At 68.7% G+C, this 115,343-nt stretch carries 92 protein-coding genes and 5 pseudogenes (2 of these 97 only partly in view); 58 read left to right on the top strand and 39 right to left on the bottom strand.

Annotated features, from left to right (window positions below; genetic code table 11):
* From ASE10_RS13520 to cmk, 3 genes are all read right to left on the bottom strand, one after another.
* Positions 1-254 carry the 5' portion of an integration host factor subunit beta gene (locus ASE10_RS13520; RefSeq protein ID WP_055906732.1) on the bottom strand. 49 nt of this gene lie to the left of the window's left edge, so the window shows 254 of its 303 coding nt (coding positions 1-254); its start codon is at positions 252-254; its stop codon lies off the left edge, out of view.
* Positions 255-418: 164 nt separating this feature from the next.
* Positions 419-2,110 carry a 30S ribosomal protein S1 gene (rpsA, locus tag ASE10_RS13515; protein ID WP_055906729.1) on the bottom strand — a complete coding sequence of 564 codons (1,692 nt, stop codon included), beginning with the start codon at positions 2,108-2,110 and terminating at the stop codon, positions 419-421.
* A 202-nt stretch (positions 2,111-2,312) separates the two neighbouring features.
* Positions 2,313-2,999, bottom strand: coding sequence for a (d)CMP kinase (cmk, locus tag ASE10_RS13510; protein WP_055906726.1), 687 nt, complete (start codon positions 2,997-2,999; stop codon positions 2,313-2,315).
* Between the two features lie 189 nt (positions 3,000-3,188).
* Between cmk and ykgO the strand changes: the two genes are divergently transcribed.
* The 10 genes from ykgO to ASE10_RS13460 all read left to right on the top strand — a co-directional run bounded on the left by ykgO (position 3,189) and on the right by ASE10_RS13460 (position 10,847).
* Positions 3,189-3,314 (top strand): type B 50S ribosomal protein L36, encoded by a 126-nt coding sequence (gene ykgO, locus ASE10_RS13505; RefSeq protein ID WP_036206164.1) that lies wholly within the window; start codon positions 3,189-3,191, stop codon positions 3,312-3,314.
* Between the two features lie 215 nt (positions 3,315-3,529).
* A complete protein-coding gene (locus tag ASE10_RS13500; RefSeq protein WP_055906723.1) occupies positions 3,530-3,865 on the top strand; it encodes a hypothetical protein in 336 nt (111 codons plus the stop codon).
* 39 nt (positions 3,866-3,904) lie between these two features.
* Positions 3,905-4,939, top strand: a complete 1,035-nt coding sequence (locus ASE10_RS13495) for an agmatine deiminase family protein (RefSeq protein ID WP_055906720.1) — start codon at positions 3,905-3,907, stop codon at positions 4,937-4,939.
* Positions 4,940-4,961: 22 nt separating this feature from the next.
* Entirely contained in the window at positions 4,962-5,294 is a 333-nt protein-coding gene (locus ASE10_RS13490; RefSeq protein WP_055906717.1) for a hypothetical protein, read from the top strand.
* Positions 5,295-5,375: 81 nt separating this feature from the next.
* Positions 5,376-6,263: a carbon-nitrogen hydrolase gene (locus ASE10_RS13485; protein WP_055906714.1), complete on the top strand. Its 888-nt coding sequence runs from the start codon at positions 5,376-5,378 to the stop codon at positions 6,261-6,263.
* 5 nt (positions 6,264-6,268) lie between these two features.
* Positions 6,269-6,841, top strand: coding sequence for a GNAT family N-acetyltransferase (locus tag ASE10_RS13480; protein WP_055906711.1), 573 nt, complete (start codon positions 6,269-6,271; stop codon positions 6,839-6,841).
* Between the two features lie 71 nt (positions 6,842-6,912).
* Positions 6,913-7,524 (top strand): TetR/AcrR family transcriptional regulator, encoded by a 612-nt coding sequence (locus ASE10_RS13475; protein WP_055906708.1) that lies wholly within the window; start codon positions 6,913-6,915, stop codon positions 7,522-7,524.
* A gap of 22 nt (positions 7,525-7,546) precedes the next feature.
* Positions 7,547-8,473, top strand: a complete 927-nt coding sequence (locus ASE10_RS13470) for an alpha/beta fold hydrolase (protein WP_055906705.1) — start codon at positions 7,547-7,549, stop codon at positions 8,471-8,473.
* 279 nt (positions 8,474-8,752) lie between these two features.
* A complete protein-coding gene (locus ASE10_RS13465) occupies positions 8,753-9,493 on the top strand; it encodes a hypothetical protein (protein ID WP_055906702.1) in 741 nt (246 codons plus the stop codon).
* A gap of 148 nt (positions 9,494-9,641) precedes the next feature.
* Positions 9,642-10,847, top strand: coding sequence for a TraB/GumN family protein (locus ASE10_RS13460; RefSeq protein ID WP_056305397.1), 1,206 nt, complete (start codon positions 9,642-9,644; stop codon positions 10,845-10,847).
* An 80-nt stretch (positions 10,848-10,927) separates the two neighbouring features.
* Here ASE10_RS13460 and ASE10_RS13455 read toward each other — a convergent pair whose 3' ends face one another.
* The 3 genes from ASE10_RS13455 to ASE10_RS13445 all read right to left on the bottom strand — a co-directional run bounded on the left by ASE10_RS13455 (position 10,928) and on the right by ASE10_RS13445 (position 14,473).
* Positions 10,928-12,688 carry a DUF885 domain-containing protein gene (locus ASE10_RS13455; RefSeq protein ID WP_082559820.1) on the bottom strand — a complete coding sequence of 587 codons (1,761 nt, stop codon included), beginning with the start codon at positions 12,686-12,688 and terminating at the stop codon, positions 10,928-10,930.
* A 261-nt stretch (positions 12,689-12,949) separates the two neighbouring features.
* Positions 12,950-13,288 carry an iron-sulfur cluster assembly accessory protein gene (locus ASE10_RS13450; RefSeq protein ID WP_055906693.1) on the bottom strand — a complete coding sequence of 113 codons (339 nt, stop codon included), beginning with the start codon at positions 13,286-13,288 and terminating at the stop codon, positions 12,950-12,952.
* Positions 13,289-13,387: 99 nt separating this feature from the next.
* Entirely contained in the window at positions 13,388-14,473 is a 1,086-nt protein-coding gene (locus ASE10_RS13445; RefSeq protein ID WP_055906690.1) for a DUF2891 domain-containing protein, read from the bottom strand.
* 117 nt (positions 14,474-14,590) lie between these two features.
* Between ASE10_RS13445 and asnS the strand changes: the two genes are divergently transcribed.
* The 6 genes and pseudogenes from asnS (at position 14,591) to ASE10_RS13415 (ending at position 18,436) form a co-directional block, all read left to right on the top strand.
* Positions 14,591-15,991, top strand: a complete 1,401-nt coding sequence (gene asnS, locus ASE10_RS13440; protein ID WP_056305395.1) for an asparagine--tRNA ligase — start codon at positions 14,591-14,593, stop codon at positions 15,989-15,991.
* Positions 15,969-16,354 (top strand): annotated as a pseudogene (locus tag ASE10_RS13435) (ADP-ribosylation/crystallin J1); the annotation flags it as partial. The gene asnS and the pseudogene ASE10_RS13435, both read left to right, overlap by 23 nt.
* A gap of 7 nt (positions 16,355-16,361) precedes the next feature.
* A complete protein-coding gene (locus tag ASE10_RS13430; protein ID WP_055906679.1) occupies positions 16,362-16,667 on the top strand; it encodes a hypothetical protein in 306 nt (101 codons plus the stop codon).
* A gap of 26 nt (positions 16,668-16,693) precedes the next feature.
* A complete protein-coding gene (locus ASE10_RS13425; RefSeq protein ID WP_055907149.1) occupies positions 16,694-17,002 on the top strand; it encodes a hypothetical protein in 309 nt (102 codons plus the stop codon).
* A 7-nt stretch (positions 17,003-17,009) separates the two neighbouring features.
* Positions 17,010-17,633 (top strand): FMN-binding negative transcriptional regulator, encoded by a 624-nt coding sequence (locus ASE10_RS13420; RefSeq protein WP_055906676.1) that lies wholly within the window; start codon positions 17,010-17,012, stop codon positions 17,631-17,633.
* Positions 17,634-17,650: 17 nt separating this feature from the next.
* Positions 17,651-18,436 (top strand): SDR family NAD(P)-dependent oxidoreductase, encoded by a 786-nt coding sequence (locus tag ASE10_RS13415; protein WP_056305392.1) that lies wholly within the window; start codon positions 17,651-17,653, stop codon positions 18,434-18,436.
* 2 nt (positions 18,437-18,438) lie between these two features.
* On the opposite strand, the gene ASE10_RS13410 is transcribed toward ASE10_RS13415, so the two are convergent.
* From ASE10_RS13410 to ASE10_RS13370, 9 genes are all read right to left on the bottom strand, one after another.
* Positions 18,439-20,295, bottom strand: coding sequence for a carboxypeptidase regulatory-like domain-containing protein (locus tag ASE10_RS13410; RefSeq protein WP_157480925.1), 1,857 nt, complete (start codon positions 20,293-20,295; stop codon positions 18,439-18,441).
* The gene (locus ASE10_RS13405) at positions 20,292-22,466 is read right to left on the bottom strand and encodes a hypothetical protein (RefSeq protein ID WP_055906666.1); all 2,175 of its coding nucleotides are present in this window, start codon (positions 22,464-22,466) and stop codon (positions 20,292-20,294) included. Before ASE10_RS13405 ends, ASE10_RS13410 begins: the two co-directional genes overlap by 4 nt.
* On the bottom strand, positions 22,463-23,614 hold the full coding sequence (locus ASE10_RS13400; protein WP_055906663.1) for a BatA domain-containing protein: 1,152 nt from the start codon (positions 23,612-23,614) through the stop codon (positions 22,463-22,465). Before ASE10_RS13400 ends, ASE10_RS13405 begins: the two co-directional genes overlap by 4 nt.
* Positions 23,611-24,507 (bottom strand): DUF58 domain-containing protein, encoded by an 897-nt coding sequence (locus ASE10_RS13395; protein ID WP_055906660.1) that lies wholly within the window; start codon positions 24,505-24,507, stop codon positions 23,611-23,613. The genes ASE10_RS13400 and ASE10_RS13395 overlap by 4 nt, the downstream gene beginning before the upstream one ends.
* Before the next feature lie 25 nt (positions 24,508-24,532).
* The gene (locus ASE10_RS13390) at positions 24,533-25,531 is read right to left on the bottom strand and encodes a MoxR family ATPase (protein ID WP_055906657.1); all 999 of its coding nucleotides are present in this window, start codon (positions 25,529-25,531) and stop codon (positions 24,533-24,535) included.
* A gap of 22 nt (positions 25,532-25,553) precedes the next feature.
* A complete protein-coding gene (locus ASE10_RS13385; protein WP_157480969.1) occupies positions 25,554-26,231 on the bottom strand; it encodes a DUF4159 domain-containing protein in 678 nt (225 codons plus the stop codon).
* An 89-nt stretch (positions 26,232-26,320) separates the two neighbouring features.
* Positions 26,321-27,946, bottom strand: a complete 1,626-nt coding sequence (locus ASE10_RS13380) for a TldD/PmbA family protein (protein WP_055906651.1) — start codon at positions 27,944-27,946, stop codon at positions 26,321-26,323.
* A 99-nt stretch (positions 27,947-28,045) separates the two neighbouring features.
* Positions 28,046-29,380, bottom strand: a complete 1,335-nt coding sequence (locus ASE10_RS13375; protein WP_055906648.1) for a TldD/PmbA family protein — start codon at positions 29,378-29,380, stop codon at positions 28,046-28,048.
* A 21-nt stretch (positions 29,381-29,401) separates the two neighbouring features.
* Positions 29,402-31,030 carry a TldD/PmbA family protein gene (locus ASE10_RS13370; protein ID WP_055906644.1) on the bottom strand — a complete coding sequence of 543 codons (1,629 nt, stop codon included), beginning with the start codon at positions 31,028-31,030 and terminating at the stop codon, positions 29,402-29,404.
* A 378-nt stretch (positions 31,031-31,408) separates the two neighbouring features.
* Between ASE10_RS13370 and ASE10_RS13365 the strand changes: the two genes are divergently transcribed.
* From ASE10_RS13365 to ASE10_RS13310, 12 genes are all read left to right on the top strand, one after another.
* Positions 31,409-32,836, top strand: coding sequence for an aldehyde dehydrogenase (locus ASE10_RS13365; RefSeq protein WP_055906642.1), 1,428 nt, complete (start codon positions 31,409-31,411; stop codon positions 32,834-32,836).
* A 3-nt stretch (positions 32,837-32,839) separates the two neighbouring features.
* Complete coding sequence (gene can / locus ASE10_RS13360) at positions 32,840-33,505, top strand: carbonate dehydratase (RefSeq protein WP_055906639.1); 666 nt, start codon at positions 32,840-32,842, stop codon at positions 33,503-33,505.
* Positions 33,502-33,945: a RidA family protein gene (locus tag ASE10_RS13355; RefSeq protein WP_055906636.1), complete on the top strand. Its 444-nt coding sequence runs from the start codon at positions 33,502-33,504 to the stop codon at positions 33,943-33,945. The genes can and ASE10_RS13355 overlap by 4 nt, the downstream gene beginning before the upstream one ends.
* A gap of 4 nt (positions 33,946-33,949) precedes the next feature.
* Positions 33,950-34,480 (top strand): 3-hydroxyanthranilate 3,4-dioxygenase, encoded by a 531-nt coding sequence (locus tag ASE10_RS13350; RefSeq protein ID WP_055906633.1) that lies wholly within the window; start codon positions 33,950-33,952, stop codon positions 34,478-34,480.
* A 23-nt stretch (positions 34,481-34,503) separates the two neighbouring features.
* Positions 34,504-35,841 (top strand): amidohydrolase family protein, encoded by a 1,338-nt coding sequence (locus ASE10_RS13345; protein WP_055906630.1) that lies wholly within the window; start codon positions 34,504-34,506, stop codon positions 35,839-35,841.
* Positions 35,842-35,861: 20 nt separating this feature from the next.
* Entirely contained in the window at positions 35,862-36,872 is a 1,011-nt protein-coding gene (locus ASE10_RS13340) for an amidohydrolase family protein (RefSeq protein WP_055906627.1), read from the top strand.
* Positions 36,873-36,889: 17 nt separating this feature from the next.
* On the top strand, positions 36,890-37,258 hold the full coding sequence (locus ASE10_RS13335; RefSeq protein WP_055906625.1) for a 5-carboxymethyl-2-hydroxymuconate Delta-isomerase: 369 nt from the start codon (positions 36,890-36,892) through the stop codon (positions 37,256-37,258).
* Positions 37,259-37,262: 4 nt separating this feature from the next.
* On the top strand, positions 37,263-38,534 hold the full coding sequence (gene kynU, locus ASE10_RS13330; RefSeq protein ID WP_056305390.1) for a kynureninase: 1,272 nt from the start codon (positions 37,263-37,265) through the stop codon (positions 38,532-38,534).
* A gap of 50 nt (positions 38,535-38,584) precedes the next feature.
* Positions 38,585-39,952 carry an NAD(P)/FAD-dependent oxidoreductase gene (locus tag ASE10_RS13325; protein ID WP_056305388.1) on the top strand — a complete coding sequence of 456 codons (1,368 nt, stop codon included), beginning with the start codon at positions 38,585-38,587 and terminating at the stop codon, positions 39,950-39,952.
* A gap of 5 nt (positions 39,953-39,957) precedes the next feature.
* Positions 39,958-41,400, top strand: a complete 1,443-nt coding sequence (gene sbcB, locus ASE10_RS13320) for an exodeoxyribonuclease I (protein ID WP_055906615.1) — start codon at positions 39,958-39,960, stop codon at positions 41,398-41,400.
* A gap of 40 nt (positions 41,401-41,440) precedes the next feature.
* Positions 41,441-42,127 (top strand): DUF2461 domain-containing protein, encoded by a 687-nt coding sequence (locus ASE10_RS13315; RefSeq protein WP_055906613.1) that lies wholly within the window; start codon positions 41,441-41,443, stop codon positions 42,125-42,127.
* Positions 42,128-42,250: 123 nt separating this feature from the next.
* On the top strand, positions 42,251-42,808 hold the full coding sequence (locus ASE10_RS13310; RefSeq protein ID WP_055906609.1) for a DUF2939 domain-containing protein: 558 nt from the start codon (positions 42,251-42,253) through the stop codon (positions 42,806-42,808).
* A gap of 8 nt (positions 42,809-42,816) precedes the next feature.
* Here the strand turns inward: ASE10_RS13310 and ASE10_RS13305 are convergent, their stop codons facing one another.
* The 4 genes from ASE10_RS13305 to ASE10_RS13290 all read right to left on the bottom strand — a co-directional run bounded on the left by ASE10_RS13305 (position 42,817) and on the right by ASE10_RS13290 (position 51,377).
* Positions 42,817-43,722: a 5'-nucleotidase gene (locus tag ASE10_RS13305; protein ID WP_055906606.1), complete on the bottom strand. Its 906-nt coding sequence runs from the start codon at positions 43,720-43,722 to the stop codon at positions 42,817-42,819.
* Between the two features lie 232 nt (positions 43,723-43,954).
* Complete coding sequence (locus ASE10_RS13300) at positions 43,955-44,725, bottom strand: NAD kinase (protein ID WP_055906603.1); 771 nt, start codon at positions 44,723-44,725, stop codon at positions 43,955-43,957.
* Positions 44,726-44,949: 224 nt separating this feature from the next.
* The gene (locus ASE10_RS13295; RefSeq protein ID WP_055906600.1) at positions 44,950-49,941 is read right to left on the bottom strand and encodes an NAD-glutamate dehydrogenase domain-containing protein; all 4,992 of its coding nucleotides are present in this window, start codon (positions 49,939-49,941) and stop codon (positions 44,950-44,952) included.
* Positions 49,942-50,183: 242 nt separating this feature from the next.
* Positions 50,184-51,377: an acyl-CoA dehydrogenase family protein gene (locus ASE10_RS13290; RefSeq protein WP_327037120.1), complete on the bottom strand. Its 1,194-nt coding sequence runs from the start codon at positions 51,375-51,377 to the stop codon at positions 50,184-50,186.
* Between the two features lie 349 nt (positions 51,378-51,726).
* Here ASE10_RS13290 and ASE10_RS13285 point away from each other — a divergent pair.
* From ASE10_RS13285 to ASE10_RS13265, 5 genes and pseudogenes are all read left to right on the top strand, one after another.
* Positions 51,727-52,653, top strand: a pseudogene (locus tag ASE10_RS13285) (metalloregulator ArsR/SmtB family transcription factor); the annotation flags it as partial.
* A 48-nt stretch (positions 52,654-52,701) separates the two neighbouring features.
* Positions 52,702-53,808 (top strand): homocysteine S-methyltransferase family protein, encoded by a 1,107-nt coding sequence (locus tag ASE10_RS13280; protein ID WP_055906586.1) that lies wholly within the window; start codon positions 52,702-52,704, stop codon positions 53,806-53,808.
* Positions 53,809-53,875: 67 nt separating this feature from the next.
* Positions 53,876-56,605, top strand: a complete 2,730-nt coding sequence (metH, locus tag ASE10_RS13275) for a methionine synthase (RefSeq protein ID WP_255355491.1) — start codon at positions 53,876-53,878, stop codon at positions 56,603-56,605.
* A 59-nt stretch (positions 56,606-56,664) separates the two neighbouring features.
* Positions 56,665-57,366 carry a hypothetical protein gene (locus tag ASE10_RS13270; protein ID WP_055906580.1) on the top strand — a complete coding sequence of 234 codons (702 nt, stop codon included), beginning with the start codon at positions 56,665-56,667 and terminating at the stop codon, positions 57,364-57,366.
* Positions 57,367-57,778: 412 nt separating this feature from the next.
* Positions 57,779-58,636 carry an alpha/beta hydrolase gene (locus tag ASE10_RS13265; RefSeq protein WP_055906577.1) on the top strand — a complete coding sequence of 286 codons (858 nt, stop codon included), beginning with the start codon at positions 57,779-57,781 and terminating at the stop codon, positions 58,634-58,636.
* 70 nt (positions 58,637-58,706) lie between these two features.
* On the opposite strand, the gene ASE10_RS13260 is transcribed toward ASE10_RS13265, so the two are convergent.
* From ASE10_RS13260 to ASE10_RS13230, 7 genes are all read right to left on the bottom strand, one after another.
* Positions 58,707-60,821: an acyltransferase family protein gene (locus tag ASE10_RS13260; RefSeq protein ID WP_055906574.1), complete on the bottom strand. Its 2,115-nt coding sequence runs from the start codon at positions 60,819-60,821 to the stop codon at positions 58,707-58,709.
* Positions 60,822-60,889: 68 nt separating this feature from the next.
* A complete protein-coding gene (locus ASE10_RS13255) occupies positions 60,890-61,594 on the bottom strand; it encodes a DUF2058 family protein (RefSeq protein ID WP_055906571.1) in 705 nt (234 codons plus the stop codon).
* An 87-nt stretch (positions 61,595-61,681) separates the two neighbouring features.
* The gene (locus ASE10_RS13250; protein ID WP_055906568.1) at positions 61,682-61,915 is read right to left on the bottom strand and encodes a SlyX family protein; all 234 of its coding nucleotides are present in this window, start codon (positions 61,913-61,915) and stop codon (positions 61,682-61,684) included.
* Between the two features lie 11 nt (positions 61,916-61,926).
* Positions 61,927-63,273, bottom strand: a complete 1,347-nt coding sequence (locus tag ASE10_RS13245) for a UDP-glucose/GDP-mannose dehydrogenase family protein (protein ID WP_055906565.1) — start codon at positions 63,271-63,273, stop codon at positions 61,927-61,929.
* Between the two features lie 99 nt (positions 63,274-63,372).
* Positions 63,373-64,173 (bottom strand): FKBP-type peptidyl-prolyl cis-trans isomerase, encoded by an 801-nt coding sequence (locus ASE10_RS13240; protein ID WP_055906561.1) that lies wholly within the window; start codon positions 64,171-64,173, stop codon positions 63,373-63,375.
* A gap of 147 nt (positions 64,174-64,320) precedes the next feature.
* Complete coding sequence (locus ASE10_RS13235) at positions 64,321-65,277, bottom strand: FKBP-type peptidyl-prolyl cis-trans isomerase (protein WP_055906558.1); 957 nt, start codon at positions 65,275-65,277, stop codon at positions 64,321-64,323.
* 242 nt (positions 65,278-65,519) lie between these two features.
* A complete protein-coding gene (locus tag ASE10_RS13230) occupies positions 65,520-66,104 on the bottom strand; it encodes a glutathione peroxidase (RefSeq protein WP_082559819.1) in 585 nt (194 codons plus the stop codon).
* A gap of 153 nt (positions 66,105-66,257) precedes the next feature.
* On the opposite strand from ASE10_RS13230, the gene ASE10_RS13225 reads away from it, so the two are divergent.
* The 6 genes from ASE10_RS13225 (at position 66,258) to ASE10_RS13200 (ending at position 70,457) form a co-directional block, all read left to right on the top strand.
* On the top strand, positions 66,258-66,671 hold the full coding sequence (locus tag ASE10_RS13225) for a hypothetical protein (RefSeq protein ID WP_055906556.1): 414 nt from the start codon (positions 66,258-66,260) through the stop codon (positions 66,669-66,671).
* 3 nt (positions 66,672-66,674) lie between these two features.
* Positions 66,675-67,049: a GntR family transcriptional regulator gene (locus ASE10_RS13220; protein WP_055906553.1), complete on the top strand. Its 375-nt coding sequence runs from the start codon at positions 66,675-66,677 to the stop codon at positions 67,047-67,049.
* Complete coding sequence (locus ASE10_RS13215; RefSeq protein WP_055906550.1) at positions 67,046-67,930, top strand: ABC transporter ATP-binding protein; 885 nt, start codon at positions 67,046-67,048, stop codon at positions 67,928-67,930. Before ASE10_RS13220 ends, ASE10_RS13215 begins: the two co-directional genes overlap by 4 nt.
* Positions 67,927-68,994, top strand: coding sequence for a hypothetical protein (locus ASE10_RS13210; protein WP_055906547.1), 1,068 nt, complete (start codon positions 67,927-67,929; stop codon positions 68,992-68,994). Before ASE10_RS13215 ends, ASE10_RS13210 begins: the two co-directional genes overlap by 4 nt.
* 129 nt (positions 68,995-69,123) lie before the next feature.
* Positions 69,124-69,891 (top strand): DUF4097 family beta strand repeat-containing protein, encoded by a 768-nt coding sequence (locus ASE10_RS13205; RefSeq protein WP_200945864.1) that lies wholly within the window; start codon positions 69,124-69,126, stop codon positions 69,889-69,891.
* Positions 69,892-69,929: 38 nt separating this feature from the next.
* The gene (locus ASE10_RS13200) at positions 69,930-70,457 is read left to right on the top strand and encodes a hypothetical protein (RefSeq protein ID WP_156087765.1); all 528 of its coding nucleotides are present in this window, start codon (positions 69,930-69,932) and stop codon (positions 70,455-70,457) included.
* A 153-nt stretch (positions 70,458-70,610) separates the two neighbouring features.
* Here the strand turns inward: ASE10_RS13200 and ASE10_RS13195 are convergent, their stop codons facing one another.
* Positions 70,611-72,071 (bottom strand): class II fumarate hydratase, encoded by a 1,461-nt coding sequence (locus tag ASE10_RS13195; protein WP_082586110.1) that lies wholly within the window; start codon positions 72,069-72,071, stop codon positions 70,611-70,613.
* A gap of 301 nt (positions 72,072-72,372) precedes the next feature.
* Here ASE10_RS13195 and purB point away from each other — a divergent pair, with 301 nt between their 5' ends.
* The 12 genes from purB to pilH all read left to right on the top strand — a co-directional run bounded on the left by purB (position 72,373) and on the right by pilH (position 85,892).
* Positions 72,373-73,749 carry an adenylosuccinate lyase gene (gene purB, locus ASE10_RS13190; protein ID WP_055907140.1) on the top strand — a complete coding sequence of 459 codons (1,377 nt, stop codon included), beginning with the start codon at positions 72,373-72,375 and terminating at the stop codon, positions 73,747-73,749.
* A 19-nt stretch (positions 73,750-73,768) separates the two neighbouring features.
* Positions 73,769-74,197, top strand: a complete 429-nt coding sequence (locus ASE10_RS13185; RefSeq protein ID WP_055906538.1) for a DUF695 domain-containing protein — start codon at positions 73,769-73,771, stop codon at positions 74,195-74,197.
* 25 nt (positions 74,198-74,222) lie between these two features.
* The gene (locus ASE10_RS13180; RefSeq protein ID WP_235565865.1) at positions 74,223-74,633 is read left to right on the top strand and encodes a VOC family protein; all 411 of its coding nucleotides are present in this window, start codon (positions 74,223-74,225) and stop codon (positions 74,631-74,633) included.
* A 183-nt stretch (positions 74,634-74,816) separates the two neighbouring features.
* Complete coding sequence (locus ASE10_RS13175) at positions 74,817-75,959, top strand: cupin domain-containing protein (protein ID WP_235565874.1); 1,143 nt, start codon at positions 74,817-74,819, stop codon at positions 75,957-75,959.
* A gap of 2 nt (positions 75,960-75,961) precedes the next feature.
* Positions 75,962-76,873: a GNAT family N-acetyltransferase gene (locus ASE10_RS13170; RefSeq protein ID WP_055906530.1), complete on the top strand. Its 912-nt coding sequence runs from the start codon at positions 75,962-75,964 to the stop codon at positions 76,871-76,873.
* A 390-nt stretch (positions 76,874-77,263) separates the two neighbouring features.
* Entirely contained in the window at positions 77,264-80,110 is a 2,847-nt protein-coding gene (locus tag ASE10_RS13165) for a 2-oxoglutarate dehydrogenase E1 component (RefSeq protein ID WP_056306788.1), read from the top strand.
* Positions 80,111-80,178: 68 nt separating this feature from the next.
* The gene (gene sucB, locus ASE10_RS13160) at positions 80,179-81,387 is read left to right on the top strand and encodes a dihydrolipoyllysine-residue succinyltransferase (protein ID WP_055906524.1); all 1,209 of its coding nucleotides are present in this window, start codon (positions 80,179-80,181) and stop codon (positions 81,385-81,387) included.
* 182 nt (positions 81,388-81,569) lie between these two features.
* The gene (gene lpdA / locus ASE10_RS13155) at positions 81,570-82,994 is read left to right on the top strand and encodes a dihydrolipoyl dehydrogenase (protein WP_055906522.1); all 1,425 of its coding nucleotides are present in this window, start codon (positions 81,570-81,572) and stop codon (positions 82,992-82,994) included.
* A 103-nt stretch (positions 82,995-83,097) separates the two neighbouring features.
* On the top strand, positions 83,098-83,691 hold the full coding sequence (locus tag ASE10_RS13150) for a TIGR00730 family Rossman fold protein (RefSeq protein WP_055906520.1): 594 nt from the start codon (positions 83,098-83,100) through the stop codon (positions 83,689-83,691).
* 29 nt (positions 83,692-83,720) lie between these two features.
* The gene (locus ASE10_RS13145) at positions 83,721-84,329 is read left to right on the top strand and encodes a hypothetical protein (protein WP_055906517.1); all 609 of its coding nucleotides are present in this window, start codon (positions 83,721-83,723) and stop codon (positions 84,327-84,329) included.
* A gap of 144 nt (positions 84,330-84,473) precedes the next feature.
* On the top strand, positions 84,474-85,469 hold the full coding sequence (locus ASE10_RS13140; protein WP_056305384.1) for a YhdH/YhfP family quinone oxidoreductase: 996 nt from the start codon (positions 84,474-84,476) through the stop codon (positions 85,467-85,469).
* 57 nt (positions 85,470-85,526) lie between these two features.
* A complete protein-coding gene (pilH, locus tag ASE10_RS13135; RefSeq protein ID WP_055906512.1) occupies positions 85,527-85,892 on the top strand; it encodes a twitching motility response regulator PilH in 366 nt (121 codons plus the stop codon).
* Between the two features lie 266 nt (positions 85,893-86,158).
* Here the strand turns inward: pilH and ASE10_RS13130 are convergent, their stop codons facing one another.
* The gene (locus ASE10_RS13130; protein WP_056102434.1) at positions 86,159-87,079 is read right to left on the bottom strand and encodes a DnaJ C-terminal domain-containing protein; all 921 of its coding nucleotides are present in this window, start codon (positions 87,077-87,079) and stop codon (positions 86,159-86,161) included.
* A gap of 199 nt (positions 87,080-87,278) precedes the next feature.
* Here ASE10_RS13130 and ASE10_RS13125 point away from each other — a divergent pair, with 199 nt between their 5' ends.
* The 3 genes from ASE10_RS13125 to ASE10_RS13115 all read left to right on the top strand — a co-directional run bounded on the left by ASE10_RS13125 (position 87,279) and on the right by ASE10_RS13115 (position 89,239).
* Positions 87,279-87,755 carry a peroxiredoxin gene (locus ASE10_RS13125; protein WP_055906506.1) on the top strand — a complete coding sequence of 159 codons (477 nt, stop codon included), beginning with the start codon at positions 87,279-87,281 and terminating at the stop codon, positions 87,753-87,755.
* 185 nt (positions 87,756-87,940) lie between these two features.
* A complete protein-coding gene (locus tag ASE10_RS13120) occupies positions 87,941-88,468 on the top strand; it encodes a ferritin-like domain-containing protein (RefSeq protein WP_056305632.1) in 528 nt (175 codons plus the stop codon).
* A 147-nt stretch (positions 88,469-88,615) separates the two neighbouring features.
* The gene (locus ASE10_RS13115) at positions 88,616-89,239 is read left to right on the top strand and encodes a hypothetical protein (protein ID WP_055906504.1); all 624 of its coding nucleotides are present in this window, start codon (positions 88,616-88,618) and stop codon (positions 89,237-89,239) included.
* Between the two features lie 8 nt (positions 89,240-89,247).
* Here the strand turns inward: ASE10_RS13115 and pbpC are convergent, their stop codons facing one another.
* Both pbpC and ASE10_RS13105 read right to left on the bottom strand, forming a co-directional pair.
* A complete protein-coding gene (gene pbpC / locus ASE10_RS13110) occupies positions 89,248-91,569 on the bottom strand; it encodes a penicillin-binding protein 1C (protein ID WP_235565873.1) in 2,322 nt (773 codons plus the stop codon).
* Between the two features lie 403 nt (positions 91,570-91,972).
* Complete coding sequence (locus ASE10_RS13105; protein WP_055906498.1) at positions 91,973-96,928, bottom strand: alpha-2-macroglobulin; 4,956 nt, start codon at positions 96,926-96,928, stop codon at positions 91,973-91,975.
* 483 nt (positions 96,929-97,411) lie between these two features.
* Here ASE10_RS13105 and ASE10_RS13100 point away from each other — a divergent pair.
* The 4 genes and pseudogenes from ASE10_RS13100 to ASE10_RS13085 form a co-directional block, all read left to right on the top strand.
* A pseudogene (locus ASE10_RS13100) lies at positions 97,412-98,716 on the top strand (M12 family metallo-peptidase); the annotation flags it as partial.
* Positions 98,702-98,857: pseudogene (locus tag ASE10_RS21110) on the top strand (PKD domain-containing protein); the annotation flags it as partial. The pseudogenes ASE10_RS13100 and ASE10_RS21110, both read left to right, overlap by 15 nt.
* Before the next feature lie 23 nt (positions 98,858-98,880).
* Positions 98,881-99,099: pseudogene (locus ASE10_RS20255) on the top strand (PKD domain-containing protein); the annotation flags it as partial.
* A gap of 1,140 nt (positions 99,100-100,239) precedes the next feature.
* Entirely contained in the window at positions 100,240-102,393 is a 2,154-nt protein-coding gene (locus ASE10_RS13085; RefSeq protein WP_082559816.1) for a M4 family metallopeptidase, read from the top strand.
* A 155-nt stretch (positions 102,394-102,548) separates the two neighbouring features.
* Here the strand turns inward: ASE10_RS13085 and ASE10_RS13080 are convergent, their stop codons facing one another.
* From ASE10_RS13080 to smc, 9 genes are all read right to left on the bottom strand, one after another.
* A complete protein-coding gene (locus tag ASE10_RS13080; protein ID WP_056305382.1) occupies positions 102,549-103,463 on the bottom strand; it encodes a hypothetical protein in 915 nt (304 codons plus the stop codon).
* A gap of 436 nt (positions 103,464-103,899) precedes the next feature.
* A complete protein-coding gene (gene gyrA, locus ASE10_RS13075; protein ID WP_056305380.1) occupies positions 103,900-106,644 on the bottom strand; it encodes a DNA gyrase subunit A in 2,745 nt (914 codons plus the stop codon).
* Positions 106,645-106,859: 215 nt separating this feature from the next.
* The gene (gene mtnA / locus ASE10_RS13070; RefSeq protein ID WP_056102422.1) at positions 106,860-107,915 is read right to left on the bottom strand and encodes an S-methyl-5-thioribose-1-phosphate isomerase; all 1,056 of its coding nucleotides are present in this window, start codon (positions 107,913-107,915) and stop codon (positions 106,860-106,862) included.
* A gap of 134 nt (positions 107,916-108,049) precedes the next feature.
* Positions 108,050-108,817, bottom strand: coding sequence for a DUF3011 domain-containing protein (locus tag ASE10_RS13065; RefSeq protein ID WP_056305379.1), 768 nt, complete (start codon positions 108,815-108,817; stop codon positions 108,050-108,052).
* A 215-nt stretch (positions 108,818-109,032) separates the two neighbouring features.
* Positions 109,033-109,770 carry a DUF3011 domain-containing protein gene (locus ASE10_RS13060; RefSeq protein WP_162255279.1) on the bottom strand — a complete coding sequence of 246 codons (738 nt, stop codon included), beginning with the start codon at positions 109,768-109,770 and terminating at the stop codon, positions 109,033-109,035.
* 104 nt (positions 109,771-109,874) lie between these two features.
* Complete coding sequence (epmA, locus tag ASE10_RS13055; protein ID WP_056305375.1) at positions 109,875-110,861, bottom strand: EF-P lysine aminoacylase EpmA; 987 nt, start codon at positions 110,859-110,861, stop codon at positions 109,875-109,877.
* On the bottom strand, positions 110,858-113,218 hold the full coding sequence (gene ligA, locus ASE10_RS13050; RefSeq protein ID WP_056305373.1) for an NAD-dependent DNA ligase LigA: 2,361 nt from the start codon (positions 113,216-113,218) through the stop codon (positions 110,858-110,860). Before ligA ends, epmA begins: the two co-directional genes overlap by 4 nt.
* A gap of 922 nt (positions 113,219-114,140) precedes the next feature.
* The gene (zipA, locus tag ASE10_RS13045) at positions 114,141-114,893 is read right to left on the bottom strand and encodes a cell division protein ZipA (protein WP_056305372.1); all 753 of its coding nucleotides are present in this window, start codon (positions 114,891-114,893) and stop codon (positions 114,141-114,143) included.
* A 191-nt stretch (positions 114,894-115,084) separates the two neighbouring features.
* Positions 115,085-115,343 carry the 3' end of a chromosome segregation protein SMC gene (gene smc, locus ASE10_RS13040; protein WP_056305370.1) on the bottom strand. It continues 3,245 nt past the right edge of the window, so the window shows 259 of its 3,504 coding nt (coding positions 3,246-3,504); its start codon lies beyond the right edge, outside the window; it ends in the stop codon at positions 115,085-115,087.

The following is a 115,343-nucleotide window of genomic DNA, read 5'->3' as shown; positions in this document are numbered from 1 at the left end:
TCCTTGCCGGGCTTGAAGTGCGGGACGTGCTTGCCGGGCAACGCGACCGATTCGCCGGTCTTGGGGTTGCGGCCCAGGCGCGGCGGACGGAAATGCAGCGAGAAGCTGCCGAAGCCGCGGATCTCGATGCGTTCGCCCACCGACAGCGCGCCGCCCATCATTTCGAGCAAGGCCTTCACCGCCAGATCCACGTCGTCGCCCTTCAGGTGGGCCTGACGCTGCGAAAGGATCTCGATGAGTTCGGACTTGGTCATGGGCGCAGCGCAATCTCTGGTACGGGGATGTCGGGACGGTGCCGGTACAACGGCGCCGCGACGGTGCCACAAATCGAAGGCGACCCGGCTCGGCCGGGCCGCCTCCGCGGTACTGCAGCGACGCCGCTCCGGTTGCCCGGAACGGCGCGCCTCGACTCATTGCATTACTCGGACTTGTTGCCGCTCAGCTGCTCGCGCAGCAGCGCGCCCAGCTTGGTGGTGCCGCTGGAAGCATCCGAGGCCGAACGGTTGTAGTCGGCCAGGGCCTCCTGCTGCTCGGCTTCGTCCTTGGCCTTGATCGACAGCTGCATGGAACGGCCCTTGCGGTCCGTGCCGATGATCTTGGCTTCGACTTCCTGACCCAGCTTGAGGTACTGGGTGGCGTCCTCGACGCGCTCCTTGGCGATGTCGCGGGCGGCGACGTAGCCTTCGATGCCGTCGGCGAGTTCGATCGTGGCGCCCTTGGCGTCGACTTCCTTCACCACGCCCTTGACGATCGAGCCCTTGGCGTTGGAAGCGACGTACTGACCCATCGGGTCCTGCTCCAGCTGCTTGACGCCCAGGCTGATGCGCTCGCGCTCCGGATCCACGGCCAGGACGACGGCTTCCAGGGTGTCGCCCTTCTTGTAGTTGCGGACCACGTCTTCGCCGGTGGTGTTCCAGCTGATGTCGGACAGGTGCACCAGACCGTCGATGCCGCCGTCCAGGCCGATGAAGATGCCGAAGTCGGTGATCGACTTGATCTGGCCTTCGACCTTGTCGCCCTTCTTGTGGATGGCCGCGAAGGTCTCCCACGGGTTCGAGGTGACCTGCTTCATGCCCAGCGAGATACGGCGACGCTCTTCATCGACGTCCAGCACCATGACCTGAACTTCGTCGCCGACCTGCACGATCTTGGACGGGTTGACGTTCTTGTTGGTCCAATCCATCTCGGAGACGTGCACCAGGCCTTCGACGCCCGGCTCGATCTCGACGAACGCGCCGTAATCGGTGACGTTGCTGACCTTGCCGAACACGCGGGTGTCGGCCGGGTAGCGGCGCGCGATGTTGTCCCACGGATCCTCGCCCAGCTGCTTGAGGCCGAGGCTGACGCGGTTGCGCTCGCGGTCGTACTTGAGCACGCGGACGTCGAGCTCCTGGCCGACTTCCACGACTTCGGACGGATGGCGCACGCGCTTCCAGGCCATGTCGGTGATGTGCAGCAGGCCGTCGATGCCGCCGAGGTCGACGAACGCACCGTAGTCGGTGAGGTTCTTGACGACGCCCTTGAGGATCGCGCCTTCCTGCAGCTTCTCCATCAGCTGCTCGCGCTCGACGCTGTACTCGCTCTCGACCACCGCGCGGCGGGAGACGACGATGTTGTTGCGCTTGCGGTCCAGCTTGATCAGCTTGAACTCGAGTTCCTTGCCTTCCAGGTAAGCGGAGTCGCGCACGGGGCGCACGTCCACCAGCGAACCCGGCAGGAAGCCGCGGACATCCTTGATGTCGACGGTGAAACCACCCTTGACCTTGCCGCTGATGCGGCCGGTGATGGTCTCGTTCTTTTCGAGCGCCTCTTCGAGCTCGTCCCACACCATCGCGCGCTTGGCTTTCTCGCGGGACAGCACGGTTTCGCCGAAGCCGTTCTCGATCGAGTCGAGGGCGACCTTGACTTCGTCGCCGACGGCAACGTCGATCTCGCCGGCGTCGTTACGGAACTGTTCGATCGGCACGATGCCTTCGGACTTCAGGCCGGCGTTGATGACGACCACGTCGCCGCGGACCTCGACGACGGTACCCAGAACGATGGCGCCCGGCTTCAGCTTGGCCAGGTACTGCTGGCTTTGTTCGAACAGCTCGGCAAATGATTCGGTCATTAGTTGATTACTCGGTTGAACACACGGGCCGCACCGGCTGGCATCGTCGCTGTCGTAGCGACGCAAGCAGCACGTGGTCGACCCACCCGTTATGTGGCGCGATGCAGCTGCGCCATGTGTCGTTGTGGATCCCGCCGCGGATGCGACGGGGCTGGTGGTTTACAGCGTGTTCTGCGGCGTTCGGTCCGCGTTTGCGGAAACGTCAGCGCGCCGGCAACAAGGCCAGCACGCGTTCGACCACCTCGGCGATGCCCAGGCCGGTGGTGTCGATGCGCACGGCGTCGTCGGCCGGTCGCAGCGGAGCCACCGCGCGCTGTGCGTCGCGGGCGTCACGGGCGAGAATCTCCCGCAGCAGACCATCTAAAGTAACGGAAACCCCTTTGTCTTTCAACTGCTTATAGCGCCTTTCGGCTCTTTCGTCGGCGCTGGCGGTAAGGAAGACCTTGTAGGGGGCGTCCGGGAAGATCACCGTACCCATGTCGCGGCCGTCGGCGACCAGGCCCGGCGGCTGGCGGAAGGCGCGCTGGCGATCCTTGAGCGCGGCCCGGACTTCGGGGATGGCGGCGATGGCCGAGGCGGCGGCCCCGGCGGTCTCGGTGCGCAGCTCGTCGGTGGCGTCCTGGTCGTTGACCAGCACCCGCAGCTCGCCGCGCTCGTCGTCGCGGAAGCCGATCTGGGTGTCGAAGGCGCAGCGGACCAGGGCGGCCGGGTCGGCCAAGTCGATGTCGGCCCAGCCGGCGGCGACGCCGACCGCCCGGTACAGGGCGCCGGAATCCAGGTAGTGCCAGCCCAGGGATTGGGCGACCAGGCGGCTGATGGTGCCCTTGCCGGAGCCGGAGGGGCCGTCGATGGTGAGGACGGGGGTGCTGCTGTCGTAGGGAGTCGTCATGCCGGCTATTATGCAAGGACGGCACGCCTTTCCCGCCCGTTTGCGGGCCGGTAAGGCCCCGCAACGAGGCCCCCGCGAACCGCCGGCCCGGCCGAGAGCCAAATAATTTGCTGCAAACACTTGATCGTAGTGGGAAATACCCGCTATGATCGCGGGCTGTCTAACCCAATCCTGTTGCCGAGGTCTGTCATGAAGGTCCTGTCCTCCCTGAAGTCGGCGAAGAACCGTCACCGCGACTGCAAAGTCGTCCGCCGCCGTGGCAAGGTCTTCGTGATCTGCAAGTCGAACCCGCGTTTCAAGGCGCGTCAGCGCTAAGAAAGCACGCTTCAAGGCGCGGCAGCGCTGAGAAGCACGTCCGCGGCGTTCGCGCCCGGACCGCTAGCCTGGAAGGCCGCCGCGAGGCGGCCTTTCTGCGTTGCGGTCCGATCGCCCCGCCCGCCTGGCCGGATCGCGAAAACGTGACGGCCGCGTGCTGCCGTGGCATCGGGGCTTGTGCGTACAATCTCGCGTCCTCCAGCGAGGTTGCACCCATGACGTCCCGCACCGCTCCCGCCGCACTCGCGTTCGCAGCCCTGTTGCTTCTGTCCACCGCCGCCTCCGCCGACACCCTGCTGATCGAGCGCGTGTCCGAGGAGAACAAGGCGGCGATGCCGGTCCGCGGCCAGACCATGGCCCAGGTCGAGGCCCGCTACGGCGCCCCGGCCGAACGCCTGGACCCGCGCGGCGGCCAGAAGCGCCAGTGGCCCACCATCAACCGTTGGGTCTACCCGGCGTTCACCGTGTACTTCGAGAAGAACAAGGTGGTCGACGTGGTCGCCAACAAGGCCGACGCCGAAGAGATCGGGCCCAAGCCGCCCGTGCGCTGACGCCGCCGAACGAGATCCTAAGCTTTGACCGAGCAAGCATTGACCGGGCAAGCCTTGCGCTTTCCCGCCGAGTGGGAACCCCAGTCCGCGGTCCTGATCGCCTGGCCGAACGCCGACACCGACTGGGCCGACCGCCTGGGCGAGGTCGAGGAAACCTACATCGCCCTGGTCGCGGCGATCACCCGCTTCCAGCCGGCGATCGTCTGCGTCGCCGACGACGACGTGCAGGCCTATGCCCGTGCGCGCCTGTCCTCGGCGCGGATCGACATGGACCGGGTGCGCTTCGTCGAGGCGCCCTACGACGACACCTGGCTGCGCGACTCCGGCCCGATCAGCCTGCGTCAGGGCGAAGGTTTCCGCCTGCTCGATTTCCGCTTCACCGGCTGGGGCGGCAAGTTCGACGCCAGCCAGGACGACCTCTTGGTCGAGCGCCTGCACTCGCAGGGAATCTTCTTGAAGAGTGATCGCCAAAGCATTGATTTTGCCTTGGAAGGCGGCGCCATTGAAACCGACGGCGCGGGCACCCTGCTGAGCACCTGGCAGTGCCTGCACGAGCGCCACCCCGACGCCAGCCGCGAACAGATCACCGCCAAACTGTCGGACTGGCTGCGCCAGGACCGGGTGCTGTGGCTGGACCACGGCTACCTGGAGGGCGACGACACCGACGCCCATATCGACACCCTGGCGCGTTTCGCCGCGGCCGACGCCATCGTCTACCAGGGCTGCGACGACCCCAACGACAGCCACTACGCCGAGCTCCAGGCCATGGCCGCCGAACTGGCGGCCTTGCGCACTCGCGACGGCCAGCCGTATCGCTTGTTCGCGCTGCCGTGGCCGCAGCCTGTCATCGATGAAAACCGAAGGCTGGCAGCGAGTTACGCCAACTTCCTCATCGTCAACGGAGCTGTGCTGATGCCGGCCTACGGCGATGCCGCCGATGCCGCGGCCCAGGCCGTGCTGGCCCAGGCTTTCCCGGACCGCGAGATCGTGCCGGTGCCCTGCCGTTCGCTGATCTGGCAGAACGGCAGCCTGCATTGCATCACCATGCAACTGCCGCAGGGCGTGGTCGCGTAAGCGGCACAGCACGCCGATCCTGATGACCACCGCAATGCAGATCGTGGCCTGCGTGCTGTTCGCGGCCTGGGGCACCGGGATGCTGATCGCCCTGTGGTTCAAGCCCCGGCTACTGAGGCTCTGGCTGTTCGTCCCGCGCTGGCGCGGCGGATTCAACTGGCGTCATGGGCTGCGCGCGAGCCGAGGGTCTTTAATACTGCAGGCGCTCCTGACCTACAGCCTGACGGCTTTGATCGTGTGCCGGCTAATCGGTGCCGGCTCCAGGCAGGCGATGCTGGTGTTCGTGGCGCTTATTGCTGCCAACGCAATCGCCTGGGTGATCGACGGCGCCAACGCCGCCGCCCGCGAGTCCTGAAGATTTCAACGTGGATTCGATAGCGGACGCGCGCGCAGCCTAGAATATTCATCGCCCTGCGTCCGGATCCCGAGCCCGAACATGAAGAAGACCACCCTGCCCGTCGCCCTGATCCAGGACCGCGACCACGGCTCGCGCGAGGCCAACCTCGCCAACATCGAGGCGCGCGTCGCCGATGCGGCCAAGAGCGGCGCCAGGCTGGTGCTGCTGCAGGAACTGCACAACGGCCCCTACTTCTGCCAGCACGAGTCGGTGGCCGAATTCGACCTGGCCGAGACCATCCCCGGCCCCAGCACCGAGCGCCTGGGCGCGCTGGCCAAGCAGCACAGCGTGGTCCTGGTCAGTTCGCTGTTCGAGCGCCGCGCGGCCGGCCTGTACCACAACACCGCGGTGGTCTTCGACGCCGACGGCTCCACCGCCGGCAAGTATCGCAAGATGCATATCCCGGACGATCCGGGCTTCTACGAGAAGTTCTACTTCACCCCGGGCGATCTCGGCTTCGAGCCGATCCAGACCTCGGTCGGCCGCCTCGGCGTGCTGGTGTGCTGGGACCAGTGGTACCCGGAAGGCGCGCGCCTGATGGCCCTGGCCGGCGCCGAACTGCTGCTGTACCCGACCGCGATCGGCTGGGACCCCACCGACGAGCAAGCCGAGAAAGACCGCCAGCGCGAAGCCTGGGTGCTCAGCCATCGCGGCCACGCGGTCGCCAACGGCCTGCCGGTGCTGAGCTGCAACCGGGTCGGCCACGAGCAATCGCCCATGGACGCGGCCGGCATCGATTTCTGGGGCACCAGCCACGTGCTCGGCCCACAGGGCGAGTTCCTGGCCCAGTCGGTCCAGGCCGAACCCGAGATCCTGATGGCCGAGGTCGACCTGGGCCGCAGCGAGCACGTGCGCCGGATCTGGCCGTTCCTGCGCGACCGCCGCATCGACGCCTACGGCGACCTGCTCAAGCGCTACCGCGACTGAAGCCGGTGAGCGCCGCGCCCGTCGCGATCCGTGCCGCCGTCGCCGGCGATCTGGTCGCGATCGCAGAGCTCTACGCGCTGGAAGTGCGCGAGGGCGTGGCCACCTACGAATACGCCGTACCCGACCTGGCCGAGATGCGCCGGCGCTGGCAGGCGGTGATCGACCAGGGCTATCCCTACCTGGTCGCCGAACTCGACGGCGCCTTCGCCGGCTACGCCTACGCCAGCAGCTACCGCAGCCGCGAGGGCTACCGTTGGACGGTCGAGGATACGGTCTACGTGCAGCCCGGCTGCCAGGGCCGCGGCGTCGGCCGCGCCTTGCTGCAACGATTGATCGAAGACTGCGAGGCGCGCGGTTATCGGCAGATGGTGGCGGTGATCGGCGACGGCTCCAATGCCGCCTCGGTGGCCCTGCACGAGCGCCTGGGTTTCCGCACCGTGGGCGTGTTCCCAGGTCTGGGGCGCAAGCACGGGCGTTGGCTGGACACGGTGCAGATGCTGCGGCCGCTCGGGGCGGGCGACAGCGCCGCGCCACCCGAGGTACGCGCCGCCCAAAGTGGTGGCGTCGGCACATCCTGAACTGCCCTTTGGCCGTAATCTTGCCGATGAGCGGTAGCCTAAAAACGAACGAACGTGCTATTTTCTCCGCCATGTCCAATCTGACCGCCACCGGCAAAGGCGCCGCCACCCGCGACGCGATCATCGACCAGGCCTACAGCATCGCCGTCGGCGGTGGCCTGGAGAGCCTCTCGATCGGTCCCTTGGCGCAGGCCGTGGGCATGTCCAAGAGCGGCGTGTTCGCCCATTTCGGCTCGCGCGAAGACCTGCAGCTGGCGGTGCTCGACGCCGCCGGCCAGCGCTTCCTCGAATACGTGCTGCTGCCGGCGCTGAAGTCCAAGCGCGGCCTGCCGCGACTGCGCGCGATCATCGCCGCCTGGTTCGACTGGGCCCGCCATACCTCCGGCGGCTGCGTGCTGTTGTCGGCCGTCAGCGAGTACGACGACCGCCCCGGCCCCTTGCGCGACCGCGTCCTGCAGCACGAAACCCGCTGGCGCAACGACATCGCCCGCGCGGTGCAGATGGCCGTGGACGCCGGCGAATTGCAGACCGACACCGACGCCCATCAGCTGGCGTTCGAGATCTACGGACTGGCCCTGGTCGTGCACCACGACGCCGGCCTGTTCGGCTTCGAACCCAGCGTCGAGCGCGGGCAACGCGCGTTCGAACGCCTGATCCGTTCCTACTCCTCCCCCACCGCCTGATCTCGCGCAGAGAGGCTCCGTCATGTACCCGCTCATCTCCAAAATTAGCACGACCGTTCGTAGTTTTATTCAGCTATACGGGCTGCGGCTGGGCTTCCTGATCGGCAGCCGCTTCGCCCCGGAAACGACGGTGCGCCGGGCGGCACGCTTGTTCAGTACGCCGTTCGCGTCCTCGCGCAGCCGCGCCCTGGCCGCGCCCAGCCACGGCGCCAGCGAGGGCCGGCTCGAGGTCGACGGCCACGACATCGCGACCTATGTCTGGGGCGATCCCCGGACCCAGCCCTACGTGCTGTTCGCGCACGGCTGGTCCAGCCACGGCACCCGCATCGCGCCCTGGCTGGAGGGCCTGCGCGCCGACGGCTATGCGGTGGTCGCGTTCGACCAGCCCGCGCACGGCAAGAGCGCGGGCCGCCAGAGCACCCTGCCCGACTTCACCCGCCATCTGCTCGCGGTCGGCCGCCATTACGGCCCGGCGGCGGCGGTGATCGGGCATTCCCTGGGCGGCGCGGCGACCCTGCTGGCGATGGCGCGCGGGCTGCGCGCCGAGCGCGCGGTGCTGATCGCGCCGGCGGCCGACCCGGTCGCGGCCGCGCACCGCTTCGCCCGTCTGGTGTGGATCGGCGAGCACCTGTGCCGGCGCATGTTCGCCTACTTCGAGCAGCGCATCGGGATCGGCTTCGAGGAACAGCAGGCGCATCTGAACGCACCGGTCATCGCCAGCCCGGCCTTGATCGTGCACGACCTGGGCGATCGCGAAGTGCCCTGGTCCGAGGGCGAGCGCTACGCACGCTATTGGCCCGATTCGCGCCTGCTCAGCACCACCGGCCTGGGCCACAAGCGCGTGCTCGAAGACCGCAGCGTGATCGAAGCCGGGCGGCGCTTCCTGCACGGCGAGGCGGTCGGCGATCGTCTGGTGTCGAGCCCGAACCTGCCCTACGGCTGGGCCTGAGCGTTGGGCATCGGCGCGGACGGCGCGGACGGCGCGGAAACTTGCCGGATGGGACTGCCGGAAATAGAGCCCGGCCATATAGAACCGGCTCGATAGCGGAATCGGCCGGCGGCCCGACGACCGCCGGCCGCGTCGCGTCTTGTCGCGGATCGGCGCTTGCTTCTACTCTGGGCGCACGCGGCCTGGAGGCTGCGGCAGGATCGGGGGACGAACCGTGGCACCTCTCAGGCAAGCACACGCCCGGCCCGCGCGGCCGGACGCGCGGCGGAGCGCGCGCCGATGAGCGCACTGGCGCGCCTGCTGTTGATCCTCGGCATCGGACTGCTCGCATTGGGCTGCTACAAGCGCGACACCGTGCCCGAGCCGGCACTGCTGCTGCCCGAGGTCCGCAGCGAACCGCTGCAGCGCCCGAGCTCGGACGCGCCGTACTCGGTGCGCGCCGGCGATGTCGACTACCGCATCGAACCGGTCGCCGACTACGACATCACCGGCCTGATCGTGAGCCGGCACGACTCGGACACGTTCTGGGACAGCTTCCACGCGCGCGCCAACGACCATCTCAACGTCGCCGACCTGTGCCTGGTCTGGGGCGCCAATGCCAGCGACGGCGCCTACCGGCACATGGCCTTCTGGAACGGTCAGTGGACCTGCAACTACAAGTACGGCTACGGCGTGCCGGTCGGCCCCGAGCACACCCGCGCCCTGTCCAACAACCACCTGTTGACCAACAGCGAAGACATCGCTGAACGCATCCGCGGCCTGCGCGTCGGCGACCAGGTGCGCCTGCGCGGTCAGCTCGCGGTCTACAGGCACCAGGCCGGCATGAACTTCGTGCGCGGCACCTCGGTCTCGCGCGACGACACCGGCAACGGCGCCTGCGAGACGCTGTTCGTCAACCGCCTCGACCTGCTGCAGCCGGCGCCGGCCTGGCCGCTCTGGCTGCGCTGGATCGGCGCGCTGCTGCTCGCGGTCGGCCTGGTGGCCTGGTACCGGGCCCCGTTCGACGCCCGCACCCGCTGACCGTGCAGGTCCGGGCCCTTCGGCCCTGCACTTCGCCCCAGCATTTAATCCCCAGGGCACTTCTGGCCGCGGCCGCTGTCGGACCTACGCGATTTGCCGCTATCCTGCCGGGCCTCCTGTGCCAGCCCCCGTACGGCCCAACGACCGAATGAATGATCCGATGACCGACGGCCTGCACGGCCAGCCCCACGCCATCGTCGAACGCGACGGTGTCCGCTACACCCTGCTGGGGACCGCGCATGTGTCGCAGGCCAGCGTGGACGCGGTGCGCGACGCGATCGGCAGCGGCGCCTACGACGCCGTCGCGGTGGAGCTGGATCCGCAGCGCCTGCAGGCGCTCACCGACCCCGACGCCCTGGCCCGGCTGGACCTGATCCAGGTCCTGCGCACCGGCAAGACCGCCCTGTTCGCCGCCAACCTGGCCCTGGCCGCCTACCAGCGCCGGCTGGCCGAACAGCTCGGCATCGAGCCCGGCGCCGAGCTCAAGCGCGCGGTCCTGGAAGCGCGTCAGCGCGAACTGCCGGTGCACCTGATCGACCGCGAGGTCGGCCTGACCTTCAAGCGCGCCTCCAGCAAGCTGGGCTGGTGGGGCCGGGCCAAGCTCGGCGGCGGCCTGCTGGCGGCCTTGTTCGCCGACGAGGAAGTCGGCGAAGAAGAGATCGAGAAGCTCAAGCAGGGCGACATGCTCGAATCCAGCTTCGGCGAGTTCGCCAGCGAAAGCCCGCAGTTGTACGAAAGCGTGATCGCCGAACGCGACCGCTACATGGCCGCACGCCTGCGCGAATCGCACGGCGACGCGCGCGAAGTGCTGGCCGTGGTCGGCGCCGGCCACCTGCAAGGCCTGACCCAGCACCTGCGCGAAGAGACGCGCGCGCCGGCGACGGTGCGCGAAGAACTCGAATCGCTGCCGCAGAAGAGCTCGGTGCCCTGGTTCACGATCTTCCTGTCGGCATTCGTGCTCGGCGGCTTCGTCTGGGGTTTCTGGCGCGGCGGCATCGACGTCGGCTCCGACCTGCTGCTGCAGTGGGTGCTGGCGACCGGCGTGCTCGGCGCGATCGGCTGCGCCATCGCCGGCGGCCATCCGCTCAGCATCCTGGTCGCGTTCGTGGCCTCGCCGATCACGCCGCTGCACCCGGCCCTGGCCTCGGGCACGCTCAGCGGGCTCACCGAGGCCTGGGTACGCAAACCGACCTACGCCGACTTCATGGCCCTGCGCGACGACGTCCAGACCTGGCGCGGCTGGTGGCGCAACCGGGTCGCGCGGGTGCTGCTGAACTTCTTCCTGACCAGCCTGGGCACCGCGATCGGCGTGTGGACGGGTGGCTTGCGGATGTTGGGCAAGTTGATCGGCTGAGGGCGGCTAAGCGCTAAATCCTCCGGCCCCTTCTGCAAAAGTAGGGACCGGGAGGATGGGCTCCGGACGAGGTCAAGTTCTCACTTCTGCTTAGACTCCGCCGCAATCCAAGCGTCGATATGCGCCTCCAGCGCCTGCAGCGGCACCGAGCCGGTCGCCAGCACTTCGTCGTTGAACGCGCGCAGGTCGAAGCGTTCGCCCAGCGCGGCCTTGGCCTTGGCGCGCAGCGCTGAAATCTTGAGCTGGCCGATCTTGTAGGCCAGGGCCTGGCCCGGTGTGCCGATGTAGCGGTCGACCTCGTTGACGATGTCCTGGTCGGTCTTGGCCGCGTTGTCCTTGAAGTAGGCGATCGCGCGCTCGCGGCTCCAGCCCTTGGCGTGCATACCGGTGTCGACCACCAAGCGCACCGCACGCCACATCTCGTAGGTGAGCTGGCCGAAGCGATCGTAGGGGTCGTCGTACAGGCCCATGTCGTAACCCAGCTGCTCGGCGTACAGGCCCCAGCCTTCGCCGTAAGCGACGAAATAGGCCGTGCGCCGGAACATCGGCCGCTCCGGCAGCTCCAGCCCGCGTGCGAACTGGAAGTGGTGGCCGGGCACGGCCTCGTGCAGCGACAGCGCCATCATTTCCCAGATCGGCCGCACTTCCGGCTTGTACAGATTGACGTAGTAGAAACCGGCGCGGCTGCCGTCGACGGCGCCGGGCTGGTAATAGGCCGTGGTCGTGTCCGGCGCGATGTTGTCGGGGATCGGGCGCACGCCGTAGGGCTGGCGCGGGATGACGTGGAAGGCTTTGACCAGCTCCGGATCGATGCGCTTGGCGATCGCGCGGTACGCGGTCAGCAGCTCCTCCGAGGTCTTGTGGAAGAACTTGGGATCGCTGCGCAGGTAGGCGAAGAATTCCTGCAGCGTGCCCTTGAAGCCGACCTCGGCCTTGACCTTCTCCATCTGCGCGCGGATACGCGCGACTTCGCTCAGGCCGGTCTGATGGATCTGGTCGGCGCTGAGATCGGTGGTGGTGTAGTAGCGCGCCAGGAAATCGTAATAGGCCTTGCCGTCGGGCAGCTCGGCCACGGCGATGCCGGTACGGGTCTTGGGCAGGTATTCGTCGTTGAAGAAGGCCGCGAACTTGCGGTACGCCGGCACGATGCGCTCGCCGATCGCCTGTTTGGCCTGGGCCTGCAGCGCGGCGCGTTCGGACTCGGGCACGCTCGCGGGGAAGCGCAGGAACGGGCGGTAGAACGCGCTCTTGCTGGGGTCGTCGACGATCTGCGAGGCGATCTGCGCCGGCACGCGCTGCATCAGCACCTGCGGCGGCGTGCGTTTTTCCTTCAGGCCCTCGCGCATCAGTACGGTGGTCTGCTCGATCACCGCCGGCAGCGCGTTCAAGCGCGCCAGCCAGTCGCGGTAATCCTTGGCGCTGGCGAAGGGCAGCACCTCGGCGATGCCGTCGGCGGTCTGCACGCCGCCCTGGTGGCTGATCGGCTGCAGGTACTCGCGGAATTTCTGGCGCTCGATATTGCGGTCCAGGTTCCAGGCGTAGGTGTCGTAGTCGAGCTGGCTGTCGGCCGACAGCGCGCTGCGGTCGATCGCCTTGAGCTTGGCCAGGGCCTCGCGGTCGGCGGCCTCGCGCTGGGCGATCGCGCTCAGGCTGCGGTCGGTCCAGCGGTCGTTGAAACGGTTGTCGCCGTTGTAGCTGGCGCCTTCGGGGTTTTCGACCAGCCCGCGTTCCCATTCGGCTTCGAAATACGCCTTGAGACGGGCGTCGGCGTCTTGCGCGCGCACCGGCGCGGCGACGAACACAGCCGCGGCGGCCGCGGCGAACATGAGCTTACGGAGCATGCCTGCATCCCCTCGGAGCGAGGCCCGAGTCTAGCCCGCGACTTGCTGGTAATCGCTAGGCCAAAAGTCAATGCGAGGGCTAGCGGACCAATTCGGACAGCCCCGGGCGGCCTGGAGCGAGACCGTGTCAAAGTTGCTTGAGACTGCAACTCGCGCATGCGCAGGGCGCCCGCGCTGTGGCGCGGCGATCAGGTAATTCGGGAGTCGCAGGCCCGGACGGGCCTTGCGCGATCAGGCGGCTTTGAACCAGTCGGCTTTGAATCAGGCCGCGTCGGCAGCCGTAGTGAAGCTCTCGCCGCAGCCGCATTCGGCGCTGACGTTGGGGTTCTGGAACACGAACTGCTCGCCCAGGCCCTGCTTGGTGAACTCGATGCGGGTGCCGTCGACCAGCGGCAGGCTGATCGGGTCGACGTAGATGCGCACGCCGTCCTGCTCGAACACGGTGTCGCCCTCGCGCTGATCGCGAGCGAGGTCGGCGATGTGCTGCCAGCCCGAGCAGCCGGTGCGGGTCACGCCGAAACGCAGGCCCAGGGCATCGGGCGCCTCGGCCAGAAAATGGCGGACGCGTTCGAGGGCGGCGGGAGCGAGGCTGACGGACATCGGGATTCTCGGGGGGACTTTCGCTGCTAGGCGATATGGTAACAGGCGCGCCATGACGGCCGCGGCGACCCTGTGGATATGGCGCCGCGACACAGCGTTTCAAGTTTCCGGCGGTGCCAGCAGATAGGTGGCGAAGCTGCCCAGCCAGTGCGCGCCGGCGTAGTGGGCATCGCTGACCGCGGTCAGGCCGCTGTCGCGGTGGCGCGCGGCGGCCGCGCGCAGGGCCGGAATGCGGCGGTCGCCGGGCGGCAGGCCGCGCGCCATGCCCTCCAGCATCCAGGCCCGGCTCAGGTTCAGCCCGTCCAGGTGGGCGAGCTTGCCGTCGGTGGGATCCAGGACCACGCCCGGGGTCAGCCAGCCGGCATCGGCCTTGCGCGGGATCCTGGGCAGGAAGGCCTTGAGCCAACGCGCGTATTCGGCTGGCGCCAGCACGCGCCGCATCAGGTCGGCCTCGGCCAGGCACGGTGACAGGAAGTCCTGACCCGAGGGCTCGTAAGCGATCGGGCAGTCGCGGTCGCCCAGATGGAACTCGCGCACCCGCTGGCTCAGCGCCGCGCGCAGCCGGGCGTCGCCGCTGCGCTCGCTCCAATCCAGGGCCAGGCCGAACGCGAACGCGGTCTGCGAATGCTCGCCGACCCGGATCGGCATGGTCAGCTTGGGCAGCCAGCGCAGGAAGCGCGCCGAGGCCTCGCGCTCCAGCGGTTCCAGCGCCGCCGCCCACTGCCGCCCCTGCGGGTCGTCCCAGCCGCGCAACTGCGTACCCAACTGCAGCAACCAGGCCAGGCCGTAGGGACGTTCGAAGGATTCGTCGCCGCCGGTGCGCAAATAGGCCAGCTCGCCGGCGATGTTGGCCGCGGTCAGGTTGGCCGCCAGCGCCTGCCGCGCCGGCTGCGCGAACGCGGCGTTCGGATAGCGCTGCAGCAGCCGCACCAGCAGCCAATGGCCGTGGACCGAGGAGTGCCAGTCGTAGCAGCCGTAGAAGGCCGGATAGAGCTTGCGCGGCGGCAGCGCGTCGGCGTCGCTGCGCAACTGATGCGAGAGCTTGTTCGGGTACTCGCGCTGCACGCAGTCCAGGGCCAGTTTCGCGAAATGCGCGGCGCGGGCCTCGTCCAGCGTCGCCGGCGCCTGCGCCCATGCGCTCGCGGCGCACAGCCACAACGCCACCGCCATCCAGCCACGTCCCATGCGCTGCTCCCCTGCCCCTGCGATGGCCCGAGTGTAGCGGCCGCGCGGCGCTTCGGGCCGCGCCGATCCGCTATCATCCAGGGTTCTTATCGAACAGCGTTCCGAGGCAGGAATCCCATGACGGTGGTCAGCGTCGAACAGGCACTCGCGGGCAAGGTCCCGGCGGGCGGTGAAGTCACGGTCCGCGGCTGGGTACGTACCCGTCGCGACTCCAAGGCCGGGCTGAGCTTCGTCAATGTCAGCGACGGCTCCTGCTTCGCGCCGATCCAGGTGGTCGCGCCCAATACCCTGGGCAACTACGAAGCCGAGGTGAAGCACCTCACCGCCGGCTGCGCGGTGATCGCCACCGGCACTCTGGTCGCCTCGCAGGGCCAGGGCCAGAGCTTCGAAATCCAGGCCAGCGCGCTGGAGGTGGTGGGCTGGGTCGACGATCCGGAAACCTATCCGATCCAGCCCAAGGCGCATTCGCTGGAATTCCTGCGCGAAGTCGCGCACCTGCGTCCGCGCACCAACCTGTTCGGCGCCGTCACCCGCATCCGCAACTGCCTGGCGCAGGCCGCGCACCGCTTCTTCCACGAGAACGGCTTCTACTGGATCAGCACGCCGATCGTGACCACGTCCGACGCCGAGGGCGCGGGCCAGATGTTCCGCGTCTCGACCCTGGACATGGCCAACCTGCCGCGCGGCAAGGACGGCGCGGTCGATTTCTCGCGCGACTTCTTCGGCAAGGAAACCTTCCTGACCGTGTCCGGCCAGCTCAACGCCGAGGCCTACGCGCTGGCGCTGAGCAAGGTCTACACCTTCGGCCCGACCTTCCGCGCCGAGAACAGCAACACCACCCGCCATCTGGCCGAGTTCTGGATGATCGAGCCGGAGGTCGCCTTCAACGACCTGGCCGCCAACGCGCGCCTGGCCGAAGACTTCCTCAAGTACATGTTCCGCGCGGTGCTGAACGAGCGCGGCGACGACCTGGCCTTCATCGCCGAGCGCGTCCAGCCCGACGCGATCACCCGCCTGGAAGCCTTCGTCAACGCGCCGTTCGAACGCATCGACTACACCGACGCGATCGGCCTGCTGCAGAAGTCGGGGCAGAAGTTCGAGTTTCCGGTCGAATGGGGCCTGGACCTGCAGACCGAGCACGAGCGCTGGCTGACCGAGCAGCACGTCGGCCGTCCGGTCGTGGTCACCAACTACCCCGAGCACATCAAGGCCTTCTACATGCGCCTCAACGACGACGGCAAGACCGTCGCCGCGATGGACGTGCTGGCCCCGGGCATCGGCGAGATCATCGGCGGCAGCCAGCGCGAAGAGCGCCTGGACATACTGGACGCGCGCATGGCCCAGTTCGGCCTGGACCCGGCCCACTACGGCTGGTACCGCGACTTCCGCCGCTACGGCACGGTGCCGCACGCCGGTTTCGGCCTCGGCTTCGAGCGCCTGGTGGTCTACGTCTGCGGCCTGGGCAACATCCGCGACGCGATCCCCTACCCGCGCGCGCCGGGCAGCGCCGAGTTCTGAGGTCGCGCCATGGCAACGGTGACCCTGTATCGACCGACCGGCCCGAATGAACTGGCGCTGGTCGAGGCCAGCGGATTCCGGCGCTGGCCGCCGCGCCTGCCCGAACAGCCGATCTTCTATCCGGTGACCAACGAGCAGTACGCGATCGACATCGCGACGCAGTGGAACATCAAGGACAGCGGCGTGGGCTACGTGACCCGCTTCGAGGTCGACGCGGAGTTCATGGCGCGCTACGAAATCCAGAAGGTCGGCGGCTCGCACCACACCGAATGGTGGGTACCGGCCGAGGAGCTCGAGCAGCTCAACGACCGCATCGTCGGGCTGATCGAAGTCATCGGCGAATACCGCGCGCCCCAGGATTGAGCATCCCGTGATTCTGTTCCTAGCCCTGCTGTTCGTCGCCGTCGCCATCGCCGGCTTCTGCGCCTTCGTGATCTTCTGGCCGCTGTCGCTGGTGCACATCCGCGACCGCCATCCGGAGCTGCAGCGCGAGCTCGGCGCCGGCGCGTTCGCCAATCCCAGCGCCTGGCGCTGGCTGCTGGTGCGCGGCTACCGCAAGGCCGCTGACCGCAATCTCGACGGCCTGGCCGATCCGGCGCGGCTGTCGCTGCTGACCATCATCGCCGGGCTGGTCTGCGCCGGCCTGCTGTGGGCGCTGTCGACGGTGCTGCCATGAGCGATGCTTCTATGAGCGACGAACCCATGAACGAAACCCTGCGCGAAGAATGGTGGCTGGCGACGCTGGGCCGCACCGTGATCTGGGCGCGCCTGCGCGTACGCGACGCCGGCACCGCCGAAGTCTTCGACAGCGACGGCAATACCCTGGCCTACGACAGCGAAGACACCGCCCGCGCCGCGCTGATGGATGCCGAGTTCGTCTCGCTGGACGGCCTGGACGACGAGGATGCGGCCGAGCGCGGTTTCGCGCTCGACGAACTCACGCCGCCGCGCGCCGCCGACGACGAGGCATTGCGCGAGTCGATGGTACTCAAGCTGCCGCAGCGGCACTGAGGCGGCCATGTACCTGCCGCGCGCCTTCGCCGAAGCCGATCTGGCCGCGCTGGACGCGCTGTTCGTGCGCGACAGCTTCATCACCCTGATCAGCGTCCGCGACGGCGAACCCACGGTCTCGCACCTTCCGGTGTTGTACCGCCGCGACGGCGATCGCATCCAGCTGCGCGGGCATTGGGCCAGGCCGAACCCGCAGTCCGGCCATGCCGGCGCGGCGCTGGCGGTGGTGCACGGCCCGCATGCCTACGTCTCACCGGGCTGGTACCCGGACAAGGAAGAAGCCGCCCGCGTGCCGACCTGGAACTACGCGGTCGCGCATCTGCACGGGCGCCTGGACACCTACGAAGACGAAGCCGAACTCGCACGTCTGGTCGATGACCTCAGCGTCCACCACGAAGCCCAGGTCGGCAGCGACTGGCGATTCGAGGCCGAGCGCGAGGACCTGCGCCGGCAGTTGCGCGGCATCGTCGGTTTCCGTTTCGAAGTCGAGCGCGCGACGCTCAAGTTCAAGTTCAGCCAGAACCACCCGCTCGCCAATCGCATCTCGGTCGCCCGGCACCTGGACGCGCTCGGCGGCGAAAACGCACGCGAGGTCGCGGCCTTAGTGCGCGCCGGCCTGCCCGACGCCTGACCCTACGGAGACCCGCCATGGACCTCGATCTCACCGGCAAGCACGCCCTGGTCTGCGGCGGTTCCGACGGCATCGGCCGCGCCGCGGCGCATGAACTGGCGCTGCTCGGTGCCGACGTCACGGTGCTGGCGCGCAGGCCTGAAGCCTTGCAGGCGGTGGTCGCGGCCCTGCCGACGCGCGAGTCGCAGCAGCACGGCTGGATCGCCAGCGACGTCTCCGACACCGCCGCGCTGCGCGCCCAGGTCGAAGCGCTGGCCGCCGGTAGTCCGGTGCACATCCTGATCAACAACACCGGCGGCCCGCCCGGCGGCGCCGCCCACAGCGCCGCGATCGAGGCCTATCTCGATGCGTTCAACCGTCACCTGGTCGCCAACCAGACCCTGGTCGCGGCGGTATTGCCGGGCATGCAGTCGGCGCGCTGGGGCCGCATCGTCAACGTGATCTCGACCTCGGTGAAGGAACCCATCGTCGGCCTGGGCGTGTCCAACACCATCCGCGGCGCGGTCGCGAGCTGGGCCAAGACCTTGTCGCGCGAACTCGCGCCGTTCGGCATCACGGTCAACAACGTGCTGCCCGGCTACACCGAAACCGGCCGCATCACCCAGATCATCGGCGACCGCGCACGCAGCTCGGGCCAGTCCGAGGAGGCGATCGTCGAGGCCATGCGCAAGACCGTGCCGGCCGGCCGCTTCGCCCAGCCGGCCGAGATCGCCGCCAGCATCGCCTTCCTCGCCTCGCCCGCCGCCGCCTACGTCAACGGCGTGAGCCTGGCGGTGGACGGCGGACGCATGCAGTCGATCTGAGCCTAAGCCGCCGCGGGCGCACGCCCGTAGCGCGAACGCTCAAACCACCACAGCGCTGCGCTGAGCAGCAGCCAGCCCAGGAACCACGGCCAGGACGGACCGCGATGCGCGTTCGCGGACGCGTCGCTTGCGCTCGCGCGTGTGGGCGGCTGCGCGGCCAGCGCCAGCGTGCCCTCGCGCAATGCGCTCGCGCGCAAACCCGGCGCCTCGTCGGCGCGGCGCACCGCGAACGGCCAGGCGCGTTCGCCCTGATGCAGCACGTGCCAGCCAGGTAGGCGCGGCCAGTAACCGGCGCAGCGACGCGCGCCGCTGACCGGGTCGATCGGCAACACCAGTTCGCTGCCGTCCGGTGCGGAGACGCGCGCACCGGACGCCAAGCCGCATAGACTCAGGCGCTGATCCGGACGTGCGTCGGCGTCGATCTCGGGCGTCTCGCCCGCACGCGCACGCGCGACCGCCGCCAAGGCGTCGTTCCATAGTTGCGCATGCAGGTCGCCGCGGCCGGCCAGGGCCAGCCGGAAGCTGTCGGTGAGCGTCCACAGCGCGACGCGGCCACGGCCTTCGGCGCGCCAGACCGCGAACGCGACGCCGTTCGCATCGCGCAGCAATGGGCGCGTCTGCGGCGATTCCAGGCGCACGGCGCGCCGGCTCAGCTGCGGCGTTTCGGGGATCGCTTCGTCGCGCGCATGCGGCGCATCCGCAGTGCCCGGACCGATGCGGGCGCGGATCGCATCCTCGTCCGCACCGGCGTCCACCGCCAGACGCAGGGTCGCGGTGTCGCGACCGGCATCGACGTTCAGACCCAGCGCCCGCCATTGCCCGCGCGTGCTTTCGGACAAGGGGCCGGTGACACGCAAGACCAGGCCCAGACCGTTGCGCAACGCTTCGACCATGCCGGCGCGCTGCGCCGCGCTCAGGGCCTCCCAGCTGCGATCGTCCAGCACCGCCAGGTCGTAGCCGGCCAGGGTCGCGGCATTGATCGCGATCGGCGCGTCGCCCAGCTGCATGCCGCCGCCGACGCCGATCTGCGTGTGCAGGCTCGCGCCGCTGTCCAGCGCCCAGCGGCGCAGGTACTTGAGTTCGGGATTGGGCGCGCCGGCCAGGATCAGGATGCGCGGCGCGGCTTCGGCCACGGTCCGCAGCGGCAGTTCGACCTGCTCCACCGGCTTGCGTTGCGCGTCGAGCAGGCGCAGCGCGAAATTCGCCAGCCCTTCGCCACGAGCGCTGCCTGCGAGCGCGAAGCCGCCGCCCGCGTCCAGGGACGCGCGGTCGACGCGACGACCGGCCGGATCCAGCAATTCGGCGCTGCCGCCGGCCAGACCCTCGGCGCGACCGTGCACTTGGAAATCGCCGCCCGCCGCTATCCGCGGCGGCAGCCACAGGCCGCTGAGGCCGCGCGGCAGCGGCGCCGGCTGGAACTCGATCGAAAGTCCGCGCGCGGCGTCGAGATCGCGCGCCTCCAGCCCTGCGCCGATCACGTGCAGGCGCCGCGTGCCCGGATGCCGGCGCAAGGCCGTGGCCAGGTCCGGCACACGCTCGCCGTCGAGCGCGGCGGCGGCTTCGGGCAGCACGACGCGGACATCGCCGGCGACGCCCTCGGCGAAGCCCTGGCTGCCGGCGGTAGCGACCAGCATCGTGCCGGCTTCGCCCTGCAGCCAAGGCGGCAGCAGTGCGAGATACAGCAGGACCGCGCAAGCCGGCTGCGCGACGAACAGCAACACGAAACGCCAAGCATGTCCGCGTTGTCCGAGGGGCGCGCGGTGCTGGCGCCAGACCAGGCCGGCCAGCGCGACCAGCACGGCCAGCGCCAGCAATGCGGCCAGCGCGAATTCGGGCGTCATGTCAGCGAACCCGCTCATGGCGCCGACTCCTTGCGCAAGGCATCCAGATAGCGCCGGCCTTCGTCGCCGCCGTCCTCGCGCCGCGGCAGCGCGGCCGGTGGTCGCGTCAACAGAGGCCATAGCAGGCCACGCAGGCGAGCGCGGCACGGGACGCAATCGGGGCGTTCGCGCAGCGCGTCGATCGCGGCCACGAACGCGAGCGGGTCCGGCACCCGCGCCTCGTGTTCGCGCAGCCAGCGCTCCAGCGCGGCGGTGTCGATCGCCGATCCCGCCCGCGCCGGCGGCGCTTCAAGCGCCCGCCACAGCGATTCCAGCGCCGGATCGGGCGCGGTCGCCGCGTTCAAGGCGTCGCCGCGTCGCGCCAGACCTTCGCGCTCGCCGCTCATGCGCCGGCTCTCGTCGATCGGCGGAAGTTCCGGGCCGACCCGCGCCAGGTAGATGCGGCTGGCCTGCTGCACCTGCTTGATGTAGCGCAGGGCGCGGTAGGCATAAGGCAGGGCCTGGTCGGGATGGCCCTGGCGCAGGTGCAGTTCGGACTGCCACATCTCATCCAGCGCGGCCTTCAACAACTTGCGGGTTTCCGGATCCAGCAGGGTCGCGGCCTCGGCGTGATCGTGGGTGTGCCCGTATTCCTCCAGCACCGAGCCGGCATCCCCGAACCGGGACGGAGCCTGCGACGGCGCGTGCTCGTGATCGTCGTGGGCCTCGGCGCCCGCAGCGTGTTCGTCGTGTTCGCCGGCCTCGTTGGCGACGTCCTCGGCATCGTTGGTCGGCGGCTTCGGTTCGCCCTCGGCCTCCTCGCCCAGGAACTGGCCGTAGCGCAAACGCAGGATGCGCTGGTCGACGCCGATTCCGTCCGAGCGCTTCGCGTACAGGCCGGCTTCGAGCTTGCGCCGCTGCGCGTACAGCGCCTCGGCATCGATGATGATCTGGCGCTGGCTGCGGAAGTAGGCCGGCAGCGTGGTCTTGACCAGGCCCTCGATACCGGTCGCTTCCTGGCCCAGGTCCGCCGGCCAGCGCAGGATCAGGCTGGGACTGCGCGCGCTCTGCGGCTGCGGGCTGCGGTTGTCGTCGACGCTCAGCTGCACGATCAGGTCGTCGCCGGCGGAAAAACCCAGCGCAGCCAAGTCGAGTCGATGCGCATAGCGTTTCGCGGTCGCACTGCCGCTGCCGCGCAGGCTCAGCTGCTGCTCGCGGAAAGTGATGTTCTCGCCCGAGCCCTGCGCCAGGGTAATGCGCAGCGTCGCGTTCGCGGCCAGGCCGTAGTCGTCGCTGGCGTCGAACAGCAGCGGCCACACACGCTGTCCCGCCGCGAGCAAAGTCAGGCCGCGGTCGGGTTCGACCACGCGCAACTGCGGCGCACGGTCGGGCACGACATCGAGGCGATACAGGCGCCGGCTTTGCAGCGGCAGCGCCTGCGGATCGAGCACGATGCGGTACAGGGTCGATTTGTCCAGGATCAGGCTCGCCGACCAGTCCTCGCCCTGGCGCTGCAGGGGCAGACGGCGGCCTTCGTGGAAGAGCAGTTCGGCCGAACGCGGTTGCGGCTGGAAGCGCAGGCGCCAGCGCAGCTGCGCACCCTGCACCGTCTTGGCTTCGAGCTGGCTGTCCTCGCGTGCGGGCAGGCGCGTGTACGCGGGCGGCGCGAGCGCGAGCTGGGTCTGTGTGAGCCGTGTCTGTGTAGGCGCAGGCGCCAGGCCGACCGCATCGGCCAGGCGTTCGCTCAGCGGCGCGTCGTCCGGCCGCGGCCACAGCAGGATCGCCAGCAATGCGAGCACGGCCACTGCGGCCGACAGCAGCCAGCGGCGCAGCGACCAGCCCGGGCGCAGGTCGGGCGTCGCGCCGGTCTCGATGCGTCCTTGCAGGCGCGAGCGCTGCAGGTTCTGCAACGCGCCCAGCGGCGAGGACTCGGCGAACAGCAGGTCGGCGCTGTCGTCCATGTCGGCGCGGCGTGCGTTGAGCCTGCGCGCCAGCCATTGCGTGTCCAGTCGTGCGGCGTGGCGCCAGCAGGCCAAGGCGATGACGGCCGCGCCGGCAAGCGCGACCGGCAACGCCACGACCGCCCCGCTCCAGCGCCCCGCCAGCGTCGCCGCGACCGCCAGCCAGGGCGCGGCGACCAGCGACGCGTCGAGGCCGCGTCGCAGTCGCGCGGCCCGCAGCAGTTTCTGCAACTCATGGGCGGCGCTCATGGCGTGACGCCCCGGCGCGGACGCGTGGCGAGCCAGCGCTCCAAGGCGAACAGCGCGGCGATCAGCAAGGCCAGCCACGGTTTGAGATCGCGTGCGGGCGCGTCGAAGCTCGGGCCACCGGTGCGCGGCGCGTAGTCGCTGGCGATCGCGCGACCGGGCGCGGCGACCGGCGCGCTCAGCAGTTCACGCAGGCGGCGCGGAAACTGCGGTTCCAGCAGCTCCGGCATCGTCTGCGGCGCCAGTGCGCGGGTGAAGCGCAGCACGCGCCCGTTGCGGTAGCTCGATCCCTCGACCAGCACGGCACCGTCCGCATCGCGCCACAGCGGCGCGCGAGCGGCGGTCTGCGGCCATTGCGCGTCGGCATCGAGCACGGCGGTGCCGCCGGCGCCGATCCAGTCCAGCACCGCTGTCGGCAAGGCGCCCGGCGCCAGCCACACCATTACCTGGGTCTTGGGGTCGGTGGGCGCCGCAGTGCCGGCGACCCCGCTGTCGGCGGAGACGCTCTGCGGCGACCAGGCCGAAACCGCGGCGCGCAGGTACGGCAGCGACGCCGCGCGTTCGGCCGCGTAGCGGATCGCGAGCTTCGGCGGCGCGACGGCGGCGGCGGGTGCTGCGTCCGTCGTGCCGGCAACCACCTGCCACTGCAGCGCTCGCGACAACACCGGCCGCTGCCCGTCGGCGCCGCTCAGTTGCGCAGGCACCAGCACGCGCAGCGGCACCTGCGCAGGCAGCGTCGCATCGAGCTCGCGCAACAGGCTCGCCAGCGCGACCGGTTGCGATGGCGGCGCCGTATCGATGGCGGGAAAGCCCGGCGCCAGCCAGCGTACGCGTGCGCCCTCGCCCGCCGGCACGGCCCGCGGATCGACGCCGGGCGCGACCACGATCCAGGGCTGATGGCTAACCGCACCGTACGACACCGGCCGCGCCAGCCACAACGCGAGCAGCGCCAGCAACAGCAAACGCAGCAACAGCAGCAGGCGTTCGTCGAAGCGGATGCGATGGCGCGGGCGCGGCTTCTGGCGCAGCCAGCGCAGCGCGGCGAAGTCGGTCGGCCGCTGCTCGCTGCGCCGCGCCAGATGAATCAGCAGCGGCAGGATCAGGGCCGCGAGCGCGGCCAGCGCGGCAGGCAGCAACAGGGCGAAGTTCACGCGTACTCCGCGGCGTCGCGGGCGCCGAACAAGCGGTGCAGCGGCAAGTCGAGTTCCTGGTCCAGCACGTATTCGGCATGGCGAATGCCACAGGCGTCCAGCCGCGCATCGATCTCGGCCCGCGCTGCGCCGAAACGGGCCAGGAATTCGGCGCGCAGCGCGGCGCCGTCGCCGAGCAGTTCCTCGCCGGTTTCCGGATCGCGGAAACGGTGGCCGCCCTGATAGGGGAAGTCGCGCTCCTCGGCGGTCAGAATGCGCAGGCTCAACACTTCGCGCCGCGCCGCGGCCAGACGTTCGGCTACGGCTACACCGCTCTCGTCGAAGCCGTCGCCCAGCATCAGCACCAGGTCGTCGGCGGCGATGCGTTCCCACAGCGGCCGCAGCTTGTCGGCCGCGGGCCAGCTGCCCTGCGCCGATAGCGATTGCAGCTCCAACAGCAGGCGGTCGCGCTGACGCGGGCCGGTGGCCGGCGCGAGCAGGCGCAGGCCGTCGCCGCGCAAGGCGATCAGGCCGAAACGATCGCCCTGGCGCAGCGCCAGCTCGGCCACGCAGGCGGCCAGGGCCTTGGCCGCGTCCAGCCGGGTCCAGCCCGGGCGCGCGGCGTCGGCCTGGGTCATCGAAGCGCTGGCGTCGATCAACAACCACACCGCGAGCGGACTTTCGCGTTCGGCTTCGCGCACGAAGAAGCGGTCCGAGCGCGCGTACAGCTTCCAGTCGATCTGGCGCAGTTCGTCGCCGGGCTCGTAGGCGCGGTACTGGGCGAATTCGAGCCCGGCACCGCGGCTGCGGCTGCGATGCAGGCCCAGCCCGTGCGCGCCGACCGCGCGCCGCGAGGTCAGGCGCAGATTGCGCAAGCGCGCCCGCACCGCCGCCGGAATCAGATCGCCGCTCATGTCCCTGGCCGTCCTGCTGCGACGCTCAGGCGCCGGCGAACGGCACGCCGCGCAGCAGCGCCGCGATCACGTCGTCGGCGCTCTTCTGCTCGGCCTCGGCCGCGAACGACAACAGCAGGCGATGCCGCATCACCGGCGCCGCGAGCGCGAGCACGTCGTCGCGAGTGGCCGCCAGGCGCCCGCGCAGCAAGGCGCGCGCCTTGGCCGCCAGCACCAGCGACTGGCCCGCGCGCGGGCCGGCACCCCACTTCACCCATTGCTTCACTTCGGCCAGGGCGCCGTCGCCGGGACGGCTGGCGCGCACCAGGCGGGTGATCCACAGCAGCAGATCCTCGCCCAGATGAACCTCGCGCACCCGCGCCTGCAAGGCCAGCACCTGCTCGCCGTGCATCACCCGCGGCACCTGGGCGCTGTGGGCGCCGGTGGTCTGCTGCAGGATGTCGTGCTCTTCGCGCTCGCTGGGATAATCGACGCGGATATGCAGCAGGAACCGGTCCAGCTGCGCTTCCGGCAAGGGATAGGTGCCGGCCTGCTCCAGCGGGTTCTGGGTGGCCAGCACGAAGAACGGCGCCGGCAGCGCGTGGGTCACGCCCGCGTAGCTGACCGTGCGCTCCTGCATCGCTTCCAGCAACGCGGCCTGGGTCTTGGGCGGCGTCCGGTTGAGCTCGTCGGCGAGCAGCAGGTTGGTGAAGATCGGGCCGGGCTGGAAACGGAAATGGCGATGGCCGGTGCCGTGATCCTCCTCCAGCAGCTCGGTGCCGAGGATGTCGCTGGGCATCAGGTCGGGAGTGAACTGCACGCGCCGGAACTGCAGCTCCAGCGCCTGCCCCAGCGAGCGCACCAGCAGGGTCTTGCCCAGTCCGGGCACGCCCTCGAGCAGGCAGTGGCCGCCGGCGAGCAGGCCGATCAGCAGTTGTTCGACCACGTCGTCCTGGCCGACGATGGCCTGGGCGATCGCGCTGCGCAAGGTGCCCAGTTGCGCGAGTTCGGCCTGGATATCGGATTCGCTGGGGGTCTGGCTCATCGGTGTTCCCTTGCTGGTTCGTTCACGCGGTCAGCGCGTACATGACGATATTGACCGCGAACTTGGTGTTGTCCTCGGCCAGGAAGCGCTTGTTGCGCCAGTCGTAGTCCCATTCGCAGCCGTAGTCCTTGTTGCTGTAGAGCACGCCCAGACGGCCGTCGATCTCGATGCCCTGCAGATACTCGTGGACCAGGTCGTCGCCCCAGCCGTTGAGTTCGAAGCCGGTCGCGGGCGGGCCGTCGAAGGTGAAGAAGCTGCGGTAGATGGGATGGTTCTTGGGCAGCTTCTTCATCGCCTTGCGGCCGAAGATCGTCGCCATCTGCGCCTCGAACGAGCGCGCGAACAGGCCGTCGATGTCGTGGTTGCAGTCGTCGACGAAGACGAAGCCGCCGTTGCGCACGTAACGCTCGAAGTTGCGGCGCTCGTCGGGGTTGAACTCGACCAGCTTGTGCCCGGCCAGGTAGCAGAACGGCGCGGTCAGCATCTTCGGATCGGCCAGGGCGAGCACGTGTTCCTTGGGGTCCACGCGCAGATTGGTGTAGTCGATCAGCGAGGTGATGAGGTTGGCCGGCATGCGCTGGTCCACGTCCCAGTCGCCGGAGTCGTACTTGAGGCGGGTGAACCAGAAGTCGTACTCGGCCGCGGCGGACGCGGCCTGCCACGGGCGCGCCAGGGCCGCGCCGGCCAGGCCGCCGAGCATCAGGCGCAGGAACTGCGCGCGGTTCACGGCGCCACGCCGGCCGGCGCCGTGGCGGGGGTGGCGGCGAGCTCGCGCATCGACGGCCCTGCCTACAGCGCCCGCGCGGTATTGATGACGTTGACGCCGTCGAAGCGCGCCGTGCTCGAACCGTGCGACACCGCCGAGACCTGGCTGGGCTGGCCCTTGCCGTCGAAGAACGAACCGCCGAGGCGGAAATCGCGCTCGTCGCAGACCGCCACGCAGGCGTTCCAGAATTCCGGCGTGCGGATCTGGTAGGCGGCGTCCTCGACCAGGCCGGTGACCTGGCCGTTCTTGATCTCGAAGAACAGCTGGCCGCCGAACTGGGCGTTGTAGCGCTGCTGGTCGATCGAGTACGAGCCGCGACCGTGCACGTACAGACCGCGTTCGACGCCCTTGACCATCTCGGCGACGCTCAAGGGCTTCTTGCCCGGCTTCAGCGAGACATTGGCCATGCGCTGGAACTGCACGCTGGACCAGGAATCGGCGTAGCTGCAACCGTGCGACTCCTTGTGACCGAGGATGTGGGCCTCGTCGCGGGTGGCCTGGTAGTCGACCAGGATGCCGTCGCGGACCAGATCCCACTCGCGCGTCTTCACGCCCTCGTCGTCGTAGCCGACCGCGCCCAGGCTGCCGGGACGCGTCTTGTCGGCGACGAAATTGACCACCTCGCTGCCGTAGCGGTAGCCCTGCTCGCGCTTGTCGAGCGTGGCGAAGCTGGTGCCGGCGTAGTTGGCCTCGTAGCCGAGCACGCGGTCCAGCTCCAGCGGATGGCCGACGTTCTCGTGGATGGTCAGGAACATGTTGGAGGGGTCGAGCACCAGGTCGTACTTGCCGGGCTTGACCGACGGCGCCTTGAGCTTGGCGCGCGCGTGCCTGGCGGCCGCGACGGCGTCCTCCATCACGTCGTAGGAACGGCCGTAGCCGGTCATGCCGCCGGGCAGCGCATGCTTCTGCGCGGGGTCCGCGTCCAGGTATTCGTAGCCCATGCCCATCGGCGCCGACAGGCCGTCGCGGGTGCGGAACTTGCCGCTGGCCTTGTCGATCGCGGTCGCGGTCAGCGGCAGCCAGATCCGGTGCACGTCCTGGTCGATGTAGCTGCCGTCGGTGGAGGCGAAGTACTTCTGTTCGTTGATCACGAACAAGGTCGAATTGACGAAGTCGGCGCCGGCCTTGAGCGCGGCGGCGTTGACCCCGAGCAGCAGATCGACCTTGTCCTTGATCGGCACCGCCATCGCGTTCTTGCGCACCGGCGTCGCCCAGCGCACCTCGCCCACGCCGGCGACCGGCGCCAGCTCGACCTTGCGGGTCTGGGCCTTGGCGTTGGCGCGGGCGATGGCCAGGGCCTGGCGTGCCGCATTGGCCACCGCTTCAGGGGTCGCGCGCGCGGTGGCCGCGAAACCCCAGGCGCCTTCGCAGAGCACGCGGATGCCGACGCCGGCCGATTCGCTGTTGACGATGTTGCGGACCTGGGCCTCGCGGGTGATCACCGACTGGCGCAGATAGCGGCCGATGCGCACGTCGCAGTACGACGCCCCGCCCTCGCGCGCGGCGTTCAGCGCGGTATCGGCCAGGGCGCGGCGGCGCGCGCCGTCGACCGGTTCGAGCAGGGCTTCGGCGGCGATGCTGCGGCCGTAGGGAAGCATGAGGCCGGCCAGACCCAGGCCGGTGAAACTCAGGAAGTCGCGTCGTTGCACAGGCGTGTTCGGCTCGGCGGAATCGATGGAACGCGCACGGGGCGCGTCGGCGACGGGCGGCGCACCGGAGTCCGGTGGCGCCGCCCGCGCCGGTGGGCGTCAGACCGCGTCCGACAGCGAGGTGAAGGTGAAGTCGCGCAGCTTCATCGGCGGGATCATCATCACGAACGAGGACTCGTCGCCGGCCACGCGCACCGGCTTGCCGAGTTCTTCGATGTTGTTGAGCATGATCACCGGCGATTCGTTGAAGCGGAAATTCTTCACCGGGTGCTTGATCACGCCGTTCTCGATGTAGAAGGTGCCGTCGCGGGTCAGGCCGGTCAGCAGCACGGTCTGCGGATCGACCAGGCGGATGTACCAGGTGCGGGTGACCAGGATGCCCTTCTGGGTGCCCTTGATCAGCTCCGCCGTGGACTTGTCGCCGCCCGCCATCAGCAGGTTGCCGGGCGCGCCGACGGCGCGCTTGCCCTGCTTCTTGGCCCAGTAGCGCGAATAGCGCAGCGCTGCGACCTTGCCGTTCTCGACCACCGCCATCTTCTCGCGCGGCAGGCCCTCGCCGTCCCAGGGCATGACCGCGGCGCGCTCGTCCCAGGGATCGGCGACGATGTTCACGCGCGGGTCGTAGACCTGCTCGCCGAGCTTGTTGCCGCCGCCCTTCTTGGACAGGAAGCTGCGGCCTTCGTCGGCCTGGCGGGCGTCGAAGAAATTCATCATGAACGAGATCAGGCCGGCGGCCGCGGCCGGTTCCAGGATCACGGTGTACTTGCCCGGCTCCAGCGCCTTGGCCTCGGCCGATTCGGTGGCCTTGCGCATCGCGGTGCGCACGTCGCTGTCGACCTTGAACTCGTCGGCGTTCTTGAGGTTGCGGCCGACCCAGCCCGAACCGCGGCCGTCGTCGGTGCGCACGGTGCAGGTGTAGTCGAAGTTGGTGGCGCGCTGGTAGCCGAAGTTGCCCTTGCTGTTGGCGAAGGCGACGAAGCTCTGGCCGTCCTCGAGGAAGCCGGCCGCGGTCAGCTTGTCGGCGCGGCAGGGCGCGATCGAGTCGGCCGCGACCTTGGCCCGATACTCGGGCGTGATGCCCGCGGTGGCTTCGCTGAAGGTGTTGCTGGGCTTGTAGCTCTGCTTCTCGATGGCCGGCATGAACTCGGGGTTCTCCGGCGCCAGCCGCGCCAGGTCCTCGGCGCGGCGCACCACGCGCTCCAGCGCGGCGTCGTCGAACTCGTTGATGGTGGCCACGCCGACGCGGCTGCCGAACGCGACCTGGACCGCGAGGTCGGCGTCGTCGACGATGCCGCTGGTGGAGACGTTGTTGAGGGCGAAACGGATGTTGCCGTTGATCGAGCCGCTCAGGGTGGCGGTGCACTCGTCGGCCTTGGACAGCTTGACGACCTTCTCGAGGATGGTCCGGGCTTCGGCTTCGGTAAAGATACTCATCGTGGATTCTCCTGGCGTCGCTTAGCCGAGCTTGCGGGCGGTGTTGATGACGTTGATGCCGTTGAAGCGCGCCGTGCTCGAACCGTGCGAGACCGCCGACACCTGGCCCGGCTGGCCCTTGCCGTCGAAGAACGAACCGCCGAGGCGGTAGTCGCTGTCGTCGCAGACGGCGGTACAGGCGTTCCAGAACTCCGGCGTGCGGATCTGGTAGGCCACGTCCTCGAGCATGCCGGTGATCTTGCCGTTCTTGATTTCGTAGAACAGCTGGCCGCCGAACTGGGCGTTGTAGCGCTGCTGGTCGATCGAGAACGAGCCGTCGCCGATGATGTAGATGCCGTTCTCGACGTCCTTGATCATGTCGGCGACGCTGAGCTTGTTCTTTCCCGGCGCCAGCGAAACGTTGGCCATGCGCTGGAACTGCACGCTGGACCAGCTGTCGGCGTAGCAGCAGCCGTCGGACTCGGTCTTGCCCAGGATGTGGGCCTGGTCGCGGATGGTCTGGTAGTCGACCAGGGTGCCGTCCTTGATCAGGTTCCAGCGCTTGGTCTTGACGCCCTCGTCGTCGTAACCGACCGCGCCGAGGCTGCCGGTCTGGGTCTTGTCGGCGAAGATGGTGACGTTGTCGCTGCCGTAGCGGAACTTGTCCTTGAGCTTGTCCAGGGTGGCGAAGCTGGTGCCGGCGTAATTGGCTTCGTAGCCGAGCACGCGGTCCAGTTCCAACGGGTGGCCGACCGATTCGTGGATGGTCAGCCAGGTGTGCGAGGGGTCCAGCACAAGGTCGTACTTGCCCGGCTTCACCGACGGCGCGGTCAGCTTCTGGCGCGCCTGCTTGGCCGAGGCGACCGCGTCCTCGAGCATGTCGTAGGAGTCGCTGTAGTTGACCACCCCGTTGGGCGAGACGACCTTGCCCGAAGCGGCGCCGTCGAGGTATTCGAAGCCCATGCCCATCGGCGAGGACAGGCCCTCGCGGGTGCGGAACTTGCCGCTGGCCTTGTCGATCGCGGTGACCGTCATCGGCGCCCAGATCCGGTGCACGTCCTGGTCGATATAGGAACCGTCGGTGGAGGCGAAGTACTTCTGTTCGTTGACCAGGAACAGCATCGAGTTGACGAAGTCGGCGCCGGCCTTGATCGCCGCGGCGTTGACGCCCAGCAGCAGGTCGACCTTGTCCTTGAGCGGGACCTCCATCGAATTCTTCTTGATCGGCGTCTTCCACGACACCTCGCCCACGCCCGGGGCCTTGGCCAGTTGCACCGGCGCGGTCTGGCTCTTGGCGTTGGCGCGCGCGATCGCGGCGGCCTGCTGCGCGGCCTTGGCCACGCCATCGTTATTGAGGCGGTTGGTCGCGGCGAAGCCCCAGGCGCCGTCGACCAGCACGCGGATGCCGATGCCGGTGGACTCGGTGTTGACCACGTTCTGGACCTTGTCCTCGCGCGTGATCACGAACTGGCGCAGGTAACGGCCGATGCGCACGTCGCAGTACGAGGCGCCGGCCTGGGTGGCCGCGGCCAGCGCGGCGTCGGCCAGCGCCTTCTTCTTGGCCACGTCCAGCGGCGCGAGCAGGGCCTCGGCGGCGATGAGGTTGCCGTAAGGGACCATCAGCCCGGCCAAGCCCAGGCCTGACATCGTCAGGAAATCGCGTCTGTCCACGTTGGTTCTTCCGCCGTTGAGGCCCGCATGTCGACGTTGCCGTCCGCCACCGGGCATGGATGAGAAGGGTCCGCTGGAATGTGCAGAGCCGCCAACGCATGCGTCAAGTGCCGTCCGACCCGGGTCATGCCGACGATGACGAAGCTGGAACCTGGATGCCGCCGGGCTTTGCATAGCTTGGCCGCAGCGTGACGCACCGCGGCATACGCATCCTGCGCAGAGCATGCGGCGCCGACGCGGACCGTCGCGGCGGTCCCGCTGCATCGGATCGGCGCCGCACGGATCGGAGCCGCACGGATTTAAGCGGCACCGATCTAAGCGGCACGGATCGACGCGGTCGCGATGGGCGCTGGACGGCCCACGCGTTAAGCTAGTCGGATGCGCTATTTCCGGCACTGCATCGACGGACAGTCCCGCGACCCGGCCAGCGGCGGTTGGCTGGAGGTTTACGATCCTGCCAATGCGCAGGCGTATGCACAGGTCGCCGCCGGCGATGCGGCCGATGTCGAGGCCGCGGTCGCCGCCGCCCAGACCGCATTCCCGGCCTGGGCCGCTCTGCCCCACAGCGAACGCGCGCGCTGGCTGGAGAAACTGGCCGATGCGCTGGAGTCGCGGCTGGAAGCGTTCGCGCAGGCCGAATCCAAGGACGCCGGCAAGCCGATCCGGCTCGCACGCGAGGTCGAGATCCCGCGCGCCGTGTCGAACCTGCGCTTCTTCGCCCACGCCGCCACCCAGTTCGCCAGCGAATCCCACCATGGCCAGGCCGGGCTCAACTACACCCTGCGCTCGCCGCTGGGCGTGGTCGCGACGATCTCGCCCTGGAACCTGCCGCTGTACCTGTTCACCTGGAAGATCGCCCCGGCCCTGGCCGCGGGCAACACCGTGGTCGCCAAGCCCTCGGAGGTGACGCCGGCCACGGCGACCATGCTCGGCGAACTCGCGGCGCAGATCGGCTTCCCGCGCGGCGTGCTCAATATCGTCCACGGTCTCGGGCCGCAGGTCGGCGAGCCCTTGCTGAATCACGACGCGGTGCGCGCGATCTCGTTCACCGGCAGCACCGCGGTCGGCCAGCGCATCGCCGCGCTGGCGGCGCCGCGGCTGAAGAAGGTTTCGCTGGAACTGGGCGGCAAGAACCCGACCCTGGTGTTCGCCGACAGCGACTGGCGCGGCCAGCTCGACACCCTGGTGCGCTCGGCGTTCCAGAATTCCGGGCAGATCTGCCTGTGCGGCTCGCGCATGCTGGTGGAACGATCGATCTACGCCGAAGTCCGCGCCGCCATGGTCGAGCGCGCCCAGGCCCTGCGCGCCGGCGATCCCGACCAGGACACCACCACGCTCGGGCCGCTGGTCTCGCAAGCGCATTACGACAAGGTCCTGCGCGCGCTCGATCGGGCGCGCGAGGAAGGCGGCCAGGTGCTCTGCGGCGGCGGCGCGCTGGAGCGCGCGGGCTGGTACGTGGCCGCGACCGTGATCGAAGGCCTGGGCCCGGACGCCGTCAGCAACCGCGAAGAGATCTTCGGCCCGGTACTGACCCTGCAGCCCTTCGACGACGACAGCCATGCCCTGGCCCTGGCCAATGCCGGCGACTACGGCCTGTCGGCCTCGATCTGGACCCGCGACCTCAATCGCGCCCATCGTCTGGCCGCGCAGCTGCGCGTGGGCATGGTCTGGATCAACACCTGGCTGCAACGCGACCTGCGCACGCCGTTCGGCGGCGTCGGCGCGTCCGGTCTCGGCCGCGAGGGCGGCATCGAGGCCATGCGTTTCTTCACCGACGCCAAGAACGTCGGCCTCCACCTGGGATAAGCAATGAGCCAACTCGACGACCTGCTGAAGAACAACCGCGAATGGTCGCAACGGATCAGCGCCGAGGACCCCGAGTTCTTCGCCAAGCTGTCGCGCCAGCAAGCGCCCGAATACCTGTGGATCGGTTGCTCGGATTCGCGCGTGCCGGCCAACCAGATCATCGATCTCGCCCCCGGCGAGGTCTTCGTCCACCGCAACATCGCCAACGTGGTCGTCCACACCGATCTCAACTGCCTGTCGGTGATCCAGTTCGCGGTCGACGTGCTCAAGGTCAAGCACGTCCTGGTGGTCGGCCATTACGGCTGCGGCGGCGTGCACGCGGCCCTGCACGGCCATCGCTACGGCCTGGTCGACAACTGGCTGCGCCACGTCACCGACGTCGCCGACAAGCACGTGTCCTGCATCGCCCACGCCCATCAGGACGAACGCCACGACCGCCTGTGCGAGCTCAACGTGATCGAGCAGGTGCAGAACGTCTGCCTGACCACGATCGTGCGCGACGCCTGGTCGCGCGGCCAGCCCCTGACCGTGCACGGCTGGGTCTACAGCCTGCGCAACGGCCGCGTCCACGACCTGGGCATGGACATCGAGTCGCACGAGGCGCTGCAGTCGGCCTACGACTCGGCGGTGGCGCGCGTGCATTCCACCCACGGCGGTTCGCCGCGATGAGCGCGTCCGACCGCAGCGTGCGTACCGATGCCGCGCCGCGGCCGGTCGGCTCGTACCCGCATGCGCGCCGGGTCGGCGAGCTGCTGTTCCTGTCCGGCATCGGCCCGCGCGACGCGGCCAGCAACGGCATCCCCGGCAACGTCCACGACGCCGACGGACGCCTGGTGTCCTACGACATCGAGCTGCAGTGCCGGGCCGTTTTCGCCAACGTGCGCGCGGTGCTCGAAGCCAGCGGCGCGGGCTGGGACGACCTGGTCGACGTCACCGTTTACCTGACCGACATGGCCCGCGACTTCGCCGCCTACAACGCGGCCTGGGCCGAGGCCTTCCCCGACATCGACCGCGCGCCCTGCCGCACGACCCTGGGAATCACCGCGTTGCCGACCCCGATCGCGATCGAACTCAAATGCATCGCGCGCCTGCCGCGCGCCGCGGAGTAGGACCATGCTGCCCGGACCGATCAACCTGCAAGCCTGGATCGAAGAACACCGCCACCTGCTCAAGCCGCCTGTCGGCAACAAGGTGGTCTATGTCGGCGACTTCATCGTCATGGTCGTCGGCGGCCCCAACCAGCGCACCGACTACCATTGGGACGAAGGTGCGGAGTGGTTCTACCAGCTCGAAGGCGAGATGGTGCTGCGGATCCAGGAAGACGGCGCCGTGCGCGACATCCCGATCCGCGCCGGCGAGACTTTTCTGCTGCCGCCGCGGGTGCCGCATTCGCCGCAGCGCATGCCCGACTCGATCGGCCTGGTGATCGAGCGCCGGCGCCGGCCGGACGAGGACGACGGACTGATGTGGTTCTGCGAACGCTGCAACCACAAGCTGTACGAAGAATACTTTCACCTGCACAACATCGAGACCGACTTTCCGCCGGTGTTCGATCGCTTCTACGCCTCGACCGAACATCGCAGCTGCAAGCAGTGCGGGCATCTCAATCCGGCGCCCGCGCGCTACACGATGCCGGACACCTGACGCGCGGCCCGGTGCAGGCGCTCATGTCCCCGCTGCTGCCCAAACTGTCTCTGCTGCTCGCCGCGGCACTGCCGGCGAGCGCCCTCGCTGCGCCCGCGGCCGCCGAATCGCAGCCGACCGTGGTGCTGGCAGGAGGCCTGATCGCCGAACCCGGTGAACCGAGCCTGGGGCCGCATACGCTGGTGATACGCGACCAGCGTCTGAGCAGGATCCAGCCGGGACTCGATGCCGGCATCGAGCCGGGCGCGCGCGTGCTCGACCTGTCCCAGGCCACGGTGCTGCCCGGCCTGATCGACCTGCATGTGCACCTGGCCATCGATACCAATGCGGACACCACAACCAATGCGTCGGGGCCGCGGCTCGCTCTGGCCACCGCGTCCTACGCGCTGCGTCTGCTGCGCGCCGGCGTGACCACGGTGCGCGATACCGGCGACAACAGCGGCGTGACCTACGCGGTGCGCGACGCCATCGACAGCGGCCTGCTGGAGGGCCCGCGCATCCTGGCCGCCGGCCGCATCATCTCGCGCACCGGCGGACACGGCGCCAAGCGCGCCGAGCCCGACCAGGTCCCCTACCCGCCCGCGGCCTGCGACGGCCCGGAATCGTGCCGGCGCGCAGTGCGCCAGAACATCGAGGACGGCGCGGACTGGATCAAGATCACCGTGTCCGGCTCGGGCCGCGAATCCGGCGGCCGCCCGGACGCCGCACCGATCCTGTTCGAGGACGAAGTCGTCGGCGCGGTCTCGGCCGCACGTCAGGCCGATCGCCCGGTCGCCGCGCACGCGCACAGCACCGCCGCGATCAACCTCGCCCTGCGCTCGGGCGTGCGCACCATCGAGCACGGCACCTACTTCGACCAGGAGTCGGTGGCCTTGTTCAAGCGCCAGCACGCCTACCTGGTGCCCACCGCCTTCGTCGCCCGCTACGTGGAATCCAAGCTGGGCACGTTCGCGGGCGGGCGCGACGGCCAGTCCGTCGACGACCTGCGCGCCTGGACCCAGGCGGCCAAGGCCGGGCCGGGGCGCGCCTGGCGCGCGGGGGTGCCGCTGGCGCTGGGCACCGACGGCGGCCCCAGTTTCGCGCCGACCGCGACCGCGCTGGAGGTCCAGTACTACGTCGACTCCGGGGTGCCCCTGCCCGAAGCCGTCCGCGCCGCGACCTCGGGCAATGCCGACGCCCTAGGCCTGGGCGCGGAACTGGGGCGGCTGCGCGTGGGCTACCGCGCCGACCTGATCGCGGTCGACGGCGACCCGCAGCGCGACGCCTCGCAGCTGCTGCGCATGCGCATGGTGATGCGGCAGGGCCGGCTGGTCTGCCTGGGCGACTGCGTCGAAGCCGCTGCGGGATCGCCAGCACCCTAGCCGGCGATTAGACTCGACCCATGCTCAAGATCGACACCCACGCCCATTACCTACCGCGCGACTGGCCCGACCTCGCGCGCAAGTTCGGCGACGACCGCTTCCCGGTGATCCACCATACCGACGACGGTCGCCATCGCATCTACAAGGACGGCAAGTTCTTCCGCGAGATCTGGTCCAAGACCTGGGACCCGCAGGAGCGCATCGACGACTACGCGCGCTTCGGCGTGCAGGTGCAGGTGATCAGCACCGTGCCGGTGATGTTCAGCTACTGGGCCAAGCCGCACCACGCGCTGGAACTGCATCAGGCCCTCAACGACCACATGGCCGAGGCCTGTCGCGCCTACCCGCGCCACTACGCCGGCATCGGCACGGTGCCGCTGCAATCGCCGCGCCTGGCGGTGCAGGAGCTGGAGCGCTGCATGGACCAGCTCGGCCTGCAGGGCGTGCAGATCGGCAGCCACGTCAACGACTGGAACCTGGACGCGCCGGAGCTGTTCGAGTTCTTTCAGGCCGCCAGCGACCTCGGCGCAGCGGTGCTGGTGCACCCCTGGGACATGATGGGCGCCGCCGCGATGCCCAAGTACTGGCTGCCCTGGCTGGTCGGCATGCCGGCCGAGCAATCGCGCGCCGCCTGCTGCCTGGTGTTCGGCGGCGTGCTCGAACGCCTGCCCAAGCTGAAGATCTGCATGGCCCACGGCGGCGGCAGCTTCCCCTACACCATCGGCCGCATCGAACACGGCTTCAACATGCGCCCGGACCTGGTCGCCACCGACAACCCGCGTAATCCGCGCGAGTACCTGGGCCGCATGTATTTCGACTCCTGGGTCGCCGATCCGCGCGCGCTGCAGTACCTGCTCGACACCTGCGGCGTGTCGCGGGTGATGCTGGGCACCGACTACCCGTTCCCGCTGGGCGAACAGGAACCCGGCGCCGGCATCGCCTCGCTGAAGCTGCCCGAACCCGACCAGGCCCGGCTCTACCACGGCACCGCCCTGGAATGGCTGGGCCTGCCGCTGTCGCGCTTCTCGTAGCCGCCTGAGCCCGCACGATGCCGCACCTGACCCTGCACTACACCGCCAACCTCGTCGATTTCGACGCCGACGCGGTGCTGGACACGCTCAACCGCGCGCTTGCCGGCAGCGGCCATTTCGACGAACTCGCGATCAAGAGCCGGGCCCTGCCGCTCGCGCATTACCGCGTCGGCAACGCCGACGAGGGCCGCGCCTTCGTGCACGTACAGCTGAAGATCCTGCCGGGCCGCAACGAAGCGGTGCGGCACGCCTTGTCCGCGATCGTGCTCGACGCCCTGCGCCGCGCGATGCCCGAGCACCATCCGTCCGTGCAGTTGTGCGTCGACGTCGACGAGCTGTACGCGCCCGCCTACGCCAAGATCGTCCTAGACGCGAACCTGCCCTGAGTCCATGACCGACCTGTATTCCGAACACCACGCCCTGGCGCTGGACGCCGCCGACCCGCTGCCGACCTTGCGCGACGAGTTCCTGCTGCCGCGCCACGGCGGCGCCGAACAGGCCTATTTCTGCGGCAATTCGCTGGGCCTGCAGCCGCGCGGCGCGCGCGCGCACGTCGAGGAGGTTCTGGACAAATGGGCGCACGAAGCGGTCGAAGGCCACTTCACCGGCCAGGCCCAGTGGATGCCCTATCACCAGCTGGTGCGCGAACCGCTGGCGCGGCTGGTCGGCGCGCAGCCCTCGGAAGTGGTGGCGATGAACTCGCTGACCGCCAACCTGCACCTGATGATGGTCAGCTTCTACCGGCCCACGCGCGAGCGCCCGGCGATATTGATCGAGGCTGGCGCGTTTCCTTCCGACCGGCATGCGGTCGCCTCGCAGATCGGCTTCCACGGTTTCGATCCGGCCACCGATTTGATCGAGCTGGAACCCGATCTGCCCGGCGGCACCTACTCCATGGCCGCGATCGAAGCCGCGATCGCCGAACACGGCCAGCGCCTGGCGCTGGTGCTGTGGCCGGGCATCCAATACCGCAGCGGCCAGGCCTTCGACCTGCGCGCGATCGCGCGTCTGGCCCAGGCGCAGGGCGCGGTCTGCGGTTTCGATCTGGCCCATGCGGTCGGCAACATCGAACTGGCCCTGCACGACAGCGGCGTCGACTTCGCGGTGTGGTGCCACTACAAGTATCTGAACGCCGGGCCGGGCGCGGTCGCCGGCTGTTTCGTGCACGAACGTCATGCCCGCAGCGAGCGCCCGCGCTTCGCCGGCTGGTGGGGCCACGAAGCGGCGACGCGCTTCCGCATGGGCCCGCAGTTCGTGCCCACGCCGGGTGCCGAAGGTTGGCAGCTGAGCAATCCGCCGATCCTCGGCCTGGCGCCGCTGCGCGCCTCGCTGGACCTGTTCGACCGGGTCGGCATGCCGGCGCTGCGGGCCAAATCGCTGCGCCTGACCGGTTACCTGGAAGCGCTGATCCGCGGCCGCCTGTCCGAGACCCTGCAGATCGCGACGCCCGACGATCCAGCCCAGCGCGGCTGCCAGTTGTCGCTGCGCGTGGTCGGCGGCCGCGAGCGCGGACGCGCCCTGTTCGACCACCTGGCCGCGAACGGCGTGCTCGGCGACTGGCGCGAACCCGACGTGATCCGGATCTCGCCCGCACCCTTGTACAACACGCACGCCGACGTGCTGCGATTCGCCCAGACCGTGGAGCGCTGGGCCACGGCCTAGGCCGCACCCGCCGCATCGTCCCAGCCAGCCGACCCTCAGAGCGGACCGCCTTGAAGCCAGAAACGGACAAGCACCTCACCATCATCGGCGCCGGCCTGGCCGGAGCGCTGCTGGCCACCCTGCTCGCCCGCCGCGGCTGGGACGTCGATGTGTACGAAAAACGCGGCGATCCGCGCCTGAAGGGTTATCAGGGCGGACGCTCGATCAATTTGGCCCTGGCCGAACGCGGACTGCACGCGTTGCGCTTGGCCGGCGCCGACCAGGCGGTCATGGCGCAGGCGGTGATGATGCGCGGACGCATGGTCCACTTCCTCGACGGCCGCACCGACCTGCAGCGCTACGGCCGCGACGACAGCGAGGTGATCTGGTCGGTGCACCGCGGCGAGCTCAACCTGATCCTGCTGCAGATCGCCGAAGACGCCGGCGCGCGCCTGCACTTCCATCGCGGCCTGCAGTCGGTGGACTTCGACGCCCGTGTCGCCCGCTTCCTCGACGAGCGCGACGGCAGTACGCACGATGCGGGCTTCGGCAGCCTGGTCGGCGCCGACGGCGCCGGCTCCGCCTTGCGCGCGGCGATGAACCGCGCCGCCGACCTGGGCGAGCGCACCGAATTCCTCGGCCATTCCTACAAGGAGCTGGAGATCCCGCCCGCGCCGGACGGCAGCTTCAGCATCGAGCCCAATGCGCTGCACATCTGGCCGCGCGGGCGCTACATGTGCATCGCCCTGCCCAACGACGAGCGCACCTTCACCGTTACCTTGTTCCTTCCCAACGAAGGCGAGCCCAGCTTCGCCACGATCCGCGATGGCAGCGACGCGCGCGCCCTGTTCGAACGCGACTTCGCCGACGCCCTGCCGCTGATCCCGAACCTGGAACAGGACTTCGAACGCAACCCGGCCGGCCTGCTCGCCACGCTCTACCTCGAGCGCTGGCACCTGGACGAGCGCGCGGTGCTGCTCGGCGATGCCGCGCACGCGATGGTGCCGTTCCACGGCCAGGGCATGAACTGCGCCTTCGAGGACTGCGTGGCCCTCGCCCGGCATCTGGAGGATGGCGCCGACCGCGCCGCCGCGTTCGCCGCATTCCAGGCCCAGCGCCTGCCGAACGCGCGCGCGATCCAGGCCATGGCGCTGGAGAACTACCTGGAGATGCGCGACCGCGTCGACGACGACGACTACCTGCTGCAGCGCGCCCTGGAGCGCAAGCTCGGCGAGCGTCATCCCGACCGCTTCATGCCGCGCTACGCCATGGTCACCTTCCACCGCATGCCCTACGCGGTCGCGTTCGAACGCGGCAACCTGCAGCGCGAACTGCTGGTCGAACTGACCCGCGGCCACGACAGTCTGGATACCCTGGACTGGGACGCGGTCGATGCGGCGGTGCGCGAACGCCTTTCGCCCCTGCCTGCGGACGACTGACGCGCATGCCCGCGAGCTTCCTGTTCTACGACCTGGAAACCTACGGCGCCGACCCGCGCACGACCCGCATCGCCCAGTTCGCGGCGATCCGCACCGATGCCGACCTCAATGAGATCGAAGAGCCGATCAGCATCTTCGTCCGTCCCGCCGACGACCTGCTGCCCTCGCCGACCGCGACCCTGATCACCGGGATCGCGCCGCAGGACGCGCTGCGCGACGGCATGAACGAAGCCGAGGCCTTCGCCCTGATCTTCGACGAGATGGCGCGCCCGGAAACTTGCAGCCTGGGCTACAACTCGCTGCGCTTCGACGACGAGTTCGTGCGTTACGGCCTGTTCCGCAATTTCTACGACGCCTACGAACGCGAATGGCGCGGCGGCAATTCGCGCTGGGACCTGCTCGACGTGCTGCGCCTGGCGCATGCGCTGCGCCCCGAGGGCCTGGTCTGGCCGCAGCGCGAGGACGGAGCGACCTCGTTCAGGCTCGAGCACCTGGCGCTCGCCAACGACGTGCGCGTAGGCGACGCCCATGAGGCGCTGTCGGACGTGCGCGCCCTGATCGGCCTGGCGCGCAAGCTCAAGGCCGCGCAGCCAAAATTGTGGGATTACGCTTTGCGCCTGCGCGACAAGCGCTACGCCGGCAGCCTGGTCGACGTGGTCGGGATGAAGCCGGTGCTGCACGTGTCGCAGCGGTTCCCGGCCAACCGGCTGTGCTCGGCCGCGGTACTGCCGATAGCGCGCCATCCGCGCATCGACAGCCGCATCATCGTGTTCGATCTGGACCAGGACCCCGACGCGCTGCTGCGCCTGGACGCCGACGGCATCGCCGACCGCCTGTACACGCCCACCGCCGACCTGCCCGAGGGCGAGTCGCGGATCGCGCTCAAGGAAGTGCACCTCAACCGCTGCCCGGCGCTGATCGCCTGGGATCATCTGCGCGAACCGGACTTCGAGCGTCTCAAGATCGACCCGGCGCTGATCGAGCGCCGCGCCGCGGTATTGCGCGCGGTCGGTCCGGCGCTGGCCGACAAGGTACGCCGGGTCTACGGCAACGAGCGCGAACGCTCGCCCTCCGACGCCGACGCCTCGCTCTACGACGGCTTCATCGGCGACGGCGACAAGCGCCTGTTCGCGCAGGTGCGCACCGCCGCGCCGGCGGCGCTGGCCAGCACCGCGTTCGCCTTCCGCGACGCGCGCCTGCCCGAGCTGCTGTTCCGCTATCGCGCCCGCAACTGGCCGCAGACCCTGTCGGTCGAGGAGCGCGAACGCTGGGACGACTACCGGCGCCGGCGCCTGTACCAGGACGCGGGGCTGGGCGAATACAACTTCGAACGCTTCCACACCGAGTTGGCCGCCCTGCGCCAGGCGCACGCCGACGACGGCCCGCGACTGGCCCTGCTCGACCGCCTCGAGGCCTGGGGCCGCGATATCGACGCCGGCTTGAGCTGAGGCCGGCTAAGCTTCAGCCATCCCCACGAATCCGATCCGTATGAGCCGCTATTTTTTCGACGCCAGCTTCAAGTTCCTGCGCGGTCTGGCGCGCCACAACGATCGCGAATGGTTCCAGGCCCACAAGGCCGACTACGACGACAACGTACGCGGCCCGTTCCAGCGCCTGCTCACCGATCTGCAACCGGTGCTGGCCGAGGTCAGCGAGCACTACCGGGCCGAGCCCAAGACCGTCGGCGGTTCGCTGTTCCGGATCCAGCGCGACACCCGCTTCGCCAACGACAAGACGCCCTACAAGACCTGGCAGGGCGCGCGCCTGTTCCACGAGCGCGGGCGCCAGATCGAGGCGCCGTCGTTCTATCTGCACCTGCAGCCGGGCAATTGCTTCATCGCCTCCGGCCTGTGGCATCCGGAATCGGACACGCTGCGGCGCATCCGCCATTTCATCCTCGACAACCCGGGCAGTTGGAAGGCCGCGGCGCACGCGCCCAAGTTCCGGCGCCGTTTCGATCTGGACGAGGACGAGATGCTGACGCGCATGCCGCGCGGCTTTCCCGACGATTTCGAGTTCGCCCAGGACTTGCGGCGCAAGAACTTCGTGGCCTTGCGCGCGATCGACGATGAGGTAATGACCGGTCCGCGCCTGTTGAAGGCGCTGGAAACCGATCTGAACGGCCTGGCGCCCTTCACCGACTATCTGTGCGCGGCGCTGGACCTGGAGTTCTGATCCTCGGGCGGCCTATTTCCCGAATTGCTCAATCCCAACAAGGCTGCCGCGCACAGCGAGCGTTCAAGCAAGCCCGGGCCCTACGGCGCTAAGCTGGGCCCATCTCACGCGCGGTGAACCTGCATGAAGAAGTGGATCGCCCTGATCGTCCTCGTCCTGGCGCTGCTGGCCGGTTACGTCGCCGCCGGGCCCTATCTGACCGTCGACGCGATCCGCAAAGCGGTGCAGGAGCAGGACACCGCCGCGCTGTCCGAGCACGTCGACTTTCCGGCCTTGCGGCTGAGCCTGAAGGCGCAGCTAGAAGACTACCTGGTGCGCCAGGCCGGCGAGGACATGCAGTCCAATCCCATCGGCGCGATCGCGGTGCGCATCGCCGGCGCCGCCGCCGGCGGCGCGGTCGATGCGCTGGCCACGCCGATCGGGATCGGCGCGGTGCTCGAGGGCCGCAATCTGTTCAATCGCCTCGGCGGCGGCGGTCGCGGCCAGGACGTCTACGCACCTAACCTGCCCAACGACCCGCTCAAGGACGCCAAGTACGGCTTCGAATCGCCATCGCGCTTCACCGCCACAGTCAACAATGCCGACGGCGAGCCGGTGGTGTTCGTGCTGACGCGTTCGGGATTGAGCTGGAAGCTCAGCGACATCCGCCTGCCGATCGGCGAGCCGCCCGCGCCGCGCTGAGGCTCGCCTCAGCGGTTGGCGACGCCGTGCGGCACGTGGCCGGCGGCGACGTGGTCGCGCGCCGAGACGATGTTGTGCTCGGAATCGTCGAAGAAGATGTCGGCGCCGAAGGCCTCCAGGAACGGCCCCTTGGCGCGGCCGCCGAGGAACAGAGCTTCGTCCAGGCGGATGCCCCACTCGCGCAGGGTGCGGATCACCCGTTCGTGCGCGGGCACCGAACGCGCGGTGACCAGGGCGGTGCGGATCGGCGCGTCCGGCCCGATCGGGAACGCGGCCTGGAGCCGATGCAGCGCGTCCAGGAAACCGCGGAACGGGCCGCCCGAGAGCGGATCGCCGGCATGGTCGCGCTCGTGCTGGGCGAACGCGGCCAGGCCGCCTTCGCGCGACACCCGCTCGCCCTCGTCGTCGAAGATCACAGCGTCGCCGTCGAAGGCGATGCGCAGCTGGTCGTGGCGCTGCTGCGGCGCTTTCGCCGGCAGCAAGGTGGCCGCGGCGACGCCCGCGATGAGCGCGCTGCGCACGTCCTCGGCGTGGGCCGACAGGAACAGGTCGGCGCCGAACGGCTTGATGTAGGGGAACGGCGGCGCGCCGTTGCTGAACGCGGCGCGCTTGATCGACAGACCATGGTGGGCGATCGAATTGAAGATGCGCAGGCCGCTGTCGGCGGAGTTGCGTGAGATCAGGATCACCTCGACCCGCGGCGCCTCCGCCGGCGCGCCCTCGTTGAGCGCGAGCAGCTTGCGCACCAGCGGGAAGGCGATGCCGGGCGCGAGCAGGTCGTCTTCGTGCTCGCGCTGGAAATCGGCGTAGGCGTCCAGCCCCTCGCGCTCGAACAGCAGGTGGCTCTCCTCCATGTCGAACAGGGTTCGCGAAGAGATCGCTACGATCAGGGGGTCGGCGTCGCGGTCGGGCATGCGGCTATTGTGCCTCGTGCGGCGTCTCGGCGCTTGCGACAGTGGGGATGAACGGCGCCCCGCGGGGATTGCCTTCGGTCGCAAGCTGCGGCCACGAAACCCCGACCAGGACCCGAGTCACGCCCCTGCTCTCTGTGGGAGCGGCGTAAGCCGCGATCGCCTTATCGATGGAGTTGCGCTATCGCGGCTCACGCCGCTCCCACAGAAAGCTATGCCGTTGCCGACCGTGGCGCTAACCGCTGGTGAACTGCTCGATCAGCATGCGCTCTTCGAGGTTGTGCTCGGGATCGAACAGCAGGGTCACGGTGCGATCGCGCGATTCGCGGATCATGACCTCGACGATGTCGCGCACTTCGTGCGAATCGGCGGTCGCGCTGACCGGGCGCTTGTACGGGTCGAGCACCTGGAAGCGCACTTCGGTGTCGGCCTTGAGCAAGGCGCCGCGCCAGCGTCGCGGCCGGAACGCGGCGATCGGGGTCAGCGCGATCACGCTCGAACCCAGCGGCAGAATCGGGCCGTGCGCGGAGAAGTTATAGGCGGTGCTGCCGGCCGGCGTCGCCACCAGCACGCCGTCGCAGATCAGTTCGTCCAGGCGGGTCTGGCCGTTGAGGTCGATGCGCAGGTGCGCGGCCTGGCGGGTCTGACGCAGCAGCGAGACCTCGTTGTAGGCCAGCGAACCGACGGTGGCGCCGGACTCGGTCTGCGCGACCATCTCCAGCGGACGCAGCACCGCCGGTTCGGCCGCCGCCAAGCGTTCGAGCAGGCCGTCGCCGTGCTGGTTCATCAGGAATCCGACCGTGCCCAGCTTCATGCCGTACACCGGCTTGCCCAAGCTGCCGTAGCGATGCAGGGTCTGCAGCATGAACCCGTCGCCGCCGAGCGCGGCCAGGACGTCGGCGTCGGCCGGTTCGTGCTGGCCGTGGCGCGCGATCAACTCGGCGAGCGCGCGTTGCGCTTCGTCGATAGGACTGGCGAGGAAGGCGATGCGAGGCGTCGCGGTCATCGGCGGCTCCGAACGGATGGCGACCGCAGCATAACCCGAGCTACGGGAAATGCCGATGACGGGGCGTTCCGCACGGACGCGGAAGAATGCAACCGCTTTACGGTAGGAGCGGCGTAAGCTGCGACCGGCGTCGTTGCCGAAGCCGCGCGGTCGCGGCTTACGCCGCTCCTACCCCAAGGCTTGCGTATCGTCCCTCTCCCGCCTTCGGGAGAGGGACGCGTGACTCAGCCGCGCGAGGCCAGCTGCGACAGGCGCTGCACCGCGACCGAGACGGTCGGGTAGTCCAGCGATTTCTGCGCGGCGAGCTCGTTGAGCATGGCCAGGGTGAAACGCAGCGAAACGTCGTCGCGTTCCAGCCAATGCTTGACCTTGGCCTCGGCGGTGGCGCCGGGCATGGCCAGCACCTGGCCGACCAGTATGCGCTGCTGCGTGCCCAGCTCCTCGCGCAACACACCGCGGGCGACCGCATGCCAGCGGCCGTCGACGGTGAGCGCGTCGATCTGCTCCTGCAGCCACGGCAGGCGCAACGCCTCGCCGAGACGGAAGTGGACCTTGGCCACATCGACCGGCTTGAGCTTGCGCTCGCGCGCGACTTCGATGACGTCGCAGCTCGGCTCCAGGTACGGCAGGGCCGCGAGCTGGTCGGCCAGCGCCACCGGCACGCCCTTGGCCTTCCAGTCGGCGAAGCTGGCTTCGTAATCCGGACGCTGGCCGTCGCCGAGGATGCCCTTGCCGGCGCGGATGTCCTTGAAACCGTCGTGATAGCGCGCGACCGCGGTGGCGATGTCCGGAATCGCGCCCGGACGCGACAGCAGCCAGCGCGTGAACGAACGCTGCAGGTTCCAGATCACCTGCAGGGCGTCGATCTGGGTCGACTCGGCGATCTTGCCGTCGAGCGCGTCGATCTGCGCCCATAGCTCGCGCGCGTCCAGGGTCTCGCGGGTGATGGTGAAGGCCTTGGCGACCTCGCCCGGGGTGCGGCCGCTGTCTTCCTGCATGCGCAGCAGGAAGGTCGCGCCCATCCGGTTGATGGTCGAGTTGGTCACCGCGGTGGCGATGATCTCGCGCTTCAGGCGATGGTTCTCCATCGCCTTGGCGTATTTCTTCTGCAGCGGCTCGGGGAAGTAGCGCACCAGTTCCTTGGACAGGTACGGATCTTCCGGCACGTCCGAGTCCAGCAGCTGCTGGAACGCCACCAGCTTGGAGTAGGACAGCAGCACCGACAGTTCCGGACGGGTCAGGCCCTGGCCGCGCGCCTTGCGCTCGGCGATCTCCGCGTCGCTCGGCAGGAACTCGATCTGGCGGTCGAGCAGGCCCTGCGATTCCAGGGTGCGGATGAAGTGCTGCTTGGAGCCCAGGCGCGACAGGCTCATCCGCTCCATCAGGCTGATCGCCTGGTTCTGGCGGTAGTTGTCGTTGAGCACCAGTGCGGCGACTTCGTCGGTCATCGAGGCCAGCAGCTTGTTGCGCTCGGGCAGGCTCAGCTTCTTGGCCTGGACCTGGCCGTTGAGCAGGATCTTGATGTTGACCTCGTGGTCCGAGGTGTCCACGCCGGCCGAGTTGTCGATGAAGTCGGTGTTGAGCAGCACGCCGTGCTGCGCGGCCTCGATGCGGCCGAGCTGGGTCAGGCCCAGGTTGCCGCCCTCGCCCACCATCTTGCAGCGCAGCTCGTTGCCGTTGACGCGCAGGCCGTTGTTGGCGCGGTCGCCGACGTCGGCGTTGGACTCCCCGCTGGACTTGACGTAGGTGCCGATGCCGCCGTTCCACAGCAGGTCGACCGGCGCCTTGAGGATCGCGCTCATCAGCTCGGTCGGGCTCATCGCGGCGATGCCGGCGTCGATGCCCAGCGCAGCCTTGATCTCCGGCGACAGCGCGATCGACTTGGCCGAGCGCGGATACACGCCGCCGCCCTTGCCGATCAGCTTCTTGTCGTAGTCGTCCCAGCTCGAACGCGGCAGCTTGAACAGGCGCTCGCGTTCCTTGAAGGTCTTGGCCGCGTCCGGGTTCGGATCGAGGAAAATGTGGCGATGGTCGAAGGCCGCGACCAGGCGGATGTGCTTGCTCAGCAGCATGCCGTTGCCGAACACGTCGCCGGACATGTCGCCGATGCCGACAGCGGTGAAGTCCTGGGTCTGGCTGTCGCGGCCGAGGCTGCGGAAGTGGCGCATGACCGACTCCCAGGCGCCCTTGGCGGTGATGCCCATGCCCTTGTGGTCGTAGCCGACCGAGCCGCCGGAAGCGAAGGCGTCGTCGAGCCAGAAACCGTGCTCGGCGGCGATGCCGTTGGCGATGTCGGAGAACGTGGCCGTGCCCTTGTCGGCGGCGACGACCAGGTAGGGATCGTCGTTGTCGTGGCGGACCACGTCGCGCGGCGCCACGATCTTGCCGTCGACGATGTTGTCGGTGATGTCGAGCAGGCCGTTGATGAACATCTTGTAGCAGGCGATGCCTTCGGCCAGCACCGCGTCGCGGTCGCCGCCGACCGGCGGACGCTTGGCGAAGAAGCCGCCCTTGGAACCGACCGGCACGATCACGGTGTTCTTGACCATCTGCGCCTTGACCAGGCCCAGCACCTCGGTACGGAAGTCCTCGCGGCGATCCGACCAGCGCAGGCCGCCGCGGGCGACCGGGCCGAAGCGCAGGTGCACGCCTTCCACGCGCGGGCCGTAGACGAAGATTTCGCGGTACGGACGCGGCTTGGGCAGGTCCGGCACCAGCGCCGAATCGAACTTGTAGCTGACGTAGCCGCGCTCGCCGCCGTTGGCCGGACGCTGGTAGTAGCTGGTGCGCAGGGTGGCGTCGATCACGCCGATGAAGCTGCGCAGGATGCGGTCCTCGTCGAGGCTGGAAACGCGGTCGAGCAGGCCCTTGAGGGTCGAGCGGGTGATGTCGATCTGCTGCTCGCGCTTGCCGTTGCGGGCCTCGATGACCGGCTGCAACGCTGCCAGCGTGGCCTCGTCGCCGCTGGCCAGCGCCTGCAGCTGCTGGCTCAGGCGCTCGATGCCGGCCTTGATTTCGGCCTTGCTCTCCTTGCCGGTGCAGGGATCGAAGCGGGCCTCGAACAGCTCGACCAGCAGGCGCGCCAGCAACGGGTAGCGGAAGAAGGTTTCCTCGACGTAGCTCTGCGAGAACGGCACGCCGACCTGCAGCAGGTACTTGCAGTAGGCGCGCAGCATCGCGACCTGGCGCCAGGACAGGTTGGCGGCCAGGATCAGGCGGTTGAAGCCGTCGTTCTCGGCGTTGCCGCGCCAGATCTGGCCGAACGCGTCCTCGAAGGTTTCGTCCAGGCGCGACACGTCGACTTCGGCACCGGCGGTTTCGACCTCGAAGTCCTGGATGTACAGCGGCGTGTCGCCGGCGACCAGGCGATAGGGGTGCTCGGAGATCACCCGCAGGCCCATGTTCTCCATCATCGGCAGCGCGTCCGACAGCGGAATGTCGTCGTGCTGGCGGTAGAACTTGAAGCGCAGCCCGCCCTCGCCGCTGCCGATGCGGCGCAGGTTGAGGCGCAGGTCGTCGGGACCGGTCAGCGCGTCCAGGTGCTCGATGTCGTTGGCGGCGACCGCGGCGGAGACTTCGTCGACGTAGCCGCTCGGCAGCGCACGGCCGTACTGGTTGATCAGGGCCAGGCCGCGTTCCTCGCCATGGCGCGCGACCAGGGCTTCGCGCAGCTCGTCGCGACGGTCGCGCACGATCTGGGCCAGCTCGGCCTCGATCGCGGCGTTGTCGATCTGGATCGCTTCGCCCGACTTCGGGCGCACGATCAGGTGCAGCTGGGCCAGCGGCGATTCGCCGATCAGCACCGTGGTGTCGACCTGCTCGCCGTGCAGCATGCGCTTGAGCATGGCCTCGATGCGCAGGCGCACATCGGTGTTGAAGCGATCGCGCGGGATGTAGACCAGGCCGGAGAAGAAACGGCCGTAGCGGTCGCGGCGCAGGAACAGCTTGCTGCGCACGCGCTCCTGCAGGCCGAGGATGCCAGAGGCCGTACGCAGCAGTTCCTCTTCGCCGGACTGGAACAGCTCGTCGCGCGGCAGGGTCTCGACGATGTGACGCAGGGCCTTGCCGCTGTGGCTGTCGGACGACAGGCCGGACTTCTCCATCACATAGGCGTGGCGCTGGCGCACCAGCGGGATCTCCCAGGGGCGGCGGTTGTAGGCGCTGGAGGTGTACAGGCCGATGAAGCGCTCCTCGCGCACCGGCTTGCCGTCGGCGTCGAAGCTGAGCACGCCGATGTAGTCCATGTAGCCCGGACGGTGCACCGAGGAACGGGCGTTGGTCTTGGTCAGGATCAGCGCGTCGACCGAACCCGACTGCGGCATGTAATGCGCGGCCAGCGAGGTCAGCGCACGCGGTTTGCCGGCGTCGTGTCCGCGCAGCAGGCCCAGGCCGCTGTCGGGGACCGCGCACAGCACTTCCTGGCCGCCCTTCTTGGTCACTTCGTATTCGCGGTAACCCAGGAAGGTGAAATGGTTCTCGGCGGCCCAGCGCAGGAACTCCTGCGCCTCGCGGCGGCCTTCGTCGCTGACCGGCAGCTTGCGGCCGCCCAGGGCTTCGGCGACTTCGCCCATCTTGTCGCGCATCTGCGCCCAGTCGCGCACGATCGCGCGCACGTCCTCGAGCACGGCTTCCAGCGCCTTCTGCACGCGCGGCATGGCGTCGGCCGACTGGCGGTCGATCTCCAGATGCATCAGCGACTCGGCCACGCCCTCGCCGACGGCGACGATCTTGCCGGCCTTGTCGCGGCGGAAGGTCACCACCGGGTGGCCCAGCACGTGCACGCCGATGCCCTGCTCGGCCAAGGCCATGGTCACCGAATCGACCAGGAACGGCATGTCGTCGTTGGCGATCTGCAGCACCGTGTGCGCCGATTCCCAGCCGTGGGTCTTGATGGTCGGGTTGAACAGGCGCACCAGCGCCTTGCCGGTCTTGCGCGCGCGCGCGAATTCGAGGAAGTCGCTGGCCAGCGCGGCCCAGCCGTCGGGGCTGTGCTGCGGCAGCTCGTCGCCGCTCATGCGCCGATAGAACGCCTGGGCGAAGGCCTCGGCCTCGGCGTGGCGCGCCTTGGGCAGGCGCTTGCGCATCGCGGCGATGATCGGCTCGAGGGACACGGCGTCGCTCTTGGGCGCCGCGGTCTTGCTGGCGGAGCGCTTGGCGGACACCGGTTTTGCGGCGGCCTGGACGGTCGTTTTCGCGGCTTTGGGTTTGCTGCTCATGGGAACTTGGAGGTCCGATGGAATGAGGCCCACGCTCGCGCATGGGCCGTGAAGAGATTCAGTTCGCGGATGTGACGGCTGAGGTGACGGCTGGATGCAGGGCGACGCGTCCGCGGGCCCGCAGGCCCACGTCGCGTTCGACGGTCTTTGATACCCGGAGACCGCGGCCGCGATCCCCGGGTGAGGCGGTGACTCGATACGAGCCGGTACGCTTCATATCGATGCGTTTCATGCCGTAGCGGTCAGCGCAGACCGGTTTCGTTGCGGGCGATCACCAGACGCTGGATCTCGCTGGTGCCTTCGTAGATCTCGGTGATCTTGGCGTCGCGGAAATAGCGCTCCAGCGGCATTTCCTTGGAGTAGCCCATGCCGCCGTGGATCTGCACGGCCTGGTGGGCGATCCACATCGCCGCCTCGGAGGCGGTGAGCTTGGCGATCGCGGCCTCGTTGCTGAAGCGGCCGCCGCTCTTCTCGGTCTGGCCCTTCTGCCAGGCCGCGCGCAAGGTCAGCAGCAGGGCCGCGTCGAGCTTGCACTTCATGTCGGCGATCTTGGCCTGGGTCATCTGGAACGCGCCGATCGGCTGGCCGAAGGCCTTGCGCTCGCGCACGTAGGCCAAGGTGGCCTCGTAGGCGGCACGGGCGATGCCGATGGCCTGGCTGGCGATGCCGATACGGCCGGCGTCGAGCACGCCCATCGCGATCTTGAAGCCGTGACCTTCCTCGCCGAGCACGTCCTCGGGACGGGCGACGTAGTCCTCGAACTCGATCTCGCAGGTGGCCGAGGCGCGGATGCCGAGCTTGGGCTCGGTCTTGCCGCGGTGGAAGCCCGGACGCGAGGTGTCGACCATGAACGCGGTGATGCCGCGGGCGCCCTTGTCCGGGTCGGTCATGGCGAACAGGACGATGTACTTGGCGACCGGGCCGGAGGTGATCCAGCTCTTCTTGCCGTTGATCACGAACGAGCCGTCGGCCTGCTTGACCGCCTTGCAGCGCATCGCGGTGGCATCGGAGCCCGACTGCGGCTCGGTCAGGGCGAAGGCGCCGATCTCGCGGCCCTCGGCAATGGCGCGCACGTAGAGCTGCTTCTGCTCTTCGGTACCGAACTTGAGAATGCCGTTGCAGAACAGCGAATTGTTCACCGACACGATGGTCGAGTGGGCGGCGTCGCCGGCGGCGATCTCGACCATGGCCAGCACGTAGCTAATCGGGTCCATGCCCGCGCCGCCGTACTCGGCCGGCACTTCGATGCCCATCAGGCCGTTCTCGCCCAGGGTGCGGATGTTCTCAAGCGGGAATTCGCCGGTCCGGTCGTGGTGCTCGGCGCTGGGAGCAATCTTTTCCTGGGCGATACGACGCGCCACGTCCTGGATCATCAACTGCTCTTCGGTAAAGCCAAAATCCACGTCGGCACCTCTGTTGGTTCTGGTTCTGGGCACGGCGGTGAAACCGGCCCCGGGACAGGGACCCGAACGCGGGAAACCCGGGTGCGGATCGAGCCGCGGCCATCGTTCCGCGGCCGCTGCGCGAATTGTAGCCGCGCCCGCCGAATAACCCCACCTCCCGCCCCAACGCCAGCTGCATCGCAGGCGGCGCGAGACTTGACCCTTTCGGGCGCGCGGAGGACACTTATCGCTGTATCGCGATAGGTTGATAGAAGCCGAAGCGGAGATTCGCGACCCGCCAGGGCGACGGCGCCCTCTGGTCTCCGGGTTTCGGCCTCCGAATCCGCATCTGCGAATCGCGCGCTCCAATCACGCACTCAATCATGTATCCCAAGGCTTAAACATGGATCTGGAAGGCTGGTCGTCACGACTCAAGGTGTTCGCCGACGCCACCCGCGTGCGTCTGCTGGCCCTGCTCGAAGGCGAGGAGCTCACCGTGGCCGAGCTGTCGGCGATCACCCGCCTGGCCCAGCCGCGCGTGTCGACACACTTGTCCAAGCTCAAGGAGGCCGGCCTGGTGCGCGACCGCCGCGCCGGCGTGTCGGCCTATTACCGCTTCGACGAAGCCGCGCTGGACCAGGCCCAACGCGCCCTGTGGCAGACCCTGAGCACCGGCAGCGACGATCCCTTGCTGCGCCAGGACGCCGAGCGCGTGGCCGCGGTGCTGTCGATGCGCGCCGCCGACCAGAACTGGGCCGACTCGGTCGCCGGCGACATGGAACGCCACTACTCCCCGGGTCGCACCTGGGAAGCGCTGGCGCGTTCGGCGGTACCGCTGCTGCAGCCCGGCGACGTGCTCGACATCGCCTCCGGCGACGGCGTGCTGGCCGAACTGCTGGCGCCGCATTCCAACCGCTATCTGTGCCTGGACGCCAGCACCAAGGTCGTGGCCGCCGCCTCCGACCGCCTGCGCCGGCTCAGCAACGTCGAAGTGCGCGAAGGCGACATGCACGCGCTGCCGTTCCCCGACCGCAGCTTCGACCTGGTGGTGCTGATGCACGCCCTGACCTACGCCGAGCACCCCGCGCAGGCGGTGGCCGAGGCCGCGCGCGTACTGCGCCCGGGCGGCCGCCTGCTGCTGACCAGCCTGGCCCGGCACGAGCACCGCGGCGTGGTCGCGGCCTACGGCCACGTCAACCTGGGCTTCTCCGAGAAAGATCTGCAGAAGTTCTCGACCAAGGCCGGTTTCGACATCGTCAGCTGCGAGACCGTGACCCGCGAACGCCGGCCGCCGCATTTCGAAGTCATCGCCCTGATCGCACGCAAACCCGCCGACCCCGACGCCCCCGCGCGCAAGCCGTCCAAGAAGGCCTGAACAATGAAGACCCTCCCCTGGCACAACCCCGCCCGCGCGCAAGCGCTGCAGCAAGCGCTGGCCGCCCGCATCCTGGTCATGGACGGCGCGATGGGCACCATGATCCAGCGCCACGAACTCGACGAAGCCGCCTACCGCGGCGAGCGCTTCGCCGAAGGCTACGACGGCCTGCGCGCGGCCATCGAAGCGGGCCACGAACACGGCGAAGGCTGCGGCTGCGCGCGCGACCAGCGCGGCAACAACGACCTGCTCAGCCTGACCCGGCCCGAGATCATCTCCGGCATCCACAGCGAGTACCTGGCCGCCGGCGCCGACCTGATCGAGACCAACACCTTCAACTCGACCACGATCTCGCTGGCCGACTACGGCCTGGAGCACCTGGCCTACGAACTCAACGCGACCGGCGCACGCCTGGCGCGCGAGGCCTGCGATGCCGCCGAAGCGCTGGACCCGAGCCGCCCGCGCTTCGTGATCGGCGTGCTCGGCCCGACCAGCCGCACCGCCTCGCTGAGCCCCGACGTGAATCGCCCCGGCTACCGCGCGGTGACCTTCGACGAGTTGCGCATCGCCTACCGCGAAGCCACCGACGGCCTGATCGACGGCGGCGCCGACGTGATCATGGTCGAGACCATCTTCGACACCCTCAACGCCAAGGCCGCGGTATTCGCGGTCGAGGAAGCCTTCGATGCGCGCGGCGTGCGGCTGCCGCTGATGATCTCCGGCACCATCACCGACGCCTCCGGCCGCACCCTGTCCGGCCAGACCGCGGAAGCCTTCTGGTACTCGCTGCGCCACGTCCAACCGCTGGCCATCGGCCTGAACTGCGCGCTAGGCGCCAAGGACCTGCGCGTGCACGTGGACGTGCTGGCCCAGGTCGCCGACGCCTACGTCAGCGCCCATCCCAACGCCGGCCTGCCCAACGCCTTCGGCGGCTACGACGAAACCCCGGAAGACATGGCCGCGGTGCTGTCCGAGTTCGTCGAGGCCGGGCTGCTGAACCTGGTCGGCGGCTGCTGCGGCACCACCCCGGCGCATATCGCCGCGATCGCCGCGGTGGTCGAGGGCGTGGAACCGCGCCGCCTGCCGCAGGTGGTCAGCGCCGCGGCGTGAATCAGCAACGAGTCATGAGAAAACAGGAACGAGCACAAGCACTACAACTCGTTGCTCGTTCCTGTTCATTAGTTCCCTGTCTCAAGAGCACTTTCAGACCCGACCCCGAATGACATCCGCACTCCCCCGCCAAACCCGCCTCAGCGGCCTCGAACCGCTGCAGATCACGCCCGAAAGCAACTTCATCAACGTCGGCGAACGCACCAACGTCACCGGCAGCGCCCAGTTCAAGAAACTGATCATGGAAGGCCGCCTGGACGAAGCCGTGGTGGTCGCGCGCCAGCAGGTCGAGAACGGTGCCCAGGTCATCGACGTCAATATGGACGAGGGCCTGCTCGACTCCGAAAAGGCGATGGTCGACTACCTCAACCTGATCGCCGCCGAGCCCGACATCGCGCGCGTGCCGGTGATGGTCGACAGCTCCAAGTGGAGCGTGATCGAGGCCGGCCTGAAGTGCCTGCAGGGCAAGGGCATCGTCAATTCGATCTCGATGAAGGAAGGCGAGGAGGAATTCCTGCGCCAGGCACGGCTGGTGCGCCGCTACGGCGCGGCCGTGGTGGTCATGGCCTTCGACGAGGTCGGCCAGGCCGACACCATCGAGCGCAAGGTCGACATCTGCTCGCGCGCCTACCAGCTGCTGACCGAACAGATCGGGTTCCCGCCCGAGGACATCATCTTCGACCCCAACGTGTTCGCGATCGCCACCGGCATCGAGGAACACAACAACTACGCGGTCGATTTCATCGAGGCCACCCGCGAGCTCAAGCGCCGCTTCCCGTACAGCCACATCTCCGGCGGCGTCTCCAACGTCTCGTTCTCGTTCCGCGGCAACGAAATCGTGCGTCAGGCGATCCACGTGGTGTTCCTGTACCACGCGATCCGGGCCGGCATGGACATGGGCATCGTCAACGCCGGCGCGCTGCCGCTGTACGACGATCTCGACAGCGATCTGCGCGAGCGGGTCGAGGACGTGGTCCTGAACCGTCGCCCCGACGGCACCGAGCGCCTGCTCGAGATCGCCGACCGCTACAAGGGCAAGAAGGGCGAGAAGCGGGTCGAGGACCTGGCCTGGCGCGAACGCCCGGTGCGCGACCGCCTCAGCCATTCGCTGGTGCACGGCATCGACCAGTGGATCGAAGAAGATACCGAAGCCGCGCGCGCCGAATCCGCACGCCCGCTGGACGTGATCGAAGGCCCGCTGATGTCCGGTATGAACGTGGTCGGCGACCTGTTCGGCGCCGGCAAGATGTTCCTGCCGCAGGTGGTGAAATCGGCGCGGGTAATGAAGAAGGCGGTGGCCTACCTGCTGCCCTACATCGAGGCCGAAAAGCTGCGCACCGGCGATGTCGGCAAGTCCAACGGCAAGATCGTCATGGCCACGGTCAAGGGCGACGTCCACGACATCGGCAAGAACATCGTCGGCGTGGTCCTGGCCTGCAACAACTTCGACGTGGTCGACCTGGGCGTGATGGTGCCCGCGCAGACCATCCTGGACCGCGCCAAGGCCGAGAACGCCGATCTGATCGGCCTGTCCGGCCTGATCACGCCCTCGCTGGAGGAAATGAGCCACGTCGCCCGCGAGATGCAGCGCCAGGGCTTCACCATGCCGCTGCTGATCGGCGGCGCGACCACCTCGCGCGCACACACCGCGCTCAAGATCGACCCGCACTACAAGTCGCCGACGATCTGGGTCAAGGACGCCTCGCGTGCGGTCGGCGTGGCCCAGTCGCTGATCTCGATCGAGTTGCGCGAGCCTTTCGTCGCCGCCAACGCCTCCGACTACGCGGAAATCCGCGAGCGTCACCGCAACCGCGGCGACGGCAAGCGCCTGGTGTCGCTGGAGAAGGCGCGCGGCCAGCGCTACGACGGCGGCTGGAACGACTACGTGCCGCCGGCGCCGAAGCAGCCCGGCCTGCACGTGTTCGACGACTACCCGCTGGCCGAGCTGGTCGACTACATCGACTGGACGCCGTTCTTCAACACCTGGGAACTGGCCGGCCGCTATCCGGCGATCCTCACCGACGAGATCGTCGGCACCCAGGCCAGCGAGCTCTACCGCGACGCCCGCGCGATGCTCAAGCGCATCGTCGAGGAGAAGTGGATCAGCGCCAAGGCCGTGTTCGGCCTGTGGCCGGCCAACAGCGTCGGCGACGACGTGATCCTGGGCGACGAGGCCGGCACCACCCTGCACTTCCTGCGCCAGCAGGTCGACAAGCCCGCCGACCGACCGGACTTCTGCCTGGCCGATTTCATCGCGCCCCAGGACTGCGGACGCCAGGACTGGATCGGCGCTTTCGCGGTGACCGCGGGCCTGGGCATCGAGCCGCACGTGGCGCGCTTCGAGGCCGATCACGACGATTACAACGCGATCATGCTCAAGGCCCTGGCCGACCGTTTTGCCGAAGCCCTGGCCGAGCGCCTGCATCAGCGCGTGCGTAAGGAATTCTGGGGCTACGCCGACGACGAGGCCTTGGCCAACGACGATCTGATCGACGAAAGCTACCGCGGCATCCGCCCGGCCCCGGGCTACCCGGCCTGCCCCGAGCACAGCGAGAAGGCCACCCTGTTCCGCCTGCTCGACGCCGAGAACAAGGCCGGCCTGCAGCTGACCGAGAGTTACGCCATGTACCCGGCCGCGGCGGTCTCGGGCTACTACTTCAGCCATCCGGGCAGCCAGTACTTCGTGGTCGGACGGGTCAACAAGGAGCAGGTCGAGGATTACGCCAAGCGCAAGGGCGTGAGCCTGGCCCAGGCCGAGCGCTGGCTGGCGTCGAATCTGGATTACGATCCGGAATGAAACCACGCGGGGCGGTCGCCGCCGCCCCGCCCGCCTCCACTCCGCTGCGAGCACGACCGATGAGCGAACTCCTGTCGCCCGACCACGAGGCCAACGACGACGCCCTCGGCAATGCCGCCTTCATCGAGAAGTACGCCGGCCCCGGCCGGATCGGCCTGTGCGGCGGCCGCGACTTCATCAACAAACTGATCCGCAAGGCCCAGGCGCCGCTGACCCACGACGGCCACCGCAGCCTGTGGTCGCACGCTTTCGTTTTCAGCGAACGCCGTGTCGATGGGCAGTGGTGGGTGATCGAATCCGACCTGGACCTGCGCTACCGCCAGATCCGCCTGGGCGTGCAGGAGAACCGGGTCGAACGCTATTACGACGCCGAGGCCTTCCCGAACATCGCGATCCTGGATTTCGGCCTGGACCAGGAGCAGATCCGCAAGGTCCAGATCGCCGGTCTGGACTTGCTGTCGGGCCTATCGAGCTATTCGATCAGCGAACTGGTCGGCACCCTGATGGCCATGCACAGCCGCCGCCTGCGCCGGCGCAGCAACCTGCTGGCCAAGGAAGGCGCGCTGTACTGCTCGGCCCTGGTCCAGCACTGTTACGCCGCGGCGGGGATCGAATTCCTAGCCGGCGTGCCCGGCAAGAACATCGCCCCGCACGACATCGACGAGTCGCCGCTGCCGCACAGCACCCATCGCATACTGCGCGATCTGGGCGTGTCGACGATCCGCGAACTGACCCACGAAGCGCGCATGCACTTCGGCTGAGGCTTCGACGGCAGCCATCGTGATTCCGGCGAAGGCGGGGATCCAGAGCCTCGCCAGGCACGACTTCGCAGTCGCTGGATCCCCGCCTTCGCCGCAAGCACGGCGATGTGGGTACATCACAATCGATCGCCGCATCGCGGCCTAGCCTCATCCTAAGCAGACCGCTTCGCATAGCCAGCGAATTGCGCCAGAACGGGCGCGGGCTGCGCCGACTCGTGCATGCGTTCGCTCGCCATGCGCGCGTGCGTCGCGAGACCTGCGTGCACGACGATGCGACGCGCATCCCAGAACGCGATGCATGGGTAGCGGCGGCGACTCCAACCTCGGCTATCGCAACACCGTACGCAATGGTATGGTTGGCCCACCCTGTCCAGGCGCACGCCTCGCGCGTCCGCCCCACCCTGCGATTCCCATGCACGATCTGCTGCTGTTCTCGCACGCCAACGGATTCCCGGCGCCGGTCTACGGCGTGATGCTGGATGCCTTGGCGCCGGGCTTCCGGATCGCGCGGCCGGCGCGGATCGGCCACGACCCGCGCTATCCGGTCACGCCGGACTGGCCGCACCTGGTCGACGAATTGGTCGCGCGTGCGCATGCCGTCGCCGGCGACGCGCGCCGGATCTGGCTGGTCGGGCATTCGCTGGGCGGTTATCTGAGCCTGCTGGCCGCGCATCGCCTCGCCGACAGCGCGTTGGCCGCACGCGTGGCCGGCGTGGTGATGTTGGACTCGCCGCTGATCTCGGGCTGGCGCGCGCGCCTGGTGTCGATCGGCCGCCGCACCGGCCTGGACAACCTGCTGATGCCGATGCGCGCGACCCTGCAACGCCGCAAGCACTGGCCCGATCTCGACGCGGTGCGCGCCCACTTCCTGGCCAAGCCCGCGTTCGCGCGCTGGGACCCGCGCGTGCTCGAGGACTACATCGAGCACGGCACCCTGGCCGTGGACGGCGGCGCGCGCGAACTCGCGTTCGTGCGCGAGACCGAATTCGCGATCTACCGCAGCCTGCCGACGACCACGGTCAGCGATCTGGCGCCGCGACTGCGCGTGCCGGTGTCCTTCCTCGCAGGCACCCGCTCGCGCGAACTGCGCCATGCCGGAACCGCGGCGACACGCCGCCTGGTCGACGGACGCTGGGCCTGGATCGAGGGCAGCCACCTGTTCCCGATGGAGCGTCCGCTGGACACCGCCGACGCTATCGCGGCGATGATCGCGCGCATGCGCCCGGCTCCGACCGACCCGGCCGCAACGGCGGCCACGCAGGCTGCCTGAAGCAAACCGCCTGAAGCAAACCGCATGAAACCAGCCGGCACCGGCGGCGCGCGAGGCCCGCTGCGCTGATTCAGTGTGTGCCGGTCGCCGCGGCGGGCGCGTTTGCCGCCAAACCCTGCAAATGCGTGGCGAAGCTCGGCAGCAGCATGCGGTTGCCATGACCGCTGAGATGATCGCCGTCGAAATACAGCGGCCGGCCGTCGCGGACCGCGGCGCAGGTCGCGCCCGGGCACAGCACCGGGAACGGATCCCAGACGCTGGCGTTGCGCAGTTGCCCCGCCACGCGCTGCAAGGCCGCCACGCTCGGGGCGCGGTAACGCTGCAGGAAATCGCGTTCGATCGTAAGGCCGCGTGCGCACACCGGGTTGTCGCGGTTGAACCAGTCCGAGCAACGGTACGGCGGCGCGCGGAACAAGGGTTTGGGCGCCTCGAACACGATCCGCACGCCGCGCTGCGCGAGCGGGCGCAGGCGTTCGATCGCGGCGGCCTCGCCCTGGCTGCGCGCCGCGTCGGTGCTGGCGCTGAACATCGCGGTCAGCGCGGCCTGCTCGTCGAACAGCATCCACTGCTCGGACAGGCGCGGCAGGCGCAGCGCCGGCAGGAACAGCACGTCGCCGTCGCGGGCCTTGCGGCCCACATCGGCCAGGACCGCGTCGACATAGGCGCGGCATTGCGGGTTGTCGAATTCGCGACGGTCCAGCAAGCCGGCCACGCCGCAGCCGCCGGCGAAGTACAGCGTCGCCGTGCGTCCGCTGGCCAGGGTCGAGCGCTGCAGCATTTCCGAGTAGCCGCTGGCATGCGAGTCGCCGGCGACGAACAGGCGGCGCCCATCGTCGGCCGCGCGCTCGCAGCCGCTGCGCTCGTAAACCCAGGCCGCGCCGCCTTCGATCTGTTCGGTACGCGGCACGACCTTGCAATCCGGATAAGCGGGATCGGTTTCCGATCCGTACGGATACCAGTCCTTGGCGTTGTGGGCGACCACGCTCAGCGAATAGTCGTCCTGGTGGCGCGCGATGTGGCGGTAGATCGAGCTGGACGCGAACACCACCAGTACCGCCGCGGTCACGAAGCCCCAGTTGCGCATGCGCACCAGCGGGCCGGCATGACGCAGCGGCTTCTCGACCAGGCGGTAGGACGCGACCGCGAGCAGCAGGGCCAAGGCGAAGGCGAGCGCGCGCGTGCCCGGCGATTCCAGGCCCACGGTCCAGCGGAACAGCACGAACACCGGCCAATGCCACAAGTACAACGAATACGAGATGCGACCGATGCCGACCGCGGGCGCCGTCGACAGCAAGCGGCCCAGCCAGCCGCCCGCACCGCCGGCGTACAACAGGCCGAGCAGGCCCACGGTGCCCAGCACCGGCCACAGGCCATCGGTCCAGGGCGAATGCGCGGGTCGGGCGTAGGCGAAGCCGGCTGCGATCAACAATACCGACAGGCCCAGGCCGGCCGAGCGCAGCCACGGCCACGCGCCTGCGCCGCCCCCGCCTGCGCGCGCCGGCACGCCCGCGAGCGTGAGGCCTTGGTACAGCAGCACGCCGGCGCCCAGCTGCCAGAAGCGGCTGGTGCTCAGATAAAAGGCTTCGACCGTGCGGTCGCCGGCCTGGGTCAGCAGGCGCGCATACCACAGCGAGGCCAGCACGCCGGCCGCGAACAGCGCCACCGACATCCAACGCTTGCGCGCGCCGTAGCTCCAGGCCAGGAACAGCAGCGGGAACACCAGGTAGAACTGCTCCTCCACGCCCAGCGACCAGGTGTGGGTGTAGGGGTTGAATTCGACCTTGGGCGAGAAGTAGTCGTTGCCGGTGGCGGCCAGGACGAAGTTGCTGAGCCCGAAGAAGGCCATGCGCCCGGTGTTGCGGCTGGTCTCGCTGAGCCAGGCCTCGGGGATGAACAGGACGCTGGCGACGCAGGTCGCGAGCAGGCAGGCGATCAGCGCCGGTGCGATCCGGCGCAGGCGGCGCGCGTAGAAGCGCAGCAGCGACTCGAAGAAGCCGGCGCGCGGGAAGCGCGCAACCGAGGCGCTGACCACGAAACCGGAAATGACGAAGAAGATGTCGACGCCGGTGAAACCGCCCGGCAGCCAGACCGCGTTGAGGTGGTAGGCCACCACCGCCAGCACGGCGACGGCGCGCAGGCCGTCGATATAGGGCAGATAACCTGGCTGTGATTCTTCGACGCGCATCGGATTCCATTCGCGGCCGCGCCGCGTGCGCCGTCACGCGGCGTGGGTGGGCGCAGGGCGCCGCGACCTTACCAGACCAGGTCGTCGGGCACCTGGTATTGCGGATCGGCGTAGGGATCGTCCTGCGCCGGCGCGTTCGGATCGATCTTGAGCGCGACCGCGGGCGGGAACAGCGCCTCGGCCTGGGCCAGCATCTGCGCGCTCACCAGCAGATAGCGGCCGTCCATCTGCAGCACGCCCAGCTCGCCGGCGTTGAGCGCCTTGAGCTGATCGGACGTCACATAGATGCGCTTGATCTTGCCGCCGTAGGGAAAGTGGCGGGCGATGTCGGCGTCGGCGACGTTGAGGGTCTGATCCTTGACCAGCTCGGCGAGCTTGGCGCGCGCTTCGCGGCGCAGGCGCGCTTCCTCCTGCTTGGCCTGCTCGGCGGCGATGCGCTCGTCCTTCTCGCGTTGGGCGCGGATGGCGTAGGCCTTGGCCAGGTCGATGTCCTCGCGCGAACGCGGCCTGCCCTGCCCCGGTTGGCCGGGCTGCGCGGGCTGCGCGGACTTGTGAGCGGCGGGTTTGGCGCCGGCGCCGCGGCGCGGATCGTTGCGGTGCTGGGCCGGCTTGCCGCCGGGACCGCGCGCATCGGCACGCGCGCCCTGCGCGGGCTTGCCGTCGCGACGGCCGGGACCGCCGCGCTTGGGATCGTTGCCGCGCTCGGGCCGCTCGGGCTTGGGCGCGGGCTTGAAGCCCAGGCCTAACAGTTGGTCGCGCAGTGTGTCGCTCATCGGCTTGGATCTTCGGCTTGATTCGAACGTGGGGGGACTATGTCTCTAACGAGGCCGGGCGGCCGCAGTGAACGCGCCGCGGCGCGCTCAGTAATGCGGCGGCGGCGGTTCGTTGGCGGCGTCGCTGCTCATCGGGCCGCCGCTGGACATCGACATGCGCAACTGGCGCAACTCTTCCAGCGCCCGGTGCAGCAGCAGCGTGGTGCGCGCTTCCTCGTCGCGTGCGGCGGCGAGCGCGTCGCTGAGCTCGACCAGGGCATGCTCCTGGAACGCGAGCCGGGTTTCCAGATCGACCAGGCGCTGTTCGACTTCGGTACTCATCGCGCCCGCGCTCACGGCGTGTCCAGCAGGATCGAGCGGCCGCGGCCGATGCCGTAATAGGCCAGGCCCGCCGACTCGACTTCATCGGGGTGATAGAGATTGCGGCCGTCGAAGATCACCGCATCGGCCAGCGCGTTGCGCACGCGGGCGAAATCCGGGCTGCGGAACTGCTTCCACTCGGTGACCACGACCAGGGCGTCGGCGTCGGCCAGGGCGGCGCGCGAGGAATCGCACAGCACCAGGTCGTCGCGCTCGCCGAAGATGCGCTGGGCTTCTTCGGTCGCCTCCGGATCGTAGGCGCGGACCTTGGCGCCGGCTTCCCACAACTGCGCCAACAGGCGGCGGCTGGAGGCCTCGCGCATGTCGTCGGTATTGGGCTTGAACGCCAGGCCCCAGACCGCGAAGGTCTTGCCGGCGATGTCGCCGCCGTAGTGGCGCTGGATCAGCTCGAACAGATGGCCTTTCTGGCTGTCGTTGACCGCCTCGACCGCATCGAGCAGGCGCGGCGCGTAGCCGTGCTGTTCGGCGGTGCGGGCCAGCGCCTGCACGTCCTTGGGAAAGCACGAGCCGCCGTAGCCGGCGCCGGGATAGATGAAGTGCCAGCCGATGCGCGGGTCCGAGCCGATGCCCTGGCGGACCATTTCGATGTCGGCGCCGACCTTCTCGGCGATGTTGGCGATCTCGTTCATGAAGCTGATCTTGGTCGCCAGCATCGCGTTGGCGGCGTACTTGGTCAGCTCGGCCGAGCGCAGGTCCATGACCATGATGCGCTCGTGGTTGCGGTTGAACGGCGCGTACAGGCGCTTGAGCTTTTCGACCGCGGCCGGGTTGTTGGCGCCGATCACGATGCGGTCCGGACGCATGCAGTCGTTGACCGCATCGCCTTCCTTGAGGAATTCGGGGTTGGAGGCCATGTCGAAGGCGACATCGGCCCCGCGCTGCGCGAGTTCGCGCGCGATCGCGGCCTGGACCTTGTCGGCGGTGCCGACCGGCACGGTCGACTTGTTGACCACGATCACCGGGCGTTCGATGTGCTGGCCGATGGTGCGCGCGACGGCGAGCACGTACTGAAGATCGGCGCTGCCGTCCTCGTCCTGCGGCGTACCGACGGCGATGAAGATCAGATCGCCGTGGCCGATCGCGGCGGCGGCATCGGTGGTGAAGTGGAGGCGGCCGGCGGCGTGGTTGGCCTTGACCATCGGCTCCAGGCCCGGCTCGTAGATCGGGATCAGGCCGCGGCCCAGGCCCTCGACCTTGGCCGCGTCGATGTCGACGCAGACCACGTCGTGGCCGACATCGGCCAGGCAGGTACCGGTGACCAAGCCCACGTAACCGGTACCGAAAATCGTGACGCGCATGGGGGGCCCTCTGGTTCTTGCAACAATGTTGCGTTCGTGTCCGGCGAACTCCGCCGCCGGACACGCGTGCGCGCTATGCGCTGAGGCGAAGCGGCCTGATTACTTGCCGCCGGCCTTGGGGCCGCCGAGGATGTTGAGCAGCTCGACCTCGAACACCAGCACCGAATTCGGCGGGATCGGACCGCCCGGGGTGCCCTTCTCGCCGTAGCCGAGCTTGCTCGGAATCCACAGCTTGTACTTGCTGCCGACCGGCATCAGCGCGATGCCTTCCTGCCAGCCCGGGACCACCTGCTGCAGCGGGAACTCGACCGGCTGGTTGCGATCGTAGGAGCTGTCGAACTGCTTGCCGTCGAGCAGCGTGCCCTTGTAATGCACCTGGACCACGTCGGTGGCCTTGGGCTTGGCGCCCTTGCCTTCGGTCAGCACCTGGTACTGCAGGCCCGAGGCGGTGGTGACCACGCCCGGCTTCTTGCCGTTGGTCGCCAGGAAGGCCTCGCCGTCGGTGAGGTTCTTCTTGGCTTCGGCCATCATCTTGGCGATCTGCTTGGCCTGGATCTTCTGCGCGAACGCGTCACGCACTTCCGCAGCCTGCTTCTCGTCCATCAGCGGCTTTTCGCCGGCCAGCGAGGTCTTCATCGCCTTGTTGATGGTGTCCAGGTCGATCTCGTCCTTGGCCATCTCCAGCGACTTGGCGATGTCCAGGCCGATCATGTAGCTGACCTGCTCTTTCTCGGTCGCCAGGCCGGGGATGTTCTTGACGTCGCCCTTGCCTTCGTCCTTGGCGGTCTCGGACTTGGTCGCGTCGGCTTTGCCGTCGGCTTTCTTGTCGCAGCCGGCGGCGAACAGGACCAGCGAGCCCACGGCGAGCGCGAGGGCGGTGTGACGCAGGAAGGGCTTCATCAAACGGAACTCCTGGTGGTGAGGCATGCCTGCTCGGTCATGCCGTATTGCATCGGGGGAGCCGCCAAGGTGCCAGCGGCCAGCTGAACGTTTCGCTTATCGCATGCCGCGCGGGTCCGGCGCCGTGACGCCGGACACCGACGGTATTTACAGGATTTCGACCAGTTCGACTTCGAAGCTCAGGGTCGCGTTGGGACCGATGCTCGGCGGCGCGCCCTTGGCGCCGTACGCCAGTGCGGCCGGGATCCAGAAGCGGAACTTGCCGCCGACCGGCATCATCGCCACGCCCTCGGACCAGCCCTGGATGACCTGATTGAGGCCGAAATCGGCCGGCTGGCCGCGGTCGTAGGAGCTGTCGAACACGGTGCCGTCGAGCAAGGTGCCCTTGTAGTGCACACGCACCCGGTCGCCGGGCTTGGGACGCGCGCCCGAACCCTGGCGCAGGACCATGTACTGCAGGCCCGACGGGGTCGTGAACACGCCCTTGACGGTCTTGTTCTTGGCCAGGAACGCAGCGCCCTCGGCGAGGTTCTTGTCGCCCACGGCGGCCGCTTCGGTTTCCATCTTCTTGCGCATGCGCTCGCTGAAAGCGGTCAGCACGGCCTTTTCCTCGACCTCGCTCAGCAGCGGCTTGCCCTCGCCGAGCACGGTGCGCACGGCCTGCATCAGCACCGGCACTTCGATCTCGGCTTTGATCGGCGCCAGCGAGGGCCCGACCATGTAACCGCCGACCAGCTGGGCGACCTTGTCTTTCGCCACTGCGGGCGGCGCCGGCGGCGGCGTGCCCGGCGCGGTGCCCGGCGCCGACTTGCCGTCGCGCGCGGCCACGCGCGCGCGCAGGGCCTGATCGGTCGCGCGCGCCTCGTCTTCGCTGATCAGCGGCTTGCCGCCGTCGAAGGTGTTGCGCACGGCCTTCTCGAACGCGGCCATGTCCAGATCGGGACCCACCGGCTTGATCGACTTGCCTACGTCCAGGCCGATCGCATAGCTGATCTTTTCGCGTTCGTTGGTCAGCACGGTCTTGTCCTGGGCAATGGCCGCCGTGCTGCTGAGCACGGCCGCGGTGGTGATGAGCGCAGCTGCGCCGCGCACGAAAGCCTTCATCGGGTCCCTACTCCTGTGTAATGGGCCTGTGTAACTTGCTTGTTTAAAACGTGCTTGTTCTGAACGTGCTTGTTCTGAACGTGCTTGTTTTAAGCGTGCTTGTTTAAAGGGATAGATCCACGCCCGGATGCAGGCGCAAGTCCGCCATTGTCGCGGGCTGCGCCCGAGTCGGCAATCGCGGCGAAAACGTCACGGTTTGCGAACCCGCGCGATCCTGCGCGGGCTCGAATCGTATGGATCGCTCACCCGGCCTTGGGCTTGGGCGCCTTCAGCGCGGCTTCGATCGCGGCGACCACGGTCGGGTCATCGGGCTTGATCTTGCTGCCGTAGCTGGCGATCAGCTTGCCGTCGCGGCCGATCAGGTATTTGTGGAAATTCCACTTCGGCGCTTCGCCGGCGCTGCGGGCCAGGTCCTGGTACAGCGGCGTGGCCTGATCGCCGATCACGTGCACCTTCTCGAACATCGGGAACTTGACCCCGTAGGTGAGCGTGCAGAACTCCTGGATCTGCTTCTCGTCCTCGAATTCCTGGGCCTTGAAGTCGCCCGAGGGGAAGCCGAGCACGGCGAAGCCCTTGCCCTTGTACTTGGCGTGCAGCGCTTCCAGGGCCTCGAACTGCGGGGTGAAACCGCATTTGCTGGCGGTATTGACCACCAAAACGACGTCGCCGCCGTAACTCTGGCGCAGATTCACCGCCTGTTTGCCGGCCAGGGGCCGGTAACTGCGGTCCAGCAAGGCGCCCGCGGCCGAGGCCAGGCCGGCGACCAGGAGCAGGGAAACGGCGGCCACAGCGGCCGTACGGCGGATTCGGGGGGCTGGGGCGGGCATGGCTGAAGCGGACATGGCGGGCTCGGACATGACGGGGGCCGGACGGCCGGTGGGCCAAGTATGACTTCAGTTGGGTCCGGCGGACTTGACCGGGCGTGTTTTGGTGTTATAGTTGCATACAACACCGGTCTACCAACGAGCAGGACGTTCGCCATGAACCGCAAGCTCCATAACTCGATCTCAGCCATCTTGGTCAGCGGCGCCACCATGGTGCTGGCCCTGGTCGCCGCCAATCCGGCCCTGCCGGAAGCCCCGACCGCCCTCCCCGTGGTCGCCCAGGCCGCAGCCGCACCGCTGTCCCTGAGCACCGAAACCATTGCCCGCCGCGCCGAAGCCCAGGCCGCCCAGCGCATCGAAGCCCGCGCCGAGCGGGTCGAGACCCTGGCCGACGCCGCGGCCCTGACCGCCGAACTGGCTACGGCCGTCGCCCTGGCCAACGCACTCGAAAACGTATCGGCCGCGGAGTCGGCCGACGACGAAAAACCGCATCGCAAAGCCCGGAAGGCCAAGCAGCGCAATCGCCAGGCCTTAGTCATGCCTTATTTCTCTTTCGCACCGCGGGGCTGAACCATGACCGCCATTCAATGGAGCGACGGCGCTCCCATCTACCGCCAGCTGAAGGAGCGCGTCGTCGCGATGATGCTCGACGGCGTGCTCAAGCCCGGCGACGCCCTGCCCTCTGTGCGGCAGGTCGCGGCCGAGTACCAGCTCAACCCCATCACCGTCTCGCGCGCCTACCAGGAACTGGCGGACGAGGCTCTAGTCGAAAAACGCCGAGGATTGGGCATGTACGTCACCGAAGAGGCTGCCAAGAAACTGCTGCTGAACGAACGCGAGCGGTTCCTGCGCGAAGAATGGCCGCTGGTGCTGGAACGCATCCTGCGACTGGGCCTGAGCACGGAAGAGCTCCTCACCGCCGGCAACGCCAAGGCGGGTGCGCAATGAACGCCGACACCCTCGCCAGCGTCTCCCACGTAGTCAGCGCCCGCGGTCTGCGCAAGGCCTATAAGAACAAGGTCGCGCTCGACAACACCGCGTTCGAGATCCCCGCCGGTCGCATCGTCGGTCTGATCGGCCCCAACGGCGCCGGCAAGACCACCGCGCTCAAGGCCATCCTCGGCCTGATCCCGTTCGAAGGCGACCTCAAGGTGCTGGGCCGCGACCCGCGCACCCAGCGCGACGAACTGATGCGCGACGTGTGCTTCATCGCCGACGTCGCGGTGCTGCCGCGCTGGATCCGGGTCAAGGAAGCCATCGAGTTCGTCGCCGGCGTGCACCCGCGCTTCGACCGCGCCAAGTGCGAACGCTTCCTCGCCGGCACCCAGCTCAAGCCCAACCTGCGGGTACGCGAACTGTCCAAGGGCATGATCGTGCAGCTGCACCTGGCCCTGGTGATGGCGATCGACGCCCGCCTGCTGGTGCTGGACGAACCGACCCTGGGCCTGGACATCCTCTACCGCAAGCAGTTCTACCAGCGCCTGCTGGAAGACTACTTCGACGAGGACAAGACCATCATCGTCACCACCCACCAGGTCGAGGAGATCGAACACATCCTCACCGACGTGATGTTCATCCGCGACGGCAAGGTCGTGCTCAACAGCGAGATGGAAATCCTCGGCGACCGCTTCGTCGAAGTGCTGGTCAACGCCGACAAGCTGGAGCAGGCGCGAGCGCTCAAGCCGCTCGACGAACGCGCCCTGCCCTTCGGCAAGACCGTGATGCTGTTCGACGGCGCGCCGCACGACCGCCTGGCCGAACTCGGCGAGACCCGAACGCCCGGCCTGGCCGATCTGTTCGTCGCCACCATGAAGGGGACCTACGCATGAACGCGCTCGACATCAACGCCGACCGCCCCGCTCCGCGCGCTGTCGCCGCGGTCCATCCCACCCATACCTTCCGGCTGCTGCTGCGGCGCGAATTCTGGGAGCACCGCGGCGGTTTCCTGTGGGCTCCGCTGCTGGCCGGCGCGATCTTCCTGCTGCTGGCGACCATGGGCATCGGCGTCGGCGAACTGGCCGCGCGCCGGGTCGCCAGCTCCAGCAACCACGCCATGATCAACACCGACGGCGGCAAGTTCGAGCTCAACGGACTGGACCTGTCGCGGCTGACCGAGAAGATGAGCGCCGACGACATGCGCGAACTCGGCGGCGCCGTCGACGGCATGCTGTTCATGGCCGGCAGCTGGCCGCTGATAGTGCTGGCCTTCGTGGTGTTCTTCTACTGCCTGGGCAGCCTCTACGACGAGCGCAAGGACCGCAGCGTGCTGTTCTGGAAATCGCTGCCGGTCTCCGACGGACAGACCGTGTTGTCCAAGGTCGCCAGCGCGACCCTGATGGCGCCGGCCCTGGCGGTGGCCGCCTCGATCGTGACCATGCTCGGCTTCCTGATCATCATGAGCGTGGCGGTGCTGTTCCACGGCGGCAACCCGATCGCCCTGCTGTGGGGACCGGGCAGCCCGTTCAAGGTCGGCCTGAACATGCTGGCCTGCATCCCGATCTACGCACTGTGGGCGCTGCCGACCGTCGGCTGGCTGATGCTCTGCTCATCCTGGGCCCGTAGCAAGCCGTTCCTGTGGGCGATCATGATCCCGCTGTTCGCCGGCATCTTCGTCTCCTGGTTCGACCTGATGCAGCTGTTCGACCTGGAAAGCGTCTGGTTCTGGAAGAACGTGGTCGGCCGCTCGCTGATCAGCGTGTTCCCCGCCACCTGGATCGACGCGGCGCACATCGGCGAAATCAGCGGCGACGGCCCCTCGGTGATCCACGAAGTCATCAACCTGCGCACCATGTACTCGGTGCTGGGCAGCGCCCAGCTCTGGATCGGCGCGGCCGCCGGCGCGGCCATGATCTTCGCCGCGGTCCGCCTGCGCCGCTGGCGCGACGAGGGTTGATCCCCGGCGCCGGCGCGGTCCGCCCCCGGACCGCGCCGAGCGCGACGCGATGCAACCCTCCTGGCTCGACCCGCATCTGAGTACGCGACGCCCGCCGCTCCGGCGGGTCCGACCCGACAGGAGTTCGTGATGCGTAAGCTCATCCTCGGTGTCCTCGCCCTGCTGCCGATGACGGTGCTGGCGCAGGACGGCCACTGCCAGCATTCCCAGGCCCGCGATCTGAAACTGGACCTGGCCGGCGCCAAGGCGGTGGTGTTCGACATCGGCCCGCACGAGCTGGAAGTCGTCACCGGCGCCCGCAGCGAGGTCCACGGCCGCGCCTGCGCCTCCGACGCCCGGTACCTGCCCGAACTCACCCTGACCCAGCACCGCGTCGGCGACAAACTGGTGGTGGTGGCGCAGCGCAGCCAGCGCTCCTGGTTCAACTTCGGCGGCAATCATTTCGCCTACCTGAAGCTGACCGCGACCGTGCCGGACAACCTGATGGTCCAGCTCAACGTCGGCTCCGGCGACGCCCGCGCCACCGGCGTGGCCGCGCTCAGCGCCGATGTCGGTTCCGGCGACGTCAAGGCCCAGCGCGTGCGCGGCCTGGTCACCGCCGACGTCGGCTCCGGCGACATCGTGCTCGACGACATCGGCGCGCTGCAGGTGGTGTCGGTCGGCTCGGGCGACCTCAAGGCCAGCCGGGTCGCGCGCGACGCCAAGGTCGGCGACATCGGCTCGGGCGACGTCGAGCTGCGCCAGGTCGGCGGCAATGTCGAGGTCGACGACATCGGCTCCGGCGACCTCGATGTCGACGGCGTGCGCGGCAACCTGCGCGTGCGCTCGGTCGGCAGCGGTTCGGTCGGCCACCGCGACATCGCCGGTTCGGTCGACGTACCGAAAGACGACGAATGATTTCCCTCACCCGCCATAGCCGCCGCCAGGACTCCGCCATGAAACTCGCCGCCGCTTTCGCCGCCATCATGATCGCCGCCACCCTCGCCGGTTGCGGCAGCCAGGACCGCATCGTGACGGGCAACAGCGTTCTCAACCACATCGAACTCGGCGACGACCGCATCAGCCTGCACGGCGATGGCGGCATCGCGGTCATCACCGATAAAGGCGATCTGAGCATCGAAGGCAAGGCGGTGAACCTGACGCCGGACCAGCGCGCTCAGGCCCAGCGCCTGTACACCAATGCGATCGGCGTGCGCGACGACGGCGTCGCGCTCGGCAAGGCCGGCGCCGGCATGGCCGGCAAGGCGGTCGGCAGCGCGATCGAGGGCCTGGTCAAGGGCGATCCGGGCAGCGCCGGCGACAAGATGGACGCCGAGGCCAACAACATGGCCCAGCAGGCCATGCGCCTGTGCAAGCGGGTGATCGAGATGCGCAAGGCCCAGGACAGCCTGGTCGAGACCCTGCCCGCCTTCAAGCCCTACGCCAACCTCAGCCAGGGCGACGTCATCGACTGCCAATCCTAATTCGAGCGCCGGTGCCCGCCGTTACTCCGGTGTTGCGGCGGGCACCCGCTCGAACCTCTCGCTTCGAACCGTAGCTTCGAAGCGAGTTCTGAGGTTCACCCAGCCGCGCCGTGTGCGCGAGCTTGCAGCGTTCGTTCCCGCGGCGTCCGAACCTCAGCCTCCGCCGCCTCCACCCGCGCCGTGGATGCCGCCGCGGGTCAGCGCGGCCGGGTCCAGCAGCCGGCGCAGTTCCTTCTCGGCCATGCCGGTCGCGGCGATCGCGACCTCCAGCACCGGCCGCCCTTCCTTGTAGGCCTGCTTGGCGATCGCAGCCGCCTTTTCGTAGCCGATGATGGGATTGAGCGCGGTGACCAGGATCGGGTTGCGGTCCAGGGCCTCGCGTACCCGATCCTCGCGCACCTTGAGCCCGGCGATCGCGCTGTCGGCGAGCAGGCGCATGGCGTTGGCGAGCAGCCGGATCGAGTCCAGCAGGTCGTAGGCGATCAGCGGCAGCATCACGTTGAGCTGGAAGTTGCCGCTCTGGCCGGCGACGGTGATCGCGGCGTGGTGGCCGATGACCTGGGCGCAGACCATGGCGGTGGCTTCCGGAATCACCGGATTGACCTTGCCCGGCATGATCGAGCTGCCCGGCTGCAGCGCCGGCAGTTCGATCTCGCCCAGGCCGGCGAGCGGGCCGGAGTTCATCCAGCGCAGATCGTTGGCGATCTTGGTCAGCGCCACCGCCAGCGTCGACAGCTGGCCCGACAGCTCGACCGCGTCGTCCTGCGCGGCCAGGCCTTCGAACTTGTCCGCGGCGGATTCGAACTTGGTCCCGGTCAGCGACGACAGGGCGCGCGCGACCGCCTTGCCGAAGCGCGGGTCGGCGTTGATGCCGGTGCCGATCGCGGTGCCGCCGATCGGCAGCCGGCGCAGGCGTTTGAGGCTGTCCTCGATGCGCTCCTGGGCCGAACTCAGCTGCGCCGCCCAGGCACCGAACTCCTGGCCGAAGGTCAGCGGCATCGCATCCATCAGATGGGTGCGGCCGGTCTTGGTGATCTTGGCCAGGCTCTTGGCGCGGCGCTCGATGGTCTTGCGCAAGTGCTTGAGCGCCGGCAGCAGCGATTCGGCGGTGGCCAGCTTGGCCGACACCCGGATGGCGGTCGGGATTACGTCGTTGGAACTCTGGCCCAGGTTGACGTGGTCGTTGGGGTGGATGCGGACTTTGCCCGTGCGCGAGGCCAGGGTCGCGATCACCTCGTTGGCGTTCATGTTGCTGGAGGTGCCCGAGCCGGTCTGGAACACGTCGATCGGGAACTGGGCATCGTGGCGGCCGCCGGCGACGTCGAGCGCGGCGGCGTGGATGGCCCGCCACTGGCCTTCGTCCAGCAGTTCCAGGCCGCCGTTGACCTCGGCCGCCGCGGCCTTGACGTAGGCCAGGGCGCGGATGAACTCGCGCGGCATGGGCACGCCGGAAATCGGGAAGTTCTGCACGGCGCGCTGGGTCTGCGCGCCCCAGAGCGCGGCCGCGGGGACGCGCAACTCGCCCATGCTGTCGTGCTCCAGGCGGAAGGCCGGCTCGGCGGCGGAGGGCTGCTTCGGCGCGGATCGGGCCGGGGTCTTGCGTTGGGTCGCCATTGCCAACTCCATGGAATCGTGGGGGTTGCGAGCCGTGGCGGCGCGCGGGCGGAACGGCCGGCGCGAGGCCACGTCGATGAGGTCGGGTGCGCGGCCGGTCGAAACAAGGGCCGCGCAGGAGGCTGGCATCGGACATCGCTGGCGACCGCCATGATGGCCGCCGCGCCCGCGGGCGTCGAGTGCGGGCGGCCCGAACCGGGCAGCCCGAACCGGCGGCCGCGGCGGCGCCGTACTGCGCGGTCCGGACGGGCCAAACCGGCGGGCTGTTAGAATGTTCGACTGTTTCCCGCCCTGCCCCGACATGTCCGCCGACCCCAACGCCCAGCTGCTCGCCCTTTCCCCGCTCGACGGCCGCTACGCCGGCAAGGTCGACGCGCTGCGCCCGATCTTCTCCGAATTCGGCCTGATCAAGGCCCGGGTCAAGGTCGAGGTGGAATGGCTGCTGGCGCTGGCCGAGGAGCCGGGCATCGCCGAACTGGCGCCGTTCTCCGCCGCCGCCGCCGCGCGCCTGCGCGCGCTCGCCGCCGACCTGTCGGTCGCGGACGCGGCCCGGGTCAAGGAGATCGAGCGCACCACCAACCACGACGTCAAGGCGGTCGAGTACCTGATCAAGGAACGCCTCAAGGACGACGCCGAGCTGGGCCCGGCCCTGGAGTTCGTGCACTTCGCCTGCACCAGCGAGGACATCAACAACCTCAGCTACGCGCTGATGCTCAGCGAAGCGCGCCAGCACGTGCTGCTGCCCAAGCTGGACCAGCTGATCCAGGTGCTGCGCACGATGGCGCACGAACACGCTGCGCTGCCGATGCTGTCGCGCACCCACGGCCAGACCGCCTCGCCGACCACGGTCGGCAAGGAAATCGCCAATGTGGTCGCGCGCCTGCTGCGCCAGGGCGAAACCCTGGCCGGGGCGCCGATGCCGGGCAAGATCAACGGCGCGGTCGGCAACTACAACGCCCACGTCGCGGCCTATCCGGACATCGACTGGCCGGCGTTCTCGCAGCGCTTCGTGACTTCGCTGGGCCTGGACTGGCAGCCCTACACCACCCAGATCGAGCCGCACGACGGCATCGCCGAGATCTGCGACGCGCAGCGCCGCATCGACACCATCTGCATCGATCTGTGCCGCGACGTCTGGGGCTACATCTCGCTGGGCTACTTCAAGCAGGCGGTCAAGGCCGGCGAAGTCGGCAGCTCGACCATGCCGCACAAGGTCAACCCGATCGACTTTGAGAACGCCGAGGGCAACTTCGGCATCGCCAACGCGCTGTTCGAGCATTTCGCCGCCAAGCTGCCGATCAGCCGCTGGCAGCGCGACCTCACCGACTCGACCGTGCTGCGCGCGCTCGGCACCGCGTTCGGCCACGCCCTGATCGGCTACGACGCCCTGTTGCGCGGCCTGGGCAAGCTCAGCGCCAACCCCGAGCGGCTGGCCGCCGACCTCGACGCGGCCTGGGAAGTGCTGGCCGAAGCCGTGCAGACTGTGATGCGCCGCCACGGCCTGCCCAGCCCCTACGAGCAACTCAAGGCGCTGACCCGCGGCCAGGGCATCAACGAAGCCTCGATGCGCGAATTCATCGCCGGCCTGGACCTGCCGGCCGCCGACAAGCAACGCCTGCTGGCGATGACGCCCGGCAGCTACAGCGGCCTGGCCGAGCGCCTGGCGCGCGAGATCTGACTGGACGGAGGCGACTGCCATGGCAGACAACCGCGGCTGGACCCTGGCCGAGCATCGCGCCGACGACGGCCTGTCGTTGATGCGGCTCAAGCGTTTCGAGCGCGGTTTCGATTTCCGCGCCTACCCGGAGCGCTTGAACCTGATCTGGGCCTATCAGGACGACCGCAGCATCGGCACCGCCTCGCCGGCCGAACTGGAAGCGATGCAGCGCTTCGAGGATCGGGTCTGCGAACGCATCGAGAGCGCGGGCCACAGCCTGCTGGCGATCGTGTTCACCGAACCCGATCATCGCGAGTACGTGTTCCACACTCGCGACGTCGAAGCCTTCGTCGGCGTGCTCAACGCGATGCCGCAGGAAGCCACGCCCTATCCGATCGAGATCGACCGCGAGAGCGATCCGAACGGCGAGTTCTACCGTTCCTTCGCCGAAGCGATCGGCCTGCGCTGAAGCGGGCCCGCACCGAATCCGCGCTATGACGACGACGATGCGGCTGCTGCTCAATCTCGACGTCTCCGACCTGGCCGCGGCCGAAGCCTTCTACGTCGCCGCCTTCGGCCTGCGCCCGGCGCGCCGCCTCGGCGACGGCGTGCTGGAGCTCGACGGCGCGCAGGTACCGATCTATCTGTTGCGCAAGCCCGCCGGCAGCGCCGGCGCCAACGGTTCGGTGCGCGACTACGTGCGCCATTGGACGCCGCTGCACGTGGACGTGGTCGTCGACGACCTGGACGCCGCGCTGGCACGCGCGCTCGCGGCCGGGGCGATCCAGGAAGGCGCGATCCGCGAGGCCGCCTGGGGCCGGATCGTGCAGCTCGCCGACCCGTTCGGGCACGGCTGGTGCCTGCTGCAGTTCCTCGGCCGCGGTTACGACGAGATCGCGGGCTAGCGCCGAGGGCCCCTGCCCCGATCTTCATCGCCGCATGAGCGACAATGGCGCAATCCGCGTGGCGCGCCGCGCCACCGCTACGAGCCCGTCCGCCCCATGGCCAAGAAATCCCCCGCCGCACCTGCCGGCCCGTCCAAATCCGCCGCGATCGAAGTCGACGCCGCCCGCCTGCCGCCGCTGGGCATGCCGGCCGAAACCTTCCTGCGCGATTACTGGCAGAAGCGCCCGCTGCTGATCCGCAACGCCTTCCCCGGCCTGGTCTCGCCGCTGGAACCCGAGGACCTGGCCGGCCTGGCCTGCGAAGAGGCGGCACTGTCGCGCCTGATCCAGCACGACCGCGCCAGCGACGTCTATTCGCTGCGCCACGGCCCCTTCGACGAAGCCGAATTCCCGGGCCTGCCGCAACAGGACTGGACCCTGCTGGTGCAGGACGTGGACAAGTGGGACGCCGACGTAGCCGCGCTGCTGCCCGCGTTCGACTTCCTGCCGCGCTGGCGCGTCGACGACATCATGGTGTCGTTCGCGGCGCCCGGCGGCTCGGTCGGCGCCCACGTCGACCAGTACGACGTGTTCCTGCTGCAGGCCCAGGGCCACCGGCGCTGGCAGATCGACGCGAGGCCCAATCCGCCGCAGGACTTCCGCCCCGACGCCGAACTCAAGCTGCTGCGCGAGTTCAGCCCCAGTCACGACTGGGTGCTGGGCCCGGGCGACATGCTGTATCTGCCGCCGGGCGTGCCGCACCACGGCGTCGCCGAGGACGCCTGCCTGACCTTCTCGGTCGGCATGCGTGCGCCCTCGGCCGCCGAGCTGATGGGCGACTACATCGATACCCTGGCCGCCGAGGCCGACGAGTCGCTGCGCTACCGCGACCCCGACCTGAGCCCGCCGGCCGACCCGGCCGAGATCGACGCCGCCGCCATGACCCGCGTGGTCGAAGCCCTGAACGCCTTGCGCATGAACGACCCCGACCGCCTCGGCGACTGGTTCGGCCGCTTCATCACCGTCTACCGCGCCGCCGGCGAGGTCCAGCCCGGCGGCGACGCGCGTTCGCGCATCGAGATCGAATGGGACCTGCAGCACGGCGCGCAACTGCTGCGCCATCCCTGGTCGCGCATGGCCTGGCGCAAGGCCGCACGCGGCGCGCGTTTGTACGTGAGCGGCCAGGAGCGCGCCCTATCGGCGCGCGATGCCCAGCGCATCGCCAACGCCGCCAGCCTGGACGGCGCCGCCTACGCGGCCTTGTCCGAAGCCGGCCGCGATGCGGTCATCGACCTTTACGCGGGCGGCCACTACCGCCTGCATCTGGACGACGGCGAAGAGGAATGAGCATGAGCGGCACGGCCTTCCGTATCGAAACCGTCGCTGCGGACGCCTACGCCGCGACCTTGCCGGAGCTGCGCGCGGTGCGCGAGGCGGTGTTCGTGCGCGAGCAGAACGTGCCGGTGCAGATCGAACTCGACGCCCTCGACCCGCTGTGCCGGCACGTGCTGGCGCGCGACCCGGACGGCCGCGTCATCGGCACCGGCCGCCTCACTCCGGAACGCAGCCTGGGCCGGCTGGCGGTGCTGGCCGACTGGCGCGGCCGCGGCGTCGGCGAGGCCCTGCTGCGGGCCCTCGTGGCCCTGGCCGCGGAACTGGGCTGGCGCGAGCTGAGCCTGCACGCCCAGGTCCAGACCATCGGCTTCTACGCCCGCCACGGCTTCCTGCCCTATGGCGAACGCTTCGTCGTGGCCGGCATCGACCACCAGGCCATGCGCCTGCTGCCGGACGCGATCAACCCGGTGGAGTCGCGCGACGCCGCCCTGGCGGCCTGGCAGGGCGTGGTCGCCGGCGCACGCCGGCAGCTGTCGATCTACACCCGCGAGCTCGATCCCGGCCTGCTCGACCAGCCCGAGGTCGTGGCCGCGCTGCGCCGCCACGCCACCGCCGGCGGCCAGATCCGGATCCTGCTGCAGGACCCGGCCGCGCCGCAGCGCGCGATCGCTCCGCTGTTGAACCTGGGCCAGCGCCTGACCACCGCCTTCGAATTCCGCGCCATCGAGGAGCCGGTCGACCGCGGCTACCCCTCGGCCTATGTCTTCAACGATGCCGGCGGCTGGTATTTCCGTGCGCTGGGGCACCGTTTCGAAGGCGAAACCCGGCTCGACGCGCCGGCGCGGGCGCGCCAGCTGCGCGCTCATTTCGATCCGGTCTGGGAACGCGCCCGCTCGTGCAGCGAGTACCGCGCGCTCGGGATCTGAGCGCGCGGCTCGATGCGGGCCCGGCGCAGCACCGTGTTCGACGCCTCCGATTCGAAAGGCGCTGCAGGACAGGTGTCGCGACCGTGGCCGACGCCCAAGGCCAGCCCCGTCCTGAGTCCGCGCTAAACCGCGACGCCACGGCCCGCGCCTGCCCGCGCGGCTTGAATCCCGCATCGCCAGCCCAAGATTTCCAGGGCTTGCCGCAATGGCCGTTTCGACGGTCCGGACCGGCCGGCGGCCGGAAATCGAACGAAATCTGTCGCTTAGACCTAAGTAGTTATGCCGCTGGGCTTAACACTACCGCTATAATTCCGATCCTATGTCCGCGCAAAGCGTCGAACGCACGCGTGCGACTCCAATTCCGCCCCCTAGAGTTTCCCGATAACCATCGTGGACAGCCTCCTGAAGCAGTTCTCCCAGTCCTCGCAACTCGGCGCCAACGCCGCCTTCATCGAAGACCTGTACGAGCAGTACCTGGTCGATCCCGACAGCGTCGGGCCGAAATGGAAGGCTTACTTCGACGGTTTCAAAGGCCGTGAAGCCGGAGACGTGCCGCATTCGGCCGCCATCGACTCCATCGCCCAGGCCAGCCGGGCGGCCGCGCGCGGCCTGCTCAACGGCAGCGCCGCGACGACCGGCGCCGGTCCCGGCGACGAACGCGAACGCGGGGTCGGCAAGCTGATCACCGCCTACCGTTCGCGCGGCCATCTCGCCGCCGACATCGACCCGCTGGGCCTGCTGGAGAAGCCCGACGCGCCGGATCTGGCGCTGGGCTTCCACCGCCTGTCCGAAAGCGACCTGGCCGGCGAGTTCAGCACCGGTGGCGTGGCCGGCAAGGAACGCATGAAGCTGGGCGACCTGGTCGCCCTGCTCAAGGCGACCTACACCGGTCCGATCGGCGCCGAGTTCATGCACATCGCCGACGCCGAACAGCGTCGCTGGATGTACGAGCGCCTGGAAACCGCGGCCGGCAATTACGGCCGCAGCGCCGCCGACAAGCAGCGCATCCTCGAGCGCCTGACCGCGGCCGACGGCCTGGAACGCTACCTGGGCACCAAGTACGTCGGCCAGAAGCGCTTCTCGCTGGAAGGCGGCGACGCCCTGATCCCGCTGATGGACACCACCATCCGCCGCGCCGGCGAGCACGGCGCCCAGGACGTGGTTATCGGCATGGCCCACCGCGGCCGCCTCAACGTTCTGGTCAACACCCTGGGCAAGCCGCCGCGCAAGCTGTTCGACGAGTTCGAAGGCAAGTTCGAGCATATCGAGGGCGACCTCGCGCACACCGGCGACGTCAAATACCACATGGGCTTCAGCGCCGACGTCGCCACTCCCGGCGGCCCGGTCCACCTGGCCCTGGCGTTCAACCCCTCGCACCTGGAAATCGTCAACCCGGTGGTCGCCGGCAGCGTGCGTTCGCGCCAGACCCGCCGCGGCGACCAGGGCCGCAACCAGGTCCTGCCGATCCTGCTGCACGGCGACGCCGCGTTCGCCGGCCAGGGCGTGGGCATGGAACTGCTGCAGATGTCGCAGGCGCGCGGTTTCGCGGTCGGCGGCACGCTCCACATCGTGATCAACAACCAGGTCGGCTTCACCACCAGCGAACGCCAGGACGCGCGCTCCACGCTGTACTGCACCGACGTGGCCAAGATGGTCGGCGCGCCGGTGCTGCACGTGAACGGCGACAACCCCGAGGCCGTGGTGTTCTGCGCCGAGCTGGCGCTGGACTTCCGCAACCGCTTCGGCCGCGACGTGGTCATCGACCTGGTCTGCTACCGCCGCCACGGCCACAACGAGGCCGACGAGCCGGCGGCCACCCAGCCGCTGATGTACCAGGTGATCCGCAAGCACAAGACCCCGCGCGAACTCTACGCCGACCAGCTGATCGCCGAAGGCACGCTGCAGGCCGCCGACGCGCAGGCGCTGGTCGACGGCTACCGCGACAAGCTCGACCAGGGCGCGGTCACCACCGAACTGGTGGAGGTCAAGCCCGACGAGTTCACCATCGACTGGTCCAAGTACCTGTCGGGCAAGCTCGGCGACCCGGTCGACACCACTTTCGAGCGCGCCAGGCTCGACCAGCTGGCCGTGCAGATCAACACCATTCCCGACGCGGTCAAGCTGCACGCGCGCGTGGCCAAGATCTACGACGACCGCCGCAAGATGGCCGCCGGCGAACTGGCCGGCGACCGGGGCTTCGCCGAGAACCTGGCCTACGCCACGCTGATGAGCGAAGGCTACAAGCTGCGCCTGGTCGGCCAGGACAGCGGCCGCGGCACCTTCTTCCACCGTCACGCGATCCTGCACGACCAGGCCACCGACGCCTATTACCTGCCGCTGCGCGAGCTGGTGAAGACGCCGACCGACGTGACCATCATCGACTCGCTGCTCAGCGAAGAAGCGGTGATGGCGTTCGAGTACGGCTACTCGACCGCCGATCCCATGACCCTGGACATCTGGGAAGCGCAGTTCGGCGACTTCGCCAACGGCGCCCAGGTCGTGATCGACCAGTTCCTGTCCTCGGGCGAAGCCAAGTGGGGCCGCCTGTGCGGCCTGGCGCTGTTCCTGCCGCACGGTTACGAAGGCCAGGGCCCGGAGCACAGCTCCGCGCGCCTGGAGCGCTTCCTGCAGCTGTGCGCGCTGGAGAACATGCTGGTGTGCGCGCCGACCACCCCGGCCCAGGCGTACCACATGATCCGCCGCCAGATGCACATGAGCACGCGCAAGCCGCTCGTGGTGATGACGCCCAAGTCGCTGCTGCGCCACAAGCTGGCGGTGTCGAGCCTGGACGACCTGGCCCAGGGCGAATTCCAGCACCTGATTCCGGATGCGTCGGCCAACCCGAAGAAGGTCAAGCGGGTCGTGGTCTGCTCGGGCAAGGTCTACTACGACCTGCTCGAAGAGTCGCAGAAGCAGGGCCTGGAAGACGTCGCCCTGCTCCGCGTCGAGCAGCTGTATCCGTTCCCGCGTCAGGCCCTGGCCGAAGAGCTCAAGCGCTACGCCGCGGCCAAGGACGTGGTCTGGTGCCAGGAAGAGCCGCAGAACCAGGGCGCGTGGTACCAGATCCGCCACCACCTCGCCGCCTGCCTGGCGCCGAAGCAGGCCCTGCACTACGCCGGTCGCGCGCGTTCGCCGTCGCCGGCGGCGGGCCACCTGGCCGACCACGTCGCCGAGCAGACCAAGCTGGTCGCCGACGCTCTGGTCGATTCGCTGCACGGTGAGGCCAGCGCCGAGTAATCGGCGCCGGTCCCGCTACGACATTCCGCTACCCACATAACAATCAAGCAAGCCAGGATGCCCACCCCATGAGCACCGAGATCAAAGTCCCCGTCCTGCCCGAGTCCGTCTCCGACGCCACTATCGCCACGTGGCACAAGAAGCCGGGCGATGCGGTCAAGCGCGACGAGAACCTGGTCGACCTCGAAACCGACAAAGTCGTGCTCGAAGTCCCCTCGCCGGTCGACGGCGTGCTCAAGGAAATCAAGTTCGAGGAAGGCGCCACCGTGACCAGCTCGCAGCTGATCGCGATCGTCGAAGCCGGCGCCGCCGCCGCCGCGCCCGCCGCAGCCGCTGCGCCGGCCGCCGCCAAGGCCGATTCGGCCCCGGCCGCCGGCGCCCAGCCGATCGCCCCGAAGGCCGAGGCGGCCAAGGTACCGGCCGGCAACGACCAGCTGCCGCCGGGCGCGCGCTTCACCGCGAACAAGGAAGGCATCGACGCCTCCCAGGTCGAAGGCACCGGCCGCAAGGGCGCGGTGACCAAGGAAGACATCCTCAACTACGCCAAGTCCGGCGGCGTCGGCAATGCCGCCGGCGCGCGCGCGGAAGAGCGCGTGCCGATGACCCGCATCCGCGCCCGCATCGCCGAGCGCCTGATGCAGTCGAAGAACTCGATCGCGATGCTGACCTCGTTCAACGAGGTCAACCTCGGCAAGGTCATGGCCATGCGCAAGGAGCTGGGCGAGTCCTTCGAGAAGGCCAACGGCGTCAAGCTCGGCTTCATGAGCTTCTTCGCCAAGGCCGCCGCCAACGCGCTGCAGCGCCACCCGGTGGTCAACGCCTCGGTCGACGGCAACGACATCGTCTATCACGGCTATGCCGACATCTCGATCGCCGTGTCCACCGACAAGGGCCTGGTCACGCCGGTGCTGCGCAACGTCGAGCGCATGGGCTTCGCCGACGTCGAGAAGGCCATCGGCGATTACGCCAAGAAGGCCCGCGACGGCAAGCTGGCGCTGGAAGATCTGCAGGGCGGCACCTTCACCATCACCAACGGCGGCACCTTCGGCTCGCTGATGTCGACCCCGATCGTGAACCCGCCGCAGTCGGCGATCCTGGGCATGCACGCGATCAAGGAACGCGCGATCGTCGAGAACGGCGCCGTGATCGCCGCGCCGATGATGTACATCGCGCTGTCCTACGACCACCGCATCATCGACGGCAAGGACGCGGTGCTGTTCCTGGTCGACATCAAGAACCAGCTGGAAAATCCGCACCGCATGCTGCTGGGCATGTAATGCCCAGCCGGGATTCGGGATTGGGGATTCGGGATTCGCAAGGGCAACAGCGCCATGCGAATTTCTTTCCAGTCCCGAGCTCCCGGCGCTTCTGCGGCAACCTTCGCGGGACCGGAATTCGCAGCGCTGACACGCTTTGAACGAATCCCGAATCCCGAATCCCGAATCCCTGAGCGAATGAAATGAGCGAACAATTCGACGTAGTCGTCATCGGCGCCGGCCCGGCCGGCTATCACGCCGCCATCCGCGCCGCCCAGCTCGGTCTGAAGACCGCCTGCATCGACGCCGCGCTCGGCAAGGACGGCAAGCCCGCCCTCGGCGGCACCTGCCTGCGCGTGGGCTGCATTCCGTCCAAGGCCCTGCTCGACAGCTCGCGCCAGTTCTGGAACCTGCAGCACCTGTTCGGCGAACATGGCATCACCACCGACAACGCCAAGATCGACGTCGCGACCATGATCGGCCGCAAGGACAAGATCGTGAAGCAGTTCACCGGCGGCATCGCGATGCTGTTCAAGGCCAACAAGATCGCCCCGTACTACGGCTTCGGCACCCTGCACCCGGGCAACGTGGTCAAGGTCAAGCAGCACGACGGTTCGGAAGTCGAGCTCAAGGGCACCAACGTCATCATCGCCGCCGGTTCGGATTCGATCGAGCTGCCGTTCGCCAAGTTCGACGGGGACAAGGTCGTCGACAACGTCGGCGCGCTGGACTTCACCGAGGTGCCCAAGCGCCTGGGCGTGATCGGCGCCGGCGTGATCGGCCTGGAACTGGGCAGCGTGTGGAAGCGCCTGGGTTCGGAAGTGACCGTGCTCGAAGCCCTGCCCGACTTCCTCGCCGCCGCCGATGCCGAGGTCGCCAAGACCGCGGCCAAGGAATTCAAGAAGCAGGGCCTGGACATCAAGCTCGGCGCCAAGGTGAGCAAGGCCGAGATCAAGAAGGACGGCGTCCACCTGACCTACAACGACGGCAAGGCCGACCAACAACTCGTGGTCGACAAGCTGCTGGTGGCCGTCGGCCGCCGCGCCGCCTCCAAGGGCCTGCTGGCCGAAGGTACCGGCGTCAAGATCAACGAGCGCGGCCAGATCGAAGTCGACGAGCATTGCCACACCGGCGTCGACGGCGTGTGGGCGGTCGGCGACTGCGTGCGCGGCCCGATGCTGGCGCACAAGGGCTTCGAGGAAGGCATCGCGGTCGCCGAGCTGATCGCCGGCCTGCCGGGCCACGTCAACCTCGACACGGTGCCGTGGGTGATCTACACCGAGCCGGAAATCGCCTGGGTCGGCAAGACCGAGCAGCAGCTCAAGGCCGAAGGCGTGCCCTACAAGACCGGCAGCTTCCCGTTCGCGGCGATCGGCCGTGCGGTCGCCATGGGCGAGCCGGCCGGCTTCGTCAAGGTGATCGCGCACGCCGAAACCGACCGCGTCCTCGGCCTGCACCTGGTCGGCGTCGGCGTGTCGGAGCTCGTCCACGAAGGCGTGCTGACCATGGAGTTCAACGGCTCCGCCGACGACCTCGCCCGCATCTGCCACGCCCACCCGACCCTGTCGGAAGCGATCCACGACGCGGCGATGGCGGTCGACAAGCGCGCGATCCACAAGGCCAACTGATCGGCCTGCGACACACGAACGGCGCACCCAGGTGCGCCGTTCTGCATTTGAGCCACCCACACGCCGGGCACGCCTTGCGCGCGACCGGGCATCGGATACCGACATGAAATCGCTCTGCGTCTACTGCGGCTCCAACTCCGGTTCGCAACCGATCTACACCGAACGCGCGATGGCGCTGGGCCATCGCCTGGCCCAGGACGGCATCGCCCTGGTCTACGGCGGCGGCAACGTCGGCCTGATGGGCACGGTCGCCGACGCGGTGCTGGAGGCCGGCGGCGAGGCGATCGGCGTGATACCCGAGCACTTGGTCAATTGGGAGGTCGCCCACCGCGGCCTGAGCAGGCTCGAAGTGGTCGGCTCGATGCACGAGCGCAAGGCGCGCATGTTCGATCTCGCCGACGGCTTCGTGGCCCTGCCCGGCGGCTTCGGCACGCTGGACGAGATGTTCGAGATGCTGACCTGGCGCCAGCTCGGCATCGGCGACAAGCCCTGCGCCTTCCTCGACGTCGATGGCTTCTACTCGCCGTTGATGACGATGCTCGATCGCATGGTCGCCGAACGCTTCCTGCACGTCGACCAGCGCCGCGACCTGTGGCACGGCGACGACCTGGACGCGATGCTGGCCTGGATGCAGGCCTACCGTCCGGCCGAAGCGAGCAAGTGGATGGACGAGAAGCGCCGCAACGCGCTGCGCTAAGCTGCATCGATCCAGAAGGAGATTGGACGATGCGCGCGACCGTGGTGCCGTTGTTGCTCGGCTTGTGCGCCTGTCAGCCCGCCGAACCGGTCGAGCCCGAGTTCCGCGACGACACCCATGTCGTGCTCAAGCGCAGCGGCTGCCTCGGTCTGTGCGCGCCCTATGAGGTCCATATCGGCCCTGGTGGCAACCTGGTGTTCGTCGGCCGCGATCGAACCGGCCGGCATCCAGACCGAAACGAGGATGGCGAGGTACTCAGACAGTACTCGCTGGCCTATCCGCATCGCCGCGCGATGTTCGATCTGATCTTCTCCCAGGCCTACGCCGAACTCGAACCGGTCTACAGCGCCGGAGTCAGCGACGGGCAGGTCACGGTGCTCACCATCACCGATCGCCATGGCACGCGCTCGGTCTCCCAGAACGTCGCCGCCTGCCTGCGCGACCGCAAGCACCCTGGCGCGCTGCCGGCCGTTGCGGCGCCGGGCAAACCGGCGCGCTGGGTGCCGGACGTTTTCTGCGAAACCGTCGAGCTGATCGATACGGCCAGTTGCGCCGCTTATTGGAGCGCCGAACTCGAAGCGCCCGGCGACCCGGCCGATCCGCGCCTGTCGCCGCCGGAGCGCTGCCGCACGCAGTAGCACGCGACACTTCGCGCGCGACCGTGCGCCGGACTCTCGACGACATTCGCGGCACGTCGCCTGCACGGTTTGCGCTCGATGCCGAACGCGACGGCGCTCCAGGCCGGTCGGCTATCATGGAACGCTAGTCCGACGAGCCCTGCCATGAGCGTTCCCGCCTCCTCGTTCAACGCCTTCCGCATCCACAACGACGCCGACGGCTACCGCAGCGGCGTGGAGCGGATTTCGCTCGACGATCTCGCCCCGGGCGAGATCGTGATCAAGACCGCCTACTCGTCCATCAACTTCAAGGACGCGCTGGCCGGCACCGGCGAAGGCAAGATCCTGCGCCGCTTCCCGCTGGTCGGCGGCATCGACGTCGCCGGCCACGTGGTCGCCTCGACCGACGGCGCGTTCCGCGAAGGCGATGCGGTGCTGGTCACCGGCTGCGGGCTGAGCGAAACCCGCGACGGCGGTTACTCCGAATACGCGCGCCTGGAGGCGCAGTGGGCGATTCCCCTGCCCGCCGGCCTGAGCCTGCGCGAGAGCATGATCCTGGGCACGGCCGGCTTCACCGCCGCGCTGGCACTGCATCGCATGCACGACAACCGCCAGACGCCGGAACACGGCCCGCTGGCGGTGACCGGCGCGACCGGCGGCGTCGGCTCGCTGGCGATCGACATCTTCAGCCGCGCCGGCTACGAGGTGCATGCGATCAGCGGCAAGGCCGACCAGGCCGATTACCTGACCTCGATCGGCGCCAGCCAGGTGCTGGACCGCGCCGCCCTGGCGGCGGGGCGGCCGATGGAATCCGCGCGCTTCGGCGGCGGCCTGGACAACGTCGGCGGGCCGATGCTGGCCAGCCTGCTCGCGCAGACGGCGCCTTACGGCAACGTCGCCAGCGCCGGCCTGGCCGCCAGCCCTGCGCTGGATACCACGGTGATGCCATTCATCATCCGCGGCGTGTCCCTGCTGGGCGTAGCCTCGGCCGGCACCGCGCGCCAGGTACGTGACGAAGTCTGGCGGCATCTGGGCAGCGACTGGAAACCGGCGCACCTCGACCGCATATGCACCCGTGAAGTCGGGCTGGCGGAGCTGCCCCAGGTATTCCCGGGCATGCTGGCCGGGGGTTCCCTGGGCCGGACGCTGGTCGTGATCTAGTTGGCATTGCGGCGTAAGCGCGCATCGCTACAATCGACGCAATTCCGGGGGAAACACATGGCGCGTATTCTGATCGTCGACGATTCACCGTCCCAGCTGATGGGCATCCGCCGCATCGTCGAGAAGCTGGGGCATGAAGCCCTGACCGCCGAAGACGGAGCAGCGGGGGTCGAAGCCGCCAAGCGCGAAATCCCCGACCTGATCCTGATGGACGTGGTGATGCCGAACCTCAACGGCTTCCAGGCCACGCGTTCGATCTGCCGCGAGGCCAGCACCAAGCACATCCCGATCGTGCTGGTGACCACCAAGGACCTGGACACCGACCGGGTCTGGGGCATGCGCCAGGGCGCCAAGGCCTACATCACCAAGCCCTTCAGCGAGACCGACCTGTCCGAGATCATCGCCCAGCTGCTGCCGGGCTGATCGAGCTACCCGCGTTGTTATGGGCCTGCCGCGCACCGCGGCAGCGATGCGCTGTGGGAGCGAGGTAAGCCGCAACCGTCGCTACGACACCCGCTCGTCGCTTAGCCCGCCACATAGGCTGCGGTGAGCCGCAGGCGAACCGCATCGCCTGGCGCAAGCCGGAACCCGACGCCGGTGCGGTTCGCCTGCGGCTCACCACACCCTACGGCAGGGCCGCATGAACCCGATGCGGCTCGCCGCACGCCATGGCGCAATCGCGTCTGCGCTCAGGCCCGTCGCCAATCGTCGCCGAACACGTCGCGCATGCGCTCGTAGGCTTCGCGCTGCTCGTCGGTGTGCGCACGCGGCGCCAGCACTTCCAGTTCGACGATCTGATCGCCCTGCGGCGTGCCCGGCAGGCCGCGGCCGCGCAGGCGCAGCTTGCGCCCGGCTTCCGAGTTCGGCGGAATCTTCAGTTCGACCGCGCCGCCCAGGGTCGGCACGCTGATGGTCGCGCCCAGGGCGGCTTCCCACGGCGCCAGCGGCAGCACGTGGATCACGTTGCGGCCGTCGACTTCGAACTGCGGATGCGCGGCGTACTCGATCTCCAGCAGCAGATCGCCCTGCGGGCCGCCCTGCCCGTCGCGACCGCGTCCGCCTTGGCCGGCCAGGCGGATCAACTGGCCCGGGCGGATGCCCTTGGGTATGCGGACCTCCAGGATGCGGTCGTTGACCGAGATACGCACCGAACCGCCTTCGTAGATGGTCTCCAGCGCGACCGCGAGCTTGGCGCGGGTGTCGCCGCGCGGCGGCGCCCGCCCGGGCTGGCCGCCGAAGCCGGCCGGGCCGCGACCGCGCCCGAACAGACTCTCGAAGAAATCGCTGAAACCGCCGCCCGCGCCGCCGCCGGCGAAGATTTCGTCGAAGTCGGCGCCGCCGTAACCGCCGCCGAAGCCGCCCGGAGGCGGCTGAACCTCGTCGCCGGGGCGGTAGCCGCGCGCGCGCAGCTGGTCGTAGGCGCTGCGCTTCTGCGGGTCGCGCAGCGCTTCGTAGGCCTCGTTGATGGCCTTGAACTTGTCCTCGGCGCCCGCCTCCTTGCTGACGTCCGGGTGGTACTTGCGCGCCAGGCGCCGGTACGCGGTCTTGATTTCGGCTTCGCCGGCGCTGGGCTCCACACCCAGGGCTTCGTAGTAATCCTTGAATTGCATTGCAGCGCCCTCAGACTTGCGGGTGCGCGACCGCACCGGCCCACAGGGTAGGCGTCGCGCGGCCGCGCGGGAAGACCGGGCTGAAATGGCCGCTGCGCCTGCGCTTTTCAATCCTTGCGCGCACAATGCAGCGTACGACGGTCTTGACGCCACATTACGCGCGCGCCGATCAGACTGCCCCCCAAACCGGAGATATCCCATGAGCATCCAGGTCGGCGACCGCCTGCCCGAAGTCACCCTGCAACGCATCCGCGAAGGCGTCGAGACCCTCGACACCAACGCCCTGTTCGACGGCCGCAAGGTGGTCCTGTTCGCCGTGCCCGGCGCATTCACGCCGACCTGCTCGGAAAAGCACCTGCCCGGCTTCGTCGCCCATTTCGACGAATTCCGCAGCAAGGGCATCGAGGTCGCCTGCATGGCGGTCAACGACCCGTTCGTGATGCAGGCCTGGGGCCAGAGCCAGAACGTGCCCGACGGCTTGCTGATGCTCGCCGACGGCAACGGCGATTTCACCCGCGCGCTCGGCCTGGAACTCGATGCCAGCGCCTACGGCATGGGCACGCGCGCCAAGCGCTTCGCGCTCTACGCCGAAGACGGCGTGGTCTCGCAGCTGGAAGTGGAAGCGCCGGGCGAATACCGCGTGTCCTCGGCCGAGCACATGCTGTCGCTGGTCTGAATGCGGGCGACGGCGCCGACATCGCCGTCACCGACCGCTAGGCATCGTTGGGGGCACTGCCCCCAGCGACCCGCCAGGAGGTCGACATGAGCGCCAAGCCCGACGACAAGCCCATCCGCAAGCCCGCACGCGCCGCGACCGCGGCAAATCCCTCCGGCCAGCCCGCGCGCAAACCCGAAACGGCGATGATCGCCGACATCAAGGCCATCCGCGCCCGCGCCCGTCAACACATCGAGGACGGCGCGATCACCGACAGCTACACCGCCGATCGCGGCACCGTGATCAAGCTGCTCAACGAAGCCCTGGCGACCGAGATCGTCTGCGTGCTGCGCTACAAGCGCCACTATTTCATGGCCAGCGGCCTGATGGCCGACGCGGTCAAGGGCGAATTCCTCGAGCACGCCAACGAGGAACAGGCCCACGCCGACCGCATCGCCGAACGCATCGTGCAGTTGGGCGGCGCGCCCGACCTCAATCCCGACGTGCTGTCCGGCCGCGCCCATGCCGAATACGTCGAAGGCACCGACCTGCGCGACATGGTCAAAGAAGACCTGGTCGCCGAACGCATCGCCATCGACAGCTACCGCGCGATCATCGACTACCTCGGCGAGCGCGACACCACCACTCGCCGCTTGATGGAAGAGATCCTGGCCCAGGAAGAAGAACACGCCGACGAGCTGGCCGACCTGCTCGACGGCTGGACCGGCGGCTGAGCGAAGGCCTAGCGGCCGCGCGGCGACGCGAAGTGTGACCGCGTCGCATTGGGCGGAGGAACGTAGGACGTCGGGGCCTGGCGCAGCGGGCCGGCCTCGCGATGGCCGCTGTTAGACTCGCGGCCTACCTTGCCGGGTCCCCGCCGCATGTTCCGCCTGCCACGCGAGTTCGCCCCCTTCCGCCTGTTCGGCGCGCCCGTGGTGTTCCACTGGAGCGTGTTGTTGATGGCGGTGCTGATCCTGGCGCTGAAGCGCTTCTCGGTCGCCGGCCTGGTCGGCGCACTCGCCTATGTGCTGCTGATCGTCGCCCACGAAGCCGGGCATGCCTGGGTCGCGCGCCGCAACCGCCTGTACGTGCACCGACTGCTGATCTATCCGATGCATGGCGTGTGCCAGCACGAGGCGGCGCGCACCTCGGGTCAGGACATCGCCGTTGCCTGGGGCGGTATCGGCGCGCAGGCGCTGCTGTTCGTGCTGGCGATGCTGATCGGGCTGCTGCCCTTCCCGCCCGGTCCGGTGGCGTCGGTGCAAACCGCGATCGTCGTCGCCTGGGGACCGTTCAACCTGTTGCTGATGGTGCTCAATCTGTTGCCGATCGCGCCGCTGGACGGCGCCCGCGCCTGGCGTGTGCTGCCGTGGCTGGGCGAACGTTGGCGTACGCGCCCGCGCTCGCGAGCGCCGGCCAAGAAAAAGCGGCCCGTTGGCGGCGAACGCGGCAAGGTCGTGTCGTTGGACGAGCATCGCCGGCGCGTGTCGCGCTCCGACGACTGAGCTGCGCCTCAGCGCAATACCCGGAACCGCACCCGCGACCAGGCGCCGCTGTCGGCCAACGCGGTGAGCTGGTGGTCGCCGGGCTCGGCGAAATCGTGGGCGAAGCTGGCGTCGCCGTCGGTCTCGCCGATCAGGCGCCCATCGAGCAGCCATCGGATCCGGGTCGCGCTGCCGATCGCGCGCAAGGACAGGCGCAGCGGATGCACGCTGCCGGGCGCGCGCGCGATGGTCGCCAGGTCGGCCAGGCCCTCGATGCGCAGCTCTTCGCTGGCGTCGCGGCCGTCGCCTTCGCAGTCCGGCGCCAGCGCCGGCAGACGTGAGGCGCGCCGGGTTTCCGCCGCCAGCCAGGGCGAGGCCAGCGCCGGCCAACGCGCGATCTGGGCGCTGCGACGCTGATGCGCCGCGGAGCAATCGGCGGACAGGCGCAAGCCGCTGCGCGCATCAACCTCGAAGCGCTCCACGCCCGCATTCCAAAGGCGCGCGTCGCGTTCGGCGAAAGTCGGCGGTACCGAGGCGTCCAGGGTCCAGGCCTGCAGCTTTTTCTGGCACAGCTGCGGCGCCTGCGGGTCCGGCGGCAGGCCCAGCGGCCAGCACACGTCGATGTGTTCGACGTTGGCCGGCGGCGGCCGCAGCGCACCGTCGCCGCGTTGGCGCGGCAGGCTATCGACCACTTCGAACAGCAGCGGCAAGGCGGTGACCGCGCCGTACTGGCCGGGCAGCGGCGTGCCGTCGGGACGGCCGACCCAGACGCCGACCGTGTAACGGCGCGTGCCGCCCAAGGCCCAGGCATCGCGGAAACCGTAGCTGGTGCCGGTCTTCCAGGCCACGCGCGGGCGCCCGGAGGTGTCGAAGGTATCGGCGATGCTGCCCGGACGCGGATTGGCTTCGAGGATCTCGCGCACGATCCAGGCCGCGCCCGGCGACAGCAGACGCCGCTCCAATACCGGTGCATCGGGGCGATAACGCACCCGCCCGGCCAGGCCCTCGCGATTCAAGGCCGCGTAGGCGCCGACCAGATCCTCCAGGCGCGCACCGGTGCCGCCGAGGATCATCGACAAATTCGGGGTCGCGCCGCGCGGCCAGTGCAGTTCGATGCCGGCATGCGCGAGCCGCGCCGAAAATCGGCTGGGTCCGACCCGGTCGAGCAGATCGACCGCCGGCACATTGAGCGACAGACGCAGCGCCTCGGCGGCGCCGACCGGACCATTGAAGGTCGCATCGAAGTTGCCCGGCCGGTAGTCGCCGAACGCCTGCGGCGCATCCACCAACAGGCTCTCGGAATGGATCAGGCCATCGTCCAGGGCCAGCCCGTACAGGAACGGCTTGAGCGTCGAACCCGGCGAACGCCAGGCCTTGACCATGTCGACGTGGCCCAGGCGCGCGACGTCGGCGAAGGTCGCCGAACCGACGTAGGCGCGCGCTTCCAGGCTGGCGTTGTCGATCACCAGCAAGGCCGCCGAGGTGCGTTCGGGCAGGTTCGAGAAATAGGCCGCGACGCGGTCTTCCAAGGTGCGCTGTAGTTCTATGTCGATCGTCGACTGCAACCGCGCGGCCTTGGGCTGCTCGAAGCGCAGTCGCTGCGCCAGCAGCGGCGCATGCTGTGGCGGCTGCAGCGAACGTGCGACCACCGGCTCGATGCGCGCGTCCGCGACCAGGGCGCGCGACCACACCTTGAGCTCGGCCATGCGCGCGAGCACCTTGTCGCGCGCGACCCGCGCACGCTCGGGCTCGCGATCCGGCCGCAGCCGGCTCGGCGCCTGCGGCAACACCGCCAGCAAGGCGGCCTCGGCATGCGACAGGCGCGACGACGGCTTGCCCAGGTAGGCCCAGCTCGCCGCCTCCACGCCTTCGACCGTACCGCCGAACGGCGCGCGGTTGAGGTACAGGCTCAGGATCTCGCGCTTGGACAGATGCGCTTCCAGCTGCACGGCGCGCAGCAGCTGCTTGAACTTGCCCCAGGGCGTGCGCGTATGCGGGTCGAGGATGCGCGCGACCTGCATGGTCAGGGTCGAACCGCCGGACACCACCCGGCCGCTGCCCAACCATTGCCCGCCCGCGCGCAGCAAGGCGTAGGGATTGACGCCCGGGTGTTTCCAGAACCAGCGGTCCTCGTAGTTCAGCAGCGCCTGCAGGTACAGCGGCGAGACCTGCTCGATGGACACCGGATAACGCCAGATGCCGCCGCGGTCGGCGAACGCGCGCAAGGGCGTGCCGTCGGCGGCGACCACGACCGCGCCGGCCTGGCCGTCGCGCGGCAAAGGCAGCGGGAACGCCAGATCCAACAGCATCGCCGAGGTGGCGAACAGCAGCGCGGCGAGCAGCAGCTTCAGGCCGAAGCGGCGCGGTTTTGGCGGCGCTGTCGCTACCGTTGCCGCTACCGTTGCCGCTGCCGCTGCCGCTGCCGTTGCCGTTGCGGTTGCCGAATCCGACTTCCCTCCAGCCAAGCGACGCCACCAGCGCTTGCACGCGCCTAGGCCCCCTCTCCCGCCTGCGGGAGAGGGTTGGGGTGAGGGCCGCTCCGACGCCGGAGGTTCCGTACTGCTCACTGGATGGTCCGGCTTTCTTCTACTGGGAGTGCTGGAAACAATAGGCGCTTGTGCGAGCGGGCGTCGCGAAGGGCCTCGCGCCTGCGGCGCTCGTGGCCCTCACCCCAACCCTCTCCCGCAAGCGGGAGAGGGAGCAGATGCGCCGGCGCCGGCGCCAGCGCCTGGAGCTCACCTACAGCGCCGGGATTCACCTACCCGGCTGCTTCACCGTCAGCATCGCCGGCACCGCCTTGCCGACGCCGCGCAGGTCGGGACGGTACATGTCCTCGACCAGCGACGGCGGCACGGTGTAGGTGCCCGGCGTGACTGCGCGCACCAGGTAGAACACCCGCGCGGTGTCGCCGACGTCGAGCTTGAGCGCGGCCACGTAACGGTCGTCGCGGAACTCCTCGTGGCGCACTTCGGCGGCCGAGTCGCGGTCGGAGATCTCGATCCCGTCCACCACCACGCCGGCCCATTGCTTGGCGTCGCCGAGGTTGAAGTTCTCGATCTCCAGGCCCGCCGGCAGCAGGTCGGTGAGCAAGGCGTCCGGCATGGCGCGGCTGGCCTTGATGCTGACCTGCACGATCAGCGCGTCGCCCTCTTCCAGGGTGCCGCCCTCCCAGGCCTCGCCCTTGGTCGTGTAGTACTTGCGCTTGACCTCGATCACCGAGCTGTCCGGATCGGGCGCGCGGCGCGGCACGCCGGCGATCTCCATGCTCGCGTACAGCGGCGGCTGGCCGACCGGATCGAAGCTCACGCCGGCGGCCAGCGCGTCGTAGTCGAACACGCGACCGACGATCTTGGCCGCGCCGGCATCGGAGGCGATGTCGCCGACCTTCCACTGGCCGGACACGGTCTTGGCCTGGTCGGCCATCAGCGCCTTGCCCAGGCGCGCCAACGCGACCTGTTCCTGCGTGCTCAGCCACAGCCAGCCGCGATTGCGGCGCGCATCCAGTTCCAGGCCCAGCGGCACCGCACGGCCGTCGTAGGCCGGCGTGGCGAAGCCGCGTTCGTGCACCAGCGCGATCATCAGCGCGTCGTCGCGCACGCGGCTGCCGTAGTCGCCCAGATACTCCGGGCGGTCCTTGGAATCCTTGGCGAAACCTTCGGCGATCGCCTTCTTGCCGCGCGCCTTGTCGCCCTGCAGCGACAGCGCCAGACCCAGGTGGACCAGCGGCAGGCCAGTCAGGCTGTTCTTGCGCTCGTTGTCGTACAAGGCGCGCAAGGTGCCCAGCGGGGCGCGGTTGACCCGCGCCAGCACGTAGCCGGCGTGAGCCTGGTAGGCGAACTTGAGGTGTTCGCGGCGGTCGTAGCCGAAGAACTGGGCGCCGCCGGACAGCAGGTCCTCGTTGAGCACCTTCAGCGATTTCTGCAGCATCGCCTCGGGCACGGCGAAGCCGGCGTCGCGCGCGTCGAGCAGGAACTCGACCACGTACGGCGTGATCGCCTGATTGACGTAGTCGCCGTCGCCCCACATCGAGTAGTGGCCGGAGCCGATCTGCATCGCCGCAAGGCGGCCGAACGCGCCTTCCATGCGCGCGCGCCGCTGCTTGGCGTCCAGGCCCTTGACCCCGAGCATCTTCGCGGTCGCCTCGTCGAGTTCGAGCGCGGCGTAACCCTTGCTGGTGGTCTGTTCGGCGCAGCCGTACGGATATTCCAGGGCACCCTGCAGTGCGCTCGCGAACGGAATCGGCGGCAGCGCGCTGACCGTCATGCGCGCGTTGACCGAGCCCGGCATCAGGCCGTCGGCGAAATCCGCGCCCAGGCGCACCGGCGCGGTCTGCTCCAGCACCTGGGTGCGCGCACGCAGCACCTGCGGCCAGGCCGGACGCACCGGCACGTCGTAGCGCCGGTCGACCTTGTAGCCGTTGCCTTCCACCCGCACGCGCACCTGCGCGACCGTGTATCCCTCGCGGGCGACGATCGGGAAGGTATAGGTGGTCTTGGCCTCGACGCCCAGCGCGGCCTTGCGGTTGCCGTCGCTCAGCGACAGCGGGCCGATGCCTTCGACCTTGACCTCGAACTCGCCGGCCCGGCCGGTGAAGTTCTGCACGTCGAGCGTGACGTTGCTGCGGTCGCCGGGAGCGAGCACGCGCGGCGTGCTGGCCTCGGCCAGGACCGGCGCCCGCACGACGGTTTCGCGGTCGCGCTTGCCGTATTTGCCGCCGGAATACACCAGCGCCGACACCCGCAGGGTGCCGTTGAAATCAGGCACGGCCAGCTTGACCACGGCATTGCCCTTGGCGTCCAAACGCACCGGCCCTGCGAACAGGTCCACGGTCTGCACCTTGGCGGTCGGACGCCGCGCCTGCGGCAGCGCCTCCAAGGCCATGTCGCCGCCGAAGCGGATCTTGGCGGTGCCGCCTTCGAAACTTTCGATCACGCGCCCGTAGACGTCGTAGGCATCCACGCCCAGGCGACGCTGGGCGAAGAAATGCGCGGCCGCGTCCGGCACCGGGAAGCGGGTGATGTTGAGGATGCCGACGTCGACCGCGGACACGGTGACGTAGGCCTCCTGCCCGGCCAGCTGCGGCGCGCTGACGGTGACCGGCAGGTTCTGCTCGGGCCGCATCAGCTTGGGCACGTTGAGGCCGACCGCGACCGTGCGATCGCGCCGGTCCATCGGCACGTGCGCGATACCGACCGCGCGCGCCGGCGTGATCTTGCTGGGCGCGCTGCCGCCGCGGAACACCAGCGCGGTGACGTAGATGTCGTGGCGCTCCCAGTCGGCGGTGACCGGAATCTCGTAGCTGCTGCCGGCTTTGACGTCGATCGCCTGCACGTACAGCATGCGATCGCTCTCGACCATCAGCACGCCCTTGCCGGCGTGCGGCGGGGTCAGGGTGATCTTGAGCGTATCGCCGGCCTTGTAGGCGGTCTTGTCGAGCGCGATCTTGACCTTGTCCGGACGCGCGTCGAGGCCGCGGTTCTGGTCGTCCCAGCTCCAGCCGGCCTTGAACGGATAGCGCGAGGTCAGCTTGGTCGCCGGGTCGTAGACGTCGAGACGGTACTCGCCCCACTCGACCGGGAAGTCCACGCGCAGCGGCGAGGCGCCCAGGTCGACGTTGCGGGTCTGGATGTCTTCGTAGCGGCGGTTGAAGTCGTAGTCCCAGCCGCCGTCGGCGTCGTAGTTCCAGTGGTAGTCGCGGTGTTCGCGCACCAGGGTCACGCGCAGGGCCTTGCCCGGACGCGGCTTGCCGTCGGCGCCGACGCGGGTCAGCTCGAAGCCGGCATTGCCGTTGGAATCGGTGCCTTCCTTGTCGTCGAACAAGGGACGCACGCCGACCAGCGCATCGGCCGGCCACAGCACGCGCTTGAGGCTGCGGTTGACGCTGCGGCCGCCGCTTTCGTAGACGCTGCCGGTGAGGATGGCGGCGATCGGGCTGACCGGCTTGGCCTCGCTGGGCAGGGAGATGTCCTGCTGCAACTTGCCCTGGGCATCGAGCGTGGCGTCGACCACGTCCTTGGCTTCCTTGGGCAGGGTCAGGGTCGGGTCGCCGAAGAAGTAGCCCGGCAGCTGTTCCAGCGGATGCTGCTCCACCGTCACCGCGAGCTTGGCGGTGAAACGGTTGCCGGCCGCGGGCGCGCCGTACAGATAGGCGCCGTCGACCGCGAGCTTGATCGGCTCGCCGGGCTTGAGCGTGGCCTGGGCATTGAGGTCGAGCTTGAGGCGCTCCGGCAGGAATTCCTCGATGCGCAGGGTCATGCCCTGCACCGCTTCCTTGCTGGCCGGATCGGTGCGGAACTCGACCCGCCAGCGCCCGGTCGCGGCGTCGGCCGGAATCACCTGGGCGTGGCGCACGTAGCCCTGGGTATCGGGTTGCAGGCGCGTTTCCAGGAAGGTCTTGCCGTCGGGCTGGACGTAGCGCAGGAACACCGGCTGCAGCGCCTTGCCCTTGAGCGCGACCGGCTTGCCGTCCTGGTCGCGCAGCAGCGCCGACAGGCGCACGGTTTCGCCGGGACGATAGAGATCGCGGCCGGACCAGGCGAACACATCGAACCAGGCCTGCTCGCGGCCGGACACCGCGAACTCGGACAGATCCAGCGCCGGCTGGTTGAACGGCAGCATCGACACGTCGCTGCCGCGCTGCGCGACCAGCACCTGGGTCGCATCGAGCTTGTAGGCCAGCATGACGTTGCCGTTGCGGTCGGTCTCGCCCTTCATCACCGGCTCGCCGTTGGCGTCGATGACCTTGAGCTCGACCCCGCCGACCGCATCGCCGCTCTCCAGCGAGGCGGTGTGCACGAACAGCTTGTCCTTGTAGGCGCGCGCATGCAGGCCCAGATCGCTGACGGTGAAGAACGCGGTCTCGAACTCGTCCTTGAACTGGCCGGCGCGCTTCATCACCGCGAAATACAGGCCGGGCTTCTGCAGCTCTTCGATGTCCTGCAGCGGCAGATAGGTCAGCACGCGCTCGTTGGGCTTGCCGCCGAGCACGAAGCGATTGACGTAGACCGGTTCGGCGAGCTTGGACAGCGGCGTCTTGTCGTCCCAGTCGCGCTCCAGCTCCCAGCTGCCGCGACGGCCGCCGCGCTGGTACTCGGCGAAGAACTTCGGCAGGTCCTTGTCCTTGATGCGCATGAACTCGACGTCGACTTCGGCGACGTTGATCGAGACCACCGGCAGGCCGCGGCTCTCGCGCGCCGGCAGCACGCTGCCCTGCGAGGCGAAACCGACCACCGGATCCAGCGGCCCGGTGTAGACGTTGCTGGTCAGGGTCTTGCCGATGCGGTCGCCGTTGGCGGCGGTGAGGCCGCCCTTGATGGTGACCACGTAATCCTTGCTCGCCTCCACGTGCGGGAAGCGCAGCAGCTTGCCGCCCTCATCCAGAACCCAGCTGCCCTTGACCACGGCGCCGTTCTTGTCGGCGACCGCGATCAACTCGTCGAAAGCCTGGGTGCCGACCAGCGGCTGGCTGAATTCCAGGGCGATCGCCAGCTGTTCGTCGGCTTTCTGATCGGGATAAGCGGCGACCAGGCCGAAACCCTGCACGGTTTCGCGCTTGGCCTTGATGGCTTCGCCGCTGACTTCGGGCAATTGGCCGGTGGTGTCGCGCTTGCATGCCGCAGGGCCGGCTGCAAGCAGCAGGGCCAGGGCGACGACAGCGACCGGACGCGCGACGCGTCGGATCAGGCTCACAGCAGGACCCACGCGTTCCATCGTTGTCTCTCCCTGGTTTGCGACGAAGTATAGAGCGACGTTGGCGTCACGTAGAGAGGGTTTAGACAAGTTTTTGCGTCCGCAGGCGAAATATCGGCACCGTCCTGGCGCATGCGGGACGCGGATCGGCTGACACGATCGCCGGCGCGCCCGCACTCGCTCGCACGAAGTCGGCTCCGGACCGGCGCCCTTTCATTCGTCCGCTCGGCGACGTGCCACAAACGCACCTGAAACATTGTTTCAAATCACCCTTCCCTCCCCCTGCATGGCGCAACCGGTGTGCCGATGCATGACAAGAATCACATTGCGCGTGCCTCAGCGCCGGCTTTTTCCCTCTACGACCGGGCGGGTCTTGGCTAGCTTGGAAAAAGAGCGGGCCGCCAACCCGTTCGCCACTGACCCTGCGCATCGGCAGCACGGACGCCGTGCCAGGGATCGCCATCGACACGGCCGCCATCCGGCCGACCTGGGAGAGAGAACCCGATGACCACCCGCAAGCACGCAGCGCGGCTCGCCAAAGCCGCCCTGCTCCTGTCCATCGCCAGCGCGCCCGCCTTCGCCGCCAAGCCGCTGTTCGTCGGCGGGCCGGCGCCGGCGCCGCAACGCGCCGCACTGGCCACCGCGCAGCAATTGTCCAAGGCCGCCCCGACCCGCAGCCTGCGCATCGAGCGCGCCGACGCCTCGGTGGTCAGCGCGCAGACCCGCGAAATCGAACTGCGCCTGGGTTCGCACCTGGTCAATGCCGTGCTCGACGACGCGCATCAGACCGAACGCGGCAACACCGTGTGGCTCGGCCGTCTGCGCGACTCGCGCGGCGCCTCGGCCCTGCGCGGTGCGCGCGAAGTGCGCGTCGACGAGCGCAACTCGGTCGCCCTGGTCCGCCATGGCAACCGCATCACCGGCAACGTGCGCGTCGACGGCACCCTGTACCGCATCCAGTCCCTGCCCGACGGCAGCAATGCGGTGATCGAAGTCGACGAAACGCGGATGCCGCCGGACCACGCCGCCGATTACAGCGAAGCCGACCTGCCGCAGATCGACATGCGTGCGGCCGCCGCTCGCGCCAGCCGCAGCAGCGGCGGCCTGGTCGGCGCGGCCGCGATCGACCCCGGCGCCACCGCCACCATCCGCGTCCAGGTGGTCGCCACCAACCAGGCCGTCACGGCCTACGGCGGCGACATGGAAGCGCTGATCGAACTGGCCGTGGCCGAGAGCAACCAGGGCTACGTCAATTCCAACGTCGGCATCAACATGGTCCTGGCCAACTACCGCACGGTGGAATACACCTCGGTCGGCGACGGCCACGCCACCGACGTGCAGCGCTTCGCCGGCACCAGCGACGGCTACATGGACGACGTCCACGCCAGCCGCGACGCCAACGCCGCCGACGTCAACGTGCTGGTCATCAACGACGACAGCAACTGCGGCCGCGCCAGCTCGATCGGCTCCAACGCCGCCAGTGCGTTCGCGACCGTGTACTGGGATTGCGCGACCGGCTACTACAGCTTCGCCCATGAGATCGGCCATCTGCTGTCGGCGCGCCACGATCCGGCCAACGACCCCACCAGCACGCCGTACGCCTACGGACACGGCTACCAGTACACGCCCGCCTCGGGCGCGCGCTGGCGCACGATCATGGCCTACCAGTGCAGCGGTACGGCCTGCACCCGCCTGAACTACTGGTCCAACCCGGACGTCACCTATAACGGCGTGGCCATGGGCACCACCAACCTCAACCACAACCAGCGCGTGCTGGTACAGACCAAGGCGGCGATGGCGGCGTTCCGCGCCGACCCCGGCGCCAACGTGGCACCGGTGGCCAACTTCACCTCTTCGGCCAGCGGCCTGACGGTGGCGTTCACCGACTCGTCGACCGACAGCGACGGCAGCATCGTCTCGCGCAGCTGGAACTTCGGCGACAGCACCACCNCGGTGGCGGCAACGCCGCACCGGTGGCGAACTTCACGTCTTCGGCCAGCGGCCTGACGGTGGCGTTCACCGACTCGTCGACCGACAGCGACGGCAGCATCGTCTCGCGCAGCTGGAACTTCGGCGACAGCACCACCTCGACGGCGACCAACCCGAGCAAGACCTACTCGGCCGCCGGCACCTACACGGTGACGCTGACGGTGACCGACGACGACGGCGCGACCAACACCAAGACCGCCACGNGGCGACCAACCCGAGCAAGACCTACTCGGCCGCCGGCACCTACACGGTGACGCTGACGGTGACCGACGACGACGGCGCGACCAACACCAAGACCGCCACCGTCACCGTCAATGCCAGCGGCGTGCAGACCTACACCAACGGCACCGACGTCAGCATTCCCGACAACAACGCGACCGGCGTGAGCAGTTCGATCGTGGTCTCGGGCCGGACCGGCAATGCGCCGAGCAACACCTCGATCTCGGTCAACATCGTGCATCCGTACAAGGGCGACCTGATCGTCGACCTGATCGCGCCGGACGGCTCGGTCTACAACATCCACAACCGTTCCGGCGGCAGCGCCGACAACGTCACCGGCACCTTCATCAAGGACCTGTCGAGCGAAGCGCTCAACGGCACCTGGAAGCTGCGTGCCGCCGATCGTGCCGGCGCGGACGTGGGCTACATCGATACCTGGAGCATCACCTTCTGATGCCGCCACTACCGGGCGCCCGCGCCCGGTTCGCGACGCAACCCGAACCCCGGCTCCGGCCGGGGTTTTTCTTTGGCTGCGCGTCCAAACCGGTATCGGGGCCACCACGATAACTGGAATAGCGCCCACGCTTATTCGCGGAATTTCATCACATTAGTTGCTTGATTATTCCTGTGAAAATAATCCAGGGACCCGGACTATTCACGAATGAGCGATGGAAACCATTGATTTACATGAATAACCCCGCCGCCGCATTCAGGCCATTCGCACCCCGTTTCCGCGGCGCATTATCTTTGTGCGGCGCAACAAAATATTTAAAACATTATTACAAACCAGTTTCGGTCTTGTGAAATCTAGATTCACACGCCAAAACCGGCAAAAAAACGGTTTCAGATGTAAGCGCCGTGCACTGCATCAGTACGCATTGATTACTTAACTAATGTGACCTGGTTCCACTACTTTGACGCCGATTTGCACAGAGACCTAGCGTCGCCACGCCGCCGCAAAGGACATCGCGTCGGCGTCCGATAGACCCACGACCTACCGCACGCACAAGGACGTATCGGTGCGCAGGCCAGGGCGTGTTGGTGACAGGGGGCGGATGCACCACCTGCAGTGAGCCGGCCGCGCCCGCGGCCCGACCAACAACACTAGTTCGGGGGTATCACCAGTGAATCGCCATTCCATACCGAAACTGCACGCACTCGCGGCCGCGGCCGCCCTGGTCCTGACCGCAGGCGCCGCCGACGCCGCGCAGCGCGTGGACCTGCACCAGCGCAACGTCGCCCAGCTCAACCAGCAGTACCGCGCAGCGACCGCCAGCGTCGGCGCCAGCGCCGATGCCGGCGCGCGTCACGCCGAGATGCTGGCATTGGATACGCAATCGACCCTCAAGGCGGTCGCGATCAAGACCGATCGTAGCGGCGCCCGTCACTATCGTTACCAGCAGAGCTATCGCGGCGTGCCGATCTTCGGCGAGCAGGTTGTGGTCAGCGAAGACGCCAACGGCAACGTCCGCACCCTGTTCGGCCAGATGATCGGCGGGCTCGATGCCGACCTGCCCAGCGTCACGCCCAAGCTCGCCAAGGCGCAGGCGCTGAGCATCGGCAAGCGCGCCGGCCTGGGCAACCGCCAGGGCCTGCTGAGCACCCGCAGCGAGAAGACCGAGCAGGTCATCTACGTCGACGACGGCGGCCGCGCGCATCTGGCCTATGTCGTGTCCTACTTAGCCGACTCCGCCAAGGGCGGCGCGCCGACCCGTCCGTTCGTGATCGTCGACGCCGGCAGCGGCGCGGTGCTCAAGCAGTGGGACGCGCTCGCCCACGCCAACGCCACCGGTCCCGGCGGCAACCAGAAGACCGGCCAGTACGAATACGGCACCGACTTCGGTTATCTGGACGTCGCCCAGAGCGGCACCACCTGCACCATGAACAACACGAACGTGAAGACGGTCAACCTCAATCACGGCACCAGCGGCAGCACGGCGTTCTCGTTCACCTGCCCGCGCAATACCGTGAAGACCATCAACGGCGCGTACTCGCCGCTCAACGATGCGCATTACTTCGGCAAGGTCGTGTACGACATGTACGGCGCCTATGTCGGCGTGCCCCCGCTGAGCTTCCAGCTGACCATGCGCGTGCACTACAGCACCAGCTACCAGAACGCGTTTTGGGACGGCTCGGCGATGACCTTCGGCGACGGCGGCTCGACCTTCTACCCGCTGGTCAGCCTGGACGTGTCGGCGCACGAGGTCTCGCACGGCTTCACCGAGCAGAACTCGAACCTGACCTACTCCGGCCAGTCCGGCGGCATCAACGAAGCGTTCTCGGACATGGCCGGCGAAGCCGCCGAGTACTACATGAACGGCAGCAACGACTTCCTGGTCGGCGCGCAGATCTTCAAGGCCACCGGCGCCCTGCGCTACATGGCCAATCCGCCGCAGGACGGCAGCTCGATCGGCCACGCCTCGAACTACACCAGCGGCATGGACGTGCATTACTCGTCCGGCGTGTACAACAAGGCCTTCTGGAAGCTGGCCACCACCTCCGGCTGGGATACGCAGAAGGCGTTCAAGGCTTTCGCCCGCGCCAACCAGCTGTACTGGACCGCGAGCACCAACTTCATCCAGGGCTCCTGCGGCGTCGAGACCGCGGCCACCGATCTGGGTTACAACGTCGCCGACGTCAGCGCGGCCTTCGCCCTGGTCGGCGTCGACTGCCCAGGCGGCGGCAACGCTCCTCCGGTGGCGAACTTCAGCGCCTCGGTCAGCGGCCTGAGCGTGGCCTTCACCGACACCTCCACCGACAGCGACGGCACCATCGCCTCGCGTAGCTGGAACTTCGGCGACGGCACCACGTCCACCGCGGCCAATCCGAGCAAGACCTACGCGACGGCCGGCACCTACACGGTCACGCTGACGGTCACCGACGACGACGGCGCCACCAACACCAAGACCTCCTCGGTCACGGTCGGCGGCACCGGTACCCAGACCTACAGCAACGGTACCGACTACGCCATCAACGACAACTCCACCGTCGAAAGCCCGATCTCGGTCTCCGGCCGCACCGGCAACGGTCCGAGCAACGCCTCGATCTCGGTCACGATCATCCACACCTACAAGGGCGACCTGAAGGTGGACCTGGTCGCGCCGGACGGCACGCTCTACAACATCCACAACCGCACCGGCGGCAGCGCCGACAACGTTACCGGCACCTTCACCAAGAACCTGACCAGCGAAGCGCTGAACGGTACCTGGAAGCTGCGCGTCAACGACAATGCGGCACTGGACACCGGCCGTATCGACACCTGGAGCATCACGTTCTGATCGCCCTCGCCGGGCCGCGGATGCGGCCCGGTTCTGGCGTGCACCCACAAAAACCCCGGCCTCGGCCGGGGTTTTTCTTGGCGACGATCGCGGCCTCGTTGTCGCGTCCGGCCCGGCGATACGGACTCGGTACGCATGCCGCGCGAACCTGCGACTCAGGGCGCGTACTTGATCTCGCTGCCGATGCGGGTGTACTCGGCCCGCATCCACGGGATATCGCGGGTGCCCAGGCCCTGCGGATGGAACCAGAGGAAGGGCATCAGCATCACCACCGATCCGTCGGCGCGCGCGAAGTCGTACATGCGTTGCGGCGTATGCGGCCAGCCGTCCAAGCCCGGAGCGTTGGTCGCGGCCTGCGGCACCAGGATCACACGCTGCCAGTTGGTGTCGATCCGGGTCTTGAGCTGATTGATCTGTTTGAGGTATTCGTCATCGTTGGCGCCGTAGTTGTCCAGGCCGACCCAGTTGAACTGACGCACGCCGAAGGTGAGGCCCTCGGTGCCAGGCTTGCTGTAACGGGCGCTGACGATCGCGGCGATCGGCACGTTCGCGGTCGAGGCGTTCCAGCGCACCGTCGACAAGGCTTCGGTCAGGATCGGGTTGGCTCGGGTCGTCCAACCGTCCGGCCCCTTGGCATCGTTGAGCCCGCACAGCTCGGGTTCGTCCACCGGATAGAACGCGGCCACGGTGCTGGCGGCCGGATTGTTCGGCACCAGGTAGCCCTGATTGATCAGCTGATCGACGAACTGGTTCCACTGCAGCACCCGGCCGGGATTGGGCTTGTACGGGCAGCTGTCGTTGGCGCCGGTGGTGAACAGCAGCTTGTGCACGTCGATCACGGCCTTGAGGTTGCGCGCCTTGGCCTGCGCCAGTTCGGAGAAGATCAGGTTGATCGCGTCCTGCTGGTTCGGAATCGAATAGGTCTGGATGAAGGTGATGTTGGTGTGGTCGCCGTTGTCGGCGGTGTTGCCGCTGTTGGCGTAGTAGCCGAAATACTGCGGTTGCCCCGCGCTTGCGCTGTGGGCGGACAGCAGCAGGCCGGTGGCCAGGACGGTCGTGGTCAATTTCATGGGGGAAGGCTCCAGAGTCGATTGAGACACAACGCTATGCGCCTGCTTATCCGCAGTGCGCTCGCGTAAGGTTCGGACCGATGTCGCCCCTGTCGTCGACATCCATGTCCGGCTTCGACCATAGGGAGCGTTGCGAACGGCGATCAACGCGATGTGCCGCGTTTGCGACGAAGCGTGCGCCGGCTGCGGCCAGCGGCGCGCCGAACCGTTTCGGCGACGAACGCCTGGCGACGATCCGTGCGCGGCTTGCGGCAGAGCGCGCCCGCTGTTTACGGATGCGCGATATCTGCGCGAACGCTGGAGGTTCCCGCCGACGCGATCGGGGAATCGAATGCGATTGCGCCCCGGCACGGCGGCGCGCTCCACGGCGTGCCCGCTCCACAAACGAAAACGCCACCCGGAGGTGGCGTTCTCGATTGCACGATGCGGACCCGGATCAGCTTTCCGGGTTCGCCGCCTCGCCCGCACTGTCGCCCGCCGTGGCGGCCGGCGGCAGCGCTTCGCTCTCGACATCCTCGTCCAGCGAGGCGTCCACGCGCTCGATGGTCTGCAGGGTCTCGTCGTCGGCCAGGCGCATCAGGGTCACGCCCTGGGTGTTGCGGCCGACCTGCGAGATTTCCGCCGCACGCGTGCGCACCAGGGTGCCGCCGTCGGAAATCAGCAGCACTTCGTGGTGGTCGCTGAGCTGGATCGCGCCGACCAGCGCGCCGTTGCGGTCGGTGGTCTTGAGCGCGATCACGCCCTGGGTGCCGCGGCCCTTGCACGGGTACTCGTCGACCGGGGTGCGCTTGCCGTAGCCGCGCTGGCTGGCGGTCAGGATGTCGCCGTCGCCGTCGACCACGATCATGCTGACCACCATCTCGCCCGGCGCCAGCTTGATGCCGCGCACGCCGCGGCTGTTGCGGCCGGTCGAACGCACGCCGCCCTTGCCGCGCTTGGACTTGTCGGCGCCGCCTTCGCTCTCGCCCGCGGCTTCGACGTCGGTATCGGCAACATCTTCGGCGCCGTCCGCCTCGACCGACTCGTCGATCACGTCCGCTTCGTCCTCGCGGCCGCTCTCGGCGAAGCGCACGGCCTTGCCGTTGCTCGCGAACAGCATGACCTCGCGCTGGCCGTCGGTCAGCGCCACGTCGACCAGGGCGTCGCCCTCGTCGAGGTTGATCGCGATCTTGCCGCGCGCCAGACGGAACGCGAACTCGGTCAGCGGGGTTTTCTTGACCATGCCCTTGCGGGTGGCGAAGAACACGAAATGCTCGTCGTCGTAGGCGCGCACCGGCAGCACGGCCTGGACCTGCTCGCCGGATTCCAGCGCCAGCCAGTTGATGATCGGACGGCCGCGCGCATTCGGGCCGGCGTCCGGCAACTGGTGCACCGGCAGCCAGAACACCCGGCCGGTGCTGGTGAAGGTCAGCAGGGTATCGTGGGTATTGACCAGCCACAGCTTGTCGATGAAGTCCTCGTCCTTGGTCGCGGCCGCATTGCGGCCCTTGCCGCCGCGCTTCTGGGCGCGGTAGGCGCTGACCGGCTGGCGCTTGGCGTAGCCCGAATGCGACAGCGTGACCACCACGTCTTCCGGGGCGATCAGGTCGAGGATGTCGAGGTCTTCTTCGCTGGCGCGGATCTCGCTGCGACGGGCGTCGCCGAACTCTTCCTTGAGGTTGAGCAGTTCGGTGCGGATCACCTCGAGCAGCACGTCGGGGTTCTCAAGAATTTCGATCAGGCCGCGGATGGTTTCCAGCAGCAGCTTGTATTCCTCGGTGAGCTTTTCCTGCTCCAGGCCGGTCAGGCGGTGCAGGCGCATCTCCAGGATCTGGCTGGCCTGGATCTCGGTGAGCCGGTAACGGCCGTCGTGCAGGCCGAACTCGAACGCCAGGTCTTCCGGCCGCGAGGCCTCGGCGCCGGCCGCGCCGAGCAGCGCGCCGACCAGGCCCGGTTCCCAGATCTTGGCGAGCATGCGCTCGCGCGCCTCGTTCGGATTGGCCGAGGTCTTGATCAGCTCGATCATCTCGTCGATGTTGGCGAGCGCGACCGTCAGGCCTTCCAGGACGTGCGCGCGCTGACGCGCCTTGCGCAGATCGAAGATGGTGCGGCGGGTCACCACTTCGCGGCGGTGACGGATGAAGGCTTCGAGGATCTGCTTGAGGTTCAGCAACTGCGGGCGGCCGTCGACCAGCGCCACCATGTTGATGCCGAACACCGACTCCATCTGGGTCTGCTGATAGAGGTTGTTGAGCACCACTTCGGCCGACTCGCCGCGCTTGATCTCGATGAAGATGCGCATGCCGTCCTTGTCGGACTCGTCGCGCAGCTCGCTGATGCCTTCGAGCTTCTTCTCCTTGACCAGCTCGGCGATCTTCTCGATCAGCCGCGCCTTGTTGACCTGGTACGGGATCTCGGTGACCGCGATCGCCTCGCGGCCGGTGTCCTCGTTGACCTCGATCTCGGCGCGCGCGCGCATGCGCACGCGGCCGCGGCCGGTGCGGTAGGCGTTGATGATGCCGGCGGTGCCGTTGATGATGCCCGCGGTCGGGAAGTCCGGGCCGGGGATGTATTCCATCAGTCCGTCGACGTCCAGTTCCGGCTCGTTGATCAGCGCGATGGTCGCGTTGATCACTTCCGACAGGTTGTGCGGCGGAATGTTGGTCGCCATGCCCACGGCGATACCGGCCGAGCCGTTGATGAGCAGGTTCGGCACCCGGGTCGGCATGACCGTGGGTTCGAGTTCCTTTTCGTCGTAGTTGGGCTGGAAGTCGACGGTTTCCTTGTCGATGTCCGCCATCAGCTCGTGGGTGAGCTTGGCCATGCGCGATTCGGTGTAACGCATCGCCGCGGCGGAGTCGCCGTCGACCGAACCGAAGTTGCCCTGGCCGTCGACCAGCAGATAACGCAGCGAGAACGGCTGGGCCATGCGCACCAGCGTGTCGTAGACCGACTGATCGCCGTGCGGGTGGTACTTACCGATCACGTCGCCGACGATACGCGCCGACTTGAAGTGGGGCTTGTTGCTGTGCGCGCCGAGTTCGCTCATCGCGTACAGGACGCGGCGGTGCACCGGCTTGAGACCATCGCGGACGTCGGGTAGCGCGCGCCCCACGATCACGCTCATGGCGTAGTCGAGGTAGCTGCGGCGCATCTCGTCTTCGAGATTGACCTGGATGATTTCCTTGGCGAGTTCGGCCATCAGGGTTCCGTGCTGAGCGGTTGTGCTAGGCGCCCCGGACGGCCGCAAAAACCTGCCCGTGCGGGCCTGTTCTGCAGCTCGCTCTGGGCGGCATCAAAAGGACAGGAAATCTTATCACAAAACCGGGTTTCACGGCAGCCCGATTCCCACGCAGAAACAAGCACTTGCGGGCTATTTTCAGGCTTGCGAGCGGGCCGCGCCGGCGGCCCGCCGGATCAACCCGGGAAGGCGGCGCGCATGGCCTGCGGATCCGGGCGCTCGATTACCCCGCGCTCGGTGACGATGGCGTCGATCAGATCGTGCGGGGTGACGTCGAATACCGGGTTCCAGGCGCCGACCTGCTCGGCCGCGGTACGCACTCCGCCGACGCCGAACAGCTCGCCCGGATCGCGTTCCTCGATCTCGATCGAATCGCCCGAGGGCGTGGCCATGTCGACCGTGGACGAAGGCGCGGCGACCATGAACCTGACGCCGTGGTGGCGCGCGGCGATGGCCAGCTGGTAGGTGCCGATCTTGTTGGCGGTGTCGCCGTTGGCGCAGATGCGATCGGCGCCGACGATCACCCACTGCACGCGTCCGCTCTTCATCAGGTGCGAGGCGGCGGCGTCGGCGATCAGGGTCGGGGCGATGCCGTCCTGCTGCAGCTCCCACACGGTCAGGCGCGCGCCCTGCAGCCAGGGCCGGGTCTCGCCGGCGTAGACCTGGTCGATGCGGCCCTGGGCGACGCCGGCGCGGATCACGCCCAGCGCGGTGCCGAAGCCGGCGGTGGCCAGCGAGCCGGTGTTGCAGTGGGTCAGCACGCCGCTGCCGGGGACGATCAGGGCCGCGCCCAGCGCGCCCATGCGGCGGTTCGCGGCCAGGTCCTCGTCGGCGATGGCCTGGGCTTCGGCCGCGATCACGGCGCGCCAGTCGGCGCCCGCGGCGGCGAGCGTGCGGCGCATGCGCGCCAGCGCCCAGGCCAGGTTGACCGCGGTCGGGCGCGCGGCGTTGAGGCGCTGCAGCGCCGGTTCCAGCAAGGCCAGCGCAGCCGCGCCGTCGTCGGCCTGGATGTCGCGCGCCGCCAGGACCGCGCCCCAGGCCGCGGCGATGCCGATCGCCGGCGCGCCGCGCACGGTCAGGGCATGGATCGCGGCCGCGACCGCGTCGCTGTCCTCGCAACGCACGTATTCGACATGGAACGGCAGCCGGCGCTGGTCCAACAGTTCCAGGGCGTCGCCGGTCCAGCGGATCGGGCGGATGCGGTCGTAGCGGTCGAAATCGATATCGTTCATGCGCACAGTTTATCGCAGCGGGCCCCTGCCCTGGCCGCGCCGTGGACGCGGGCGCTAGCTGCGGATGCGCCGCAAAGAAAACGGGCCCCGCGTCGCCGCGGGGCCCGATGCCGGTTCGTTCCTGGCCGACGCGATCAGCGTACGCTGAACTCGCCGCGGCAGCCTGCCTGGACCCAGATCCCGTTCGGATCCCAGCCCCAGGTCTGGCCTTCGATGCAGGCGCCCTTGGACATCTGGCGGATCAGGCGCGCACCGTCGCGGATGCTGGTGTTGCAGCGGCGGATGCGGCCCTTGCGGCCGTCGTTGGATTCGCAGACCAGGCTGCGCCACTGGTTGTAGCCGCCGCCGTTCCAGCCGCCACCGCCGTTCCAGTTACCGCCGCCGCGGCCGCTGGAGAACTCGCCGCGGCAGCCGTTGCTGACCCACACGCTACCGCGCTGCGAACCCCAGCTCTGGCCTTCGATGCAGGGCGACTTCGACATCTGCCGCACCAGGCGCGCGCGGTTGCCGCCGATGGCGCAGGTGCGGGTACGGCCGTCGTCGGACTCGCAGACCACACTGTCGCTGTTGCCGCCGCCGTTCCAGCCGCCACCGCCGTTCCAGTTGCCGCCACCGCCGCCGCGGCCGAGCTCGAACTCGGCGCGGCAGCCGTTGCTGACCCAGACGCCGTCGCGGTCGTAGCCCCAGGTATTGCCCTGGATGCATTGCGACTTGGAGAACTGGCGCACCAGACGCACGCCGCCGCGGGTGTCGGCATCGCAATGACGGTTGCGGCCGTCGTCGGATTCGCAGCGGATGGTCTGCTGGCCGCCGTAGTAATCGGAATCGTACTGCGGCGCGGCTTGCGCGACCGCGCTGACGCCCAGCACCAGGGCGAAACTGGAAACGATGCGTACGAACATGTCCGTCACTCCTTGTCAGTTGACTGCAACTCTATCCACGTCCGCTTAACGCAAGCTCAAGATTTTCGATGCTGCACCGCATCGAACCGGCTGCGTTTAGCTGCGGCTTAACGTGATCCGGCGGGCCAGGCCGGACGGACACGCAAAGTATGCCTTGAGCGTGCGTCATCGACCGGTGACAGGCACGCAAAGCATGAGACGGCCGGCCGCGGGGATCAACCGCCGCGCGGCACGTCGACTTCGAACTCGGCGCGGCAGCCGTCCTCGACCCAGATGCCGTTGCCGTCGAAACCCCAGGTGCGGCCTTCCACGCATTGCGAGCGCGAGAGTTGCTTGTGCATGCGCACGCCGGCACCGGTCTCGACCGCGCAGCGCTGGGCCAGGCTCTTGATCGATTCGCACAACACCAGTTTGCCGCGCGGTGCGGCGACGACGGGTTCGGCCGCGGCGCCGGACAGCTCCTGGAATTCGCCGCGGCAGCCGCCGGACACCCAAAGGCCCTGGCCGTCGACGCCCCAGTTCTGATCGCGGATGCACGGACGCTTGGACAATTGGCGCACCAATTGCAGGCCGTTTGCGCTCTCGGCGCGGCAGTGGTTCCAGCGCCCGCCCTTGGATTCGCAACGCAGCACGCGATCGCCGGAGCGGCTGTCGGGGCTGCTGCCGCCCTGGCCGAGCAAGAAGTCGGCGCTGCAGCCGCGCGCGACCCAGACACCGCTGCGGGTGACGCCCCAGCTCTTGCCTTCGGCGCATTCGCTGCCGGACAGGCGCCGCACCAGGCGCACGCCGCCGCTGGTGTCGGCCGGGCATTGGCGCGGCGATTCGCTGTCGGATTCGCAACGCAGCACGCGGTCGCCGTACAGCCGTTCGCCGCCGGCCTGAGCCATGGCCGCGCCCGCGCTGGCCGCAAGGGCCAACGCCAACGACAGTGCCGCGGCTGAACGTGTGCGCATTGCGATCTCCCCCGAGCGATACGCGATCACTCTACCCCGCGCACCTGAATGGTCAATCAAAAGATCCTGCGACTGTCGCGCCGCGCGCTCTGCGTTCAGGCTTGTCATGCGCGCGCGAAATCGAAAGCCAGGACATCGGCGATGCGCGGCGCGCCGAGCATCGCCATGAGCAGGCGGTCGACGCCGAGCGCGACGCCCGCGCAATCGGGAAACCCATTGCCCAGCGCGGCCAGCAGCGCCTCGTCGCGCGGCGGCGCGGGCGCGCCTCGTTGCGCGCGCAGGTTCGCGTCGCGCTGGAAACGCGCGCCCTGCTCGTCCGCATCGGCGAGCTCGTGGTAGCCGTTGGCCAGTTCCAGCGGCCCCAGATAAAGCTCGAAACGTTCGGCCACCGGCGGGTCGTCGGCGCGCACGCGCGCGAGCGCGCACTGCGAGGCCGGGTAGTCGTAGATCGCGAGCAGGCGGTCGGGCGCGAACCCGGGCTGCAGGCGGTGGGTCATCAGCAGGTCCAGCCAGTCGTCGCGGGTCAGGCCGTCGGGGTCGATCACCACATCGCCCAGGGCCGCACGCAGTTCCGATTCGTCGGCCGACGCCGGGTCCAGGCCCAGGCGCTGGCGGTACAGCTCGCCATAGGCCACGCGTTCCAGCGTGGCCGCACGCCCGACCAGGGCCAGCGCGGCCTGCACCAGCTCGGCGGTTTCGGCGATCAGGCGCCGATGGTCGTAGCCGAGCCGGTACCACTCCAGCATGGTGAATTCCGGGTTGTGGCGGCCGCCGGCTTCGCCGTCGCGGAACACCCGTCCGAGCTCGTAGCAGTCGCCGAAGCCGGCCGCGAGCAGGCGCTTGAGCGGGTATTCGGGCGAGGTGCGCAGCCAGCGCGTGCGCGGCGCGCCGTCGGTGCGGCCGCCGAACTGCAGCGAGAACGAGGCGATGTTGGGATCGGTGTTGCCGGCCATCGACAACACTGGGGTCTCGACTTCGACGACGCCGCGCTGGGCGAAGAAATCGCGTATGCGGGCGTTGAGCGCGGCGCGCAGGCGCAGCGTTTCGAAGCGGGCCGACGGCCGCCAATCGTACGGAAGACCGGTGCTCACGCGGGGCGCCGACCGTGCTGCGCCAGGAACGCGAGCAACTGCGCCTCGTCCCAGATCGGCACGCCCAGTTCCTGGGCCTTGTCGAGCTTGGAGCCGGCGGCCTCGCCGGCGACGACGAAGCTGGTCTTCTTCGACACGCTGCCCGCCACCTTGGCGCCGAGCGCCTCCAGATCGGCCTTGGCCTCGTCGCGCGACAAGGCGGTCAGGGTGCCGGTGAGCACGGCGGTCTGGCCGTCGAGCGGGCCGACCGCCGCGTCCGTATCGTCCGGCAAGCGGCGCTGCAGTTCCGCCAGCGCCTTGCCGACGCGCTGCAGCAGGTCCGCGTTGTCGGCGGCGTCGCGCCAGTGGGCGAAGGCCTGCGCGCTGTCGGCCGGCAGGCCGGCGGTCACGTAGGCGTGTTCGGGCGCGGCCGCCAGCTTGGCCGCATCGGCGAACGCGGCGGCGAGCTGGTCGGCGCGGATGCGGGTGACCTTGGGAATTTCCATGTCGACCAGCAGGGTCGCCAGGTTGAGATCCGGGCCGAGCTTGGGCGAAGGTCCGTGCGCGTCGGTAATGTTCACGCCGCGCTCGAGCAGATCGTCGATCACCTGCTGATTGCCCGGCTGGTCGAAGAAATGGCCCAGCGAGCGCGCCACTTCGCCGCCGATGTCCGGCACGCGCTTGAACAGGGGCCAGGGCAGATGGCGGATCAAGGCCAGATCGCCGAACCAGACCGCCAAGGCCTTGGCGGTGCTCTCGCCGACGTGCTGGATGCCGAGTGCGAACAGGAAGCGTTCGAGCGTGGTGGCGCGGCTGCGATCGATGGCCTCGATCAGGTTGTCGGCCCATTTGGTCGCGACCTTGCCGGCCTTGACCGTCTCGGGGGTGGTGCCGTCGCGTTCGTCCGCGCGCCGCTTCATCTCGAGCAGGTCGTCCAGCCCGAGTTTGTACAGATCCGCCACCGACTTCACGTAGCCCAGGTCGGACAGGACCTCGACATAGCGCTCGCCCAGGCCCTCGATGTCCATGGCCCGACGCGAGGCGAAATGGATGATCGCCTCCTTGCGCTGGGCGGGACAGATCAGCTCGCCCGAGCAGCGCCAGACCACCTCGCCTTCCTCGCGCACCAGTTCCGAACCGCATTGCGGACAGGCCTCGGGCATGGACCAGGGCCGGGTGCCGGGCGGACGCTGTTCGACCACCACGCGCACCACTTCCGGAATCACGTCGCCGGCGCGGCGCACGATCACGGTGTCGCCGGCGCGCACGTCCAGGCGCGCGATCTGGTCGGCGTTGTGCAGGGTCGCGCGGGTCACGACCACGCCGCCCACCTGTACCGGCGCCATCAGCGCCCATGGCGTGACCGCGCCGGTGCGGCCGACGTTGACCTCGATCGATTCGACCGTGGTCGACTGCTCCTGGGCCGGAAACTTGTGCGCGATCGCCCAGCGCGGCGCGCGCGAGACGAAGCCCATCTCGCGCTGGCCGGCGTAGTCGTCGAGCTTGTAGACCACGCCGTCGATGTCGAACGGCAGCGCGTGGCGCTTTTCGCCGATGCGGCGGTAATAGCCGAGCAGGCCCTGGGTTCCGGCGACCACGTCGCTTTCGCCGCTGACCGGGAAACCCCATTCGCGCAGCTTGGCCAGGGTCGCCGAATGGGTGGGCGGCAGTTCGTAGCCTTCGACCACGCCGACCGCGTAGGCGTAGAACGCCAGCGGCCGCTGCGCGGTGATGCGCGGATCGAGCTGGCGCAGCGAGCCGGCGGCGCCGTTGCGCGGATTGGCCAGAACCTTGCCGCCATCGTTGAGCGCGCGTTCGTTGTAGGCCTTGAACGCGGCCAGCGGCATGTAGACCTCGCCGCGCACTTCCAGCGTCTGGGGCCAGTCCTTGCCGCGCAGCTTCATCGGGATCGCCTTGATCGTGCGCAGATTGGCGGTGACTTCCTCGCCGGTGGCGCCGTCGCCGCGGGTCGCGCCCTGGACGAAGCGGCCGCCTTCGTAGCGCAGGCTGATCGCCAGGCCGTCGAGTTTGGGCTCGACCGAGAAGGTGGGCGAGCTGCGTTCCAGGCGTTCTTCGATGCGGCGTTCGAAATCGGCCACTTCCTCGTCGCTGAAGGCATTGCCTAGCGACAGCATGGGGATCGCGTGGCGGACTTCGGCGAAGGCCGAGGACGGCGCGTTGCCGACGCGCTGGGTCGGCGAATCGGGGGTGCGCAGGTCCGGGTGCGCGGCTTCGAGCTCGTCGAGTTCGCGCAGCATGCGGTCGTACTCGGCGTCGGGGATCGCCGGGTCGTCGAGCACGTGGTAGCGGTAGTTGGCGTCTTCGAGCTGCTGACGCAGTGCGGCGGCGCGTTGCGCGGCTTTGGCGGAGTCGGTCATCGCGGGCGGTCCAAGGCGCTGCGGTCGCAGCGCGATGGCGCCATTTTGAACGCTTTGGAGGATTCTGGGGACGGTGCGCAGGCACACGAGGCGAATCTGCGCCAGCCCGCTGCATGGCACGAACGCGAAGGCCGCCTTGGGGTAGGAGCGGCGTAAGCCGCGACCTGCGCGGTAGCCGAAGGGGCGTGGTCGCGGCTTACGCCGCTCCTACAAAGGTCCGTGCCTGTTAACCCGTGTCCCGTCGGCTCCGATACGTTGCCTTGGGGTAGGAGCGGCGTGAGCCGCGACTTGCGCGGTGGCCGAAGGGGCGTGGTCGCGGCTTACGCCGCTCCTACAACGGCCCATGCCTGGTCAACCGTGTCCCGTCGGCTCCGATGCGTTGCCTTGGGGTAGGAGCGGCGTGAGCCGCGACCTGCGCGGTAGCCGAAGGGGCGTGGTCGCGGCTTACGCCGCTCCTACAACGGCCCATGCCTGGTCAACCGTGTCCCGTCGGTTCGATACGTTGCCCTGGGGTAGGAGCGGCGTGAGCCGCGACTTGCGCGGTAGCCGAAGGGGCGTGGTCGCGGCTTACGCCGCTCCTACAACGGCCCATGCCTGGTCAACCGTGTCCCGTCGGCTTCGATGCGTTGCCTTGGGGTAGGAGCGGCGTGAGCCGCGACCTGCGCGGTAGCCGAAGGGGCGTGGTCGCGGCTTACGCCGCTCCTACAACGGTCCGTGTCTGCATAACCCGTGTCCCGATGGCTCCGATGCGTTGCCTTGGGGTAGGAGCGGCGTGAGCCGCGACCTGCGCAATGGCCGAAGGGGCGTGGTCGCGGCTTACGCCGCTCCTACCCGAAAGCAGGCAACGGTGTGGGTCGCGATTGCGTAGCGAACCGGCGGCCTATGCCCTTACCAGCGCCTGCGCCTTATCGGCGCGTATGCCTTACCAGCGCGTAGGCCGCGTCAGCGGCGGCGCTTCGCGTTGGCGGTCGTAGGCGCGCAGTTCGTCGCGCAGGTGGGCGATGCGCTGGCGGCCTAGCGCGTTGCGCTGCTCGTCCAGGACCACGCCGTCTAGCAGTTCGGCCATGCGCTGCGCGGTCGGCAGCATGGTTTCCCAGGCGTCGAGCGCGGGCACCGGCGCCGGCAGAGTCAGGAAGAACGCGATCGCCGGGGTTTCCAGGGCCTGGATCTGGGCCATGTCGAAACTGCCGGGTTTCATGATGTTGGCGACGCTGAACACTGGGCCGCGCTCGGGGTGGTTTTCGACCAGGCGGTGGAACACGCCCATGTGGCCGTAGACCAGGCCGGCCTTCTCGGCCGCGACCACGATGTCCGGGCCGTGCAGCTTGGCGCCGGCGCGCGCGGCCAGGTACAGGGTCACGATCTTGTCGAATTCCTCGGTGGCGCGGCGGCCGAGTTCGCTGCCGGCGCCGCCGCCTTCGAGGGTACGGTCGAACATGTCCAGCTCGGCCTGGCGGGTGCTCTCGCCGGTAGCGGCCTCGGCATCGCCCCCGATCAGTTCGCCCAGGGTCGGTTCGCGGCGTCCGGTCTCGCCCTTGCCCGGCTCGCCGGCGTTCTCGCGCGCCAGTCGCTTGCCCTGCCCGGGCTTGCGCGGACGGCCGAAGAACACGATCGCGCCGATCAGTATCAAGCCGGCGATCAGGATGCCGATCCGCAGCAGGGTCACTTCGGACATCGATTGCTCCTTTGAATGCGGAGATTCGGGATTCGGGATTCGGGATTCGTCGAAGCACCTGCGCCGACTTTCGATTCCCTACCCGATCCCGCCTCCTAAGTTAACTGCAAAAAGCAGTTGCGATGCGACATCACGAGCCGGGCAGCTCTTGCCAATCCCGAATCTCGAATCACTAATCCCGGCGCGGCCGCTTAGGCCGCGCCCGCAAGACGCGTCGCTTCGGCCAGATCCACCGAGACCAGGCGGCTCACGCCCGGCTCGCGCATGGTGACGCCCGACAGCTGTTGCGCGGCTTCCATCGTCGCCTTGTTGTGGCTCACGAACAGGAACTGTACCTGTTCGCTCATCTCGCTGACCATCGCCGTGAAGCGGCCGACGTTGGCTTCGTCCAGCGGCGCGTCGACCTCGTCGAGCAGACAGAACGGCGCCGGATTGAGGCGGAAGATCGCG

Origin of the sequence: Lysobacter sp. Root76 (assembly GCF_001428685.1) — a bacterium.
Lineage (GTDB): Bacteria > Pseudomonadota > Gammaproteobacteria > Xanthomonadales > Xanthomonadaceae > Lysobacter.
Note: the sequence above shows the minus strand (reverse complement) of the source record. Positions and strands in the feature narration are given on the sequence as shown.

Excerpts from the sequence above, each read along its gene's own strand:
- rpsA (WP_055906729.1), bottom strand. The coding sequence starts at position 2,110 with ATGACCGAATCATTTGCCGAGCTGTTCGAACAAAGCCAGCAGTACCTG.
- cmk (WP_055906726.1), bottom strand. The coding sequence starts at position 2,999 with ATGACGACTCCCTACGACAGCAGCACCCCCGTCCTCACCATCGACGGC.
- ykgO (WP_036206164.1), top strand. The coding sequence starts at position 3,189 with ATGAAGGTCCTGTCCTCCCTGAAGTCGGCGAAGAACCGTCACCGCGAC.
- ASE10_RS13500 (WP_055906723.1), top strand. The coding sequence starts at position 3,530 with ATGACGTCCCGCACCGCTCCCGCCGCACTCGCGTTCGCAGCCCTGTTG.
- ASE10_RS13490 (WP_055906717.1), top strand. The coding sequence starts at position 4,962 with ATGACCACCGCAATGCAGATCGTGGCCTGCGTGCTGTTCGCGGCCTGG.
- ASE10_RS13485 (WP_055906714.1), top strand. The coding sequence starts at position 5,376 with ATGAAGAAGACCACCCTGCCCGTCGCCCTGATCCAGGACCGCGACCAC.
- ASE10_RS13475 (WP_055906708.1), top strand. The coding sequence starts at position 6,913 with ATGTCCAATCTGACCGCCACCGGCAAAGGCGCCGCCACCCGCGACGCG.
- ASE10_RS13470 (WP_055906705.1), top strand. The coding sequence starts at position 7,547 with ATGTACCCGCTCATCTCCAAAATTAGCACGACCGTTCGTAGTTTTATT.
- ASE10_RS13465 (WP_055906702.1), top strand. The coding sequence starts at position 8,753 with ATGAGCGCACTGGCGCGCCTGCTGTTGATCCTCGGCATCGGACTGCTC.
- ASE10_RS13460 (WP_056305397.1), top strand. The coding sequence starts at position 9,642 with ATGAATGATCCGATGACCGACGGCCTGCACGGCCAGCCCCACGCCATC.
- ASE10_RS13455 (WP_082559820.1), bottom strand. The coding sequence starts at position 12,688 with ATGCTCCGTAAGCTCATGTTCGCCGCGGCCGCCGCGGCTGTGTTCGTC.
- ASE10_RS13450 (WP_055906693.1), bottom strand. The coding sequence starts at position 13,288 with ATGTCCGTCAGCCTCGCTCCCGCCGCCCTCGAACGCGTCCGCCATTTT.
- ASE10_RS13445 (WP_055906690.1), bottom strand. The coding sequence starts at position 14,473 with ATGGGACGTGGCTGGATGGCGGTGGCGTTGTGGCTGTGCGCCGCGAGC.
- asnS (WP_056305395.1), top strand. The coding sequence starts at position 14,591 with ATGACGGTGGTCAGCGTCGAACAGGCACTCGCGGGCAAGGTCCCGGCG.
- ASE10_RS13425 (WP_055907149.1), top strand. The coding sequence starts at position 16,694 with ATGAACGAAACCCTGCGCGAAGAATGGTGGCTGGCGACGCTGGGCCGC.
- ASE10_RS13420 (WP_055906676.1), top strand. The coding sequence starts at position 17,010 with ATGTACCTGCCGCGCGCCTTCGCCGAAGCCGATCTGGCCGCGCTGGAC.
- ASE10_RS13415 (WP_056305392.1), top strand. The coding sequence starts at position 17,651 with ATGGACCTCGATCTCACCGGCAAGCACGCCCTGGTCTGCGGCGGTTCC.
- ASE10_RS13410 (WP_157480925.1), bottom strand. The coding sequence starts at position 20,295 with ATGAGCGGGTTCGCTGACATGACGCCCGAATTCGCGCTGGCCGCATTG.
- ASE10_RS13405 (WP_055906666.1), bottom strand. The coding sequence starts at position 22,466 with ATGAGCGCCGCCCATGAGTTGCAGAAACTGCTGCGGGCCGCGCGACTG.
- ASE10_RS13395 (WP_055906660.1), bottom strand. The coding sequence starts at position 24,507 with ATGAGCGGCGATCTGATTCCGGCGGCGGTGCGGGCGCGCTTGCGCAAT.
- ASE10_RS13390 (WP_055906657.1), bottom strand. The coding sequence starts at position 25,531 with ATGAGCCAGACCCCCAGCGAATCCGATATCCAGGCCGAACTCGCGCAA.
- ASE10_RS13385 (WP_157480969.1), bottom strand. The coding sequence starts at position 26,231 with ATGCTCGGCGGCCTGGCCGGCGCGGCCCTGGCGCGCCCGTGGCAGGCC.
- ASE10_RS13375 (WP_055906648.1), bottom strand. The coding sequence starts at position 29,380 with ATGAGTATCTTTACCGAAGCCGAAGCCCGGACCATCCTCGAGAAGGTC.
- ASE10_RS13365 (WP_055906642.1), top strand. The coding sequence starts at position 31,409 with ATGCGCTATTTCCGGCACTGCATCGACGGACAGTCCCGCGACCCGGCC.
- can (WP_055906639.1), top strand. The coding sequence starts at position 32,840 with ATGAGCCAACTCGACGACCTGCTGAAGAACAACCGCGAATGGTCGCAA.
- ASE10_RS13355 (WP_055906636.1), top strand. The coding sequence starts at position 33,502 with ATGAGCGCGTCCGACCGCAGCGTGCGTACCGATGCCGCGCCGCGGCCG.
- ASE10_RS13350 (WP_055906633.1), top strand. The coding sequence starts at position 33,950 with ATGCTGCCCGGACCGATCAACCTGCAAGCCTGGATCGAAGAACACCGC.
- ASE10_RS13345 (WP_055906630.1), top strand. The coding sequence starts at position 34,504 with ATGTCCCCGCTGCTGCCCAAACTGTCTCTGCTGCTCGCCGCGGCACTG.
- ASE10_RS13340 (WP_055906627.1), top strand. The coding sequence starts at position 35,862 with ATGCTCAAGATCGACACCCACGCCCATTACCTACCGCGCGACTGGCCC.
- ASE10_RS13335 (WP_055906625.1), top strand. The coding sequence starts at position 36,890 with ATGCCGCACCTGACCCTGCACTACACCGCCAACCTCGTCGATTTCGAC.
- kynU (WP_056305390.1), top strand. The coding sequence starts at position 37,263 with ATGACCGACCTGTATTCCGAACACCACGCCCTGGCGCTGGACGCCGCC.
- sbcB (WP_055906615.1), top strand. The coding sequence starts at position 39,958 with ATGCCCGCGAGCTTCCTGTTCTACGACCTGGAAACCTACGGCGCCGAC.
- ASE10_RS13315 (WP_055906613.1), top strand. The coding sequence starts at position 41,441 with ATGAGCCGCTATTTTTTCGACGCCAGCTTCAAGTTCCTGCGCGGTCTG.
- ASE10_RS13310 (WP_055906609.1), top strand. The coding sequence starts at position 42,251 with ATGAAGAAGTGGATCGCCCTGATCGTCCTCGTCCTGGCGCTGCTGGCC.
- ASE10_RS13305 (WP_055906606.1), bottom strand. The coding sequence starts at position 43,722 with ATGCCCGACCGCGACGCCGACCCCCTGATCGTAGCGATCTCTTCGCGA.
- ASE10_RS13300 (WP_055906603.1), bottom strand. The coding sequence starts at position 44,725 with ATGACCGCGACGCCTCGCATCGCCTTCCTCGCCAGTCCTATCGACGAA.
- ASE10_RS13295 (WP_055906600.1), bottom strand. The coding sequence starts at position 49,941 with ATGAGCAGCAAACCCAAAGCCGCGAAAACGACCGTCCAGGCCGCCGCA.
- ASE10_RS13280 (WP_055906586.1), top strand. The coding sequence starts at position 52,702 with ATGAAGACCCTCCCCTGGCACAACCCCGCCCGCGCGCAAGCGCTGCAG.
- ASE10_RS13270 (WP_055906580.1), top strand. The coding sequence starts at position 56,665 with ATGAGCGAACTCCTGTCGCCCGACCACGAGGCCAACGACGACGCCCTC.
- ASE10_RS13265 (WP_055906577.1), top strand. The coding sequence starts at position 57,779 with ATGCACGATCTGCTGCTGTTCTCGCACGCCAACGGATTCCCGGCGCCG.
- ASE10_RS13260 (WP_055906574.1), bottom strand. The coding sequence starts at position 60,821 with ATGCGCGTCGAAGAATCACAGCCAGGTTATCTGCCCTATATCGACGGC.
- ASE10_RS13255 (WP_055906571.1), bottom strand. The coding sequence starts at position 61,594 with ATGAGCGACACACTGCGCGACCAACTGTTAGGCCTGGGCTTCAAGCCC.
- ASE10_RS13250 (WP_055906568.1), bottom strand. The coding sequence starts at position 61,915 with ATGAGTACCGAAGTCGAACAGCGCCTGGTCGATCTGGAAACCCGGCTC.
- ASE10_RS13245 (WP_055906565.1), bottom strand. The coding sequence starts at position 63,273 with ATGCGCGTCACGATTTTCGGTACCGGTTACGTGGGCTTGGTCACCGGT.
- ASE10_RS13240 (WP_055906561.1), bottom strand. The coding sequence starts at position 64,173 with ATGAAGCCCTTCCTGCGTCACACCGCCCTCGCGCTCGCCGTGGGCTCG.
- ASE10_RS13235 (WP_055906558.1), bottom strand. The coding sequence starts at position 65,277 with ATGAAGGCTTTCGTGCGCGGCGCAGCTGCGCTCATCACCACCGCGGCC.
- ASE10_RS13230 (WP_082559819.1), bottom strand. The coding sequence starts at position 66,104 with ATGCCCGCCCCAGCCCCCCGAATCCGCCGTACGGCCGCTGTGGCCGCC.
- ASE10_RS13225 (WP_055906556.1), top strand. The coding sequence starts at position 66,258 with ATGAACCGCAAGCTCCATAACTCGATCTCAGCCATCTTGGTCAGCGGC.
- ASE10_RS13220 (WP_055906553.1), top strand. The coding sequence starts at position 66,675 with ATGACCGCCATTCAATGGAGCGACGGCGCTCCCATCTACCGCCAGCTG.
- ASE10_RS13215 (WP_055906550.1), top strand. The coding sequence starts at position 67,046 with ATGAACGCCGACACCCTCGCCAGCGTCTCCCACGTAGTCAGCGCCCGC.
- ASE10_RS13210 (WP_055906547.1), top strand. The coding sequence starts at position 67,927 with ATGAACGCGCTCGACATCAACGCCGACCGCCCCGCTCCGCGCGCTGTC.
- ASE10_RS13205 (WP_200945864.1), top strand. The coding sequence starts at position 69,124 with ATGCGTAAGCTCATCCTCGGTGTCCTCGCCCTGCTGCCGATGACGGTG.
- ASE10_RS13200 (WP_156087765.1), top strand. The coding sequence starts at position 69,930 with ATGAAACTCGCCGCCGCTTTCGCCGCCATCATGATCGCCGCCACCCTC.
- ASE10_RS13195 (WP_082586110.1), bottom strand. The coding sequence starts at position 72,071 with ATGGCGACCCAACGCAAGACCCCGGCCCGATCCGCGCCGAAGCAGCCC.
- purB (WP_055907140.1), top strand. The coding sequence starts at position 72,373 with ATGTCCGCCGACCCCAACGCCCAGCTGCTCGCCCTTTCCCCGCTCGAC.
- ASE10_RS13185 (WP_055906538.1), top strand. The coding sequence starts at position 73,769 with ATGGCAGACAACCGCGGCTGGACCCTGGCCGAGCATCGCGCCGACGAC.
- ASE10_RS13180 (WP_235565865.1), top strand. The coding sequence starts at position 74,223 with ATGACGACGACGATGCGGCTGCTGCTCAATCTCGACGTCTCCGACCTG.
- ASE10_RS13175 (WP_235565874.1), top strand. The coding sequence starts at position 74,817 with ATGCCGGCCGAAACCTTCCTGCGCGATTACTGGCAGAAGCGCCCGCTG.
- ASE10_RS13170 (WP_055906530.1), top strand. The coding sequence starts at position 75,962 with ATGAGCGGCACGGCCTTCCGTATCGAAACCGTCGCTGCGGACGCCTAC.
- sucB (WP_055906524.1), top strand. The coding sequence starts at position 80,179 with ATGAGCACCGAGATCAAAGTCCCCGTCCTGCCCGAGTCCGTCTCCGAC.
- lpdA (WP_055906522.1), top strand. The coding sequence starts at position 81,570 with ATGAGCGAACAATTCGACGTAGTCGTCATCGGCGCCGGCCCGGCCGGC.
- ASE10_RS13150 (WP_055906520.1), top strand. The coding sequence starts at position 83,098 with ATGAAATCGCTCTGCGTCTACTGCGGCTCCAACTCCGGTTCGCAACCG.
- ASE10_RS13145 (WP_055906517.1), top strand. The coding sequence starts at position 83,721 with ATGCGCGCGACCGTGGTGCCGTTGTTGCTCGGCTTGTGCGCCTGTCAG.
- ASE10_RS13140 (WP_056305384.1), top strand. The coding sequence starts at position 84,474 with ATGAGCGTTCCCGCCTCCTCGTTCAACGCCTTCCGCATCCACAACGAC.
- pilH (WP_055906512.1), top strand. The coding sequence starts at position 85,527 with ATGGCGCGTATTCTGATCGTCGACGATTCACCGTCCCAGCTGATGGGC.
- ASE10_RS13130 (WP_056102434.1), bottom strand. The coding sequence starts at position 87,079 with ATGCAATTCAAGGATTACTACGAAGCCCTGGGTGTGGAGCCCAGCGCC.
- ASE10_RS13125 (WP_055906506.1), top strand. The coding sequence starts at position 87,279 with ATGAGCATCCAGGTCGGCGACCGCCTGCCCGAAGTCACCCTGCAACGC.
- ASE10_RS13120 (WP_056305632.1), top strand. The coding sequence starts at position 87,941 with ATGATCGCCGACATCAAGGCCATCCGCGCCCGCGCCCGTCAACACATC.
- ASE10_RS13115 (WP_055906504.1), top strand. The coding sequence starts at position 88,616 with ATGTTCCGCCTGCCACGCGAGTTCGCCCCCTTCCGCCTGTTCGGCGCG.
- ASE10_RS13105 (WP_055906498.1), bottom strand. The coding sequence starts at position 96,928 with ATGGAACGCGTGGGTCCTGCTGTGAGCCTGATCCGACGCGTCGCGCGT.
- ASE10_RS13080 (WP_056305382.1), bottom strand. The coding sequence starts at position 103,463 with ATGAAATTGACCACGACCGTCCTGGCCACCGGCCTGCTGCTGTCCGCC.
- gyrA (WP_056305380.1), bottom strand. The coding sequence starts at position 106,644 with ATGGCCGAACTCGCCAAGGAAATCATCCAGGTCAATCTCGAAGACGAG.
- mtnA (WP_056102422.1), bottom strand. The coding sequence starts at position 107,915 with ATGAACGATATCGATTTCGACCGCTACGACCGCATCCGCCCGATCCGC.
- ASE10_RS13065 (WP_056305379.1), bottom strand. The coding sequence starts at position 108,817 with ATGTTCGTACGCATCGTTTCCAGTTTCGCCCTGGTGCTGGGCGTCAGC.
- ASE10_RS13060 (WP_162255279.1), bottom strand. The coding sequence starts at position 109,770 with ATGCGCACACGTTCAGCCGCGGCACTGTCGTTGGCGTTGGCCCTTGCG.
- ligA (WP_056305373.1), bottom strand. The coding sequence starts at position 113,218 with ATGACCGACTCCGCCAAAGCCGCGCAACGCGCCGCCGCACTGCGTCAG.
- zipA (WP_056305372.1), bottom strand. The coding sequence starts at position 114,893 with ATGTCCGAAGTGACCCTGCTGCGGATCGGCATCCTGATCGCCGGCTTG.